92 protein-coding genes are annotated in these 84,547 nt (G+C 63.9%); 28 read left to right on the top strand and 64 right to left on the bottom strand.

Going from position 1 to position 84,547, the window contains the following annotated elements; translation table 11 throughout:
- Nucleotides 1-242 precede the first annotated feature (242 nt).
- From PSV40_RS00860 to PSV40_RS00850, 3 genes are all read left to right on the top strand, one after another.
- Nucleotides 243-3,488, top strand: a complete 3,246-nt coding sequence (locus PSV40_RS00860) for an efflux RND transporter permease subunit (RefSeq protein ID WP_300533174.1) — start codon at nucleotides 243-245, stop codon at nucleotides 3,486-3,488.
- 8 nt (nucleotides 3,489-3,496) lie between these two features.
- Nucleotides 3,497-4,933 carry an efflux transporter outer membrane subunit gene (locus tag PSV40_RS00855; protein WP_300533172.1) on the top strand — a complete coding sequence of 479 codons (1,437 nt, stop codon included), beginning with the start codon at nucleotides 3,497-3,499 and terminating at the stop codon, nucleotides 4,931-4,933.
- Between the two features lie 191 nt (nucleotides 4,934-5,124).
- Nucleotides 5,125-5,268 (top strand): DUF3149 domain-containing protein, encoded by a 144-nt coding sequence (locus PSV40_RS00850; protein WP_300533170.1) that lies wholly within the window; start codon nucleotides 5,125-5,127, stop codon nucleotides 5,266-5,268.
- Nucleotides 5,269-5,304: 36 nt separating this feature from the next.
- Here the strand turns inward: PSV40_RS00850 and PSV40_RS00845 are convergent, their stop codons facing one another.
- The 6 genes from PSV40_RS00845 to PSV40_RS00820 all read right to left on the bottom strand — a co-directional run bounded on the left by PSV40_RS00845 (nucleotide 5,305) and on the right by PSV40_RS00820 (nucleotide 11,717).
- Complete coding sequence (locus PSV40_RS00845) at nucleotides 5,305-5,937, bottom strand: YitT family protein (protein WP_300533168.1); 633 nt, start codon at nucleotides 5,935-5,937, stop codon at nucleotides 5,305-5,307.
- A complete protein-coding gene (locus PSV40_RS00840; RefSeq protein WP_300533167.1) occupies nucleotides 5,934-6,440 on the bottom strand; it encodes a hemerythrin domain-containing protein in 507 nt (168 codons plus the stop codon). Before PSV40_RS00840 ends, PSV40_RS00845 begins: the two co-directional genes overlap by 4 nt.
- 195 nt (nucleotides 6,441-6,635) lie before the next feature.
- Entirely contained in the window at nucleotides 6,636-7,967 is a 1,332-nt protein-coding gene (gene glmM, locus PSV40_RS00835; protein ID WP_300533165.1) for a phosphoglucosamine mutase, read from the bottom strand.
- A 50-nt stretch (nucleotides 7,968-8,017) separates the two neighbouring features.
- Nucleotides 8,018-8,911, bottom strand: a complete 894-nt coding sequence (gene folP, locus PSV40_RS00830; protein WP_300533163.1) for a dihydropteroate synthase — start codon at nucleotides 8,909-8,911, stop codon at nucleotides 8,018-8,020.
- Nucleotides 8,912-8,974: 63 nt separating this feature from the next.
- On the bottom strand, nucleotides 8,975-10,897 hold the full coding sequence (ftsH, locus tag PSV40_RS00825; protein WP_300533161.1) for an ATP-dependent zinc metalloprotease FtsH: 1,923 nt from the start codon (nucleotides 10,895-10,897) through the stop codon (nucleotides 8,975-8,977).
- A 142-nt stretch (nucleotides 10,898-11,039) separates the two neighbouring features.
- On the bottom strand, nucleotides 11,040-11,717 hold the full coding sequence (locus tag PSV40_RS00820; RefSeq protein ID WP_300533160.1) for an RlmE family RNA methyltransferase: 678 nt from the start codon (nucleotides 11,715-11,717) through the stop codon (nucleotides 11,040-11,042).
- Between the two features lie 89 nt (nucleotides 11,718-11,806).
- Here PSV40_RS00820 and PSV40_RS00815 point away from each other — a divergent pair, with 89 nt between their 5' ends.
- The 3 genes from PSV40_RS00815 to PSV40_RS00805 all read left to right on the top strand — a co-directional run bounded on the left by PSV40_RS00815 (nucleotide 11,807) and on the right by PSV40_RS00805 (nucleotide 15,174).
- Nucleotides 11,807-12,283, top strand: coding sequence for a YhbY family RNA-binding protein (locus PSV40_RS00815; protein ID WP_293595209.1), 477 nt, complete (start codon nucleotides 11,807-11,809; stop codon nucleotides 12,281-12,283).
- 130 nt (nucleotides 12,284-12,413) lie between these two features.
- Nucleotides 12,414-14,498 (top strand): M3 family metallopeptidase, encoded by a 2,085-nt coding sequence (locus PSV40_RS00810; protein WP_300533158.1) that lies wholly within the window; start codon nucleotides 12,414-12,416, stop codon nucleotides 14,496-14,498.
- Nucleotides 14,499-14,520: 22 nt separating this feature from the next.
- Entirely contained in the window at nucleotides 14,521-15,174 is a 654-nt protein-coding gene (locus PSV40_RS00805) for a glutaredoxin domain-containing protein (protein WP_300533156.1), read from the top strand.
- A gap of 30 nt (nucleotides 15,175-15,204) precedes the next feature.
- On the opposite strand, the gene otnI is transcribed toward PSV40_RS00805, so the two are convergent.
- From otnI to rpiA, 6 genes are all read right to left on the bottom strand, one after another.
- Nucleotides 15,205-16,038: a 2-oxo-tetronate isomerase gene (otnI, locus tag PSV40_RS00800; RefSeq protein ID WP_300533154.1), complete on the bottom strand. Its 834-nt coding sequence runs from the start codon at nucleotides 16,036-16,038 to the stop codon at nucleotides 15,205-15,207.
- A gap of 97 nt (nucleotides 16,039-16,135) precedes the next feature.
- Nucleotides 16,136-16,819: an aldolase gene (locus PSV40_RS00795; protein ID WP_300533152.1), complete on the bottom strand. Its 684-nt coding sequence runs from the start codon at nucleotides 16,817-16,819 to the stop codon at nucleotides 16,136-16,138.
- Entirely contained in the window at nucleotides 16,816-18,087 is a 1,272-nt protein-coding gene (otnK, locus tag PSV40_RS00790) for a 3-oxo-tetronate kinase (RefSeq protein WP_300533150.1), read from the bottom strand. Before otnK ends, PSV40_RS00795 begins: the two co-directional genes overlap by 4 nt.
- Nucleotides 18,084-18,974: an L-threonate dehydrogenase gene (gene ltnD, locus PSV40_RS00785; RefSeq protein WP_300533148.1), complete on the bottom strand. Its 891-nt coding sequence runs from the start codon at nucleotides 18,972-18,974 to the stop codon at nucleotides 18,084-18,086. Before ltnD ends, otnK begins: the two co-directional genes overlap by 4 nt.
- A 206-nt stretch (nucleotides 18,975-19,180) precedes the next feature.
- Entirely contained in the window at nucleotides 19,181-19,954 is a 774-nt protein-coding gene (locus tag PSV40_RS00780; protein ID WP_300533147.1) for a FadR/GntR family transcriptional regulator, read from the bottom strand.
- Between the two features lie 60 nt (nucleotides 19,955-20,014).
- Entirely contained in the window at nucleotides 20,015-20,686 is a 672-nt protein-coding gene (rpiA, locus tag PSV40_RS00775; protein WP_300533146.1) for a ribose-5-phosphate isomerase RpiA, read from the bottom strand.
- Between the two features lie 76 nt (nucleotides 20,687-20,762).
- Between rpiA and PSV40_RS00770 the strand changes: the two genes are divergently transcribed.
- Complete coding sequence (locus tag PSV40_RS00770) at nucleotides 20,763-21,815, top strand: quinone-dependent dihydroorotate dehydrogenase (protein ID WP_300533144.1); 1,053 nt, start codon at nucleotides 20,763-20,765, stop codon at nucleotides 21,813-21,815.
- 42 nt (nucleotides 21,816-21,857) lie between these two features.
- On the opposite strand, the gene PSV40_RS00765 is transcribed toward PSV40_RS00770, so the two are convergent.
- The 3 genes from PSV40_RS00765 to PSV40_RS00755 form a co-directional block, all read right to left on the bottom strand.
- Complete coding sequence (locus PSV40_RS00765) at nucleotides 21,858-22,298, bottom strand: helix-turn-helix domain-containing protein (protein WP_300533143.1); 441 nt, start codon at nucleotides 22,296-22,298, stop codon at nucleotides 21,858-21,860.
- Nucleotides 22,299-22,524: 226 nt separating this feature from the next.
- The gene (locus PSV40_RS00760) at nucleotides 22,525-22,782 is read right to left on the bottom strand and encodes a hypothetical protein (protein WP_300533141.1); all 258 of its coding nucleotides are present in this window, start codon (nucleotides 22,780-22,782) and stop codon (nucleotides 22,525-22,527) included.
- Nucleotides 22,783-22,792: 10 nt separating this feature from the next.
- Nucleotides 22,793-23,011 (bottom strand): SlyX family protein, encoded by a 219-nt coding sequence (locus tag PSV40_RS00755; protein ID WP_300533139.1) that lies wholly within the window; start codon nucleotides 23,009-23,011, stop codon nucleotides 22,793-22,795.
- A gap of 131 nt (nucleotides 23,012-23,142) precedes the next feature.
- On the opposite strand from PSV40_RS00755, the gene PSV40_RS00750 reads away from it, so the two are divergent.
- Entirely contained in the window at nucleotides 23,143-23,562 is a 420-nt protein-coding gene (locus PSV40_RS00750) for a DUF3597 domain-containing protein (RefSeq protein ID WP_300533137.1), read from the top strand.
- 53 nt (nucleotides 23,563-23,615) lie between these two features.
- Nucleotides 23,616-23,867, top strand: coding sequence for a GlsB/YeaQ/YmgE family stress response membrane protein (locus PSV40_RS00745; RefSeq protein WP_300533135.1), 252 nt, complete (start codon nucleotides 23,616-23,618; stop codon nucleotides 23,865-23,867).
- Nucleotides 23,868-23,918: 51 nt separating this feature from the next.
- Here the strand turns inward: PSV40_RS00745 and PSV40_RS00740 are convergent, their stop codons facing one another.
- The 4 genes from PSV40_RS00740 to PSV40_RS00725 all read right to left on the bottom strand — a co-directional run bounded on the left by PSV40_RS00740 (nucleotide 23,919) and on the right by PSV40_RS00725 (nucleotide 28,095).
- Nucleotides 23,919-25,022 carry an NAD(P)/FAD-dependent oxidoreductase gene (locus tag PSV40_RS00740; protein ID WP_300533133.1) on the bottom strand — a complete coding sequence of 368 codons (1,104 nt, stop codon included), beginning with the start codon at nucleotides 25,020-25,022 and terminating at the stop codon, nucleotides 23,919-23,921.
- The gene (locus tag PSV40_RS00735; RefSeq protein ID WP_300533131.1) at nucleotides 25,023-26,063 is read right to left on the bottom strand and encodes a histone deacetylase family protein; all 1,041 of its coding nucleotides are present in this window, start codon (nucleotides 26,061-26,063) and stop codon (nucleotides 25,023-25,025) included.
- Between the two features lie 40 nt (nucleotides 26,064-26,103).
- Nucleotides 26,104-26,952: an N-formylglutamate amidohydrolase gene (locus tag PSV40_RS00730; RefSeq protein ID WP_300533130.1), complete on the bottom strand. Its 849-nt coding sequence runs from the start codon at nucleotides 26,950-26,952 to the stop codon at nucleotides 26,104-26,106.
- 183 nt (nucleotides 26,953-27,135) lie between these two features.
- The gene (locus PSV40_RS00725) at nucleotides 27,136-28,095 is read right to left on the bottom strand and encodes a tripartite tricarboxylate transporter substrate binding protein BugE (RefSeq protein WP_300533129.1); all 960 of its coding nucleotides are present in this window, start codon (nucleotides 28,093-28,095) and stop codon (nucleotides 27,136-27,138) included.
- A 130-nt stretch (nucleotides 28,096-28,225) separates the two neighbouring features.
- Here PSV40_RS00725 and PSV40_RS00720 point away from each other — a divergent pair, with 130 nt between their 5' ends.
- Nucleotides 28,226-29,161, top strand: a complete 936-nt coding sequence (locus PSV40_RS00720; RefSeq protein ID WP_300533128.1) for a LysR substrate-binding domain-containing protein — start codon at nucleotides 28,226-28,228, stop codon at nucleotides 29,159-29,161.
- Between the two features lie 19 nt (nucleotides 29,162-29,180).
- Here PSV40_RS00720 and PSV40_RS00715 read toward each other — a convergent pair whose 3' ends face one another.
- The gene (locus PSV40_RS00715; RefSeq protein WP_300533127.1) at nucleotides 29,181-30,065 is read right to left on the bottom strand and encodes a LysR family transcriptional regulator; all 885 of its coding nucleotides are present in this window, start codon (nucleotides 30,063-30,065) and stop codon (nucleotides 29,181-29,183) included.
- Nucleotides 30,066-30,166: 101 nt separating this feature from the next.
- Here PSV40_RS00715 and PSV40_RS00710 point away from each other — a divergent pair, with 101 nt between their 5' ends.
- Nucleotides 30,167-30,622: a multidrug/biocide efflux PACE transporter gene (locus PSV40_RS00710; protein ID WP_300533126.1), complete on the top strand. Its 456-nt coding sequence runs from the start codon at nucleotides 30,167-30,169 to the stop codon at nucleotides 30,620-30,622.
- A 13-nt stretch (nucleotides 30,623-30,635) separates the two neighbouring features.
- Here PSV40_RS00710 and PSV40_RS00705 read toward each other — a convergent pair whose 3' ends face one another.
- The 3 genes from PSV40_RS00705 to PSV40_RS00695 all read right to left on the bottom strand — a co-directional run bounded on the left by PSV40_RS00705 (nucleotide 30,636) and on the right by PSV40_RS00695 (nucleotide 33,242).
- Entirely contained in the window at nucleotides 30,636-31,463 is an 828-nt protein-coding gene (locus PSV40_RS00705) for a metallophosphoesterase (RefSeq protein WP_300533125.1), read from the bottom strand.
- Nucleotides 31,463-32,431, bottom strand: coding sequence for a diacylglycerol kinase family protein (locus PSV40_RS00700; protein WP_300533124.1), 969 nt, complete (start codon nucleotides 32,429-32,431; stop codon nucleotides 31,463-31,465). Before PSV40_RS00700 ends, PSV40_RS00705 begins: the two co-directional genes overlap by 1 nt.
- A gap of 97 nt (nucleotides 32,432-32,528) precedes the next feature.
- A complete protein-coding gene (locus tag PSV40_RS00695) occupies nucleotides 32,529-33,242 on the bottom strand; it encodes an SIMPL domain-containing protein (RefSeq protein WP_300533123.1) in 714 nt (237 codons plus the stop codon).
- Between the two features lie 272 nt (nucleotides 33,243-33,514).
- On the opposite strand from PSV40_RS00695, the gene ompR reads away from it, so the two are divergent.
- Nucleotides 33,515-34,252 carry a two-component system response regulator OmpR gene (gene ompR, locus PSV40_RS00690; protein WP_300533122.1) on the top strand — a complete coding sequence of 246 codons (738 nt, stop codon included), beginning with the start codon at nucleotides 33,515-33,517 and terminating at the stop codon, nucleotides 34,250-34,252.
- Nucleotides 34,253-34,337: 85 nt separating this feature from the next.
- Nucleotides 34,338-35,735: an ATP-binding protein gene (locus PSV40_RS00685; protein WP_300533121.1), complete on the top strand. Its 1,398-nt coding sequence runs from the start codon at nucleotides 34,338-34,340 to the stop codon at nucleotides 35,733-35,735.
- Between the two features lie 221 nt (nucleotides 35,736-35,956).
- On the opposite strand, the gene ispF is transcribed toward PSV40_RS00685, so the two are convergent.
- Together ispF and ispD are read right to left on the bottom strand one after the other, a co-directional pair.
- On the bottom strand, nucleotides 35,957-36,436 hold the full coding sequence (ispF, locus tag PSV40_RS00680; protein ID WP_300533120.1) for a 2-C-methyl-D-erythritol 2,4-cyclodiphosphate synthase: 480 nt from the start codon (nucleotides 36,434-36,436) through the stop codon (nucleotides 35,957-35,959).
- A 121-nt stretch (nucleotides 36,437-36,557) separates the two neighbouring features.
- Complete coding sequence (ispD, locus tag PSV40_RS00675) at nucleotides 36,558-37,382, bottom strand: 2-C-methyl-D-erythritol 4-phosphate cytidylyltransferase (RefSeq protein WP_300533118.1); 825 nt, start codon at nucleotides 37,380-37,382, stop codon at nucleotides 36,558-36,560.
- Nucleotides 37,383-37,509: 127 nt separating this feature from the next.
- On the opposite strand from ispD, the gene mfd reads away from it, so the two are divergent.
- Together mfd and serB are read left to right on the top strand one after the other, a co-directional pair.
- Complete coding sequence (gene mfd / locus PSV40_RS00670) at nucleotides 37,510-41,094, top strand: transcription-repair coupling factor (RefSeq protein WP_300533116.1); 3,585 nt, start codon at nucleotides 37,510-37,512, stop codon at nucleotides 41,092-41,094.
- Nucleotides 41,091-41,834, top strand: coding sequence for a phosphoserine phosphatase SerB (serB, locus tag PSV40_RS00665; RefSeq protein ID WP_300533114.1), 744 nt, complete (start codon nucleotides 41,091-41,093; stop codon nucleotides 41,832-41,834). The genes mfd and serB overlap by 4 nt, the downstream gene beginning before the upstream one ends.
- Nucleotides 41,835-41,864: 30 nt before the next feature.
- On the opposite strand, the gene PSV40_RS00660 is transcribed toward serB, so the two are convergent.
- Nucleotides 41,865-44,675, bottom strand: coding sequence for a 7TM diverse intracellular signaling domain-containing protein (locus PSV40_RS00660; RefSeq protein WP_300533112.1), 2,811 nt, complete (start codon nucleotides 44,673-44,675; stop codon nucleotides 41,865-41,867).
- Nucleotides 44,676-44,820: 145 nt separating this feature from the next.
- Between PSV40_RS00660 and PSV40_RS00655 the strand changes: the two genes are divergently transcribed.
- Nucleotides 44,821-45,150 (top strand): cupin domain-containing protein, encoded by a 330-nt coding sequence (locus PSV40_RS00655; RefSeq protein ID WP_300533111.1) that lies wholly within the window; start codon nucleotides 44,821-44,823, stop codon nucleotides 45,148-45,150.
- 269 nt (nucleotides 45,151-45,419) lie between these two features.
- Here PSV40_RS00655 and PSV40_RS00650 read toward each other — a convergent pair whose 3' ends face one another.
- The 12 genes from PSV40_RS00650 to PSV40_RS00595 form a co-directional block, all read right to left on the bottom strand.
- Nucleotides 45,420-45,596, bottom strand: a complete 177-nt coding sequence (locus tag PSV40_RS00650) for a hypothetical protein (RefSeq protein WP_300533109.1) — start codon at nucleotides 45,594-45,596, stop codon at nucleotides 45,420-45,422.
- Nucleotides 45,597-45,785: 189 nt separating this feature from the next.
- Nucleotides 45,786-46,238 (bottom strand): hypothetical protein, encoded by a 453-nt coding sequence (locus PSV40_RS00645; RefSeq protein ID WP_300533107.1) that lies wholly within the window; start codon nucleotides 46,236-46,238, stop codon nucleotides 45,786-45,788.
- A 110-nt stretch (nucleotides 46,239-46,348) separates the two neighbouring features.
- Nucleotides 46,349-46,549 carry a hypothetical protein gene (locus PSV40_RS00640; RefSeq protein WP_300533106.1) on the bottom strand — a complete coding sequence of 67 codons (201 nt, stop codon included), beginning with the start codon at nucleotides 46,547-46,549 and terminating at the stop codon, nucleotides 46,349-46,351.
- Between the two features lie 179 nt (nucleotides 46,550-46,728).
- Nucleotides 46,729-46,902, bottom strand: a complete 174-nt coding sequence (locus tag PSV40_RS00635) for a hypothetical protein (protein ID WP_300533104.1) — start codon at nucleotides 46,900-46,902, stop codon at nucleotides 46,729-46,731.
- Nucleotides 46,903-47,104: 202 nt separating this feature from the next.
- Complete coding sequence (locus PSV40_RS00630; RefSeq protein ID WP_300533102.1) at nucleotides 47,105-47,701, bottom strand: CDP-alcohol phosphatidyltransferase family protein; 597 nt, start codon at nucleotides 47,699-47,701, stop codon at nucleotides 47,105-47,107.
- Between the two features lie 98 nt (nucleotides 47,702-47,799).
- The gene (locus PSV40_RS00625) at nucleotides 47,800-48,288 is read right to left on the bottom strand and encodes a hypothetical protein (protein WP_300533100.1); all 489 of its coding nucleotides are present in this window, start codon (nucleotides 48,286-48,288) and stop codon (nucleotides 47,800-47,802) included.
- 159 nt (nucleotides 48,289-48,447) lie between these two features.
- Nucleotides 48,448-49,221 carry a DUF2726 domain-containing protein gene (locus PSV40_RS00620; RefSeq protein WP_300533098.1) on the bottom strand — a complete coding sequence of 258 codons (774 nt, stop codon included), beginning with the start codon at nucleotides 49,219-49,221 and terminating at the stop codon, nucleotides 48,448-48,450.
- A 527-nt stretch (nucleotides 49,222-49,748) separates the two neighbouring features.
- The gene (locus tag PSV40_RS00615; RefSeq protein ID WP_300533097.1) at nucleotides 49,749-50,366 is read right to left on the bottom strand and encodes a S24 family peptidase; all 618 of its coding nucleotides are present in this window, start codon (nucleotides 50,364-50,366) and stop codon (nucleotides 49,749-49,751) included.
- A 307-nt stretch (nucleotides 50,367-50,673) separates the two neighbouring features.
- Nucleotides 50,674-51,306 (bottom strand): FHA domain-containing protein, encoded by a 633-nt coding sequence (locus PSV40_RS00610; protein WP_300533095.1) that lies wholly within the window; start codon nucleotides 51,304-51,306, stop codon nucleotides 50,674-50,676.
- A 97-nt stretch (nucleotides 51,307-51,403) separates the two neighbouring features.
- Complete coding sequence (locus PSV40_RS00605; RefSeq protein ID WP_300533093.1) at nucleotides 51,404-51,616, bottom strand: DUF3820 family protein; 213 nt, start codon at nucleotides 51,614-51,616, stop codon at nucleotides 51,404-51,406.
- Nucleotides 51,613-51,975: a translation initiation factor Sui1 gene (locus PSV40_RS00600; protein ID WP_300533091.1), complete on the bottom strand. Its 363-nt coding sequence runs from the start codon at nucleotides 51,973-51,975 to the stop codon at nucleotides 51,613-51,615. Before PSV40_RS00600 ends, PSV40_RS00605 begins: the two co-directional genes overlap by 4 nt.
- A gap of 112 nt (nucleotides 51,976-52,087) precedes the next feature.
- Nucleotides 52,088-52,639, bottom strand: coding sequence for a hemerythrin domain-containing protein (locus tag PSV40_RS00595; RefSeq protein WP_300533089.1), 552 nt, complete (start codon nucleotides 52,637-52,639; stop codon nucleotides 52,088-52,090).
- Nucleotides 52,640-52,748: 109 nt separating this feature from the next.
- Between PSV40_RS00595 and PSV40_RS00590 the strand changes: the two genes are divergently transcribed.
- Nucleotides 52,749-53,189 carry a universal stress protein gene (locus PSV40_RS00590; protein ID WP_300533088.1) on the top strand — a complete coding sequence of 147 codons (441 nt, stop codon included), beginning with the start codon at nucleotides 52,749-52,751 and terminating at the stop codon, nucleotides 53,187-53,189.
- Between the two features lie 17 nt (nucleotides 53,190-53,206).
- Here PSV40_RS00590 and PSV40_RS00585 read toward each other — a convergent pair whose 3' ends face one another.
- From PSV40_RS00585 to PSV40_RS00565, 5 genes are all read right to left on the bottom strand, one after another.
- Entirely contained in the window at nucleotides 53,207-54,532 is a 1,326-nt protein-coding gene (locus tag PSV40_RS00585) for a TRAP transporter large permease subunit (RefSeq protein WP_300533086.1), read from the bottom strand.
- Nucleotides 54,529-55,101: a TRAP transporter small permease subunit gene (locus PSV40_RS00580; RefSeq protein WP_300533084.1), complete on the bottom strand. Its 573-nt coding sequence runs from the start codon at nucleotides 55,099-55,101 to the stop codon at nucleotides 54,529-54,531. Before PSV40_RS00580 ends, PSV40_RS00585 begins: the two co-directional genes overlap by 4 nt.
- Before the next feature lie 7 nt (nucleotides 55,102-55,108).
- Nucleotides 55,109-56,206: a TRAP transporter substrate-binding protein DctP gene (gene dctP, locus PSV40_RS00575; protein WP_300533083.1), complete on the bottom strand. Its 1,098-nt coding sequence runs from the start codon at nucleotides 56,204-56,206 to the stop codon at nucleotides 55,109-55,111.
- A gap of 172 nt (nucleotides 56,207-56,378) precedes the next feature.
- Nucleotides 56,379-57,581 carry an MFS transporter gene (locus PSV40_RS00570; protein WP_300533081.1) on the bottom strand — a complete coding sequence of 401 codons (1,203 nt, stop codon included), beginning with the start codon at nucleotides 57,579-57,581 and terminating at the stop codon, nucleotides 56,379-56,381.
- Nucleotides 57,581-58,366 (bottom strand): hydratase, encoded by a 786-nt coding sequence (locus PSV40_RS00565; RefSeq protein ID WP_300533079.1) that lies wholly within the window; start codon nucleotides 58,364-58,366, stop codon nucleotides 57,581-57,583. Before PSV40_RS00565 ends, PSV40_RS00570 begins: the two co-directional genes overlap by 1 nt.
- Nucleotides 58,367-58,589: 223 nt before the next feature.
- On the opposite strand from PSV40_RS00565, the gene PSV40_RS00560 reads away from it, so the two are divergent.
- A complete protein-coding gene (locus PSV40_RS00560) occupies nucleotides 58,590-59,249 on the top strand; it encodes a hypothetical protein (RefSeq protein WP_300533077.1) in 660 nt (219 codons plus the stop codon).
- A 1-nt stretch (nucleotide 59,250) separates the two neighbouring features.
- Nucleotides 59,251-60,114 carry a hypothetical protein gene (locus PSV40_RS00555; protein ID WP_300533075.1) on the top strand — a complete coding sequence of 288 codons (864 nt, stop codon included), beginning with the start codon at nucleotides 59,251-59,253 and terminating at the stop codon, nucleotides 60,112-60,114.
- 343 nt (nucleotides 60,115-60,457) lie between these two features.
- Here the strand turns inward: PSV40_RS00555 and PSV40_RS00550 are convergent, their stop codons facing one another.
- Nucleotides 60,458-61,102, bottom strand: coding sequence for a glutathione S-transferase family protein (locus PSV40_RS00550; RefSeq protein WP_300533073.1), 645 nt, complete (start codon nucleotides 61,100-61,102; stop codon nucleotides 60,458-60,460).
- A gap of 210 nt (nucleotides 61,103-61,312) precedes the next feature.
- Between PSV40_RS00550 and PSV40_RS00545 the strand changes: the two genes are divergently transcribed.
- The gene (locus tag PSV40_RS00545) at nucleotides 61,313-62,098 is read left to right on the top strand and encodes an SGNH/GDSL hydrolase family protein (RefSeq protein WP_300533071.1); all 786 of its coding nucleotides are present in this window, start codon (nucleotides 61,313-61,315) and stop codon (nucleotides 62,096-62,098) included.
- A 21-nt stretch (nucleotides 62,099-62,119) separates the two neighbouring features.
- Here PSV40_RS00545 and PSV40_RS00540 read toward each other — a convergent pair whose 3' ends face one another.
- Nucleotides 62,120-62,437, bottom strand: a complete 318-nt coding sequence (locus PSV40_RS00540; RefSeq protein ID WP_300533069.1) for a PilZ domain-containing protein — start codon at nucleotides 62,435-62,437, stop codon at nucleotides 62,120-62,122.
- A 364-nt stretch (nucleotides 62,438-62,801) separates the two neighbouring features.
- On the bottom strand, nucleotides 62,802-63,206 hold the full coding sequence (locus PSV40_RS00535; RefSeq protein WP_300533067.1) for a nuclear transport factor 2 family protein: 405 nt from the start codon (nucleotides 63,204-63,206) through the stop codon (nucleotides 62,802-62,804).
- 30 nt (nucleotides 63,207-63,236) lie between these two features.
- On the opposite strand from PSV40_RS00535, the gene PSV40_RS00530 reads away from it, so the two are divergent.
- Nucleotides 63,237-63,416 carry a hypothetical protein gene (locus tag PSV40_RS00530; protein ID WP_300533065.1) on the top strand — a complete coding sequence of 60 codons (180 nt, stop codon included), beginning with the start codon at nucleotides 63,237-63,239 and terminating at the stop codon, nucleotides 63,414-63,416.
- A gap of 63 nt (nucleotides 63,417-63,479) precedes the next feature.
- Here PSV40_RS00530 and PSV40_RS00525 read toward each other — a convergent pair whose 3' ends face one another.
- The 3 genes from PSV40_RS00525 to PSV40_RS00515 all read right to left on the bottom strand — a co-directional run bounded on the left by PSV40_RS00525 (nucleotide 63,480) and on the right by PSV40_RS00515 (nucleotide 66,095).
- Entirely contained in the window at nucleotides 63,480-64,061 is a 582-nt protein-coding gene (locus PSV40_RS00525) for a cold shock domain-containing protein (protein ID WP_300533063.1), read from the bottom strand.
- Nucleotides 64,062-64,161: 100 nt separating this feature from the next.
- The gene (locus tag PSV40_RS00520; protein ID WP_300533061.1) at nucleotides 64,162-65,643 is read right to left on the bottom strand and encodes a hypothetical protein; all 1,482 of its coding nucleotides are present in this window, start codon (nucleotides 65,641-65,643) and stop codon (nucleotides 64,162-64,164) included.
- Between the two features lie 149 nt (nucleotides 65,644-65,792).
- Nucleotides 65,793-66,095, bottom strand: a complete 303-nt coding sequence (locus tag PSV40_RS00515; RefSeq protein ID WP_300516824.1) for a hypothetical protein — start codon at nucleotides 66,093-66,095, stop codon at nucleotides 65,793-65,795.
- A gap of 359 nt (nucleotides 66,096-66,454) precedes the next feature.
- On the opposite strand from PSV40_RS00515, the gene PSV40_RS00510 reads away from it, so the two are divergent.
- Both PSV40_RS00510 and PSV40_RS00505 read left to right on the top strand, forming a co-directional pair.
- Nucleotides 66,455-66,880: a CopG family transcriptional regulator gene (locus tag PSV40_RS00510; RefSeq protein ID WP_300533060.1), complete on the top strand. Its 426-nt coding sequence runs from the start codon at nucleotides 66,455-66,457 to the stop codon at nucleotides 66,878-66,880.
- Between the two features lie 30 nt (nucleotides 66,881-66,910).
- Nucleotides 66,911-67,993 carry a PHB depolymerase family esterase gene (locus PSV40_RS00505; RefSeq protein ID WP_300533058.1) on the top strand — a complete coding sequence of 361 codons (1,083 nt, stop codon included), beginning with the start codon at nucleotides 66,911-66,913 and terminating at the stop codon, nucleotides 67,991-67,993.
- Between the two features lie 139 nt (nucleotides 67,994-68,132).
- Here PSV40_RS00505 and PSV40_RS00500 read toward each other — a convergent pair whose 3' ends face one another.
- The 3 genes from PSV40_RS00500 to PSV40_RS00490 all read right to left on the bottom strand — a co-directional run bounded on the left by PSV40_RS00500 (nucleotide 68,133) and on the right by PSV40_RS00490 (nucleotide 72,768).
- Nucleotides 68,133-69,365, bottom strand: a complete 1,233-nt coding sequence (locus PSV40_RS00500; protein ID WP_300533056.1) for an MFS transporter — start codon at nucleotides 69,363-69,365, stop codon at nucleotides 68,133-68,135.
- A gap of 145 nt (nucleotides 69,366-69,510) precedes the next feature.
- Complete coding sequence (locus tag PSV40_RS00495; RefSeq protein ID WP_300533054.1) at nucleotides 69,511-71,961, bottom strand: transglycosylase domain-containing protein; 2,451 nt, start codon at nucleotides 71,959-71,961, stop codon at nucleotides 69,511-69,513.
- A 228-nt stretch (nucleotides 71,962-72,189) separates the two neighbouring features.
- On the bottom strand, nucleotides 72,190-72,768 hold the full coding sequence (locus PSV40_RS00490) for a DUF2889 domain-containing protein (RefSeq protein WP_300533052.1): 579 nt from the start codon (nucleotides 72,766-72,768) through the stop codon (nucleotides 72,190-72,192).
- A gap of 224 nt (nucleotides 72,769-72,992) precedes the next feature.
- Here PSV40_RS00490 and PSV40_RS00485 point away from each other — a divergent pair, with 224 nt between their 5' ends.
- Nucleotides 72,993-73,424, top strand: coding sequence for a MerR family transcriptional regulator (locus PSV40_RS00485; protein WP_300533051.1), 432 nt, complete (start codon nucleotides 72,993-72,995; stop codon nucleotides 73,422-73,424).
- 3 nt (nucleotides 73,425-73,427) lie between these two features.
- On the opposite strand, the gene PSV40_RS00480 is transcribed toward PSV40_RS00485, so the two are convergent.
- Nucleotides 73,428-73,838 carry a nuclear transport factor 2 family protein gene (locus PSV40_RS00480; RefSeq protein WP_300533050.1) on the bottom strand — a complete coding sequence of 137 codons (411 nt, stop codon included), beginning with the start codon at nucleotides 73,836-73,838 and terminating at the stop codon, nucleotides 73,428-73,430.
- A gap of 308 nt (nucleotides 73,839-74,146) precedes the next feature.
- Nucleotides 74,147-74,854 carry a DUF4395 domain-containing protein gene (locus PSV40_RS00475; protein WP_300533048.1) on the bottom strand — a complete coding sequence of 236 codons (708 nt, stop codon included), beginning with the start codon at nucleotides 74,852-74,854 and terminating at the stop codon, nucleotides 74,147-74,149.
- A gap of 210 nt (nucleotides 74,855-75,064) precedes the next feature.
- Between PSV40_RS00475 and PSV40_RS00470 the strand changes: the two genes are divergently transcribed.
- Nucleotides 75,065-75,601 carry a c-type cytochrome gene (locus PSV40_RS00470; protein ID WP_300533046.1) on the top strand — a complete coding sequence of 179 codons (537 nt, stop codon included), beginning with the start codon at nucleotides 75,065-75,067 and terminating at the stop codon, nucleotides 75,599-75,601.
- A gap of 338 nt (nucleotides 75,602-75,939) precedes the next feature.
- Here PSV40_RS00470 and PSV40_RS00465 read toward each other — a convergent pair whose 3' ends face one another.
- The 5 genes from PSV40_RS00465 to PSV40_RS00445 all read right to left on the bottom strand — a co-directional run bounded on the left by PSV40_RS00465 (nucleotide 75,940) and on the right by PSV40_RS00445 (nucleotide 79,337).
- Nucleotides 75,940-76,347: a nuclear transport factor 2 family protein gene (locus PSV40_RS00465; RefSeq protein WP_300533045.1), complete on the bottom strand. Its 408-nt coding sequence runs from the start codon at nucleotides 76,345-76,347 to the stop codon at nucleotides 75,940-75,942.
- Nucleotides 76,348-76,497: 150 nt separating this feature from the next.
- Entirely contained in the window at nucleotides 76,498-77,964 is a 1,467-nt protein-coding gene (locus PSV40_RS00460) for an aspartate aminotransferase family protein (protein WP_300533043.1), read from the bottom strand.
- A gap of 11 nt (nucleotides 77,965-77,975) precedes the next feature.
- The gene (locus PSV40_RS00455; protein WP_300533041.1) at nucleotides 77,976-78,251 is read right to left on the bottom strand and encodes a hypothetical protein; all 276 of its coding nucleotides are present in this window, start codon (nucleotides 78,249-78,251) and stop codon (nucleotides 77,976-77,978) included.
- A complete protein-coding gene (locus PSV40_RS00450) occupies nucleotides 78,248-78,604 on the bottom strand; it encodes a hypothetical protein (protein ID WP_300533039.1) in 357 nt (118 codons plus the stop codon). The genes PSV40_RS00455 and PSV40_RS00450 overlap by 4 nt, the downstream gene beginning before the upstream one ends.
- Before the next feature lie 109 nt (nucleotides 78,605-78,713).
- A complete protein-coding gene (locus PSV40_RS00445; protein ID WP_300533037.1) occupies nucleotides 78,714-79,337 on the bottom strand; it encodes a DedA family protein in 624 nt (207 codons plus the stop codon).
- Nucleotides 79,338-79,522: 185 nt separating this feature from the next.
- Between PSV40_RS00445 and PSV40_RS00440 the strand changes: the two genes are divergently transcribed.
- From PSV40_RS00440 to PSV40_RS00430, 3 genes are all read left to right on the top strand, one after another.
- Nucleotides 79,523-79,807 carry a DUF4389 domain-containing protein gene (locus tag PSV40_RS00440; RefSeq protein WP_300533035.1) on the top strand — a complete coding sequence of 95 codons (285 nt, stop codon included), beginning with the start codon at nucleotides 79,523-79,525 and terminating at the stop codon, nucleotides 79,805-79,807.
- A gap of 36 nt (nucleotides 79,808-79,843) precedes the next feature.
- Nucleotides 79,844-80,200 (top strand): VOC family protein, encoded by a 357-nt coding sequence (locus tag PSV40_RS00435; RefSeq protein WP_300533033.1) that lies wholly within the window; start codon nucleotides 79,844-79,846, stop codon nucleotides 80,198-80,200.
- Between the two features lie 131 nt (nucleotides 80,201-80,331).
- Nucleotides 80,332-80,709: a hypothetical protein gene (locus tag PSV40_RS00430; RefSeq protein WP_300533032.1), complete on the top strand. Its 378-nt coding sequence runs from the start codon at nucleotides 80,332-80,334 to the stop codon at nucleotides 80,707-80,709.
- Between the two features lie 111 nt (nucleotides 80,710-80,820).
- Here the strand turns inward: PSV40_RS00430 and PSV40_RS00425 are convergent, their stop codons facing one another.
- The 5 genes from PSV40_RS00425 to PSV40_RS00405 all read right to left on the bottom strand — a co-directional run bounded on the left by PSV40_RS00425 (nucleotide 80,821) and on the right by PSV40_RS00405 (nucleotide 84,292).
- Complete coding sequence (locus PSV40_RS00425; RefSeq protein WP_300533030.1) at nucleotides 80,821-81,276, bottom strand: TIR domain-containing protein; 456 nt, start codon at nucleotides 81,274-81,276, stop codon at nucleotides 80,821-80,823.
- A gap of 67 nt (nucleotides 81,277-81,343) precedes the next feature.
- Nucleotides 81,344-81,937, bottom strand: coding sequence for a 7-cyano-7-deazaguanine synthase (locus PSV40_RS00420; RefSeq protein ID WP_300533029.1), 594 nt, complete (start codon nucleotides 81,935-81,937; stop codon nucleotides 81,344-81,346).
- Nucleotides 81,927-82,928: a hypothetical protein gene (locus PSV40_RS00415; protein ID WP_300533028.1), complete on the bottom strand. Its 1,002-nt coding sequence runs from the start codon at nucleotides 82,926-82,928 to the stop codon at nucleotides 81,927-81,929. The genes PSV40_RS00420 and PSV40_RS00415 overlap by 11 nt, the downstream gene beginning before the upstream one ends.
- Nucleotides 82,929-82,943: 15 nt before the next feature.
- Complete coding sequence (locus PSV40_RS00410; protein ID WP_300533026.1) at nucleotides 82,944-83,807, bottom strand: DUF4231 domain-containing protein; 864 nt, start codon at nucleotides 83,805-83,807, stop codon at nucleotides 82,944-82,946.
- A 14-nt stretch (nucleotides 83,808-83,821) separates the two neighbouring features.
- Complete coding sequence (locus PSV40_RS00405; protein ID WP_300533025.1) at nucleotides 83,822-84,292, bottom strand: TIR domain-containing protein; 471 nt, start codon at nucleotides 84,290-84,292, stop codon at nucleotides 83,822-83,824.
- Nucleotides 84,293-84,547 lie beyond the last annotated feature (255 nt).

Raw genomic sequence — 84,547 nt, 5'->3', positions numbered from 1 at the left:
ATCAGGGCTCGCGATTGTCTGAGCCGAAGGCGAGTTCGAGCGAGACCCCGCTTTTGCCGAGCACCGCAGGTTGCCCGTAGCGAAGCGGAGGGACCCAGACTGTCGGGTCGCCTTTTCTTTGGTGACTTTCTTTTGGCGACGCAAAAGAAAGTTACTTGCCGCCGGGCAACCCCCGGCCAACAGGCTCGCCGAGCACGCCCGACACAGCGAACGACCATCACGCGACCGCCGGAGGCAAGGAAGTGAACCTCTCCGAACCCTTCGTCCGCCGCCCGGTAGCCACAGTCCTCCTGACCATAGGCCTGGCCTTGGCAGGCATAGGAGCGTTCTTCGTGTTGCCGGTCTCACCACTGCCGCAGGTGGACTTCCCGACCATCTCGGTCAATGCTTCGCTGCCCGGCGCCAGCCCGTCCACCATGGCCAGCAGTGTGGCGACACCGCTGGAGAGGCGCCTGGGCACGATTGCGGGGGTCAACGAAATGACGTCCAGCAGCGGCACGGGCTCGACCCGCATCAGCCTGCAGTTCGACCTGAACCGCAAGATTGACGCCGCGGCGCGCGAGGTGCAGGCCGCCATCAATGCCTCACGCGCCGACCTGCCCGCCACCTTGCGCAGCAACCCGACCTACCGCAAGGCGAACCCGGCCGCGGCGCCGGTCATCATCCTGGCGCTGACCTCCAAGACCCGTTCGCCCGGCCAGATCTACGACGAAGTCTCCAACCTCGTGCAGCAGAAAATTGCCCAGGTGCCGGGCGTCGGCGACGTCGAGCTCGGCGGCGGCTCCCTGCCGGCCGTGCGGGTGGACCTGCTGCCGTTTGCGCTGAACCGCTACGGCGTCAGCATGGAAGACGTGCGCGCCGCCCTGCAGGCGTCCAACGCGAACCGGCCCAAGGGCGCGATTGAAGGCAACGGCCAGCGGCTGCAAATCTATTCGGGCGCCAGCACGGCCAGCGGCGGGCGCAAGGCGGCCGACTACCGCGACCTGGTGGTGGCCTGGCGCAACAATGCGGCGATCCGCCTGAGCGACGTGGCCGAGGTGGTCGATGGTGTGGAAAACATCAACACCCTGGGCCTGTTCAATGGCGAGCCGGCCGTGATCGTGCTGGTCACGCGCCAGCCCGATGCCAACGTGATCGCCACGGTGGACGGCGTGCGCGCCCTGCTGCCCGAGCTGCAGGCCCAGCTGCCCCAGGACGTGGTGCTGCAGGTCGCCTCGGACCGCACCAACTCGATCCGCGCCTCGCTCAAGGAGATCGAGATCACGCTGCTGATCTCGATCGCGCTGGTGGTGCTGGTGGTCAGCGCGTTTTTGCGCAGCGCGCGCGCCACCCTGATTCCGGCCGTGGCCACCGTGGTCTCGCTGCTCGGCACCTTCGGCGTGATGTATTTCCTGGGCTTCAGCCTGAACAACCTGAGCCTGATGGCGCTCACCGTCGCCACCGGTTTTGTGGTGGACGACGCCATCGTGGTGCTGGAAAACACCAGCCGGCACATTGAAGCCGGCATGGACCGTTTCCAGGCTGCCCTGCTCGGCGCCAAAGAAGTGGGTTTTACCGTGCTGTCCATCAGCCTGTCGCTGGTCGCGGTGTTCATTCCCCTGCTGTTCATGGGCGGACAAACCGGCCGGCTGTTCCGCGAGTTTGCGGTCACGCTGTCGGCGGCGGTGCTGATCTCGCTGCTGATCTCGCTGACCACCACCCCCATGATGTGCGCCTGGCTGCTCAAACCCGATGCGCACACCAAGCCGCCGGGGCGGATGGCGCGCTGGTTCGAGGCGGCGTTCAGGCGCCTGCATCGCGGCTACGAGATCAGCCTCGACTGGGCGCTGGCCAGCCGCGTGATCGTGATGCTGAGCCTGCTGGCGGTGATTGCGCTCAATGTCTACCTGTTCGTCGCCATCCCCAAGGGCTACTTTCCGCAGCAGGACAGCGGGCAGATCAGCGGCGGCATACGCGCCGACCGCAGCATTTCCTTCCAGGCCATGCAGAGCAAGCTCAAGGCGCTGGTGGACATCATCCGGGCCGACCCGGCGGTCGATACCGTGGTCGGTTTTACCGGCGGTTCGCGCGCCGGCGGCGGCTTCATGTTCATCAACCTCAAGCCGGTGAGCCAGCGCACGGACAAGGGCCAGGCGGTGATCGCGCGGCTGCGCCCGCAACTGGCGCAGGTCACCGGCATCACCCTGTTTCTGAACCCGGTGCAGGACCTGCGCGGCGGCGGGCGGGCCAGCAACTCCACCTACCAGTACACCCTCAAGAGCGACAACGCCGCCGACCTGAAGGTCTGGGCGACACGCCTGGCCGAGCAGATGAAGCTGCAACCGGCGCTGACCGACGTGGACACCGACCAGCAGGAAAACGGCGTGGAGACCATGGTCACCGTGGACAAGGACAGCGCGGCGCGGCTGGGCATCAGTTCGCGCGATGTGGACAACGCGCTGTACAACGGCTTCGGCCAGCGCCAGGTCGCCACGATTTATGCCGACCTGAACCAGTACAAGGTCATCATGGGCGTGGCGCCGCGTTACATCCAGAGCCCGGAATCGCTGAAGGACATCTATGTTCCCGCACGCGGCGGCAGCGGCACGACCCTCGCCGCCGCAGCCCCGGCCACCAGCACCAGCGTGGTCAACCCGGCGCTGCGCGACCCCTCCTCGGGCCAGGCGCTGAGCGCAGCGGTCACCACCATGGTGCCGCTCTCGGCGATTGCAAGCTTCAGCGAAAACCCGACGGCCGCATCGATCAGCCACGAAGACGGCGAGCTTTCGACCACGGTGTCTTTCAACCTGGCCGAGGGCATTCCGCTCGGCCAGGCCCAGGACGCCGTCAAACAGGCCGAGGCCGAGATCCGCCTGCCCAACAACGTGCGCGGCAGTTTTGCCGGCACGGCACTCAGCGCCCAGCAATCGCAAAACGAGCAGCCGCTGCTGATCCTGGCGGCGCTGATCGTGATCTACATCGTGCTGGGCATCCTCTACGAAAGCCTGGTCCACCCGATCACGGTGCTGTCCACCCTGCCCTCGGCCGGCGTGGGTGCGGTGCTGGCGCTGATGCTGTTCAAGATGGAGTTTTCCATCATCGCGCTGATCGGCGTCTTTCTGCTGATCGGCATCGTCAAGAAAAACGCCATCCTGATCATCGACTTCGCGATCGAGGCCGAACGCTCGCGCGGCCTGTCGGCCGTGGAAGCGGTGCGCGAGGCCTGCCTGCTGCGCTTCCGCCCCATCCTGATGACCACGCTGGCCGCCATCCTGGGCGCGTTGCCGCTGGCCATTGGTTTTGGCGAAGGTGCCGAGCTGCGCCGGCCGCTGGGCATCTCCATCATCGGCGGCCTGATTGCCAGCCAGCTGCTGACGCTGCTGACCACGCCGGTGGTCTACATCCTGCTCGACAAGCTGCGCCGCCGCAGCCCGTCCGAGCGCCACCTGAGCCGTCACCCCGATGATGCCAGCGCGCCACCACCCGGTGCGGCGCTGCAACTGTTATGAGGCCCGCCATGCGATCCAGATTCACGCTTTACCCCATCGCCGCCGCGCTTGTCGTCCTGCTCGGCGGCTGCGCCGTTGGCCCCACTTACCAGCGGCCGCTCACGCCAGAGGTCGGCAGCTACAAGGAAGCCGAAGGCTGGGTGCCCGCCGCTCCGGCCGATGCGCTGGAACGCGGCCCCTGGTGGTCGCTGTTCGGCGACCCGGTGCTCGACCAGCTGGCCGCGCGGGTCGAGGTGTCAAACCAGAACGTCGCGGCCGCCGTCGCCGCCTACGCGCAGGCGCGTGCGCTGGTGCGCGAGCAGCGCGCGTCCATTTTTCCGGCAGTCACGCTGGGCAGCGGCGCCACCCGCTCCGGCAGCGGTGGCGGCAGCAGCGGCAGCACAGGCACGACAAACACCTCGGGCGGGCGCACCGGCAACAACTACCAGCTCAGCATAGGCGGCAGCTGGGAGCCCGACGTCTGGGGCCGTCTCGGCCGCGCGGTCGATGGGGCCAGCGCGGGGGCCCAGGCCAGCGCGGCCGACCTCGCCTCGGCCAAGCTGTCGGCACAAGGCGAGCTGGCCATCAACTACTTTTCGCTGCGCCAGCTGGACGCGCAAAAAGGCCTGCTTGAGGACACCCTCACCGGCTACCAACGTGCACTGGAAATTGCGCAGAACCGCTACAACGCCGGCATTGTCGGCAAGACCGATGTGCTGCAGGCACAAACCCAGCTCGCCAATGCCCAGGCCGACGATGCCGGCCTGGGGCGGCAGCGCGCGCAGCTGGAGCATGCAATCGCGGTGCTGGTCGGCGAGGCGCCGGGCAACTTCTCGCTGGCCCGGGCGGCGTGGAAGCCTTCCGTGCCCGAGGTGCCGGTCGGTGTGCCATCGACGCTGCTGCAGCGCCGGCCCGACATCGCCGCGGCCGAACGCCGCGTGGCGGCCGCCAATGAGCAGATCGGCATCGCCAAAAGTGCGTATTACCCCAAGCTGTCCCTGAGTGCCTCCTATGGCCTGGGCGCCAGCCGCGTGGCAGACCTGTTCAGCGCGTCCAGCATGGCCTGGTCGCTGGGCCTGTCGGCCGCGCAGGTGCTGTTCAATGCCGAGGCTACCGGCGCCCGGGTGGAAGGCAGCGAGGCGGCCCATGTGCAAACCGTGGCACGTTACCGGCAAACCGTGCTGGCCGCCTTCCAGGATGTCGAGGACCAGCTGGCCGCCACACGCGTGCTGATGACCCAGCAGGAGCTGCGCCGCCAAGCCTCCGCATCGGCCGACCAGGTCGAGCAGCAGGTACTCAACCGCTACCGCAGCGGCCAGGTCGGCTACACCGAAGTGATTGCCGCGCAGGCCACCGCCCTGAGCGCGCGGCGCGCGCTGGTGCAGGCCATGGCAGACCGCCAGACCACGGCCGTGGCGCTGATCCAGTCGCTGGGTGGCGGCTGGCAGGCGGAGCCGCCGCCCTGAGCGGATCCGGCCATGCTTCGTTTTCAGTAGCACCCAGCGCAGGTATTCATTGGGCTGCAGGCCTAAACATCATGAAGATCCACACGGGCCCACGGCCCGGAGGGCGGGTTCAGGCACACATTGTTGACCTGTATCAGTATGTGTTTCAGGCAGACAGGCCATAGTGGCAGCATTACCAAGGAGCGAGCACCATGAAACTGTTGACTGACCTGTTTTCCACCGACTACGGCATCATGACCGTGATCGGCATTAGCTTCATGATTGGCATGGGCGTGTTTTTCTTCATGCTGTTCATGGGCAAGATGGATCAGGACGCCAAACGCGCCGGTAAATAGCCCTTGGAGCCGAGGTGCGGCCCTGAAGAAAAGCAGCTACATCGCCATGTAGCGGCCGGGCCGGTGGTTGATGGCCAGGGCGAGGTTCAGCACCACGGCGCCCAGCACCGACAGCGCCACCCGTTGCCAGTCGGTCACCCACAGCGCACCCAGCACGATCAGGCCGTCCATGGCCATCTGCACCTTGCCGGCGCGCCAGCCCAGGCGGTCCTGCAGGTAAAGCACCACGATGTTCAGCCCGCCCAGGCTGGCGCCGTGGCGAAACACGATGAGCATGCCCGCGCCGCAGAGTAGCCCACCGAGCACCGCCGCCAGCGCGGGTGACAGGTACCCGAAGGCCAGCCCCTGCGGCAGGACCCAGGTGAACAGCGACAGCAGGCCCACGGCCGCAAAGGTCTTGAGGGTGAAGGCCAACCCCATGCGCCGCCAGGCAAAGAAATAAAAGGGCAGGTTCACCACAAAAAACGCGACGCTGAAACTCAGGCCAGTGGCGTAGTGAATCAGGAAAGCGATGCCGGCCGTGCCGCCCGTCAACAGTCCGGCATGACCAAACATGACCACACCCAGCGCCACAAACAGGGTGCCCGTGGTGAGGGCCTGCACATCCTCATGCAGGCGGTGGCGCGGCACGCCGATTGCGCCGGCCGCAGCGGCAGGCGCAGTGCTCATGCCGCCTGGGCGGTGGCTGCGGGCGCCTGGGTGTCGGTGCAACTGGCGCCGCCGCAACCGTGAATGATGTCCCGGGGCAAGGCCGCGGGCATGGCCACCACACCCGTGACCGGGTCGTAACCAATGCCGCGCAGGTGCAGGGCCAGCGCCGCATCCATGGTCTGGGCATGCTGGGGAAACCAGAGCCCAAGTTCGCGCGCCATATCGCGCAGCATTTTCAGATTGCCGGCTTCGCCACCGATCAGGCCTTCACGCATGACCTGCAGCACGACCTTATGCTGCACGCTGTGGCAGTTGGACGATGAAAACCGCGTGTCCTGCATCCAGCGGTCTTCACGGCTGAAATGTTCATCGGTGTGGTCCACCAGCACACGCCAGTGGTCCAGCAGCGCGTGGTCTACGGCGTTTTCCACCTGCGCCAGCAGGTCGACAAACTCCCGGTGGGTGTCATCCATCGCGGGCAGGTCGAGCGCCAGTGCGTCAGACCATTCAAGATTCGGCATGTTCAAGGCTCCGTCAGGGGTGATGTGCAAGCTTACGCAATCCCCTGAGGAAAAACTTGATCCAGGTCATGAATCCATGCGCCAGAGAGCATGGGCCCGGCGCCCATGCCACCCCCAGCAAATGCTCTCATTTTGATAGCTGACTGCGCCCGGCTACCCTGGACCAAAGGCACTATTGATTCAAAAAAATCGGCGTCAACGCCTGATCGTGTCCGCCACGCGCTCGGCACAGGCCAGGGCCTGTGCGGCGTCGCGCGCCTCCACCATGACGCGCAGCAGCGGCTCGGTGCCGCTGGCGCGGATCAGCAGCCGGCCGCTGTCGCCGAGTTCGGCTTCGACGGTCCGGCTCATGTCTGCCAGCGCTGCGCTGCTTTTCCAGTCCTGCCCGGGCTGCAAGCGCACGTTGATCAGGGTCTGGGGAAACAGCGTGACGTCGGCCAGCAGTTGCGCCAGGCTTTTGCCGCTGCGCACACAGGCCTGCAAGACCTGCAGCGCGCTGATCAGGCCGTCGCCGGTGCTGTGTTTGTCCAGCGCCAGCAGATGGCCGGAGCCTTCGCCGCCGAGCAGCCAGCCGTGTTTCTCCAGCTCTTCCAGCACGTAGCGGTCACCGACCTTGGCGCGTACAAACTCGACGCCTCGGGCCTTCAGCGCCACCTCGACGGCCATGTTGGTCATCAGGGTACCGACCGCGCCCGGCACTTTTTCGCCGCGCGCCAGGCGTTCGGCCACCATCAGGTAGAGCACCTCGTCGCCGTTGAAAAGACGGCCTTCGGCGTCCACCAGCTGCAGCCGGTCGGCATCACCGTCCAGCGCCACGCCGTAATCCGCCCCATAGGCCTTGACGGCCTTGATCAGCGCCTCCGGATGGGTCGCGCCGACCTCGTGGTTGATGTTCATGCCGTCGGGTGCGCAGCCGATGGCGATGACCTCGGCTCCGAGCTCATGAAAGACTTCCGGTGCAATTTGGTAGGCCGCACCGTGCGCCGCATCAACGACGATCTTCATGCCCTTGAGCGTCAAGTCATTGGCAAAGGTGCTTTTGCAGAACTCGATGTAGCGGCCGGCGGCGTCGTCGAGCCGGCGCGTCTTGCCGAGGTTGGGCGAGTCCGCCCACACCGGCGCCTGCTCCACCACGGCTTCGACTTCCTCTTCCCAGGCGTCCGACAACTTGGCGCCCTGGGCGCTGAAAAACTTGATGCCGTTGTCGGGAAAGGCGTTGTGGCTGGCACTGATCACCACACCCAGGCTGGCGCGCTGCGTGCGCGTGAGGTAGGCCACGCCCGGCGTCGGCAAGGGCCCGAGCAGCACCACGTCGACGCCAGCGGAGTTAAAGCCCGACTCCAGCGCACTCTCGAGCATGTAGCCGGAAATGCGGGTGTCCTTGCCGATCAGCACGGTGGGCCGGGCCTCGGTCTTTTTCAGCACGCGGCCGACCGCATGCGCCAGGCGCAGCACAAAATCGGGCGTGATGGGCGCCTGGCCCACAGTCCCGCGAATGCCGTCGGTGCCGAAGTATTTTCTTGTCATGGATGGATGTCCCGGGATGTTCTGTTTCGATGTTGCCGCGAGCGGAAATTCTACGGTGCGCCGACCTGCCCGCCTGTAGGCTGCGGCGCCGTGGCAGCCACCCAGACCTTCAGGGCCTGCACGGTTTCGCGCACATCGTGCACACGCACCACCCGCGCACCGCGGTCCACGGCCAGCACGGCGGCGGTAACGCTGGGCACCATGCGGTCGATGATGTCGAGCTGGGCCACCTGCGCCAGGGAACTGCTGCTCACGGCGGCCAGCGAGGACTTGCGCGACCAGCCGGCCAGCAGCGGGTAACCGGCCGCCAGCAGCTCGTGCTGGCGCGCCAGCAAGGCGAAATTCTGGGCCACGGTCTTGCCGAAACCGATGCCCGGATCCAGAGTGATTCGGCTCGCAGCAACGCCCAGTGCGCGCAACTCGGCCGCCGCCTGCGCCAGGAAAGCCAGCACCTGCGGCACCACGTCGCCCTCCATGGGCGCAGCCTGCATGGTCTGCGGCTCCCGGTGCATGTGCATCAGGCAAACACCACACGTGGGATGCGCGGCCACGACGGCGGCTGCGCCGGGCTGGCGCAGCGCCCAGATGTCATTGATGATGTCGGCCCCCAGGTCCAGCACGGCGGACATGACTTCGGGCTTGTAGGTATCCACCGATACCGGCACGCCCAGGGTCACCGCATGGCGCACCACCGGCAACACACGCGCGAGTTCCTCATCCAGCGGCACCGGCGGCGCGCCGGGACGGGTGGACTCCCCGCCGATGTCCAGCATGCCGGCACCGTCCTTGACGAGCTGCTCGCAATGCGCAAACGCGGACCGCTGCGCGCCTTCCGCCGAGAAGTATTTGCCGCCGTCCGAGAATGAATCCGGCGTGACGTTGACGATGCCCATCACGCGGGGCTGGTCAAGGTCGATTTGAAAGCGCGAGGTTTGCCAGAGCATTGGGTATTGTCGAGCCAAAGAAAAACCGGGGACGTGCCCCGGTTGTCATGTGGATGGAGGCGCTCAGGCCACCGTGGGTGCCGGGTCGGTCGTGACCGCCGGCGTGCCGCCGCTGGGACCACCGCTGCCGCCCACCGACGGGTTGCGCGGTGTCCAGTCTTTCGGTGGACGCGGCTCCTTGCCGGCCATGATGTCGTCAAGCTGTTCGACGTCAATGGTCTCCCACTCCAGCAGGGCCTTGGCCATCGCGTGAATCTTGTCCTGGTTGTCCTCGATCAGCGTGCGCGCCTGGGCGTATTGCTGGTCAATGATGCGGCGCACCTCTTCGTCAACCTTTTTCAAGGTCGACTCGCTCATGTTGTTGGTTTTGGTCACCGAACGGCCCAGGAACACTTCGCCTTCGTTCTCGGCGTAAACCATGGGGCCCAGCGCCTCGCTCATGCCGTAACGCGTGACCATGTCCCTGGCCAGCGCCGTGGCGCGTTCGAAGTCGTTGCTGGCGCCGGTGGTCATCTGGTGCATGAAGACTTCTTCGGCAATCCGGCCGCCGAACAGCATGCTGATCTGGCTGAGCATGTACTCGCGGTCGTAGCTGTAGCGGTCCTGGGCCGGCAGGCTCATGGTGACGCCCAGCGCACGGCCGCGCGGAATGATGGTGACCTTGTGCACCGGGTCGCACTTGGGCAGCATCTTGCCGAGCAGGGCGTGGCCCGACTCGTGGTAGGCCGTGTTCCTGCGCTCCGACTCGGGCATGACCATGCTCTTGCGCTCTGGGCCCATCAGGATCTTGTCCTTGGCTTTTTCGAAGTCCTGCATTTCCACGGTGCGCGCATTGCGGCGTGCGGCCATCAGGGCGGCTTCGTTGCAGAGGTTGGCCAGGTCGGCGCCGGACATGCCGGGGGTGCCGCGGGCAATCACGCTGGCATTGACGTCCTGGCCGAGCGGCACCTTGCGCATGTGCACATTGAGGATCTGCTCGCGGCCACGGATGTCGGGCAGCGTCACATAGACCTGGCGGTCAAAACGGCCGGGGCGCAGCAAGGCGGAATCCAGGATGTCGGGCCGGTTGGTGGCAGCCACCACAATCACGCCGACATTGGTCTCAAAACCGTCCATCTCGACCAGCATCTGGTTCAGGGTCTGCTCGCGCTCGTCGTTGCCGCCGCCCAGGCCTGCGCCACGCTGGCGGCCGACGGCGTCGATCTCGTCGATGAAGATGATGCAGGGTGCGTTTTTCTTGGCGTTGTCGAACATGTCGCGCACACGGGCCGCGCCCACACCGACGAACATCTCGACGAAGTCAGAGCCGGAAATCGAGAAAAACGGGACCTTGGCTTCGCCGGCAATGCCTTTGGCGAGCAGGGTCTTGCCGGTGCCCGGGGGGCCGACCAGCAACAGGCCGCGCGGAATGCGTCCGCCCAGCTTCTGGAATTTTTGCGGGTCTTTCAGGAAATCGACCACCTCCTTGACCTCTTCCTTGGCCTCGTCGCAACCGGCAACGTCGGCAAAGGTCACGGTATTGGTGGACTCGTCGAGCATGCGGGCCTTGGATTTGCCGAAGCTGAAGGCCCCGCCCTTGCCGCCGCCCTGCATCTGCCGCATGAAATAAACCCAGACACCGATCAGCAGCAGCATCGGGCCCCAGCTGACCAGCAGGGTCATCAGGAGCGAGCCTTCTTCACGCGGCTTGACATCGAACTTGACATCGTTGGCGATCAGGTCGCCGACCAGACCGCGGTCCAGGTAGGTGGCCGTGGTGCGGATGCGGCGGTCATCGGTCGTGACGGCCGAGATTTCCGTGCCGCCCTGGCCCTCCGCGATGGTCGCGGATTTGATGCGTTTGCCCTTGACCTCGTCAAGGAACTCCGAATAGCCAAGGTAATTCGTACCGGCGCCACCGCGTGTATCAAATTGCTTGAAAACGGTGAACAGCACCATGGCGATCACCAGCCAGATTGCAATTTTTGAAAACCACTGATTGTTCAAGGATGTCTCCGATAGAGGTACACAAGGCACATGCGCCTGATTTTAGGCGTTTCAAGGGCGAAAGCCGCATAACAAGCCCGGGACATCCCTTGGTTTGAAGCGGGATTGCGGTATTTATTGCGTTTCAGCAAGTTCAGGCCGTTTAGGCCGGCCTGTTTTTAAGACCCATGCCGACCAGAAAGGTTTCCGACGACTCCGAACGCGAAGCCTTGGGTTTGATGGGTTTGACCACCTTGAAGGTCTCCTTGAACAGCTTGACCAGCGGGCTGTAGGCGCCACCATGGAACAGCTTGACGACCAGCGCGCCCTCGGGTTTGAGGTGCTGCACGGAAAAATCCACCGCCAGTTCCACCAGGTGGGCAATGCGGGCGGCGTCGGCCGATTCAATGCCCGACAGGTTCGGCGCCATGTCGGAAATCACCACATCAACCTTGGTAAAGCCTTTGTCCGCGGCCAGAGTCTGCTCCAGAATCTGGAGCACCTCCGGTTCCCGGAAGTCCCCCTGGATGAACACCACCCCCTCGACCGGGTCCATCGGCAGGATGTCCAGCGCAATGATGCGCCCGTTGAGTTCGCCGGCAGCCGCGCCCGATGGCGAGAGCTTGCGGCGCGCGTACTGGCTCCAGGCGCCCGGCACGCTGCCCAGGTCCACCACACAGTAGCCGGGCTTGATCAGGCCCAGCATTTCGTCGATTTCCTTGAGCTTGTAGGCAGCCCGGGCCCGGTAACCCTCTCTTTTGGCCAGCTTGACGTAGGTATCGTTGACGTGGTCATTCAGCCACGCTTTGTTGACCTTTTTGCTTTGGGTTTTTACTTTCATGCCCGTATTGTCCTCTTACCGAATCCCGGGCGCTGCGGCATCCCCAACGATAAATCAACGGCAGCGGCGGCTTCTAGGATAATCAGGGTATGGCTCAAATACTACTTACCCCTGCCCAGCGCAAAGACCACCGCGCCGATGCGCACCACCTGGACCCCGTCGTGATGGTCGGCTCGGACGGCCTGACCGCCGCTGTCAAAAGGGAAATCGACCTGGCCCTGAAGGCGCACGGCCTGATCAAGGTGCGTGTGCAGTCGGACGACCGGCCCGCACGCGAAGCCATGTTCCAGGCCCTGGCCGACGAACTCGGCGCGGCACCCATCCAGCACATCGGCAAGCTGCTGGTGCTCTGGCGCCCGATGCCTGAAAAGGAAAAAAAGGTCAACGAGGACCGCATGCCCGGCCCGCGCGACGTCAAGGTGCTGAAAAACAGCGCGCGTTACGGCCAGCGTCCCGAAGTCAAAACCCTGCGCGTGCTGGGCAACCAGCGCCTGACGCCGGGCGGCACCGTCAAACGTGCGAAACCGAAAAAGCAGCAAAGCGCCAAGAAACGCGCCCAGGGCTGAGAAGCTGAGCCAACACGCCGGCGTGATCCGCCCGGCCCCCGGCCCCTTGGCCTGGCCAGCGCGGCACTTTCCTTCTTTTGTCCCGCGCGTCCCCCTTTAGATCGGGTGCCTGCGCCCACAACTGATGGACATGACCACTTTGACCGCCTCCAACCCGCTTCTCGATTTTTCCGGCCTTCCCCTGTTTGACCGCATCGCGCCCGAGCATGTGGGCCCTGCAGTCGACGTGTTGCTGGCACAGGCCGAAACAGCGCTGGAACGCGTCACCGCGCCGGAGTTTCCGGCACGCTGGGCAGACATTGCCGGCGTGCTGGACGTGGCCACCGAAAACCTGGGCCGGGCCTGGGGCGCGGTCAGCCACCTCAACAGCGTGGCGGACACCCCCGAATTACGCGCCGCCTACAACGCCGCCCTGCCCCGCGTCACCGAGTTCTGGACCCGCCTGGGCGCCGACGAACGGCTTTACGCCAAATACAAGGCCATCGATGTGGCATCGCTGAACCCCGAGCAGCGCCAGGCGCACAAGAATGCCGTGCGCAACTTCGTGCTCTCGGGTGCCGAGCTGGTAGGTGCGGCCAAGGAACGGTTTGCCGCCATCCAGGAGCGCCAGGCCGAACTGAGCCAGAAATTCAGCGAAAACGCGCTCGACGCCACCGACGCTTATGCCTACTACGCCAGGGAAGACGAACTCGCCGGTGTGCCGGCCGACGTGGTCCAGACGGCGCGCGCACAGGCCGAAGCCGAGGGCAAGGAGGGTTACAAGCTCACGCTCAAGATGCCCTGCTACCTGCCCGTCATGCAGTTTGCCGACAGTTCCGCCTTGCGCGAAACCCTGTACAAGGCCTACAACACGCGCGCCAGTGAGCAGTCGCCGCCGGAGTTCAGCCGCTTCGACAACAGCGCCGTGATGCAGGAAATCCTCGCGCTGCGGCGCGAGGAGGCGCAGTTGCTCGGCTACCGCAATTTCGGCGAGGTCTCGGTGGTCCCCAAGATGGCCGATTCGCCGGACCAGGTCATCAGCTTCCTGCGCGACCTCGGGCAGCGCGCAAAACCCTACGGCCTCAAGGACGTGGCCGATCTGCGCACCTTTGCCGCGGAAAAGCTGGGCCTGAAAGACCCGCAGCCCTGGGACTTCACCTGGATCGGCGAAAAGCTCAAGGAAGCGCGTTACGCCTTCAGCGAACAGGAAGTCAAGCAGTACTTCACCGCCCCCAAGGTGCTGGGCGGCCTGTTCAGGATTGTCGAAACACTGTTCGAGGTGACGATCCGCCCCGACACGGCGCCTGTGTGGAAGCCCGGCGTCGAGTTTTACCGCATCGAGCGCGACGGGCAACTGGTCGGCCAGTTTTACCTGGACCGCCCGGCGCGCACCGGCAAACGCGGCGGCGCCTGGATGGACGATGTGCGCGCCCGCTGGCTGCGCCCCGACACCGGCACGCTGCAAACCCCGGTGGCCCACCTGGTCTGCAACTTTGCCGACGGCGTGGGCGGCAAGCCCGCCCTGCTGACCCATGACGACGTGACCACGTTGTTCCACGAGTTCGGCCACGGCCTGCACCACATGCTGACCCAGGTCAACGAGCGCGATGTCTCGGGCATCAGCGGCGTCGAATGGGACGCGGTCGAGCTGCCCAGCCAGTTCATGGAAAACTTCTGCTGGGAATGGGATGTGCTCAAACACATGACCGCCCATGTGGACACCGGTGAGCCGCTTCCGCGCGCCCTGTTCGACCGGATGCTGGCGGCCAAAAACTTCCAGAGCGGCATGCAGACCCTGCGCCAGATCGAGTTTTCGCTGTTCGACATGCTGCTGCATACCGAGTGGCAACCGGGCGGCGACGTGATGGCGCTGCTGGCCGGCGTGCGCGAGGAATACGCCGTGATCACCCCGCCGCCCTACAGCCGCACGGCGCATACATTCAGTCACATTTTTTCCGGCGGTTATGCGGCCGGGTACTACAGCTACAAATGGGCCGAAGTCCTCTCTGCAGACGCCTACGCGGCCTTCGAGGAAAGTGCACAAAGCGCCACACCGACAGGTATAAACACCGACGCCGCTGCCGGGTCCAGCCCCGTTAGTCTGGAAACTGGCAGAAAATATCGCCAGGCCATTCTGGAGGCCGGTGGCAGCCGCCCGGCGATGGAATCGTTCAAGGCCTTCCGTGGCCGCGAGCCTTCCATCGACGCGCTGCTGCGGCACCAGGGCATGGCATGAGTGACCTCAAACGGAGTGATGTATGACCTCGCACGCTATCAAATTTGCAGCAGTTGGCGCCCTGGTGGCGTTGGCTGCCGGCACATTTTCTTCTCTTTCCCAGGCCCAGCCCGTCTACCGCATCGTCGGTCCGGACGGCAAGGTCACCTTTTCCGACAAGCCGCCGCCGGCCGCAAGCAATGCCAAGGTGACGGCGGCCGGCGCCGACGGTGCCCGCGGCATCGCCACGGCCTCGCTGCCGTTTGAGTTGCGCAAGGTGGCAGGCCAGTACCCGGTCACGCTGTATTCGGGCGAGAACTGCGGCCCCTGCGCCTCGGCCCGTTCCCTGCTGACCACCCGGGGCGTGCCGTTCGCCGAAAAAACCATTGCGACAAACGAAGACGCGCAGGCGCTGCAGCGCATCAGCGGCGACAACTCCCTCCCCTTTCTGACCATAGGCAGCCAGCAACTCAAGGGTTTCTCGGATGCGGAGTGGACGCAGTTCCTCGACGCGGCGGGTTACCCCAAATCGTCAGTGCTGCCGGCCAGCTACCGCCAGGCGCCGGCCACCCCCCTGGTGACGGTGGCGCCCACGCCCGCACCGGGCACCACCACGGTAGCGCGGCCCGCAACACCGGCCGCACCGTCCACCCCGGTGACACCCCCGCCGAGCAATCCCGCCGGCATCCGTTTTTAAGGTTTCAGCGGGAAGCCGCGCCGGTAGCGGTCAGCGCGGCAGCCAGCCGAGACCTGCCGACGTGCCACCGGGCTGGCCGCCCTTTTTCGGCCTGTACTCGCAGCCTGTCCAGCCGTCCCAGCCGCAGGCCGCGGACACCTCGTCGATCACAGCGAACAGATACGGGTAGTTGAGCTCCCCGATGTCGGGCTCGTGCCGCTCGGGCACACCGGCGATCTGGAAATGGCCGACGGCCCCCGTCGGCAGGTAGTGGCGGATCTTGGTGGCCACATCCCCCTCGACGATCTGGCAGTGGTACAGGTCCATCTGCACCTTGAGGTTGGGCGCGCCGACCTCGGCCACGATCTCGTGCGCATGGTCCTGCCGGTTCAAAAAGAAACGCGGCACATCGCGCGTATTGATGGGCTCGACCAACACGTCACGCCCGTGTTTCGCCGCCTCGGCTGCCGCCCAGCGCAGGTTGGCCACATAGGCCGGCCGCAGGTCCCCGCGTTCCTGCCCTGCGGCGACCAGGCCGGCCATGAGGTGAATGCGCGGGCAGTCCAGCGCCTCGGCGTAGTCGAGAGCCAGCAACACACCGGCGCGGAATTCCGCCTCACGACCGGGCACGGCGGCCGTGCCCTTGTCGCCGGCCTGGTCCCAGGCGTGGGCAATCGATGCCGCATCGGTGCCGCCTGGGGGCGCGTTGAACAGCACCTGCTGCAGGCCGTTGCCCCTCAGGCGTGCGGCCAGTTCATCCTTGCTGAAGGCATAAGGAAAAAGAAACTCCACGGCCCTGAAGCCATCTTTCGCGGCCGCCTCGAAGCGGTCCAGAAACGGCAACTCGGGGTACATCATGGACAGGTTGGCGGCGAATTTAGGCATGGCTGTTCTTTGGAGAGGTCTTGAAAATGCTATTTAATCGATAGCTGCTTGCGCAGGTGGATAAAGGGCTACAGGCCTATTTGACTGTAAATACGGCTTACCAGGGAGCGCCGAAGGTCTGCCGCAGCTCCTCGATTTGCGCAGCACTCAGGGGATCGGGCGCCGCGCCCGACAGGCACAGCAGTCGAGCGGTTTCCTCGAGTTCTTCCAGCACGGCCATGGCCGCCGCCGGGCTGTGGTGCCAGACATTGGGCCCCAGCCGCGCCAGCATCACCGCACGTATCGGCGTGCCCTGCCGGCCGTAACGCGTGATGGCCTGGGCCACCAACGCCGCCGCCGCCGGGTCACCCGGGCGGTGGTAGCTGATGACCGGCACATGGCCGACCTTCATCACGAAATAAGGCGTGAACGCCGGCAGCAGTTCCGCGCCGGTGGCACGCAGGCTCAGCGCCACGCAATGTGTGCTGTGGGTGTGGATCACGCAGCGCGTCGCCGGGTCAAACGCCGTGGCCGCCGCGTAAATGCCGGCATGCAGCGCGATGGTCTTGCTCGCGGTGTCGCCGCTGAGCTGCTTTGCATCGGCGTCCAGCCGGGCCAGCCGCGCCGGGTCCAGAAAACCCAGACAGGCGTCGGTCGGCGTGATCAGGAAACCACCGCCCGCCGAGGCGTCGAGCCGCACGCTGATGTTGCCGGCGGTGGCATGTACATAACCGCGCTCGAACAGGCTTTTGCCAACGCGGCAGATCTCTTCGCGGGCCTGGTTTTCGGTGAATGCAGTCATGACCGCATCGTAAAGGCTTTGGTGAAGAAATCGTCGGTGCCGAAGTTGCCCGACTTCAGCGTCAGGTGCAGGCCTTCTTGCGGAGCAAGCTCGCACAGGGCATGACACCAGGGCACACCGGGATCGATCTGCGGACCGATCTGCATCTGCGTGATGCCCAGCGCCTGCACGCAGGCACCCGAGGTTTCACCGCCGGCCACCACCAGCTGGCGCACGCCCAGCTGCACCAGGCCGCGCGCCACCGCGGCCAGTGTGTTTTCGACCAGGGCGCCGGCGGCTTCCACCCCGAGCCTGCCCTGCACGGCCTTCACGTTGCCGCTGTCAGCCGTCGAATACACCAGCACCGGCCCATGCGCCAGCAGCGGCTGAGCCCAGGCCAGCACCTCGGCCGCGACATCGGCGCCCGAGGCGATGCGCAGCGGGTCGATCGCCAGCGCCGGATGGCCCTGCTTCATGAAGTCCAGCACCTGCCGATTCGTCGCCAGCGAGCAACTGCCCGACACCACCGCCCGCAGGCCGCTGGCGGCCGGCAAACGGCTGGCCTGATCCGAGGGCGTGATGCCGAAGTTGGCGGGCAAGCCGATGGCCACGCCGGAGCCGGCCGTCACCAGTGGCATGTCTTTGAGCGCAGGGCCCAGGCGCAGCAGGTCCTCGTTGGACACCGCGTCCACGATCGCCACCCCCACACCTTCGGTTTGCAATTGCGCCATGCGCTCGCGCACCGCCGCCGCGCCGCGCGCCACCACCTTGTGGTCGATCAGGCCGACACGCCGTTTTGTCTGCGACTGCAGCACCCGCACCAGGTTCGCGTCCGCCATCGGTGTCAGCGGGTGGTTCTGCATGCCGCTTTCATTGAGCAGCACATCGCCCACAAACAGGTAACCCTTGAACACCGTGCGCTGGTTGTCTGGGAAGGCCGGGGTGGCGATGGTGAAGCCGGTGTTCAGCGCGTCCATCAGCGCCTCGGTCACCGGACCGATGTTGCCGCGGGCCGTGCTGTCGAAGGTCGAGCAGTACTTGAAATAGATCTGCTGCGCGCCCTGGGCCTGAAGCCAGGCCAATGCCGCCAGCGATTCGGCGACGGCCTGGGCTGGCGGCACGGTGCGCGATTTGAGCGCAACCACCACGGCGTCCACCTCGGCGCCCAACGGTCCGGACGGCACGCCAATCGTCTGCACCACACGCATGCCGGCACGCACCAAGTTGTTGGCGAGGTCTGTCGCGCCGGTGAAATCGTCAGCGATACAACCCAGGCTTATTTTTTTCATGGCTTTTTCGGCAGCTCGATGCCCGGAAAGATCTTGATCACCGCGCTGTCGTCCTCTTTCGCAAAACCGGCCGTCGAGGCCTGCATGAACATCTGGTGCGCCGTCGAAGACAGCGGCAAGGGAAACTTGCTGGCGCGCGCCATGTCGAGCACGATGCCGAGGTCCTTCACAAAAATGTCGACGGCCGACAGCGGCGTGTAGTCGGCCGCCAGCACATGGGCCATGCGGTTTTCGAACATCCAGCTGTTGCCGGCGCTGTGCGTGATGACCTCGTACAGTGCGGCCGGGTCCACCCCTTCGCGCAGGCCCAGCGCCATCGCCTCGGCGGCGGCCGCGATATGCACGCCAGCCAGCAACTGGTTGATGATCTTGACCTTGCTGCCGGCACCGGCCGCGTCACCGAGCTTGTAGACCTTGGCGGCCATGGCATTGAGCACGGGTTCGGCCTTGGCATACGCTGCCGGCGCACCGGAGGTCATCATGGTCATCTCGCCGCTGGCGGCTTTGGCGGCGCCGCCGGAGATCGGCGCGTCGATGTAGAGCAGGCCCAGGTCGGCCAGGCGTTTTTCCTGGGCCATGGACCAGTTCGCGTCCACCGTGGAACACATCACAAACACGCTGCCGGGCTTCATGGCCGCCGCACAACCACCGGGGCCATACAACACGGACTCGGTCTGCGCCGCATTGACCACCACCGACACCACCACGTCGCAGGCCGCCGCCAGCTCGGCCAGCGAGGCACAGGCCACACCGCCGCCGTCGGCAAAAGCCCGCGCCGCCTCCGGCCGCACGTCAAACACATGCACGAGGTAGCCGGCGCGGCGCAAGGATTGCGCCATGCCGCTGCCCATGGCACCAAGGCCAATCACACCCGCCACAAGACTCATCACATCGCTCCTTCAGCCCAGGTCATTTTTGAAGTCCGCCACATCCATTCATGGCGCCGCGCCGGCCGCCATGAAGCACGCCCAGGGCGTGCAGACGCCAGCAAGCCAACAGGACCCTGAATGGACAACTTATTTATATGGTCATCATACAACTTAGATGCCGTAGATCACCTCAGGTTTTCCCGAATCGGAACGAGGAAAACGGCTCAGTGCCGGAGGGCGTCGGACAGAAGAGCGCTGGCCAGTTGCACGCCCTCCTGCTGCCAGAAAGCCGGGTCGGCCTGCTCGATGCGGCGGATCGCGTTGTCCATGTGGCGGGCCGCGGCCTGGCGCGCCTGCAGTGAATCGCCGGCCTCGATCGCCTGGGTGATGGCCTCGTGCTCTTCGCGCACCTGCCCGGCAAAGTCGGCCCGGCGCGCCTCGTTGGCCCGGGTGACGCGCGTGACGCCGCGCAGGAACTGGCGCAGGTAGTCCAGCGTGCTGATGAGAAACGGGTTTTGCGCCGCGTCGGCAATCGCGCGGTGGTAGTTCACGTCTTCGTCGGCACCGTCGCCGCCGGCCTTGACCGCCTTGTCGAGCGCCGCCATCGCCTGGCGGATGCGCTTGACATCGTCCGCCGTGCGGCGCTGCGCGGCCAGCGCGGCGACTTCGGCCTCCAGCGCGCGGCGCACCTCCACCATCTGGATGACCGCCTGCATGGACGCGGCCGAACGGGTGTCGAAGTTCAGCGGCGCAAACGCGGCCCGCTTCACAAACACCCCGCTGCCCTGGCGCGATTCCACCAGGCCCAGCGACTTCAGGCGCGAGACGGCTTCGCGCACCACCGTGCGGCTGACCGCGAACTGCTCGACCAGCGCGGCCTCGGTCGGCAGCTTGTCGCCCGCCGCCGGCCGGCCGGCGCGAATTTCGGCCGACAGGGCCTCGGCCACCTGTTCGGACAAGTGGACGCCGGGCGTGATGGACTGGAAACGGTGGCTCATGGTGATCCGGAAAATTTGTCGTACAACTCTACAACATCCGGCCCACCGCTTCCGCGAGATTTAAAACACCAGGGTCTTGACGCCCACGTCCGTGCCCAGCAGGCAGACATGCGCTTTCTGGAAGGCAAACACCCCGACCGTCACCACCCCGGGCCACTGGTTGACCCCGGACTCGAAGGCCAGCGGCTCGGTGATCTTCAGACCGGTCACGTCCAGGATGTGCTGGCCGTTGTCGGTGACCAGAGGCGCGCCGTTCTTCAGGCGCAAGGTAGCACTGCCGCCCAGTGCCTCAAACTGGCGCCGGATGCGCTGCGCCGCCATGGGGATGACTTCCACCGGCACCGGATAGTCGCCCAGCGTCTGCACCAGCTTGGACTCGTCGGCGATGCAGACAAACCTGCGCGACTGGGCGGCCACGATTTTCTCGCGCGTCAGCGCCGCGCCGCCACCCTTGATCATGTAGCCGGCGCGGTCGATCTCGTCGGCGCCGTCGATGTAGACCGCCAGTTCCTCGACATCGGCCGCGTCGAAGACCCGGATGCCCAGCGCCTGCAGGCGTTCGGTGGAGGCCACCGAGCTGGACACCGCGCCGGCAATCGTGTCCTTGATGCCGGCCAGCGCGTCGATGAACTTGTTGACGGTAGAGCCGGTGCCGACGCCGACAATGCTGCCGGGTTCGACATAGGCCAGGGCGGCCTGGCCAACCAGTGTTTTGAGTTCGTCTTGGGTCATGTCGGTCCGAAAATGAAAGGAGTGGATGGGGTTTGCGACAATGGGGCCTGCCGCACAGAACAACACAAATTATCCAATGTCCCTGCTCCCCTACGCCCTCGCCCGCCCCTTTTTATTTGGGCTGGACCCGGAAACCGCCCATGAACTGACCATGGCCTCGCTGGCCGGCACGCAGCGCACGCCGCTGGCGCTGGCCTACTGTTCGGGCCGGGTGGACGATCCCGTCACGCTGGCCGGCCTGACATTTCCCAACCGCGTCGGGCTGGCGGCCGGGCTCGACAAAAACGCACGCTGCATCGACGGGCTGGCCGCCATGGGTTTCGGGTTTGTCGAAGTCGGCACCGTCACACCGAAAGCGCAGCCGGGCAACCCCAAGCCGCGCATGTTCCGCCTGCCGCAGGCCAACGCGCTGATCAACCGGCTCGGCTTCAACAACGACGGGCTGGACGCTTTCATTGCCAACGTGCAGAAGTCCGGTTTTCGCAAGCAGAAGGTCAAGCACCCGCTGCTGCTGGGACTGAACATCGGCAAGAATGCCGCCACACCGATCGAAAGCGCGGTGGACGACTACCTGATCTGCCTCGATGGCGTCTACCCGCATGCCGACTACGTGACCGTCAACATCTCCAGCCCCAACACCAAGAACCTGCGTGCGCTGCAAAGCGACGAGGCGCTGGACGCCCTGCTGGGCCGCATTGCCGAACGCCGCGAAACACTCGCCCGGCAGCACGGCAAACACGTGCCGATTTTTGTGAAGATTGCGCCCGACCTCGACGAGGCCCAGGTCGAGGTGATTGCCGCCACGCTCAAGCGCCACGGCATGGACGGCGTGGTCGCCACCAACACCACGCTGAGCCGCGAGGCCGTCAAGGGCATGCCGCACGCCGAAGAAGCCGGCGGCCTCAGCGGTGCGCCGGTGCTGGCCGCCAGCAACCGCGTCATCAGCCAGCTGCGCGCGGCGCTTGGCAAAAGTTTTCCCATCATCGGCGTGGGCGGCATCATGAGTGGCCGGGATGCGGTCTCCAAGATCGAAGCCGGCGCCGACGTGGTGCAGATCTACACCGGGCTGATCTACAAGGGGCCGGGGCTGGTGACCGAAGCTGCGCTTGCTATCAAAAAGAGCCGCTAGTCCAATAAGCATGGGCGAAGCATGCTCATGAATTGATAGCCTCTATTGCGGCAAACCGTCCAGGATTTTCGCCGCTTCGAGTTTGCCCATTTTCCGCAGGCTCGCAATCGCCGGCAGCTGGCTGGCGCGGGGACGGGTCTTGCCGTCTTCCCACTTGTAGACGGACTGCACCGACACGTTGAGGAGTTTGGCGGTGGCGGCGGCGGTCAGCCCCAGCCGGCGCCTTTGGGCAGCGAGTCCCTTGGCGCTGAAGCGCAATCCGTTGCCGGCGCCCTCTTCGGCTTCCTCGGGCACAGAAGCCTTCCTGCCGGACTTGAGCACGCGGCTCAGTTGCTTCTCCAGTGCCAGCACACGCCTTTTGAGGGCGGCGATATCGCTGCGGTATTGCGACGAAGCTTTTTTCAGCGGCTGGGTTTCCGCGCGGGCGTCCTTGCGGGCAACCCGGGAAATTTCGGCTTTGAGAACAGTAGCGATATTGGGCACGTCGGGAATCTCCTTGCTGGATGGACGATGACTTCTCCTCCGATTGTAGGAGGCCCGGATGACAAGCCGTATTGTGGACCATCCATCGGGCCTGGCGGGGACCGATGTGCGGCCACACCGATGCTACTTATTTAATAGCTGACTGCGCTCACCGCCACAGGCTGGCGATCGATTCCGGCATCCAGGGCGGCGCCACCGCCGCACCCGAGCGGGCCTGCACTCTGCCTCAATCGGGGACAAACCGTTGCCTGAACCGCAACTCGTCCTCGGGCAACTCCAGCGTGACCAGCTGGCCCATCTTGTTGTCAGCCGTTCGGCAGGCCGCGAACAGGCTGGCCTTGCCCTTGAAGTTGTAGCTGTCCATGTCGATCAGCATGTAGGGGTAAGGCACAAACACCTGGTGCAGGAAGATGCTGCGGTGCCGGTTGCGCGGCGACGGAAAAAGCTTGTAGTCGTCGGTGGTGATGCTTTTTTCGGTGGCCATGCGGTGTGTTTCAGTAGTGCGGCGGCAGGTCGTCGCCGGCGCGGGTCAGGTTGGCGGCGCCGGCCTCGGGCAGTTGCTGGCGCAGCTGGCTGAGCTCGCGCATCAGCAGGTCAATTTGTTGCTGCTGGCGGACGATGACCTGGTTGAGCTCGTCGAGCAGGTCTTCGCCGAAGCTGGCCTTGATCTCCAGGTCGGTCAGGCGTTTTTCAATCTCGGTGGCGGTTTGCATACCCCCTATTGGACACGAGTTCGCGGCTCGCGCACCCGCCGCTTTCCTACACGCAAATACGCCGGCGTCCTCTGCTGCCTGGCGGGTGTGCCCGCCATCATGAACGCTTTACTTCTTCGACTGGACCCATCATGAGCATTCTCGGCAAGATCTTCAGCAAAATTTTCCCGTCGGCCCAGGCTGCACAGCCGCCAGCCTCCTCTGGACCCTCCAGCGATGACGTCGCGGCAGCCGCAGCGGCCGCCGGAGCAGCCCGAGCGGCCGCCGCCACCGCCGCACCGGCCCCTATGGCGCAGGTCGACGTGGAAGCGCTGCTCAACGGCATGGCGCAGAAAAACCCGCAAAAGCTCAACTGGAAAACCTCCATTGTTGACCTGATGAAACTGCTGGACCTCGACAGCGGCCTCAACGAGCGCAAGGAACTGGCGAAAGAACTGGGCTATACCGGCGACACCAGCGACAGCGCCACCATGAACATCTGGCTGCACCGCCAGGTCATGAACAAGCTGGCCGCCAATGGCGGAACCGTGCCGGCCGACCTGCGGGACTGAACGGATCTTCCGCGTCAGCCATCTCTTCAACCTTTTTTCTGGAACACACATTCATGGGCATTCTCTGGACCATTCTTATCGGCTTTATCGTTGGCCTGGTCGCCAAATTCCTGATGCCCGGGCGTGACCCCTCAGGCTTCATCATCACGGTGCTGATAGGTATCGTCGGTTCGGTGCTTGCCAGCTACCTGGGTGGGGCGCTGGGCCTGTACCAGGTCGGCGAGTCCGCCGGTTTCATCGCGGCCGTGCTGGGCGCCATGCTGCTGCTGTTCCTCTACCGCATGGTGAGCGGCAAACGCGGCTAGACCTTCTCAATCAAAAACAGCTGCTAGCGCCCGCGCAACGGGCGCCAGCAGCTATTTTTTCGGGAGCAGCTCGCTGACATGGCGGCCGATCGCCAGCGAACTGGTCAGGCCCGGCGACTCGATTCCGAACAGGTTGACCAGGCCCGCGACGCCGTGTTCGGACTGGCCCTGGATCAGGAAGTCGCTGGCTGGCTGGTCGGGCGCCTGGATCTTGGGCCGTATGCCGGCATAACCGGCCAGCAACGCACCATCAGGCAGGCCCGGCCAGTACTTGCGCACCTCGGCGTAAAAGCCGTCGCCGCGGCGCGGGTCCACCACCAGATCATCGGGCGAGTCCACCCACTGCACGTCAGGGCCGAACTTGGCCTGGCCACCCAGGTCCAGGGTCAGGTGCACACCCAGCCCGGCGGCTTCGGGCACCGGGTAAATCAGGCGGCTGAACGGCGAGCGGCCCGCAAGCGTGAAGTAGTTGCCCTTGGCGTAATGGCTGGGCGGCACATGCTGCGCGTCCAGCCCCGCAAAACGACTGGCCAGCACCTGCGCATGCAGGCCGGCGGCATTAACCACGCTTTGCGCCGCCAGTTCGGTGCCGTCTTCTGCTACCAGAACAATAGCTGATGGCGCACAGTGCGCCTGGGCCAGCGGCGAATTGAGCACCACCATGCCGCCGGCGTTCTCGAGGTCGCCCTGCAGCGCCAGCATCAGCGCGTGGCTGTCCACAATGCCGGTGCTCGGCGACAAGACGGCCGCCACACAGTCCAGCGCAGGCTCCAGCGCCTGCGCCTGCTCACGTGTGAGCAGCGTCAGGTCATGCACCCCGTTGGCGGCCGCCTTGGCGATGATGGCCTGCAGCTGGGGAATCTGCGATGCATGGGTGGCGACGATCAGCTTGCCGCAGCGGCTGTGGCCGATGCTGCGCTGCGCGCAATAGTCGTACAGCAACTCTTTGCCTTCCACGCACAGGCGCGCCTTGAGCGAGCCCTGCGAATAATAAATGCCGGCGTGGATCACCTCGCTGTTGCGCGAGCTGGTGCCGGTGCCGATGGCGTCCGCCGCTTCCAGCACCATCACCTCGCGCCCCTGCAGGGCCAGCGCACGCGCCACGGCCAGCCCGACCACACCCGCACCTATCACCACCACGTCCACGCTGTCCATCTACGCCCCCTGTTCAAAACCGTCGATGACCTGGACCGCGTTGGTGCCCAGCGCTTCGGCCGCATAACCGCCTTCGAGCACAAACACCGTCGGCAAGCCGAGCGCCGCCAGGCGCCGGCCCAGCCGGCCGAAGTCGGCCGCCTGCAGCGCAAAGGTGGAAATCGGGTCACCCTCGAAGGTGTCCAGCCCCAGCGACACCACCAGCGCCTGCGCGCCATGCCGCGTGATGCGCCGGCAACCTTGCTCCAGCGCCTCGAACCAGGCGCTGACCGACGCGCCCGCGGGCAGCGGCAGATTCAGGTTGAAGCCCAGGCCGGCACCCTCGCCCGCCTCGTCGGCATGGCCGAGGTAAAACGGGTACTCGGTCAGCGGGTCGCCGTGCAGGCTGACAAACAACACGTCGGCGCGATCGTAAAAAATGCTTTGTGTGCCGTTGCCGTGGTGGTAGTCCACGTCGAGCACGGCCACCCGGTCTGCGCCGCCCTGGCGCAAGGCCTGCGCCGCAACGGCGGCATTGTTCAGAAAGCAGTAGCCGCCCATGAAGTCGGCGCCCGCATGGTGGCCGGGCGGGCGGCTGCAGCAAAACACCGCGCGCGCGCCTTCACCGATCAGCGCTGCCGCGCTGGCCGCGGCGTCGGCCCCGGCCTTGGCGGCAGCCCAAGTGCCGGCCGACAGCGGCGAGCCGTTGTCCATCGAATACAGGCCCAGGCGTGCGATGAAGTTGACCGGTTCAACGTCGCTGCGCAGGGTGCGCACCGGCCAGACCGACGGAAAAGGCTGGCCCGCCGCGTTGCCGGGCTCCAGGCGCAGCCAGTGCTCCCAGGCGTGCTCGAGAAACGCAAGGTAACGCGCGCTGTGCACCTGGCACAGCACCGCGCGGCTGTCGACATGCGGCTCGCGCAAATCGTGGCCGCCCTGCAGCAGGCGCTCCAGGACAAACGCGGCCCGCGCCGGGGTTTCAAAACAGGGCACACGCTCGCCGCGGAAAAATTCGAAGGCGGGCGCATGCAGGGCGTGCAGGTCGCTGAACAGGGTGATCATGGCCCGCGATTATCCGCGAGCCCTGCCACGCGGCGCGGAACTACAGGGTGCGCGGGTCGGTGGCCAGCAGCATCTGCACCAGCGACTGCAGGCTGGCCTTCAGAGGCACAGCCCCTTCGTGCATGGCCAGCGTCTGCTCGTCCATGTAGAGCTTGCGGTTGACCTCGAGCTGGATGCTGTGGCGCTGCTGCAGCGGCTCACCGTAACGGCGCACGAGTTCCACACCTTTGTAGGGGTGGTTGTAGGCCACGCTGTAACCCAGGCCCTGGAGGTGCTGACACACCAGCCGGGCCAGCGGCTCGCTGGAGGTGGATCCATCGCGGTTGCCGACCACGAAGTCGGCATGCGCCTCGCCCGGGAACTCGGTGGCGTGGCTGGACGCGATGGCCGGCATCGAGTGGCAGTTGAGGTGGATGCTGTAGCCGTGACGCTGATGCGCGCTGTCGATGGCCTGGGCCACCGCCGCATGGTAGGGCTCCCAGCAACGCGCAATACGCGCCTGCACTTCGGCCACGCCGAGCTTGCGCGCGTAGATGGCCTCGCCGTCATCGGTGGTGCGCCAGATCAGGCCCTTGCCCAGGCGCACCTTGCTCATCACCTTGGTGTCGGTGGACACGGCATCGGGCCAGGACTCGTCAAACAGGCTGACGTCGATCTCGGTGGTGTCGCGGTTGGCGTCGAGGTAGCTGCGCGGAAAAAAGGCCTCGACCCAGCCCGCACCCAGACCGTGGGCGAAGTCGTAGAGCTTTTCGACATGGGTGTCTTCGGCGCGGCGCAGGATAGGCAGCGCGCAGGCGTAGGCAAAGTCGTCGGGGTAGTCGGTCCCGCTGTGGGGTGAATCGAGCACCAGGGCCGTGGTGCCGGGCAGAGAGCGGAGAAATGGGGTCATGGTGATGATTGTGGTCCTGTCGGCACCCCTGCGGTGGCCAAGTCGGCCAAGGCCACGTTGCAGCCGGGGGTGCATGGGAGCCGCCCCACAGCGCGCAGGCGCTGCGGGGCGGTTTCTTCCGCTTTACTCGATGCTGATTTATTCGATGCTGATTTACTCGATGCTGATTTACTCGATGCTGATTTACTCGATGCTGATTTTTGCGAACTGGGCGATGCGTTGCATCTTCGCGATTTCCCGCTTGATCTGCGCATCAAACTCGGCGGGCGTGGTGCCCGAGGCAAACAGCCCTTGCCCAGCCAGCTTGGTGCGCACGGCGGGCTCCTGCAGGGACTTGACCACCGCCTGCTGGACGCGGTTGACCACGACCGCCGGCGTGCCGGCGGGCGCCACCAAGCCAAACCAGGACGGGTCGTTGCTGTTGGGCAAGCCGAGTTCGCCATAAGTCGGTGTGCCCGGCAGCACGTCCAGGCGTTTGTCCCAGGACACCGCAATCGCGCGCAGCTTGCCCGACTGGATGAAAGGCAGCGAAGCGGCCACCTGGTCGAAATACACCATCACCTGCCCACCGACGACGTCGTTGAGGGCCGGGCCCGCACCGCGGTAGGGAATGTGCACCATGAAGGTGTTGGTCGAGCTTTTGAACATCTCGCCCCACATGTGGCCGATGGTGCCATTGCCGGGGGACGCGTAGCTGAGCTTGCCCGGGTTGGCCTTGAGGTAGGCCACCAGTTCGGCAAAGTTCTTGACCGGCAGGGCGGCATTGACCACCACCACGCCGGGCGCCTTGACCAGCTCGGTCACGGCCACGAAATCCTTGATCGGGTCGTAAGGCAGTTTTTTGTAGACGGCCGGGTTGACACCGTGCGTCGACAGCGTGGCCAGGCCCAGGGTCAGGCCATCCGGTGCGGACTTGGCCACTTCGGACATGCCGATGGAGCCGCCGGCACCGCTGCGGTTTTCAACCACCACGGTCATCCCCAGGGCGCGGGCCAGCGGTTCGGCCAGCGCGCGGGCGGTCATGTCGGTGGCACCACCGGGAGGAAACGGCACCACCAGGCGCAAGGGTTTGTTCGACTGCGCCCAACCCATTCCAGGGAGTACTGAAGTAGCGGCGAGTGCGATGAGGTGACGTCTTTGCATGGTGATCCTTTTCAAAATGAATTTGTGAATCCATTGTGTAACAGGAGTGGTGCCAGACGACCGGGGCCACCCGTGAAGTCTTCGACTGAGTTAAGTCCATATTGGAATGAACCTGACTTAAAATCGGGTCATGAAACGCCTCCAGCCGCCGATTCACCTGCTCCGCGCCTTCACCACCACCGCGCGGTTCGGCAGCGTCTCGCGCGCCTGCGAGGCCTTGCACCTGTCGCAAAGCGCCGTCAGCAAACAGATCAGCGAGCTTGAACAACTCACCGGCGTGTTGCTGTTCGAGCGCATCCGCCAGCGCCTGACCCTGACACCCGCCGGTGTGCGTTACGAGGCCGCCGTGCGGCCGGTGCTGGCGCAGCTGGAAGCCGCCACGCTGGAGCTGATCACCAGCGGCGACGGCGGCGGCGCCCTGCACCTGTCCACCCTGCCCACCTTCGGCGCCAAATGGCTGATACCCCGCCTGCCGGACTTCCAGCGCCAGCATCCGCAGATCGAACTGCACTATGTGCCCTATGCCCAGGGCTACGACTTCCAGCGCGAAGACCTGGACTGCGCGATTTTGTTCGGCAACGGCCGCTGGCCGGGCGCCCGGGCCGACTACCTGACCGGCCGGGAGGTCGTGCTGATCGCCCCGCCAGGGCTGCCGGCGCAGCCGCCGCTGCGCCAGGCGCAGGACATCACCGGCTTCACCCTGCTCCAGCATGTGAGCGTGCCGCACGCCTGGACCCACTGGTGCGCGGCGCACGGCGTCAGCGGCGTCAACACGCTGATGGGCCCGCAGCTGGACCAGTACCACAGCCTGATACGCGCGGTGCGTGCCGGCATGGGCCTGGCGCTGGTGCCGCATTGCCTGGTGCAGGACGACATCGCCGCCGGCCTCGTCGTCACGCCGCTGGACGACGGCTACATGGACGAGATGGGTTACTACCTGTGTTACCCCGAGTCGCGCAGCCACCTCAAGCCGCTGGGCGCCTTCCGGCAGTGGCTGCTGGGCGAAGTCGGCAAGGCCGCGCCCCGGACGCTATCAAATAAAGAGCTGCCTGCGCCCGCCCCATAAGGGCTGGAGCCTCATTTTCTTATAAAACCGTGGGTGCCGGCGCGGCCAGCATTTCCTGCAGCAGCCAGGTGCCGGCGCGGCCCAGCGGCCGCTGGCGCGACCAGACGGCGTCCACCGGCACCCGTTGCGGCCAGCCGCGCGCGTCCAGCTCGGTGAGTTTGCCGACGGCAAAACGCGTGACCATCCAGCGCGGAATCGCGGCCCAGCCAAAACCCAGCACCGCCATCTCCAGCAGCATCAGGTAACTGGGCGCCGACCAGGAGCGGCGCGCCGCCGGCATGACCTGGTCGGCGCGGCCCAGGTAGGTGTCCAGCCGCAGTTCGCGGTGCCGGGCCAGCAGCTCGGGCGTGATGTCCGTCGTGCCGGCCAGCGCATGGCTGGTGGCGACAAACAGCGCGATTTCGGACTGTTCGGCAATCGTGGCTGAACCGATGTCGGGCGGATACGCCCCTTGGGCGCCGACCACACCGATGTGGGCGCGCCCGGTTTGCACCAGCGACACCAGGTCGCCGTGTTCGGCGATCAGGCACTCGAACTCCAGGTCAGGGAAACGCTGTTCGAAAGCCGTCAGCATGTCTTCAAAACGATCCGACTGGTAGGTGTCTGACCAGACCACGCTGAGCCTGGCTTCGAGGCCGCCGCCGAGCTGGCTGGCTGAGAGGTCGAGCCGGTCGCTGGCGGCCAGGATTTCCTGCACCTTGCCCAGCATCACCCGGCCGTGTTCGGTCAGCGCGGGTTTGCGGCTGCTGCGGTCGAACAGGGTCAGGCCGAGGTCGATCTCGAGGTTGGCAATCGCCGTGCTCACGGTGGACTGGCTTTTGCCCAGCTTGCGTGCGGCAGCCGAAAAAGAGCCCAGCGCGGCGGCTTCGGCAAAGGCGGTCAGGGCTTCAGGGGAATGGCGCATGGCGGCTATCTATCTATTTTTAACATGATTATCAACTTTAATGTATTGGAAATAGCGATAAAAATACAGGCATCCCATTTCACCAGCGCACCAGCCAGCCCATGAGTCTCCTCCAGAAGTCCGTCAAAGAACGTTTTTTCCACGCCCTCGGTTTCGAGGTGCTGGCCATCGCCCTCTGTGCGCCGCTGGGCGCCTGGCTGCTGGGCTACTCGCTGGCGCACATGGGGCTGCTGACCTTGATGATTTCGCTGATCGCCATGGCCTGGAACATGGTGTTCAACGCGGTGTTTGACAACGCCCAGCGCCGCCTGGGTTTCCGGCGCACGCTGGGCGCGCGGGCGGTGCATTCGGTGCTGTTCGAGGTCGGCCTGATCCTGGCCGTGGTGCCGCTGGCCGCCTGGTGGCTGGACATCGGACTGTGGGAAGCCTTTGTGCTGGACATCGGCATCGTGCTGTTTTTCCTGCCCTACACCTTTGCCTTCAACTGGAGCTACGACCATTTGCGGGACATCATCGTGGCCCGGCAGCTGCGCAAAAAAGCGCTGTCTGCCGCCTGATCCGTCCGCAGATTCAGCGAACCACCGCGCGGTCCGGCAGAAACTCGCTGGTATGCGCCACTTCAAAACGCCCCGCGCCGCCGGCGCTGCGGTAGTCCCAGCGTTCGAGCCGGCCCGCCAGCGGATGGGCGGCCGGGTCGCACAGCAGCAGGTTCACGGAGTTGGGAGCTTCGCGCCGGATGCGTGAGGACAGCGCGGTACCGGCCTGCACACACCAGAGGCGCCGCGGCAGGCCTTCCACGCAGGAGGACAGTTCGCAGACATAAGGCAGGTGAATATGCCCCCCCATGACAATGTCCGCGCCGGCAGCGGCCCAGGCGCGCACCGCCGGCTCCCAGCCGAGCAGGCGGTCGTGCTCGTCCTCAGCGCGCAGCACATACACCGGCTGGTGCACCACCACCACGCGCAGTTGCCCGGGCCCGGCCCGGCGCAGGCGAGCGGCCACCCGTTCGATCTGCCGGGCCGACACCTCGCCATTTTTGTGCCGCCAGCGGCGCGTGGTGTTCACCATGCTCAGTTGCAGCCAGGCGGTGTCCAGCACCGGTTCCAGGCCGGGCCCGAAGGCCCGCAAATAGCGCGCATAAGGCGTGACCAGGCGTTGCCAGGGGTTGAACAGCGGGATGTCGTGGTTGCCGGGCAAAACCAGCATCTGCGGAATCTGCAGGCGTTCACAAAACGCCCTCGCCTCGCCAAACTGCGCCGCCGTCGCACGTTGCGTGATGTCGCCCGACAGCACCAGCACATCAGGGCGCTGTTGCCGCACCAGTTCCACCAGCGCCTCCATCACCGGCGGCTGCGCCGTGCCGAAATGGGGGTCGGAGATCTGCAGCAGCTTGTTCATCAGGCCACTTCCACCCGGTCGGCCGGCGCGGGAACCATCAGCAGCAGGGGTTGGTCGGCGACCTCGAACACCAGCGGTGCCTCCATCCAGCAGACCTCCCCGTCGGTGGCCACCTTGACACGCCGGCGCCCGCGCGGCGTGACCGTCAGGCGGCGAAACGAAAAGCTGTGGATATTGTCTGCATCGCCGAGCCGCCCCAGCAGGCCGCGCAGCAGCAGGCCGAACAGCGCCAGCGTGCCGATGGGACGCACCACCACCCCGGCCAGCTGGCCGTGCACCACCGCATTGGCGTCTTTTTCGGCAATGCCCACACGTGTGAGTTGCAGGTGGTTGTTGCCGACAAACAGCGTCGGTGTGCGCAAGGCGGCCACCTGGCCGGCCGATTCGATCTGCAGCTGAAGCTGGCGGCGCGTCTGCAGCAACGAGGCCATGCCCGAAACAAAAGCCACCAGGCGGCTGCGGCCGAACTGCTGCTTCCAGGCTTCCCTGTCCTCCAGCAATTGCGGGTACAGACCCAGACTGGCATTGACCAGAAACAGCCTGCCGTTGACCTGGCCGACCTGGACCGGCGACACACTGGCGCCGACCAGGGCCCTGGCCGCCGCCTCGGTCTCCTGCGGGATTGCATGGACACGGCCGAAATAATTGAAGGTGCCCTGCGGCAGGACGCCGAAGGGGCAGCCGCTGCCCAGCACGGCGCGGGCCACGGCATTGATGGTGCCGTCGCCGCCCGCAGCCACCACCACGCCACCCCGGGCCTTGGCCTGGCGGACAGCGCTGCGCGCCACTTGGTCGATCTGGTTGGTTTCGTCAATCGGCAGGAACTCGAACTCGCGGCCAGCCTGCGTGAACACGCGCGCCATCAGGGCCTGTTCGTCGTCGGTGTTGTGGTGGCCCGAACCCGCATTGATGACAATCAGCAAGGGGCCCCGGCGCGCGGCGTCCTGCGCCAGAAAATGAACATTCATGCTCACCAGCTTACGGACCGGCCCTGTTTCCGTCTGTCAGGCAAACGCCCTTCCGGGAGTGTCCGGTACGGCCGGATCACCAGCAGAGGGCACGTCGTCACTTCATCTGCACGGAGCCCGACACGTTGACCAGCACGGTGCTTTTGCCGGCTTCGACAGGAATCGCCGAATCCGACATTGCGGCCTTGGCTTCCATGGCCATCATGCGCGGACGGATCGGGCCCTGGTCATTGGCGTTGATGGCGACTTCACGCAGCGTGTAGCCGGAAAAATTGAAACCCCGGGCGATCTCGCCGGCCTTGGCCTTGAAACGCTCAATCGCCTGCGCCTGCGCATCCCCCTCGACGCGGGCACGGGCCTCGCGGCTCAGCGCAAAACCGACATTGCCCAGGCTCAAGGTCTGGACCTTGCCGGCCGCTGCCGTGATGCGCGCAAAGTCCCGGCCCTCCAGCACCATCTCAGTGCTGCCCTGCCAGCCGTTCATCTTGCCGTCCTTGCCATAACGCGGGTACAGGCTGAAGTTGCCGGTGCGCACATCCATCAGGCCAGGCTGGGCGGTTTTTTTGGCCTCGGCCAGTGCCGCCTCCAGGGCCAGCTTGAGCTGGTTTTGCACCGTGGCGGCATCGCTGCCGTCGCGCGTGGTGGTCATTGCGATGGACAGCAGGTCCTGCTGCACTTCGACGGCCGCGCTGGCCGACAGCTGCGCGACGTTTTGCAGCGGCGCGTAAGGTCCAGGCTGGTTCTGGGCAAACAGGCCGGTGCTTGCGGCCAGGAGCGCACAGGCGGCAAAAAGGTGGGTGGTTTTTTTCAAGGGATCACTTTCGGTTGAATAAAAAACAATGGGCATGCGGCAAAAACCGCGCCGCTGGCGAAACGATAGACGACTTTCAGCGCCCGGCTTGTCAGCATCGGCCGTCAATGGTTGCCATCGAAGGGCCCAAGCCTGCCATTGGTTCGCAACTCTCCCTTATCCCGCCTGCCCGTAACTGCAACTTCTGTAACAGTCTGTCAAAGTGCACAAAAAATCTCGAATCCGCGTTTTTAGCCCGCAGAATTGGCTCTGTTACAAATTACGATCGCCTTATGACACAAGCTAGCAACTCCACCCGCGCTGACAAGATCCTGATTCTTGACGACGATGCCCGCATCCGCGACCTGCTGCGCCGCTATCTGACGCAGGAAGGTTTTGAAGTCATCCTGGCGGAGGACAGCAAGGCCCTGAACCGCATCATGATGCGCGATGCCGTGGACCTGATCGTGCTCGACCTGATGATGCCCGGCGAAGACGGCCTGTCCATCTGCCGGCGCCTGCGCGCCGCCAACGACCGCACCCCCATCATCATGCTGACCGCCAAGGGCGAGGACGTGGACCGCATCGTCGGGCTGGAAGTCGGCGCCGACGATTACCTGGCCAAGCCGTTCAACCCGCGCGAATTGCTCGCGCGCATCCATGCCGTGCTGCGCCGCCGCCCCGCGGTCGAAGTGCCGGGCGCGCCGTCGAGCGAGCAGGAAGTGGTCAATTTCGGGCCCTTCAGCTTCGACATGGGCTTGCGCACCCTGCAGAAAAATGGCGAGGAGCTGCCACTGACCACCGGCGAATTCGCCATGCTCAAGACGCTGGTGCGGCATCCGCGCCAGCCGCTGTCGCGCGAAAAGCTGGCGCAACTGGCGCGCGGCCGGGAGTTTGAGCCCTTTGACCGCAGCCTGGACGTGCAGGTCTCGCGCCTGCGCAAGCTGATCGAGGTGGACGCTGCGGCGCCCCGCTACATCCAGACCGTGTGGGGCATCGGTTATGTCTTCGTGCCGGACGGCACGAGCTGAAGCGAAAGCGAAAGCGCCACTTGCTGCCGGACGCCCGACTCCCCTCAGGCTGACCGGGCCAACCCACCTCACCCTGAGTCCCCGAATGCAAGGCACACGCGCCGTACACCTGGAAACTGCCCCCGCGGCGCCGGAAACCGCACCGGCGCCACTGGAGATGCGCCCGCGCGTCGGCCTGAGCCTGTTCTGGCGCACCTTCCTGTTCCTCTCACTGCTGCTGATTGGCTGCATCGTCGCCTGGCTGCAGACCTTCCGGGCGCTGGAATTCGAGCCGCGCGCCGTGCAAAGCGCCCGGCAACTCGCCTCGCTGGTCAACCTGAGCCGCGCCGCGCTGAAATACTCCGACTCCATCACCCGGGTCTGGCTGATCAAGACCCTGGCCGAGGAAGAAGGTGTGCGCATCTCGCCGCGCGAACCGCGCGACAAGTTCGAGCACTTTGTCAACGATCCCTTCAGTGAGCGCATTGGCGACGAACTGACGGCACGCATGGGCGAAGGCACGGTGGTGGCCCGGTCCGTCAACGGCGTGCCCGGCCTGTGGGTCGGGTTCAACATCGACGGCGACGCCTACTGGCTGCTGACCGACCCCTCGCGGCTGGGCCCCCTGCAGGGCGGCACCTGGCTGATCTGGCTGATCACGGCGGCGATCCTGTCGCTTGTCGGTGCCGCGCTGATTGCGCGCCTCATCAACCGGCCGCTCAAACAGCTGTCGTTTGCGGCCAGCCGCATGCGCGACGGTGACTTCGACGCCAGCCTGCTCGACGAGCAGGTGGCGACCAGTGAGATCCGCGAGGTCAACATCGGCTTCAACCGCATGGCCGAGCAGCTCTCCAAAATCGAGGAAGACCGCGTCATCATGCTGGCCGGCATTTCACACGACCTGCGCACGCCGCTGGCGCGGCTGCGGCTCGAAACAGAAATGAGCGTGGCCGATCCGGAGGCCAGGGCCCATATGGCCGCCGACATCACCCAGCTCGACGCCATCATCGACAAGTTCCTGGACTACGCCCGGCCCGATCCGCCGCAGCTGGCGTCGGTGTCGCTCAATGCCATCGTCGATGCGGCCGTCTATTCTGTGGGCGAATACGCCGACATGCGCGTCAATGTGTCACTTCCGGGCCAGATTGTGGTGCTCGCCGACGAGGTCGAGCTGTCCCGCGTGATCGCCAACCTGCTGGAAAACGCGCGGCGTTATGGCAAGACACCGGAGACCGGCATCGCCATGGTCGACATCGCAGCCAAGGAACGCGACCAGTGGGTGCTGATCAAGGTGCGCGACCACGGCACCGGCGTCGCGCCGCAGGCCCTGAACAACCTGACCAAGCCCTTTTTCCGCGGCGACGCGGCCCGCACGGCGGCCACCGGGGCCGGGCTGGGCCTGGCGATTGTCGAGAGAACCCTGCACCGCATGGGCGGCGTGTTCGCGCTGGCCAACACCAGTTCGGGCGGACTGGCTGCGCACATCAAACTAAGAAGGGGTTGAATAGTGCCCCCACGGTCGCTCACTGCGTGTAGCTCCCTGCCCCCCGAGGGGGCCGCTGCGCCTGCGGGCCGGCGGAGCCGGACCCGCGGCCCCGGCTTGCCTTAAGAGCCTCCGCTATACCCGTTCGTCCTGAGCCTGTCGAAGGAAGTCGTCAGAGGGCCGCTGAGCACCTTATGCATCAAATCGCCTCTCAGCCCTTATCCGACGGGCGCAAGCAGCTATTAAAACAATAGCGCCACAGCTCGCGCTTCGATGCTCAGCCCCTGCCCCACCGGCCCCAGCTTCTCGGCGGTCTTGGCTTTCACGTTGACCCGTCCGGCCTCCAGCCCCAGGGTTTGCGCGATGCGCTCGCGCATCGCCGGAATGTGGCTGGCCAGCTTGGGCGCCTGCGCAATCACGGTGCTGTCGATGTTGCCTATGCGAAGTCCGCGTTCGGCCAGCAGGCGGCCGGTTTCACGCAGCAGCACCACCGAGTCCGCCCCCTTGAAGCGGACATCGGTGTCGGGGAAATGGCTGCCGATGTCGCCCAGACCGGCGGCGCCCAGCAGCGCGTCGATGATGGCGTGGATCAGCACATCCGCATCGGAGTGGCCGAGCAGGCCGGCGCTGTGCGGCACCGTGACACCGCCAATGATCAGCTTGCGGCCCGGCACCAGCGCATGGGTGTCCCAGCCTTCACCGATGCGAAACGGTGCCCCCACGCTCCCCACTTCGTGTGGTTCCCTGCCCCCCGAGGGGGCGCTGCGCCTGCGGCCCGGCAAAGCCGGTTCCGCGGCCCCGGCTGTTGAAGCGGGTACCCCCACGCTCTCCCCACATGTGGAGTCAGATGGATTCGCGGCCGGTGTCATCAGATAAAACTTTCTGCGCAGCTTTCGGTGCGGCGGGTTTGCGCACTCGCGGCTTTGCCGGAGTCCGGCTTTTGATCAGGGCTTCGGCCAGCAAAAAATCTTCCGGGTAGGTGACCTTGAAGTTGTGGGCACTGCCGCGCACCAGCTGCGGCGCCACACCGGCCGCTTCCATGGCACTGGCTTCATCGGTCACCGGCTCGCCCAGGGTCTGCGCCATCTTCAGGGCCTGCGTCAGGGCGCCCAGGCGGAACATCTGCGGCGTTTGGGCCAGCCATTTGTCCGAGCGGTCCACGGTGGCGACCACGCGTTCGTCCCGTCCCTGCTTGAGCGTGTCGGGCACCGGCTGGGCCAGCAGGCCGCCCACCGGGTCGCAGTGGCAGGCATCGATCAAGCGGTCGATCAGCGCGGGCGTGACCAGGCAACGCGCCGCATCGTGGACCAGCACCCAGTCATCGGGTTCGGCGCCGCTGGCAGCCAGCTGCTGCAGGCCATTGAGCACGCTGGCGGCACGTGTGGCGCCGCCGCAGGGCGCCACCTCATACCCGGCCCGGGCTGCCCCGCTGAAAAAATCGTCGCCGGGGGCCACCACCACGAGGCAGGAATTGATACGCGCCACCCCGGCAAAGGCCCGTAGCGTGTGCTGCACCATGGGCACGCCGGCGATCGGCTGGTACTGCTTGGGCAAGGCCGCGGCTGCGCCCTGCGCCGCGTTGTCACCCATGGCGCGCATGCCCTGACCCGCACACGGAATCAGCGCATAAAAGCGGGGAACCAGGGATTTCGGCGGGATCGGCGTCATGGCTTGATCATAGATTCTAAAATCGGGGCTTCCAAGGCCAGCCAGGGCCGTTCACACCCCACTCTGCACCGTTTGGGGTGTTTTCCTTTTTTCCGCCGCTTTCCTGTTACCTAATTCCGACTGCTTCATGGATTTACCCAAACTGCTCCCTGGCAAACGCTACACCCTGCCGCAACCCGCCGGCTCCGCCGACGCCCTGTTGCTGGCGCAGCTGGGCCTGAGGGAAAAAGCGGCCGGCCGGCTCACTGCCATCGTCACCGCGGACGCGGCCACGGCGCAACGCCTGCTGGACGAGCTGGCCTTTTTTGCACCGGCCCTGCGCTGCGCCCTGTTTCCCGACTGGGAAACCCTGCCCTACGACACCTTCTCGCCCCACCAGGACCTGATCAGCGAACGCCTGGCCACCCTGTGGCGCATCAGCCAGCACGACAAGGAAACCGGCGCCGATGTGGTCATCGTGCCGGCCACCACGGCGCTGTACCGCCTGGCGCCGCCGTCCTTCCTGGCCGGCTACACCTTTCACTTCAAGGTCAAGCAAAAGCTCGATGAGGCCAAACTCAAGAGCCAGCTGACCCTGGCCGGCTACATCCATGTCTCGCAGGTGGTCAGCCCCGGCGAATACGCGGTGCGCGGCGGACTGATCGACCTGTTTCCCATGGGCTCGGCCGTGCCTTACCGCGTGGACCTGTTCGACGACGAGATCGACTCCATCCGCACCTTCGACCCCGACAGCCAGCGCAGCCTGTACCCGGTGCCGGAAGTGCGCCTGCTGCCGGGCCGCGAATTCCCGATGGATGACGACGCACGCGCCAAGTTCAGGAACCGCTGGCGCGAACTGCTGGACGGCGACCCGACCAAGAGCCGCATCTACAAGGACATCGGCAACGGCGTGGCGACGGCCGGCATCGAGTATTACCTGCCGCTGTTTTTCGACGACACGGCCACCGTGTTCGACTACCTCGGCAGCGACGCCACCGTGGTGCTGCACGGCGACCTGGAGCCGGCCTTCCAGCGTTTCTGGCAGGACACCAAAGACCGCTACCGCCTGGTGCGGGACGCGCCGGACCGCCCGGCCTTGCCGCCGGAAGCGCTGTTCCTGGGCACCGAGCAGTTTTACGCCCGCGCCAACGACTACGCGCAGCTCGCGTTGAAGGCGCGAAGCCCTCACCCTGGCCCTCTCCCAGAGGGAGAGGGGATTACCGGGGATTTACTCCCTCTCCCAGCGGAAGTGAGGATCAAAGCGGATTTACTCCCTCTCCCTCTGGGAGAGGGCAGGGGTGAGGGCTCCCCCTACGCCGACTTCAATTCACTACCGCCCATGTCGGTGGTGCGCGGCGCGGAAGACCCGCTGGCCCGCCTGAAGGCGCATATCCGCAACACACCGCAGCGGGTGCTGCTGCTGGCCGAAAGCGACGGCCGGCGCGAAAGCCTGCTCGATTTCCTGCGCGCCAGCAGTGTCAGTCCGCCGGCTTTTGATTCGCTGGAAGACTTCCAGCACAGCAGCGAAAAACTCGGCATCGCCACGGCGGCCCTGAACACCGGCTTCAGCTGGCTGGCCGGCGACATTGACTTCGTCACCGAAACAGAACTGTTTGCCGCGGGTGTCGTCACCCGGCGCCGCAACCGCAAGCAGGAACAGGTCAGCGACGTCGAGGCGCTGATCAAGGACCTGTCCGAGCTCAATGTCGGCGACCCGGTGGTGCACAGCGCGCACGGCATCGGCCGCTACAAGGGCCTGGTCAACATGGACCTGGGCCAGGGCAACGCCGAGTTTTTGCACCTGCAATACGCCGACGATGCGACCCTGTATGTGCCGGTCAGCCAGTTGCAGCAGATCAGCCGCTACACCGGCGTCAGCGCCGACGAGGCGCCGTTGCACCGCCTGGGCAGCGGCCAGTGGGAAAAAGCCAAGCGCAAGGCCGCCGAGCAGGTACGCGACTCGGCTGCCGAACTGCTCAACATCTACGCCCGCCGCGCCGCGCGCGAAGGCCACGCCTTCCGCTATTCACCGGACGACTACGAAAGTTTTGCCAACGACTTCGGCTTCGAGGAAACCGCCGACCAGCGCGCCGCGATTCACGCCGTGATCCAGGACATGATCAGCCCGCGCCCCATGGACCGCCTGGTCTGCGGCGACGTCGGCTTCGGCAAGACCGAGGTGGCGCTGCGCGCCGCTTTCATCGCCATCACCGGCGGCAAGCAGGTGGCGCTGCTGGCGCCCACCACCCTGCTGGCCGAGCAGCACTACCAGACGCTGGTGGACCGTTTTGCCAAATGGCCGGTCAAGGTCGCCGAGATGAGCCGCTTCCGCTCGGGCAAGGAAATCACCGCCGCCATCAAGGGCATCGCCGACGGCAGCATCGACATCGTGGTCGGCACGCACAAGCTGCTGAGCCAGGACGTGAAGTTCCAGCGCCTGGGCCTGCTCATCATCGACGAGGAACACCGCTTCGGCGTGCGCCACAAGGAAGCGATGAAAGCCATGCGCGCCGAGGTCGATGTGCTGACCCTGACCGCCACGCCGATTCCGCGCACCCTGGGCATGGCGCTCGAGGGCCTGCGTGACCTCAGCGTGATCGCCACCGCGCCGCAGCGACGGCTGGCGATCAAGACCTTTGTGCGCAGCGAAAGCAACGGCGTGATCCGCGAAGCCGTGCTGCGCGAATTGAAACGCGGCGGCCAGGTCTACTTCCTGCACAACGAGGTCGAGACCATCCAGAACCGCCGTGAAAAACTCGAAGCCCTGCTACCAGAGGCGCGGATTGCCGTCGCGCACGGCCAGATGCCCGAGCGCGAACTCGAGAAAGTCATGAAGGACTTTGTGGCGCAGCGCTACAACCTGCTGCTGTGCTCGACCATCATCGAGACCGGCATCGACGTGCCGACGGCCAACACCATCGTGATGAGCCGCGCCGACAAGTTCGGCCTGGCGCAGCTGCACCAGCTGCGCGGACGGGTTGGCCGCAGCCACCACCAGGCCTATGCCTACCTGATGGTGCCCGACATCGAAGGCCTGACCAAACAGGCCAGCCAGCGGCTCGAAGCCATCCAGCAGATGGAAGAACTCGGCTCGGGCTTTTACCTGGCCATGCACGACCTGGAGATACGCGGCACCGGTGAGGTGCTTGGCGAAAACCAGAGCGGCAACATGATGGAGATCGGTTTCCAGCTCTACAACGAAATGCTCAACGAAGCCGTGGCCTCACTCAAGGCCGGCCGGGAGCCCGACCTGCTGGCGCCTCTCAATGTCAGCACCGAGATCAACCTGCATGCGCCGGCCCTGCTGCCCAGCGACTATTGCGGCGACGTGCACCTGCGACTGAGCTTTTACAAAAAGCTGGCCACTGCAAAAACCACCGACCAGATCGACAGCCTGCTCGAGGAAATCGTGGACCGCTTCGGCAAACTGCCGGCGCAGGCGCAGACCCTGATCGACGTGCACCGCCTGCGCGTCATCGCCAAACCTTATGGCGTGGTCAAGGTCGATGCCGCGCCCACCTTGATCAACATCACCTTCAAGAAGGACCCGCCCATCGACTCGATGGCCATCATGCATTTGATCCAGAAGAACAGACACATCAAGCTGGCCGGCAACGACAAGCTGCGCATCGAGCGCGAACTCAAGGAACCCAAGGACCGGGCGCAAATGGTTCGCGACGTACTGAAATCCCTCGGACAACCCAAAACCACCACGGAAGCCACACCCGCATGACCCCCGCTGAATCCCTCCCCGGCCTTGCCGTCAAGCTCACCACACCTGACCTCAAACTCGGCGACTTCAAGCTGATCGCCTTCGACATGGACTCGACCTTGATCAACATCGAGTGTGTCGATGAAATCGCCGACGCCGCCGGCCGCAAGGCCGAGGTGTCAGCCATCACCGAAGCGGCCATGCGCGGCGAAATCGCCGACTACAAGGAAAGCCTGCGCCGGCGTGTGGCGCTGCTCAAGGGCGTCAGCGTAGCCAGCATGGACGAGGTCTACCACCAGCGACTCAAGCTCAACCCGGGCGCCGCCGAACTGGTGCATGCCTGCAAGGCTGCCGGCCTGAAGGTGCTGCTGGTCAGCGGCGGCTTCACCTTTTTCACCGACCGTGTGCGCGACGAGCTCGGCATCGACTACACGCGCTCGAATGTGCTTGAAGTCGAGAACGGCCTGCTGACCGGCCGCATGGTGGACCAACCCTGGGGCGACATCTGCGACGGCGAGGAGAAGAAAAAGATGCTGCTGCAGACCTGCGCCATGCTCGACATCCCGCCCGCCCAGGCCATCGCCATGGGCGACGGCGCCAACGACCTGCCCATGATGGGAGAGGCCGGCCTCTCGGTGGCCTACCACGCCAAACCGAAGGTGCGCGAACAGGCCATGGTCGCCATCAACGAGGGCGGGCTCGACCGCCTGCTGGAAGTGTTCAGCCCGCCATCCGGCGCAGCGGCCCCGCAACAGTCCTGAAGCGGCGACCCCAAGACTGGTTTCGAGCTACTACAGCAGGGCGGGCTGCACCAGAGCGTCCTGCGTCTGGGTCCTCAGCGGCAGGCGCACCGTGAAACAGGTGCCTGAACCGGCCGGGCCCACCAGGCTGCTGACTTCAATCGTGCCGCCGTACAGTTCCACCGCATTCTTGACAATGGCCAGGCCCAGGCCGGTGCCGGGTATGGCGCCAACATTGCTGGCGCGGTGAAAGGACTCGAACAGGTGGGTGATTTCATCGGCGGGAATGCCGATGCCGTTATCCGACACTTCCAGCACCAGTTGCCGGTCCTCCAGAAAGACACGGCACAGCACGATGCCGCCCAGCGGCGAATACTTGACGGCGTTGGACAGCAGGTTGCCCAGGATGTGCCTGAGCAGTTTTTCGTCATGCAGCCCCGCCCCGCCGCCGGCCGCAAACAGCAGGCGCAGCTCGCACGGGCCGTCAGGCTGCAGCGTGCGCGCCTCCTGCACCAGCTGCCGGCAGAGTTTCTCAAGATCCAGGGGCTGGGGTTCGAACTCCAGCATCTGCGCCTCGGCCTTGCCGATCAGCAGCACGCGGTCGAGCATGCGCGTCATGCGTTGCACACTGGCCGCAATGGTGTCAAGCACTTCCGCCTTTTCGGGTGCGGGCAGGCGCTCGCCGTAGTGCTTGAGGATTTCCCCCGACGACAGGATGCTTGCCAGTGGCGTGCGGAACTCGTGGCTGGTCATGGCCACAAAACGGCTGCGCAGCTCGTTGAGTTCCCGCTGCCGCTCCAGCGCCTCGCGTGTGTCCTGTTCCGATTTCTTGCGCTCGGTGATGTCCAGGAAAGTCCAGATCACCCCTGCCTCCGGATCAAGCGGCCGCAGGCAGTTGCCGCCCGCCTCCACCCAGAACAGCTCGCCGTTGCGCCGCTGAAACTGCTGCTCGCAGGTGTAGCTACCGGCGGTTTTCAGGGCTTCGCGCGCACGCTGCCCGAAGTTTTCCCACGCCGCGGCGTCCGGGTGCAGCCGCAGGGCCGAACGGCCGATCAGCTCCTCGCGCGGGTAGTCCATCATCTCGGCGAACTTGGCGTTGACCCACTCCAGCCTGCGCGCCGCGGACAGCACAATGCCGACCAGCGCGCTGTTCAAAATGGCTTCCCGCACGGACGAGGTACGCACCAGCTCGGCTTCCAGCTCCTTGCGCCGGGTGATGTCCGTCATCACCCACACCGTGCCCTGCGTCAGGTCGCGCGGGCTGACAGCCTTGCCGGACAGGGAAATCCAGATGTGCGCGCCGGTGTACTGGCGGACCTGGATCTCGGTTTCGTAAGCCCGGCCCGCCCGGATGCAGGCCGCCACCTCGCCCCCGACGCGCAGGTAGTCCTCGCGCGACAGGTAAAACGGCTCCATCGAGGTCAGCGGCTGGTCGCCGGCGGCAAAAATTTCGAGCATGGCCTGGTTGGCCCAGCGAAAACGCCCTTCAGGCGTCAGGAACGCGATGCCGACGATGGAGTTGGCAAGTATGGTTTCGCGCTCCTGCAGCACCGCGCGGTAACGCTCCTGCGACTGGCGCAGGGCTTCGACCGTGGCCTGGTCGGCCTGGCTGGCGGCTTGGGCCTGTTTCTTTTCGGCCAGCGCCACATTGATGCGGTCGGCCAGCGCAAATGAAAGCAGCACCATCTCCAGCGCCGAACCGATCAGCAGCGCATTGGTCGTCAGCAGGTTCGACGGCAGCATGCCGATGTTGTGCAGCGCGATGATCATCACCCCGATCAGCAGCACGGCCCAGGCCGTCAGGAAATAAGGTGCGCCGTGGTAGCGGGCCCGCACACTGAGGATGCCGGCCAGCACCACCACCGTGACGCTGACGACCGCCAGCCCGGTCACCATCCAGGAAGAGGCCGCGTAAGACAGCAGCAGAGCGACCAGCAGCGTCAAAATCCAGCCACCGACCAGCACTTGCATCACGCGGTTCAAGCGCGGCATGCGGGTGGCGCTGCCGAGAAAATTGCACGCAAACAGGAGGCCGAACGCGGCGGACACGGACAGGCCCACCGGCGACGCCACATGGCCCCACCAGGTCTGTCCGGGCCAGAGGAACTGAGCCCCCAGTCCCGTCAGCGCCGCCTGCGAGATGGCCATGCCACCGACAAAACCCACATAAATCAGGTAAGCCGGGTCCCGCACCGAAAAAAACAGCAGCAGGTTGTAGAGCAGCAGGCCGATCAGCAGGCCGAAGTACAGGCTGAGCACGGCGTACTCCCGCTGGTCGTGTTGCCACAGCGCCCCGGTCTGCCACAGGCGGGCCGGAACCGACACCGTTCCCTGCGACTGCACACGAAGATAAAGCGTGGTGTCCAAGCCGGGCTGCAGCGTCACCGGGAGCACATGGTTGCGGTGTGGCACCGCCCGGCTGGCAAAGGGCAACAGATCGCCGCCGCGCTGGTGCTCAAACCCGCCGCGGGGGTTTGACGTGTGGAGGTCCAGTTGGTCGAGTGTCGGAAAAGCGACCTCCAGCAGCCACGGCGCAGGCGCATCCGCCTGCGCCTGCAGCGTTATGCGCAGCCAGAAGGCCGACGAGGTCAGTCCGAAGTTGGTGGCTGACCCGATCTGCGCCACCGTTTGGAAGCGCGCCTGCTGCGCCGGCTGCAGCACCTCGTCCAGCGACAGCTGGCCGCCGGGGTCTTCCAGCACCATGAAGGCGCGCGACAGCGGGTAGCTGCCCTGCTGGCCGATCATCAGCGCGCCGCCCTGTGCATGCAGCAGCGGGGAGATCAGCAGCGCCAGCATCAGCGAGAACCCGCGCAGCCATGCACGCGGGCGGACAAGGTGTCGGAAGCACGGGAGGTCAGGCATGTGCGTGGCGGAAAGCCCCTTTTTGGCGCCCATTATCCACCGCACATTCCACCGCACACGCGGCAGCCAGCGCCGGCGAATCCTGCCTATGGACAAAACCCCCGGGGCTGGTTAGTGTGACAACAGACCCCGAAGGAATAACACCATGGCACTGGACCACGCGCAACCGCTCGATATCATCAATGTGCAGCCCCTCGCCGGCAAGCTGCAGGACGTCAAAACCCACAGCCTGCTCAAGACCGGGAAACTGCAGCTGATGCGCCTGGTGCTGGCGGCCGGCCAGAACGTGCCCGAACACCAGGTGTCCGGCGAAATCACCATCCAATGCCTGGAGGGTGAAGCCGTGGTCAGCACCCCCGGACTTTCGCGCACGCTGGGAGCCGGTGAACTGATGGCCCTGCCCGGCGGCGAACCGCATGCGCTGAAAGCCACCACGGCCGCCTCGCTGCTGGTCACCATCCTGCTGAACCCCTGAACCACTGAACCCCTGAACCCCTGAACCCTGAACCCTGAATCTCTGAACCCAGGCGTCCCCGGTCGCGAAGACCAAAATTCTATTTCGAATGCTATTTATTTGATAGCTGCTTGCGCTTGCAGGGAAAGGGCTGCGCGGCCCTTTCAGCAGAAACCGTAAACATGCGCCCCGCAAGCCCGGGCCTCAGCCATCAAGCCTGCGGCAGCGGCACGCCACGGGCGGTTTCGGCAATGCAGTTGGCCACGTGCAGACGCCGCCCCGACAGGCTCCTAGTTCAGCAGGCCGAACACCAGTTGCAAGTGGGCCGCCTTCAGGCGCGCGTGGGCCGCGTCCAGTGCGGCGAAGGCCGCGTCGATGGCACGCCGGTCGGGCACCGGCGCGCGCAGCAGCATGTCGTAGGTTGCCCGCAAAAAATCGTAGTCGGCCAAGGCAACGGTGGGGCGCATGTGAGAAGTGGTGAGGTGTGCCTGCATTTCATCTCCGGCTTGATGGAACCACAGTGCAGGGTCGGCTGATCCGGTCCCTTCATGCCTTTCATTGTGGACAAGCCGTGGCGCCCGCCGCATAGGTCAACTGAATCTCCGGTTGTCGGAGACCACCTACCTACCCGCGCGCCGCCGGTGCGGCCAACGGCGTCAGTCCAGGTGATCGAGCAGCAGCGGCGCAATCATTTCCAGAAAGCGGTATTCGCCTTCGGGCAGGTGCCGGGCTTCGGGGTCCATCTGGCACAGCGTGCCGTAGAGATGCCGGGGACCGCGCGACAGCGGCAGACCAACATAGGCATTGATCACCCCGCGCTGGAAATGGGTGGCCAGGCGCGCATCGGTCAGGACGTCTTCGCTGACGAAGGCCTGAGCGGGCTGCACATAACTGCACAGCGAGTGGTCACGGGGCGTGGGTGACAAGGGGGACACCACCTGTCCGAGCCGGTCGTGGATGCCCACGTTCAGCATCACGTCACCATCGAGCTTGTAGATGGCCGTGTAGCGGTGCGGCGCGCGCCGGTTCAGGAAGGCCAACGCACCGGGAACCCCATGGTCCGCCAGCACTGCCTTGAATTTGGCAATGTCGTCAAAGCAGTCTTGCACAGGGGACTTTCGGTAGGGGGCCGGACGGCCGTGGCGTGGTGCCGCGATTGTAGGTACCCGCGAGAAGGCGGTGGGATCAGCCGGGTATAGGCGGCAGCCCGCCAGGGTCGCTACAGAGGACGCAGATGGGTCGGTGGATCGAAGTCGCCCATCGCCAGCTTGAAGCGGATATGAGCTTCGTCCATGGCCACCATTGCGTCGTTGACCGCCTTGTAGTCGGGCGGGTCCATGCTCAGAAAACGCATGTAGTCCGCCCGCGCCTCGTCATAGTCTGCCAGGGCCTGCTGCGCTTTCGAGAGGGGAGCAGACATGGCCCAAGCCTTAAATGGCGGGCTGAACCGTGCCAGGCTCTTCCGGACGCGCCGGCGCGGGCACGGGACCGAGGTCAGGCTCGACCGGAAATTCAGCCGGCGCAGGCACGGTTTTCCCGCCAGGCGACAGGGGCTCACCATTTTCGGAAGGATGGGGGCGATGGGTGGACGACATGGGATCAGAACGGGGCGATCCAGGCGTCCAACGGAACCTCCGCGGTCACCAGTGCGGCCACGGCGGCAATACCCACGGAAACCGCCGAAACATAGGCTACCAACGACCGCAGCACCCGCCGGGGCGGTGTGCCGGACAACCAGGCTGACTGGTGGTTGGTATCTGGATGGCTGGACATAAGCCTATTTTCGAGGGAAGGCAGAGCGTCTGCCATAGGCGGAATCTGAAAGCCACTGTCAGCGCAGGCTGACAAAGGGAAACGAAGCGCGCACCACGCATCGCCCAGAACTCACTTTTTGATAGCTGCCTGCGCAGTACCCACAAGGGCTGGAGGCCAATTCAGCATCATGACATAACTCTGCCGACCCGGGAATTCGGGCTTAGAGCTTGGGAATACGCAGCGTCTTGCTCAGCATCAGGGTACCGGACAGGACAAATAGCAGGGACAAGGGATGCAGCGCCCAGGGGCCGACCATCCAGACACCGCCGTAGAGCTGATCACCCAGGCGGTCCTGCCAGGCCGCCACGGCCAGCAAGGCGGTCAGCAGCACGCTGGTGGGAATCGGTGTGCCCTCGAAATAAGCCACCTTGGCGGCGCCTGCCGACAGCGTTTCGGCCGTGACGTTGTACCGTGCCAGCCGGCTCACGCCGCAGCAGACGAAGTAAATCAGCGCAACCCAGTCCCAGCCGCCACGCAGGCCCGCAGCAAACGCCAGCGCCGCAGGCGCCACGCCAAAGGAAATGATGTCCGCCAGCGAATCGAGCTCACGCCCCAGTGCCGAATGCTGGCTGCGCCAGCGCGCCACGCGTCCGTCGAGCACGTCAAAAATGAAGGCAGCGGGCGCCATGGCCGCCGCCGCATAAAACCAGGCCTTGTCCCCCTCCACCGCGTACAGCATGGCCAGGAAAACACCCGCGACCCCGCAGGCCGCATTACACAGCGTGAGGAAGTCCGCTAGGTGGAACTCCCGCAACATGGAGAAATGTCTGGGCTTGTCAGTCAAAGGCGCCTGCTTTCATTGGTGGTCATGTCGGTCCGGCCTGCCATGCCATGCCATGCCATGCCTTACTTTACCTATTTTTGCGGGACGGGGACCGGTACGAGCAGCACCGGCGCATTGGTCTGCGGCTCGATGCGGACCGACGTGGCGCCGACCGGCACGACCACGGCTTCGACTTCGCGAATCACCCCGCCGCCGGCGACACTGCCGCTGGCGTTGCCATAGCCGATCACACGGGCTTGACAAGCCGCGCGGTCTTCGCCCGTGAGCGCTTCGCAGCGCAGGCGGGCGTTGGCCTCGAACTGGGCGCCGCTGTTGTCGAGCTTGCCGCTGCGTTTTTCGGCAGCGGCATTGTTCACTTCCCTGAGGCAGGTGGCCTGGTCCTGCTGGGACCGGCCCTCCATACAGGCGGCGCGCTCCTTCTGCGTATTGCCCGAGGCATCAATGCCCGTGGTGCCGGTTGCCGTGATGGGCGCCTGCGCCAGCGCAGCCCCCATGAGCAGGGACAGCCCCAAGCCGGCCCATGCGTGGCGCGCGCGAAATGTGAGGTTGGTTTTGATCATGTTGTGCTCCTGAACGGTGAAAGATGCCCCCAGTCTAGGGAGACGGACGCTCCCGGTCTGAGGGAGATCACGCCCGCCGGGCAGCGCCACGCACGCGACTGTCTGTAGGACGGGACTTTCAGGGCCGAGAAAAAAGGCGGCCCAGGCCGCCTGCGCCGGCTATCGGCCGGGCATGGTGAAGGAGTCTTCCCAGGGGGTCGCAAAACGGCCCGGCTTGTCACGGGTGGTGAAGGACCCGGTGCCATCCGGGTTGAAACCGACGTTGCGATTTTTCTCCCGGGGGTCGGTGTCGGCTGCCTGTTTGTCCTTGAGCTCCTTGAGGGCCGCGGCCTTGGCGGCGCGCACCTTTTCACTGGTGAACTCGTCGAGCGCCGCATGAAAGCTGCTATCGCCGCCGCGGGTTTCGTCGGCCTCGGCCTCCGACATCGGGACTTCGCCCAAAAATGCCGCCCGCATGGCACCGCCCGCGGGCAGGCTGCCGCTGCGCACCGTGGTGTAGCCGATGCCGCATTCCAGCAACAGGCTTTCCTTCATGTCCTTTTGCGCCCTGGTCAGACCCCGTTTGCCGGGCACGTCGACACAGCCGACCACCTTGCCGTCCAGCGTGCAGACGGTGAAGCTGCAGTAAACCCCCTCCAGCAGCTCGTGCCACTGCTGGTCCTTGTTTTCGGGCCGGTTTTTGGTGCTCGGAATCGTGAAACGCATGACCGGCACCTTGATCATCACCGCATGGTCCGCAAAAGCCGTGCGCAGCCACTTCCACACCTCCTGCTCCTCGCTGGTCATCAGGCCGCGGGCGTTGAGCAGCCAGCGCGCAGGCAAACGCAGCTTCTCCTCGACGCGGCGGCGCGACCAGCTCCAATGCGCCAGAACCCCCAGACCGACGCCCAGCAAAAGGCCCAGCGCGGTCATCAGCCATGTGGATAGGTTCACGGTATCTCCTTCTTGTGTGGACACACTGCCGGGCGCAACCCTGCGTCTGGCAGCCAGCATAAATCACAAACGCCCCGCCGGTCAAAACATGGCGTCCGGAACAGTTACCAAACGAAGCACCGAAGCAGCGCGCGCAGCGCTTTCGCAACTGCTGCCGGCCGCCCCTGACCATCACACAGGGAATGCCGCATTTCGTGTCCATCGGGAACGACCAGCTCGCGCGCCGTGATGGGCCACCGGCTCGGGGCACTCATGCTGCGGAGGGCACCGCGACGCAGATGCATTCCGTGAAGCAGGATGTGTTGACGCCGGTCGCAGGCAACAGCAGCAACGCCCCCAAGCCCAGGGTCCCGTCAAATCATGGAACACGCGCACTCCCTCTTTCGGGGAAGTCTAACCACATAGCTGGGAAAAGATGACTTTTCTATCTAAAACGATATATTTTTATCCCGAATACGCCAATCCCGACCGAGTGGCCCCTGGTGGAACCCGGGCAGGTGTCCAGCGATCTGCGCCGATCACCTTGGCTAGCGGAATTTTTTGGTGAATTCGCGCACGACGCCGATGATCTCGGCAGTGCCCAGGGGACGGATGGGGTAGCGCACATTGAGCGGCTTGAGAAACAGCTCACCGCCATCCCTGATGAGCTGCTTGAAGGTCGTCTGGTTCTCGCCGTTGAGAGCGATCACATAGTCGCCCGGCACGGCCTGCATTTCGGGCTCCACAATCAGCAGGGAGCCTTCGGGGAAGGAATCGAGGCTGTCGCCAACCATGCTGTCCCCCTGAACACGCAGCGCAAAGGTGTGCCGCTTGATGGCAATGGTCACCGGCACCCTTTCCAGCCCGTCCTTGGGCTTGAAGTTGTCAATGACCGTGTAATTTCCGGCCTGCACTTCCGAGATCAGCGGCACTTCAGCCCTCACGTCAAAGCCCGGGCTGACATTGGAACCACCCGACATCAACTCGGCCACGGAAACGCCAAGCAGCTCTGCCACCCTGCGCTGGTTGGAACGTTTTGGCGCGGTGCCGCCTGGTCTTTCCCATTGTTGTACGGCCCCGCGGCTGACGCCTGCTGCGTCAGCAAACTGCTGCTCGCTCATGGCCAGCCGCTTGCGGCCTTCCCTGATTAATGTATGAACGCTCATAGTCTATAGGTTAGGCCTGCGCCTCGATAGAAAACTTGTCTCTGGATAGAGAATTTAGCGTTCACGCGGAACGCAGCTTCGGTGCTGAATGACCGTGAAGGGGCCTGAGACAGGCGCCGGGGCGGCGCCTTCAAAACAAGCTCTGTGCGTAGCCTGTTCTTCTTCTTCTTGATTCTTCTTCGTATTGCTGAAGGATCTGGGTATGGAATTACATAAAAAAAGGTTTGCAAACCCTGTCAATCTTTTGTATTAATTACCGAAAAGTATGGAATACCGCCCTTCCCGGAAAGCCGCCCGAGACGGGTCGCTAACTGTCCTTGAGCAAAAACTGCATGCTGGTTCCTGCCAGTTCCAGCACGTCGTTGTGGGCCAGCGGCACCGCGTCGGCACCTATCGGCTGGCCATTGAGCGTCGGCGCAACCCCACCTGCCAGGTGGGCCACGTAGTAGCCGTAGCGCCGGTGGGAGACGGCCACGACGCTGACATCGGGCTTGCCGAAAGTGGTCACCGCCTTGACCACAGGCACCTCCAGTCCGGCCGAAGAACCCGAGAGCACCTTGAAGCTGGCGTGCAGCGTGCCACTCCCACCCGGCGCGGCGTGCCCATCGAGCTTCATCGCCGCAGTCTCGTGGTAGCCGGAATCTTCCGAGGCCGAGAGGTACTGGACCCTGAAATTTCCGATGGCGATGATGTCGTTGTCGTGCAGCAATTGCCGTGACTTGATCATCTTGCCGTTGATATAGGTGCCATTGGTGCTGCCCAGGTCTTCGACATACACGTCGGCCAGGCCTTCCAGTTCAAACACGCAGTGCTCGCCGCTGACCACCAGGTTGTTGAACACAATGTCGTTGTGCGGCCGCCGGCCCAGCGTGGTCCGGTCCTTGCGCAGGTGGACATGCTTGATTTCGACTCCCTCGACCGATGCGATCAATTGCGGCATAAGGCCTCCCGGCTGTGTCCAGAATGCCGCTGTGCGCCCTTCGCGCAACGGCCTGTTCATCGTATGCCTGGCGCTGCCCGGAAACAAGCCCCCCGGGTCAGCGCTGGCGCAAGGGCTCCAGCAGGCCGCCCAGCCCGTTGTGGTCGATTTCCAGCATCAGCGCCAGCAGGCGACCGATCTCGTTCCTGGGGAAACCTTCGCGGGCAAACCACGCCAGATAGTTGCCCGGCAGGTCGGCGATCAGCCGCCCCTTGTACTTGCCGAAAGGCATCTCGCGCGTCACCAGCAGTTGCAGGTCTTCAGGCTTCATGCGCCCGCACGCTTGACGGTCCAGCCCTGTTTGGTGAGCAAGTCCACCACCAGCGCGGCATGGTCGCCCTGCACTTCGATCACGCCGTCCTTGACCGTGCCGCCCGAACCGCAGGCCGTCTTGAGCTGTTTGCCGACGAGGACCAGCGCAGCGTCCTGCAACGCCAGCCCCTTGACGACGGTCACGCTTTTGCCCCCGCGGCCTTTGGTTTCGCGCGACACCCGGACAATGCCGTCGGACGCGGCCAGCGGCCGCGTCTGGCGGCACACACACTGGGCCAGCGCCTTGCGGCAAGCCGGGCACATGCGCCCCGCGTCGGTCGAATAAACGAGTCCGCCCGGGCTTGAATGACTTTTCATGGAATGCACCGATGTGAGGAATACTGCCTCGGAATCCATCGCCCCGAGCGCCACCGGCTATCGTACAGCGATGCAGGCAGTAACCCCGTCACACCGGCGCGGACTCAGCCTCTCAGATATGCCCGACAGGCTGCGGGGTATGCCGCAGGTGAAGCGACAGGCCCAGCGCCTCCATGTGGTTGCCGTTGCGGCCCAGAATGGTTTCGGCCAGGGGCAGAAAATAATCCTCCTCGAAACGCGCATGTGAGGAATAGGCGTGCACCAGTTCCTCCACGGCACCCAGGTCCAGATCGACAGACTGGGACTTCGCCACGGCCTTGACGGCAGGCTCCAGCTTTTTCCACATCGCCTCGATCTGGCGGTGCTCCGCGGTCAGGCGCTGCACCATGACCTGGACCTCCTCGGCCTCCCGGCCCCGGCCGGCGCTGCGCAACACGGCGGGAAACAGCTCGCGCTCCTCGTCCGCATGGTGCTCGTACACCGCGTGGTGGAACAGGGCCAGCGTGTCGGTGGCAATGGTTCGCGCCTGCGCCGCAGCCGCCTGAAGCGCAGGCAATTCCTCGAAGGCCTGAAGCTTCGACAGAATGCCCAGATGGCATTGGGAAAAACCGGTCAGCGGCTCGCTGGAATGGCCCGGGTCGTGCGCGGCAGAATGGGTTGTCATGCGGCCAATATAGGGGGGTGCCTCTGCGTCTGGCTTGATGCACATCAATAAAGCGGCCGCCCACCCCCGCAAGATAAGGGTCTGTTCATCTTCATCAGACAAGGCCCCCATGTTCAAGAACATTCTTCTGGCCACCGACGGCTCTGAAGCCTCTACCCACGCGGCCGAACTCGCTGTCAATCTGGCGCGCACACACGGCGCAAAACTCACCGCGCTGTACGTGATGGACCCCTACCCCTACCTGAGCATCGGCGAGACCAACCCGCTGGGTTTTCAGGCTTACATGGCAGCCGCCCAGCAACACGCGGCGCAGGCCCATGCCAAGGTCGCGGCGCTCTGCGGTGCGCCGGACGTGGGCGTCAAGCTTGAGGCGCGCATGGCCGAGAACGTGTCGGCCGTCAGCGGCATTGTCCAGACGATCAAGGACGAAGGTGCAGACCTGGTGGTCATAGGCTCCCATGGCCGCACTGGCATCGCCCGGCTCGTGCTGGGCAGCGTGGCCTCCAAAGTGGCGGCCGAGTCGCCGGTGCCGGTGCTGATCGCGCGCTAGGAGTCTGCAAAAACTGCCTACCAGCCGATAGCCTTGGGCAACCAGGTCGCAATCGCCGGGAAGGAAAAGATCAGCACAATGCCCAGGATCTGCAGGCCCACAAACGGAATCACGCCCAGGTAGATGTGGCGCGTGGTCACGCCCGGCGGCGCCACGCCGCGCAGGAAAAACAGCGCCCAGCCGAACGGTGGCGTGAGAAACGAGGTCTGCAGGTTCACGGTGATCATCATCGCGAGCCAGACCATGTCCACGCCGGCCGCCGCGAAGATCGGCAAAAACAGCGGCACGGCGATGTAGCTGATCTCTATCCACTCGATGAAAAAGCCGAGCACAAAGATCAGGCCCATCAGGAACCACACCGCGGTGTTGATGCCGCCCGGCAAAAACGCGAACAGGTCCTCGATCAGCTTTTCACCCTGCAGGCCGCGAAACGCCAGGCTGAAGACCTGCGAGCAGATCAGGATGAACAGCACCATGGCCGAAATGCGCGTGGTGGTCTGCATCACGTCGCGCAGCACCGCCAGCGACAGCCGGCGCGCCAGCGCCACCACCAGGATGGAGCCCAGCGCGCCCATCGAGGCGGCCTCGGTCGGCGCGGCAATGCCGCCGATGATGGAGCCCAGCACCGACAGCACCAGCGCCACCGGCGGCAGCGCCACCTTGACGACGCGCAGCCACAGCTGCGCGCGTGACACTGCGTCGCGCTCGGCCTGCGGCACCGGCGGCATCGAATCGGGCCGGATCATGCCGTAAATCACGATCCAGCTCACGTACAGCCCGGCCAGCATCAGGCCCGGAAACACCGCCGCGGCAAACAGCGTGCCCACCGACAGCTGCATGATGTCGGACAGCAGGATCAGCACCAGGCTGGGCGGGATGATCTGCCCCAGCGTGCCCGAGGCGCAGATCGCGCCGCACGAGATCGCCGGGTCGTAACCGCGCCGCAGCAGCGTCGGCAGGGTCAGCAGGCCCAGCGTGATCACGGTGGCGCCGACGATGCCGGTGGTCGCCCCCATCAGCACACCCACACCGATGATGCCCAGCGCCATGCCGCCGCGCAGCCCGCCGGCCAGGTGGCCGATCACGTCGAGCAGGTCTTCCGCCAGGCGCGATTTTTCCAGCATCACGCCCATGAAAACAAACAGCGGAATCGCCAGCCACTGGTAGTTGGCCACCACGCCGTAGATGCGCGCCGGCAGCAGGTTGAACAGCGATTCACCGAAGCCCATGAAGCCGAAGATGAAGCCGCTGGCGGCCAGCGTGATGCCGACGGGGATGCCGCCCATCAGCATCAGGAAAAAACCGATCAGCAGGCCGATCGCCAGCCATTCGTTCATGCTCATGGCTTGCCCTCCGGCGCTGCGGTCGGCTGCGGGCCGAACAGGCGCAGCGCAGCGCCCACGCCCTGCGCCGCCGCCATCAGGCCGAACACCGCAAAACCCAGCGGGATCAGCGCCTTGAGCACCCAGCGGTGCGTCAGGCCGCCCGGGTCTGAGGAGATTTCGTTGATCACATAGGACTGGCTCACGAACTGGATCGAGTAGCGAATCACCAGCGCCGCCATCGCGATGGCCAGCAGCGCCGACAGCAGATCGACCGCCGCCTGGGTACGCGGCGAGTAGCGCGCGTAGAACACATCCACACGTACATGTTCACCCTTGAGCAGCGCGTAGGTCATGCCGAACAGCACCAGCGGCGCCAGCAGGTGCCACTCGAGCTCTTGCGCCCAGACCGAGCCGATGCTGAAGGCGTAACGCATCAGCACGTCAACGGCCATCAATACCACGATGGCCAGCGTGAGCCAGGAGGCCGCGCGGCCGATCAGGTCCACCGCGCGCTCAACACGCGCCACGAAGGCGCGCGCAGGCCCGGCGGCGCCCCCGGAGGCGCCGGCAATTTTTGCAGCTGTCATGACCGGTTCAGGCCGTCAGGATCTTGTTGTGGTACGGACCTTCGCTGTAGCCGGCCCAGGCGTCGTACTTTTTCTTGTACGCCATGTAGGAGTCGTGCACTTTTTTGGTCATCGCGTCCTTGGCCACCGCCTCGGCCAGCACCTGGTTGGTGACCTCGCGCAGCTTTTTGAGCACCTCGTCGGGCAGCGGCTTGGCGATCACGCCCTGGTTTTTCACCAGGTCGTCCATGGCCTCGGCATTGTTGCGCTGGCACCAGGCTTCGCTGATGACATTGCAGGCGGCCGCGGCGTTTTCGACCACGGCCTGCAGGTCCTTGGGCAGCTTGTCCCAGGCGGCCTTGTTGATCAGCAGTTCCGACACTGTGGCCGACTCATGCCAGCCCGTGGTGTAGAGGTACTTGGCCGCCTTGTGCAGGCCCAGCTTGCGGTCCTGGAAGGGGCCGACAAACTCGGCCGCGTCGATCACGCCGCGCTCCAGAGCCGGGAAAATCTCGCCGCCGGGCAGCAGCTTCACGTCCACACCGAGCGCGGCATAGACACGTCCGGCCAGGCCGGGAATACGCATCTTCAGGCCCTTGAGGTCTGCACTCGACTTGATCTCCTTCTTGAACCAGCCGGTCATCTGCACGCCGGTGTTGCCGCAGGGCATGGCGACCATACCGAAGGGCGCGTACACCTCGTTCCACAACTGCTGGCCGCCGCCGTCGTAAAGCCAGCCGTTGATACCCTGGAAGTTCAGGCCAAACGGCACCGCCGTGAAGTACTGCGCGGCAAAGGTCTTGCCGGTCCAGAAGTAGCTGTTGGCGTGGTTCATCTCCACCGTGCCGGCACGCACCGCGTCGAAGCCTTCCAGCGCCGGAATCAGCTCGCCCGCACCAAACACCTGGATCTTCAGACGCCCGCCCGACATCGTGTCGATGCGTTTGGCCAGGTCGGTCGCACTGCCCGGCCCTTCCATGTAAAACGGTGAGCCCTTGCCGTAGGCGCTGGTCATTTTCCAGCTGAAAGTTTGCTGGGCACGGGCGATCATGGGAAAGCCGAGCGCGGTTCCGGCAGCAGCAGCGATGGAGGCTTGACTGAGCAGTGAACGTCTTGTGGAGGTCATGCGATATTCCTTGGGGTAGAGAAGCTGGTGAGACAGCAGCTGCTGCGCAAACGGGATGATTGCGCCAAGGTTGGCATGCAAACTACGTGCCACGGCCAGGTTCCGGGACAAGCGACTTTTCAGGGTGTAGGGCACTCACTACAGCCTGTAGAACAGGCCCGACCGGTGCCTGTCAAACCTGACGGCGCCTGCGCAGCAGCGGTCTGAACATCAGCAGGCCCAGGGCCGGCCCCAGTGCGAGCCAGGGCAGCACGACCGACAGCGGCCAGGCCTGCACGGCGCGGACAAACAGCTCGATGCTGAGCACCGAGATCGCAAAGCCGATGCAATTGGCAAAGGTCAGCACGCTGCCGGCCACGGCAGGCGGCGCGTTCTGCGCGGTCAGGGTGGAAAACTGCGGCGAGTCACCCGACACCGTCACGCCCCAGAGCAGCATCCAGGCCATGAACCACGGCAGCGGCGCGGTCAGCATCAGCGGTGCCGCCACGCAGCAGGCGCCGCTGATGGCCAGCTGCAGCTGCGCCACGCGGGCGCTGCCGAAACGCCGCACCAGCAAGCCGCCACCCACGCAGCCTGCGCTGCCCACGGCAATGATCCAGAAGGCCGCAACACTCACGGACGTGCCCGCCAGCCGGGTCGCCACAATCAGCGGCACCAGCACAAAAAAGGCATAGAGCTCCCACATGTGGCCGAAATAGCCGAACACCGACGCGCGCAGGCGCCGGTCGGTCCAGATCAGGCCCAGCGCCCGCGGCGTGATGCGTGCACCGCGCAGCAGGTGCGGGCTCTCGGGCACCAGCCAGGCGGTGGCCACGCCGCCCAACGCGGCCAGCAGCGACACACCCAGCACCACCGCCTGCCAGGGCGAGCCGCCCCCTGCAAACGCAGGCAGGCCCGCGTCACCGGCGAGCGCACGCAGGCCGTGGGGCAAGGCCGTGCCCAGCACCAACGCGCCTATCAGCACCCCCATCACCGCGCCCAGGCGTTCGCGGTACCAGCTCGCCGCGATTTTCATGCCCACCGGGTAAATGCCGGCCAGCAAAAACCCCACGCCAAAACGCAGCGCCAGCAGCAGCGTGAAGTCGCCCTGCACCCAGACCGTGGCGGCATTGAGCGCCGCGCCGAGCAGCGAGCAGACCAGGAACACGCGTGAAGGCGCAAAGCGGTCGGCCAGCATCAGCAAGGCAAACACCAGCGTGCCCGCCACAAAACCAAGTTGCACGGCCGAGGTCAACATGCCCACGGCTCCGGGGGGCAAGCCCCAGGCCCGTTGCAGGTCGGGCATGACGGCATTGACCGCAAACCACAGCGAGGTGCCGGCGAACTGCGACAGCACGATCACCGGCAGAATGCGCCGGGGAACCGCGCCCGCCATCAGCGGAACCTGACGGTCAGGCCGGCCAGCGGCGCGTCAAACGCCGCCGTCCATGTCTCGCCCGGCGCCACCGGCCAGGCGTCCGTCCAGGTACCGGTGGTCACCACGTCGCCCGGCTGCAGGTCGGGCGCGCCGGGGCAGTTGCGCATCTCCGTCAGGAAATGCTGCAGCGCGTGCAGCGGGCCGTCGAGCACATTCGCGCCCACGCCCTGGTCGATCTGCCGGCCGCCACAGGACAACGTGATGTGCGCCGCTGCCAGGCACTCCTCGAGAGCTCGCGCATCGCTGGCCAGCCCGGCCACCGGCACACGCGCGCCGACCAGCAGGCGCGCATGCAGCGCCCCGTCGGCCACGGTGTCGGCCGCCACGAACTTCCACCCGGGCTGGTGCGACTGCACGATTTCGAAACCGGGCGCGACCCACGCGATGCAGGCGAACAACTCGTCAAGCGAGGCATTGGCCGGCGGCGTGGCGGCGATACCAAAGACCGCTTCCGGTTCCAGCCGCGGCTGGCAGGTTCCCGCCAGGGACACCTCGCCCTCCCCTTCGCAATACGACAGGGTGGTGTCCCAGACCGTGCCCCAGATCGGCCCGTACACCTGGTAGCGCGGCCAGATGTTGCGGTTGGTAAAACCCACCTTGTAGCCGCGCGGCTGTTCACCGCGGTTCATGCGCAACTGCCGCACCGCCAACGCGCGCTGGTAAGCCTCGGGTACGTCCAGGCCCGAGGCGGCGGGCCAGAAACCGGCATGGTCGTAGTGGTGGAGAAGTTGATCGGGCGTCATGGGGTCGAGCTTAACGCGCGGCACGGGCCCAGCCAAAGCTCGTCCACACGCTCCATGCGGCATCCACACCTCCTCCAAACACAGGATGACAAGGCGGTATTTTTGGTCTACAACCGCTGTATGCCGGGTTCCCTCCAGCCGGCTGGGCCCCAAAGCCTCGCGCCTGCCAGCACCCGAGGGCGGCCTCGCCACCGGCCCGCTGCTGTTTCAACGGAGTTAGCGCATGACCCTCCAGAAAGCCGTCCAGTTTCTTCGCCCCGCGGTGGCGGCCGTGGTGTTGGCCGTTCTGGTGCCGCTGGTCACCTTCAGCGAATCGACCCTCAAGTCATTGATGTCCGGCTGGCTGGAGCGCTGCCTGATCGTTCTCGAGAAGGAGCAGCTCGGCCCGAGCAAGCTGATGGTCACCGGCTACATGCGCGGCCAGGCGCCCGCCGCATTGCCCTTGAGCTTCAGCGCCAACAAGCCCCTGATACTGAACGTCAAGTTCCTGAGCTCGGAAGACCTCAGCGGATCGAACCGCGACGCCAACCTCGGCCTGCACCCCCTGGCCGGCGAAACCTGCCCGGGCGCCCTTTGCGAAGGCACCGTCTACACCGAGGGCGGCGAGCCGAAAATCAACTTCACGCTCGGCGATCTCAGCGAGTCCTTTCTGTACCGGTTCCACATCCGGCTGGCGAAACCCGGCACGCTGGACGACCTCGGCGTGTTCGTGGTGTACCAGGCGGGCCTGAAAGACGGCGTCTGCCGCGTGGAAAACGCCAGCATCTTCAACTGGCCCGTGCGTGCGGGCCCGCTGGCCAAGATACTGGCGTCGGCCGCCCTGCTTCTCGTCGCAGGGTACGCCGTCATGGTCCTGACGGGATGGCGCAAAAAAGGAGATTGACATGCGCACACTGCTCATCAGCCTGCTTCTGGCGTCGGCCGCGCCGCTGGTGTCGGCCCAGGCCACCCTGCAACTGCTGGTCAAACAACTCGCCTCACCCAACACCCCGCGGCCGTTTCGCGATCTGGGGCGCTTTGACATCCGGCTCGGCAATGCCAGCTCCAGCGCCGGCGAATGCCCCGGAAACACCGATGCCAACGGAAAAATCAGCTGCCGCTTTGTGTGCACGGCGCAAGACCCGACGGCCCGGAATTTCAAAATCGTTCCGCCACGCAACGAAAGGACACGCGGCTTCACCGCACCGATGACGCGCGAGGTGTCCCTGCAGGGCTGCCAGCTGTCGGTGGCCGAGCTGGAGTTCGTGTACGTGGACTTTGCGGTGGCGCTGCGCGAGCTGACCCAGGGCACCCCGCTGGAAACACAGTTTGCCAGCGCGGGCGCACCGGGATGGAACGCGAAGTTCGACGCGGCCAGCAAGGAGTGGGAGCAGCTGGGCGCCACGCCGGCGGGCCGCCAGAAGCTCGACCAATTGCGCGCGCTGACCGGGGAGATCGCGCTGGAGAAGGCCTCGGACAAGGAAACCGCGCCTGCGGCCATGTGGGACAACTTCTCGGTCGGCATTTCCAACGTGCTGCTCAAGAATTCGGCGAACCGCCTTTACGGCCAGAACACGGCCGCCCAGATCAAGGTCTCGCCCAGCAAGGCCGACTTCTACAAGAACCTGCGCGTCCTGGGCAGCCACATCGAGGCCAAGGAAAACATGACGCCACTAGACGCCCGGGTGCTCACCGATGTCAACAAGCTGAGCAGCACCAGCTCCGACAAGCTGCCCGGTGCCTCCTTCCAGTCGATCACCCTGGACTAGCGAAGCCTCGATAAATCAAGACAGGCAACTGACGACCGTTCGCCCTGAGCTTGTCGAAAGGCGCTTCCTCCTTGCTCAGGACAGGCTTCGACAGGCTCCGCCCGAACGGTGTGATGTCATGAATGACGAAAAATCACCAGGCCCTGGTTGATGACTAAATTGGCCACCAGCCCTTGCTGGTCCTGCGCAAGCAGCTATCATTTTGATAGTCATCAGAAGAGGATGGCGAGCAGCGCCGGGTCTTCCACCAGGTTCAGCATCGCGTAGCCGCCAAGGCGGTAGGCGGTGTACACGGCCTGCGCCACCAGCTGTTCAAGCGCCATCATCGCTTGGCAGTTGTCCCTCAGGCCTTGGTCTGCGCGGCCTTGCGGTCAGCCACGACTTTCTGGGCCGAGGGCCGCTCGCCGATCAACTTGACGTAGCTCTTGTAGTCCACCCCGCCGGCCAGCAGCAGGTCTTCGCCAAACGCGGCCTTGCTGGCCATGCCCACCAGCGGCAGGCTGGCAAAGGCGGCGCAGTCGGCCTGGGTGAAGGTGTCGCCGGCCACATAGGGCGAAAACTTCGCCAGCTTTTTGAAAGCGGCGATGTTGGCCTCCAACTGCTTGCGGATGCGGGCCAGGTTGCCCTCGCTCAACGGCTCGGCGCCGAAAAAGACCGCACCATACAGCTGGCGTGCGACGATCTCCAGATGCCAGTCGATGTAGGTGGTGAGCTCGCGCACCTTGGCGGCGGCAAAAGCATCGGCCGGCAGCAGCGGCGGCTGCGGGAAGGCGGCCTCAAGGTAGTCCAGGATGGCCTGGCTTTCGCAGAGACCGCCCTGCGCCGTGCGGATGAAGGGAATTTTGCCCAGCGGCGAGTCACCCAGAACCGCTTCGTCCTTGCTGAACGTGCCCACGTTCTCTTCGGCAAAAGGCACGCCTTTTTCAAGCAGCGCGAGCTTGACCTTGTTGTAGTAATTGGAAATGGGAAGGCCGCAGAGCGTCAGCATGGGAAAGTCTCCTGGGGTTGTTGGCACCAAGTTTATGCCAGCCCGGCCGGGCCGGCCTGCAACGGCGGTGACAGTCGCGGCGCCGCCAGGCCCCGGGGTGCCAGGGCTGTTTGTGTGACATCTGCCGCCTTCTCCTCTATTTGGAGGAGGACAGACGGCAGCGCCAGCGTGACTATTTCCCCCTCACTCACTTCATTGACTGGAAACACCATGAGCAACTACTACTGGGACGAAACACAGATGAAGGCCGACGGCGCCAACCCGACCATCCTGGCGATCGGCGACTCCTGGTTCTGGTACCCCTTCTTCGGGGGCAGCCTGACCAACTACCTGGGCCAGATCGTGGCGCCCAAAAGCCACGTCATCCTGGCCAAGGGCATGAACGGCGCCGAAGCCTTTGACTACGTGGACGGCAAATACGCCGACAGCGTGCGCAGCACGCTCAAGCTGTATGGTTCAAGCCTGTCGGCCGTGTTCCTCAGCGGGGGCGGCAACGACTTTGCCGGCTTCAACGACATGCGGCCGCTGCTCAAGGACAGCTGCTCGGGCGAAACCACGGCCAATGGCTGCTTTCGCGGTGGCGCGCAGGGCCTGCAGGGGTTTCTGGACCGCATGGACACCTACTACCGCAAGCTGATCGGTGTGGTCTACACCCGTACCCCCCTGGACTGCCTGATCGTCATGCACAGCTACGACTACGCGATCCCGGACGGCAAGGGCGTGTTCGGCAAGGACGGCTGGCTGCAGCCCGCGCTGACGGCCGCCGGCGTCAAGCCCGAGCTGCACCAGGCCTGCGTGGTCTACCTGCTGGACGCCTTCTACAAGGTGCTGGACAACATCACGAAGATGGACCCCGACCACCTTCACGTGGTGGACAGCCGCGGCACGCTGGGCCCCGGCGACTGGGCGAACGAATTGCACCCCAAGGGTTCGGGTTTCAAGAAAATAGCCATGCAGTGCTGGAAGCCCGCGCTGAAAGACCTCGGGCTGGCCTGAGCGGCCGGGGCGCCGGGGCGGTTACGCCCGGTCGGGAAACAGCGGCGTCAGCAGGCGCACGGCAATGTTGAAGCCGTCGCCGGCTGGGGTCACGCGCACCACCTGCGCCTCGCAGGTCAGCGGGTGCACCCGGCCCGCACCGGGAAACTCCAGCACGAGCTCCATGTTGGCACCTGGCTCGTAGCTGCGGTCCGACTGGAAGTACAGCCCGGCCGCACTCAGGTCATGGGTCAAGCCCTCGTCGCCGTCGATGGTCAGGCGCACCGCCACGCCAAAACGCTGTGCGGCCCGTTGCTCAAGCAACGTGGCCTTCTTCTCGCCCCCGGCGGTTGTTTGCATGGTCCTGTCCTGAAGATGCCCGAAAACGGGCGTGGCCTCCAATCTAGGGCATGGGCGCGCGCCGTGTGTAGGCGCTCTCGCGGCTTGCGTGTGGGACATCAGGCAGGCCCGATGATAGGTTTGCGGCCTGCCCGGCCCGGCTGCCACACCGGTGGCCGAAGCCACCCGCATCAACGGCGCCATGGCCAAACTGCTGAAAGACCCGGTCATCCTGAGCACCTGGACAAACAGGGCAACAAAATATGCCTCCAGCCCAATCCGGACGGACGCAGCCAGCTATAAATTTAATAGCGATTCGAACCAGGCCGCCCTGCCTGTCTGCACACCTGGTCTTCACAGGCTCGCTTGATGGAAGGGTTGGGCGTCATCGCATCGACTTCGCAATGGGTGGGCGGTTCTTGCGGTAGGAGTTCTTCAGCAAAATCTTGCCGTCGCGAAAAGTGAACAGATCACAACCATGGACTTCGACGCGCGTTCCGTCCGCCCGTGTTCCCGTGAACGTCCACTCCGATACGCCCCGGTCTCCCTGGACAAAATGGCGCGCGTTCCCCCAGTGGGCGTCGGGAAAGATTTCCCAGACCTCCGCGAAACCAGCGCGCACGGCGTCTCTGCCCATGTACCGGGTTCCGCAGTCGTCGGCGCCGGCAGAGGACTCGAAAACACAGTCCTCGGTCATGAACGACATAAGCGCATCGACATCGTGGCGATTCCACGCGTCAGCGAAGGCCTGCAATACGTCCGTGGTCACTTCGGGAATTACCGTCTGCATGATCGGGAACCTCCAAATAGCCTGTCACGAATGATCAGTGTACTGCCGCCCGACGCCGAGGCAAGCGGCGCCGGAACGTCGGTCGCAGAAGCCACGCGCATCAACACGGCCATGACCAAGCTACTGAACGAACCGGTCATCCTAGTGCGGCTGGACAAACAGGGCATGCGGCGCTTTTCATGGTTCACCATGAACAAAATACGCCTCTAGCCCAATACAGACGGTCGCCAATAGCTACCTAATTGATAGCAACCCCATCCCGGGCGGCCTACCCTATCTGCAAAGCTGGTCCTCGCAGGGCACGCCGTCGTTGTCGCCATCCATCTTGGTGCCGGGGCAGTTTTTCAGGAAGTACGTGGCTTCGGCGCAGGAGCTCATTTGCGAGCAATGCTGCCGGCCGTCGCAGACATAGGAGGCCGGCGCGGCACGCGAAGGGGCCAGGTCCAGCGAGGGTTGGCCCGCCGGGGACGCCGCTGCATTGGCGCGTCCGGCGGGGGCGACCTTCTGGTAATACGCATAAGCCTGCCACCCCAGCGCCGCCACCAGCAGCAGACCCACCACCGCCTTCAGCCCGCCGCCGGGGGAGTTGCCCGAACGGCTGACCCGCATGGGGCGGTGGCTGCGGTCGGGCTGATACGCAGCCTGCTGCGCCCCAACACCCTGCACTTTCACCGCGCACTTCTTGCCCTGGGGATTGAGCGCGACTTCAAAGCTCAGCGCCTCGTTCAACACTGGCCGGCCACCGCTCCGGTATTCCGAAATGTGGACAAAGATGTCCTGCCCGCCCTGGCTGGGGCTGATGAAGCCAAAACCCTTGTCGTCGTTCCAGCTTTTGAGGGTGCCTTCGAAGCGCATGAGTGGGGCGTTAGTGTGGTCGATTCACCCGACCAATCGTTCGAGCCCATATTTGGCTTCCCCGTTTGGCGATTCTGAGCATTGGAAAGTAGATCAGCTCTTATAGACCTCTTTCAATGTAGCGTTTTAGCCTTGGGTCACTTACAGTGAAATGGTCAACAGGCCGTCCACCATCTGGGCCGACTTTTGATTCAAAGTACTCCACCAGCCCGAGCCCCAGCCACCCATCTATTCTCGCTCTGGCGGCTTGCGGGCCTATACCAAATCGTGAGCCGACATCTTTGGAGTTGAATACTAATGCTTGCAGCTTCGCGATCTGAGCGGCAACCACGGTATGCCCGCTATTCGCCAGGCTCCTCTTAGCATATTCGTCCATTCCCAAATGCATAGAACCTTCTTGCACCAAACTGTGTTGCCCTTGATTTGCTTGAATGTGCTGGGATATGGCTACGTCCAAAAGCGTTATGAGGCTTCTCGGCGAGTACTCGGCTAGCTGAAAAATCTTAGGGAGAAACTCATCGATGTGAAACTCCTCTTCACAGATGCATTGAAGTGAGGAGTGCGCTCCGTTTGAGAAAAAGTAAAGTCGTTTCTCGATTAACTCTCGGAGGTATTTCTCACTCCAATTAACTTCTCCATTTGGAATTTTGTCCCATCGAATAGGAAAGCCATTTGCGTTTGTAAGGCCCTCACTGACCTTATCCCAAAGGAAAAAAGCCCAAGTAAGCCCGTCAATCTCATGAAGCTGAATATTCGCCAGCATGGGATAGATGAGACGTGCCGCATCCTGGATATTATTTGCAGTCCATTCCGTCTCATCTACTTTATCGACATGGACCAAAACCCCAGAGAATCCAAATACTCTTGCCAGTTCAACAATCTTGCTGAACGTGTACAACGGATCGCCAAACCCCTGTGCGTGCTGGCGCTTAAATAACTCTTGATAAGAGGAAGGGTTTCCTAAATCCACCTCAAAATATTTCTCGCCAAACCTGGCTGCAAGAGTGCTCACCACACCAACAAGCTGATCCCAACGCTTGTCTGCCCAAAGTTGACTTTTCTGAATAATAGAAATATCCAGAGTGGCAAAGCAATCGGTCGCTGAGACGTTCCGAGAATGGTCTGGGCGATTCAAATAGAAGGTACCGACCAATCTTCTAACTAGATCGCGTTCGGGTCCTTTGAGGGCAGATATTATTTTTTCTCTATCATCCTCTTCCAACGAGCTTAACCAACTCAAAATTTGCTCTATCGCCAAGAACGTTAACTGATTGGCAAATAGTTCCAACGGCGCACCAGTGGCAGAGTAAGGTCGGAACACATTGAAATTGCTGAGAGTGACGACCAGCGGCTTTGGACTATCATTCCAAAGTATTTGGGAGACTGTGAGCCTAGTTGCACTCTTCCCACTCCCCCGTGAACCCGCTAAAACAAATATTCCTTTTTGAGACGAAGTTGCAAGTACTCGATCAAGGTAGGGCGGTCTAACAGCATATGCCGCAATGTTGGGCTCTCGCTCGGCGGTGTTGTTTTCGAACGGGTTGGATGTAAAACCAAACTGAGAGTAAAAATCTGTTGCCAAGAAAACTCCTTTTCCCTCGGTTAGGTAACACGGGGGGCTGAAAATAGCATTAAAAGCCAAGTATGCAGCTCGGCCTACAACCTGTCATCCCGCAAACAGACTAGATCGACACATTCTGTATGCCTCGTCCGGCAATCTGAACACCGCTTCTAAGCCTGCCAAACCCCATACCCCAACTCCCGCAACGCAATCCCCAGCTCCACCTCCATGTCGCGCGCGCCTTCGTACGGCATGGGGTTGTACATGGCGTACAGACCGGGCAACAGGCGCACACCCCACTTCTGCACATACACGTTGGACTGGATGCCGGCCTTGTGTTTGTCGAAGCGCACATCGGGGTCCAGCCCCGTCATGCCGACGTACACAAACGGTTTGCCGAGCTGATAGTCGGGGTTGGCGCGGCGAAAGCGCCCCACGTTCCAGACCTCGTCGGACAGCTCGATCACGTACACGTGGTAGTGGTGGCTGCGCGGGGTGCGCTGCGGATTTTTGGCGCGCGGCTTGGCCGAGGCGGCATCGGCGGCATCACTCGCTGCGGCCGGCGGGCTTTTCTTTCGGGGGGTCTTGCGGGGCGCGGTAGCCATGGTGGCTGAAGTATGCGGCAAGCGGCCGGGCGCCCAGTCCGCTACCAAATAGATAGCTGCTCGCGCCCGCCCATCAAGGGCTGAGGGCCAATTTCACTCATGACGACCGCGCCTATTGGCCTGGCGCCACAGCGCATGGCTCATCCCCTGTGTGCCATCCACCAAACCGCAAAAAAATCCAATAACCATCCTTAAACCATCTACTCAGATGGTGCCAAGATGGTTTCATGCCCAAACCCAGCAAAACCTCGCAAACCTCCCCGCCCCGGCCGGTGGACGAAAAAATCACCATCAACCTCGGCTGTGTGGACCTGGGCCAGATCGACCTGCTGGTGCAGGAAGGTTTTTACGCGAACCGGACCGACCTGATACGTACCGCCATCCGCAACCAGCTGGCCACTCACGGCGAGGTGGTGCGGCAGGTGGTCTCGCGCAAGACGCTGGTGCTGGGCATCCAGCATTACAGCCAGGCCGACCTGCTGGCCGTGCAGGCGGCCGGCGAGAAGCTGCAGATCCGCGTGCTGGGGCTGGCCTCGATTGCGCCCGAGGTCACACCCGCGCTGGCGCTGGCCACCATTGAATCGATCACCGTGCTCGGCGCCCTGCATGCCAGCCCTGCCGTCAAGGCCGCGCTGGTGCAGCGCATGGCCTGACTCTCTGAACCGAACCGAAAGAAGAACCTGATGACCCCTGACTTCCAGCAACTGATGCGCAACGCCGCCCGTCTGACCCGCACGGGCGACCTACAAGCCGCCACCGCCGCCATTCAGGCCGCGCTGGCGGGCACCGCCCCGGCCCCGACCCCGCCTGTCCCTCGCGCGATGCGCGACATGGCGGACGTGATCGACGTTGTGGCGCGCGAGTTGCCCGACACCGACGTCAACACGCCGCCGCGCCCCGCCGCCAATGACACGCCCGGCCCCGGCCGCTTCATTGCCGGCAGCCACAGCAACGCCGCCGGCCGCCGCGACTTCAAGCTCTACATTCCGCCGGGTGCGGGCGAGCGCGCGCTGCCGCTGGTGGTGATGCTGCACGGCTGCACCCAGAACCCGGACGACTTTGCCGCTGGCACGGCCATGAATGAACTGGCCCGCGCGCAGGGCTTTTTTGTGCTCTACCCCGCGCAGTCGCAGCAGGCCAACCCGCAGCGCTGCTGGAGCTGGTTCAAACACAACCACCAGGCGCGCGGTCGCGGCGAGCCGGCGCTGCTGGCCGGCATGACGCACGAGGTGATGGCGGCCCACGCGGTCGATCCAGAGCGCGTTTACGTCGCCGGCCTGTCTGCGGGTGGTGCAATGGCGGCGATTCTGGGCGATGCCTACCCGGATGTCTACGCGGCGGTGGGTGTGCATTCGGGACTGGCCGCGGGCAGCGCGACCGACCTGCCCTCGGCACTCGGTGCCATGAAAGGCGGTGGCCACCCGCTGCGCGGCAGCGCCAGCGGCGTGGCAACCATTGTTTTTCACGGGGACGCCGACACCACGGTGCATCCGGTCAATGGCCATCAGGTCATCACCGCGAGCGCCGGCACGGCCAGCAGCGTGGAGGTCGAGCACATCGCCACAGCGGGCGGGCGTGCCAGCACACGCAGCGTGCACCGCGCGCCCGATGGCGCCGTGGTGGCCGAGCACTGGCTGGTGCACGGTGCGCCACACGCCTGGTCAGGCGGCAGCACCAAAGGCAGTTACACCGACGCGCGCGGACCCGACGCCAGTGCCGAGATGCTGCGGTTTTTCATGGCGCATCCGCGCCGGCAGGGCCACTGAGGACCGCGCTTATTGAGCGTGTCAAAACTCGTGTCCCTCGGATCGCTCAATCCCTCACCCCAGCCCTCTCCCAGGGGGCGAGGGTGAGAGAGGTCCCATTCACCGTCGTGTAGCTGGAAAAAATCAGTAATCTGCTGCGCTACGCGTCGCGCCGGCGCAGCGCCCAGGCGAAGAACACGCCCTCGGCCGCCATGACGGCGCCGCCCAGCGCCACCACCGCACCGGTGCCGATTTGCGCGATCAGGCTGGCGGCCACCACCACACCGACCGACTGGCCCAGGAACAGCGAGGAAGCGAACAGCGAGACCGCCGTGCCGCGCGCGTGCGGCGCCATCTGGGTGGCGTTGGCCTGCATGGTGTTGTGGAACATGAAAAAACCAAACCCGGCCAGCAGGCTGGCGGGCACGGCGGGCAGCCAGTGCGGCGTGAAGGCCAGCACCACCGCGCACACCCCCACCAGAAGGCCACCGAGCAGCACCAGCTTTTGCTGGCCAAAGCGGCGGATCATGTGGCGCCCCACCGCCATGTACATCACACCGCCCAGGCCGAACAGCGCCACGATGGTGCCCGCCCATGACAGCGACAGGCCCAGCGAGCGGTGCAGGTGTGATGCCCAGATGGCCAGCACGCCAAAACCCGCCGCCCCTTCGACCAGCGCCATCAGCAGCACCACACGCGACCACGGGCCGGTGACGATGAGCAGCGCCTGTTTCACGAAGCCGGGGCGCGCGTCCTGCGGCGCCGCGGCCGCCACCGCCGGCTCAGCCGGGGCCGCCTGCTGCCGGCGCCAGTCGCCCCACAGCAGTACGCCCACCACGCCGAACAGCAGCGTCAGAAAGGCAAAGGCCCAGCGCCAGCCGAGCGCGTCGGTCAGCAGTCCGCCGGCGAGCTGGCCGCCCACAATGCCCAGCGTGCTGCCCAGACCGGTGCGGGTAAGCATTTCCTGCAGCTGGTCGGACGGCACGGTGTCGCCGACCCAGGCCATGGTGAGCGGAATCAGCGCGGCCGCGCCCAGCGCCATCAGCAGGCGCGCCCACACCAGCATGTCCAGGCTGGTGGCCAGCGTGGCCGCGATGCTGCCCACGCAGCAGCCCAGCGTGGCAAAGGTGACGATGCGGAACTTGCCGAACCGGTCGCCCAGCGGGCCGTAGAAAAGCTGCGCCACGCCGTAGGTCACCGCAAACACCGACACCACCAGCGCCGCCTGCCCCAGGCTGACGGCAAACACGCGCGACAGCTCGGGCAGCATGGCGTCGCAAATGCGCTGCGCGGCCATGCTGGCAAAGGTGGCCATCGACAGCAGCACGATGGAGCGGCGCGTGGCCGCGGACAAAGGGGCAGAAACAGGGGCAGAAACGGGGGTGGTGGTCACGAAGCGAAGGGGTTGGTTGACGCGCTGCAAGCGTCATGGGGCCAGGCACCGGCCCATTGTAGGCAGGACCCGGCAAGCGCGCTTGGCGCGTGGGCGCAGCGGGCGCGCAGGCGGGATCGTCCGCTTGCTGCCCGCCTTGGTCCGTTTACCGAACCTGGCCGGGCGGCAGGGGCGCGTACTGCGGCGCGCGTTCGCCCTGCGGCAGGCCGATCACCACGCCGGGCTGCGGCGCAGCGCCGCTACCCGACATGGGACGGGCGCCGGGAATCGGCTCCCAGCGCGGGTCGCCGCCCGGCGGGGGTGGCGCGGTGGTCGGCGGCGAACTGTAGACGGGCGGGCTGTAGGTCGGTGGCGGTGGCGGCGGGGTGTAGCTAGGCATGGCCTGCTCTTCGGCCGGCGGTTGCCGCGGCGTGACCGGCTGCGACGGGGACGGGAACAGCCCGCGCAGCCAGTCGTTCACCTGGTCGAGCACCGGCTCGATCACAGTATCCACCCGGCTGCTGCCGCGCGGTGCGTCGAAGCGCGCGTTGGTGTCCACCACCCGGGTGCGCAGCGCCTGCTGGAAAAAATCGCCCACGATGGGCAGCGCGCTGTGGGCGCCCTGGCCCCAGTAGTCGCTGAGCGTCACGCGGTTGTCGTTGAAGCCGACCCACGCGCCCGCCACCAGTTGCGAATGCATCAGCACAAACCAGCCGTCGGTGTTGTCCTGCGTGGTGCCGGTTTTGCCGGCCACGTCGGCCTGGATACCGAACCGCGAACGGATGCCGGCACCGGTGCCGCTGTCGATCACGCCGCGCATCACGTCCAGCAGCACCTGCGCCGAGGGAATGGACAGGGCCTGTTCGGGCACCGCGGCCTGGAAGGTTTGCAGCACCTTGCCGTTGCGGTCTTCCACGCTGGTGATCAGCAGCGGCTCGATGTAGCTGCCGCTGTTGGCGATGGTGCTGTAGGCCGACACCATTTCCTTCAGGGTCACCGGGCTGGTGCCCAGCGCCAGCGAGGGCACCACGTCGAGCGTGCTTTGCCGCACCCCCATGGCCTGCGCCAGGCTGGCCACCTTGGCCGGGCCCACGCTCTGCATGACCTGCGCGGTGATGGTGTTTTTGGAATAGACCAGGCCGTTGCGCAGGCTCATGGGCGCGTAGCTGGGCGGGGTGCCGTCCCGGGGCCGCCACACGGCGCCGTTGCCCAGCGGAATCTCCACGTCACCGTCCATGAAGCTGTCGGTCGGCCGGGCGCCGTTTTCAAACGCGGCGCCGTACACAAAGGGCTTGAAGGTCGAGCCCGGCTGGCGGCGCGCCTGCTGCACGTGGTCGAACGGGTCCTGCACAAAGTTGCGGCTGCCCACCCACGCCCGCACATGGCCGTTGCGCGGGTCCATCGCCACAAAGCCGGCCTGCAGCCGCGTCTTGTCCTGCCGCAAGGTCTGCATGAAGTCCTTGTCGGCCTGCAGCTGCTTGAGGGCCTCCTCGTCGGTCTGGCCGGACTCTTTGGCGGCCTTGTACTCGGCGCTTTCGCGCACAAAGGCTTTGACGATGTCTTTTTTTGCGGCCCAGGTGCGCGGGCCCCATTCGTTGTTGGCCACGCCCTGCAGCTTGTCGGCCTGGCGCGCCAGCGCCTGGTTGGCCTGGGCCTGCAGGCGCGAGTCGATGGTGGTGCGCACCACCAGCCCGTCGGCGTAAATGTTGTAGTCGTTGCGGTCGGCCCATTCGATCAGCCAGCGGCGCACAAACTGGGAAAAGTGCGGCGCCGGGCCCAGCGGCTCGGTCTGGCGCTCGAAGTCGACCTTGAGCGGCCTTTTCTTGAGGGCCTGGAACTTCGCCTCCGTCAGCTTGCCATGCTTGACCATCTGGGCCAGCACGATGTTGCGGCGCTGCGTGGCGCGCTCGGGGTTGAGCACCGGGTTGTAATAACTGGTGCCCTTGAGCATGCCGATCAGCGTGGCGCTTTCCAGCACGTCGAGCTTGTCGGCCGACTTGTCGAAGTAGGTGCGCGCCGCCATTTCAATGCCGTAGGCGTTGTACAGGAAAGGCACGGTGTTGAGGTAAGTCTCGAGGATCTCGTCCTTGGTGTAGACCGCCTCGATCTTCAGCGCGGTGATGGCCTCCTTGATCTTGCGGGTCACCGTGGCCGAGCGGCCGATCTCCTTGGGATACATGTTGCGGGCCAGCTGCTGCGTGATGGTGGAGCCGCCCTGCAGGTCGCCGGTGAAGGTCTGGAACACGGCCGAGGCCGTGCGCTTGAGGTCGATGCCGTGGTGCTCGTAGAAGCGGTGGTCTTCGGTGGCAATCAGCGCGGCCAGCACGTTGGGCGACATGTCGGCCAGCTTGACCCAGTCGCGGTTGGCGCGCTTGAACACGGCCAGCTCCTTGCCGTCGATCGACATCACCCGGGCGGGCTTTTCTTCCTTGGCCTTGCTCAGGTCGCTGATGCTGGGCGTGAAGGGAATCAGCACCAGCGCATAGAGCAACAACAGCGCAGGAATGGCGGCCACCGACAGGGCCACACCACGCCGGGTGGGGTTGCGCAGGCGGCGCAGGGTTTCAGCGGCAAAGGCGGCGGCGAGAGTCTGGAGACGGGCGAAGATTTTTTTCATCGGGTGACAGTGTAGGGGGTGCACTTGTAAGGGACTGTAGGACGCCGGCGGAAGGCGACGGGCGGACGCCGGGACAGGCTGGGCGTTGGCGGCGGGGCTGCCGGATCTTGAGAGTAAAAAATGGCCTCAGCCCAGGCGGGACAAGCGCAGACAGCTATTGTTTTTATAGTGCCCAGCAGTGATGACTGGCGGTTACCGGCACCGGCCATCGCGCGGTTCAATCGCCATTCAGGCTTTCCGCTTCAAGGGCTGCCAACCCGCAAACTTCGGGTAGTGGCGCTGCACCACCTGGCCGTCGAAATCCCAGGCGATGCACTTGCCCAGGTGGTAAGGCGGCTCGGCGCTGCCGGACTCGGCAAGGCCGGCCTGCGCGCGCAGATGGCCGCGGTACACCGGCACCGTCTGGTACGCCGCCGTCGCCATGTTGAACAACATCTCCCGCAGGTGGGTGCAGCCGCGTATGCCGCCCAGCGCCTTTTCGATGGCCTGGCGCCAGCCCGGCCCCATGGTGACACCCACCATCTGCTGCATCGGGTCGATGCCCTGCTGGCATTCGTCAAACGGCGCGTGGTCACTGACGCTGGCAATGTCGCGAATGACCAGGCCGTCGTCCACCGTGGCGCGTATGGCCATGCCGTGGATGGGTGTACCCGGCGGCACTTCGCGCTCGGAGCGGACATGTTCGTAGGTACGCACATCGGTCATTTCGGCTTCGATGTCCCACAGGCCGTCCTCGCGCCGGTAGCCGCGGTAGACGACGGCGCGTGTGTGCAGGTGGGTTCGGGCTTGGGGTGCGGGCAGTGGCATGGGGTGGAAAGGGTCCAGGGCAAAGAGACCATTTTCCCAGCAACACGGGCGCCGTGCTGCCGGGCGCGCTGCCCATGGCAAATCAAGGCGCAAAATCGGCCCTCAGCCCAATATTGACGGGCGCCACCAGCTACGACTTTGATAGCGTTTCCCCATCACCAGCCAGCCGCCCTGCAGGGGGACGGGGCTTGAAGCCGGCCGGCCGCTGCGCCAGAATGGACCGCATGGCCACCTCCGCCCCCCTTCTCCTGCAGGACACCCCGACGCTGCGCATCGGCGAACTCGCGCGCCTGAGCGGGCGCAGCGTGTACACCATCCGCTGGTACGAAGCGCAGCACCTCATGCCCGGCGCCGCGCGCGACGCGGGCGGGCGGCGCGTGTTCTCGCAGGCGCATGTGCAGTGGCTGGGCCTGCTGAGCCGCCTGCGCGCCTCGGGCATGAGCGTGCGCGACATGCAGGCCTATGCGCGCCTGGTGCGCCAGGGCAAGGCCACACTGGCCGACTGCCGCGAGATGCTGCTGCAGCACCGCCTCAAGGTGCAGCAGCGCGCCGACGAACTGCGCGACGCGGTAGCCCTGGTGGACCACAAGATCGCGCTGTACGACAAGTGGCTGGCCCGGGCGGAAACCGGAGACAGAAAGACCAGGGCCGGTTGACGCTCAGGACGGCGCGTCCAGCACGGCATCCACCAGCTGCGTGTCCAGGTACTCCACCAACTCCCTGAGCTTGCCGCCTTCGAAGCGGCAGACATAACAGTAGGTGTTGTTGTAGGGTTGGCCTTTTTTCGTGTTCACCTGTCCGCGGCACTCCACTACCACCATGTCGCCCTCGGCGATGAAACGTGTGGCCCGGTTGCGGTATTGGTCAGCAAACTGCGCAAACAGGGGGCGGAACAACTCGTCCCGCACCACCTGCTTGCCCTCGTAACGCCGCGACCAGGCCGTCTGGCCCGGCAGGATCCAGCAGAAGTCATCGGCCATGGCATCTATAAAAGGCCGGCCATTGCCCTGCGCCAGTTCGGCAAAGATGGCCTGCATCCGCTGTTTGTTGGTTGGAGATTCGGTGATCATGTCAGGGGCCTTTTCATGGAAAAAGTTGAAGAGGCCCTGATTGGAAAAGCTGGAGTGCACTCGAAGTCAAGCGCACCCCCGCGCACAGCTACCGGACGGCTGTCATGGCGGACCCCGGATCAAGTCCGGGGCAGGCTCTGATCCGCCATCCATGGGGGCACACCCGAAACGCTGGTTTATGCGGCATGGATCCCGGATCGGCGTCCGGGATGACAAACCAGGTTGCAGTCCTTCTGCACAGTGCGCAGTGCGCAGTCAGCTCTGTTTTCCATAGCAGACAGCGCCCAGCCAGCCAGCCAGCCAGCGAATCAATCCCAGGCGAGATTGTTGCAAGCCTCGCACTCATCCTTGAAAACCCCCATCCGGACCAGCAGCGCGTGGATCTTGCAACCCACGCAAACGCCCAGGACGGCTTCCATCCACATGAAGCCCAGGCAGACCCAGACCAGCACCAGCGGAATCCAGCGCGGCATGAAGTTGGAGGTTGTGGTCAAGAGGGCGTGGCCGGTCAGCCCATTGACCCAGCCGGCAAAAACATCCGGATTGAAGAAGACCAGACAGGTCGCGATCATCGTTGCACCGATCGACCAGGCAAAGCGTTTGGGCATCAAAGGCTTCCAGACGGGCGGGCTGCCTTTGGCCAACAGGCTGCTGATGAAAATCGTGGGGGAGAGCCGCGAGCTCCATACGAACATGCCCGCGATCATTTCAAACAGGGCATAAAACAGCACATAGGTCTGCGTCGAGTATTCAAAAGTACGGCGGACCGCTTCGACGTTGTAGAGAATGCGCCCGTCAAAATCCGTGTCGAAGGTGTCCTTGATGACGTTGCCCGTGACCACCCAGTGCGAGGAGAACAACACGTCATAAAGCGTCAAGCCCATGTAGAGCGGGATCAGCAGCATCAGTCCGGCACGTATACGCACCGCCGTGTCGTTGATGAAGACACTTTTTTCGCCCGGGTCGCGGTACCAAAGCCTTTGAAAGACGTTTCCAAAACTTTTGAACGCATTCATCATGATCCTCTTCCCCAAAATGGGTATTTATAACCAACATCTTATATAGTTTTTTGTCCTTTTCAAGCCTGGGCAAACCCGAGGCCGCAGATGCCAACGCAGCCACTGGTTTGTCTGCCACAATCACACAAGGTACACGCCACATGCCCGTGCGGTACCCAGGGATCGCGACGCTGTTACTTGGCCGCTACAAGCGCAAAGGTGATGATCATGGCAAGGATTTCGATGTTTACACTGAAGCCTGCATTGGCCGCGATGACGGCGGGACGCCGCAGCCTCCTCTACGGCGCCGCCTTCGCGCCGGCCCTGTTGCTCGCCGGATGCGCCGTGGAAGTGGAGAACACGCAGGCTGCCCAGGAGGTCGCACGGCTCTCCAGGCCGCCCGGGTCGGTCGCCATCGGGTGGCGCGTCTTCCAGGACAGGTGCGCGAGCTGTCACGGCGTCGCTGCGACAGGCACGGCGAACGGACCCGACCTGTTGCCCAGGGTTCGGGAAATGGGTTCACGCCAGTTCGTGAGCCTGGTGCTCAAGCGCTACGACTGGAATCTCCCCCCATCGCAAGCCACCAGTGAGGGTGCGGCGCGGGAAGCCCTGATCGACGAGATCCTGGAGCGCAGGAGAAACTTCAAGCCCACGATGCCCGCGTGGGATGGCGAACCCATCGTGACCACCCATATCGTGGATCTCCATGCCTATCTCTCGGCGCGCGCGCAAGGCACGCAGGGCCCGGATCGTCCGCTACCCTAGTACTGCAACCCGAAAATATCGAAACATGAAAGCGCGCCTTCGCACCCATGGCGGCGTTGCAATCCTTGCGAAGGCGCACAGCCTTCGCTGCGGCTTGCGCCTTGCCCTGGGCACGAAATCATCACTTTCATTTTGTTTCGCTACTTCCGTGCTGCAGTACTAGGAGCCTGTCTGTCATTGCGGGCCGCGGATCAAGTCCGGGGCAGGCTCTGACCCGCAATCCATGCCGGCACAACCAGAACTGTGGTCAACGAGGCATGGATCCCGGGTCGAGCCCGGGATGACAAGCCAGGGGCCGGGATGACAAACCGGGGTCCGGGATGACCAGTCAGGGTTGCCTAGGTTTCCACCACCGAATGCCACCAGATCCTGAAGTCGCGGCACAGGCCGCCGGCTTCAAATTCGGCCACCGCCACACCGTCGAGCGCCAGGCGCGGCAAGGGGTCGCCCGGCTGGCGCGCGAGCTGGCTGGTGCCGGTGGAGGCGGCCCACATCGCAAACATTTCTTCCGAAGTGACCTGGTACGTGGTGTGCCAGTGCGCAATGCCGCCCAGCGCCTCGGCATGCAGGATGTCGAAGGTAAGCACGATGTCGGTCTGCAGCTTGACGCGCTGCCAGTACTGCCGGATCTGCGCGTGCCCGGTCTGCACCGCAAACGGCGTGTTGTGGTACTGGCCGTCTTCGGTGAACAGCGAGGCCAGCAGAAATTCGTCGCGGGTCTCCCACGCCTTTTTGTAGTTTTCCATGAAGCGCTGCATCAGCATTCCGGGGTCCCTCCGTCTTTCGAAAATCTGTACGCCAACCCGGCTACCGGGATTGATATTTTGTCATTGCGGGCCCCGGATCGGAGTCCGGGGCAGGCTCCTCGAGTCCGGGATGACCCTCATGTTGGTGCATCAGCCCTTCGGAGTTTTCCGCTGCTGGCGCGCCACATACCAGCGCGCCACGCGCTCCACCAGCACGTCCACCCTGCCCTTGAGCCCGGGCGCCACGGGTGGTGCGGCATGCAGGTCGATCTGCTGCCCGCCCGCCTTGTACATCTGCACAAACATGTCGAGCACCTTCTGGCGCACCATGCCGCGCAACGGGATGTGACTCATCATGCCGTAGGTGGCGGCGCTGCCTTCCTGCGCCAGCGCGGGGTTGGCCTTGACGGTGGCCACGGCGTCCTTCAGGTCGCGCAGGTAGGCGTCCACCACGGCCAGGTGGCCGGCGGTGATCATGGCGTGCAGGCCGTCCGGCTTTTGCAGGCGGTTGACCGTCCAGCCCTTGGCGTCCATCTGGTCGCCCACGGCAAAGATGTTGACTGTCGCATCGCGCGAGCCGTAGGCCAGCAGCGGGCCGGTGGGCTCGCCCATCACGTACAGCTCTGGCATCGCAGCAACGCCTTCACGCATGGTGTCAAAGGCCTGCAGGGTCTGCGCGGCGAGCGCGCGGTAGCCCGACTGGCCGAAGTGCTGCATGGCCGCCCACGCCGCCGCATAGGCGCCGCCCGGGCGCGTGCCCAGCAGCGCCGGCGAGGCAAACACGCCGCCGGGCCAGTCTTCGTAGACAAACATCTGGTGGCGCAAATAGTCGAGGTTGCGGTAGGTGATGGTGGAGGCACCCTTGGCCGCAAAGCCGTATTTGTGGATGTCGGCCGAGATCGAGGTGACGCCGGGCACCCGGTAGTCCCACAGCGGCAACGTGCGCCCGTTCATGGCCATGAAGGGCAGGATGAAGCCGCCCACGCAGGCGTCCACATGCAGGGGAATGCCGCGCTTGAGCGCCATCACGCCCATGGCCTCAATCGGGTCGATGCTGCCGTGCGGGTACTCGGGCGCCGAGCCGAGAATCATCACCGTGCGGCGGTTCAAGAGGCGCGGCAGCTTGCGCACGTCGGCGTGCAATTGTTCGTCCAGCGGCAGCAGGCGCACCTTGACGTTGAAGTATTCCGCCGCCTTGAACCAGGCCACGTGCGCGGTGACGGGCAGCACCATCTCGGGCCGCTTCACACCGCGCAGGCTGCGCGCCATGTCGCGGTAGGTCTTGACGGCCAGCAGGCAGCTTTCGGTGCCGCCGGAGGTGACCACGCCACAGACATCCGGCGTGCCGTGGAACAGCTCGGCCACGGCCGCAATGATTTCCGTCTCGAAACGCTTGAGGCTTTTGAAAGCGGTGGGGTTGAGCCCGTTGGCCGACGAAAAAGCCTGGTAGGCCTGGCCCATGAAGGCGTCGTGTTCTTCGCCCAGGTAATACACCAGGCTCCACAGCCGGTTGCCCTTGTAGTCGGGGTCGTGCGCGCCGTAGCCCTTGAGCTCGGCCAGCACCTCGGCCTGGGGGCGGCCCTGTTCGGGCAGAGAAGTAGTGGAAGTGGTACTCATGGCGGGCTCCGTCAATACATGGCGTCGTGGTCGCCCACATTGACGGGAAAGATCTGCTGGTCCTGAATCAACAGCTCCAGCGTGATGCGGTACGAGAGATTGATGGACACCGAATGCAGGCCCTCAAGGCGCCCGACCAGCGCATGCAAACGCAAACTGGGGTGGTGGGGATTGATCTCAAGCAGCTGCAGCGTCTTGAGGTACTGCTTTTCCACGTCCGGATGCCGCTTCAAAAACCGCGTCGCACGTTTGACGTATTGGTCGGTAAAAACGAGCTGAAAGCTCATGCGGCAGGCTTGGTCGTCTTTTTGGCAGTCTTCCCGGCAGTCTTTTTGCCGGTCGTTTTGGCGGGCTGCTTTTTAGCCGGCCCTTCAGCCGGCTTGCCGGCCAGCGCCGACACACGCGCCACATGGGCCGCCGCCGTCTCCACCACAAACCGCCCAGCCGCCCTGTCCGCCTGGCTTTGCGCCAGCGCAGCGTCCAGCTCGCATTCACGCAGGTAGTGGTAGTGCGCAACGTCCATCACCACATAGCGGTCTTTTCCGCGCACCGAAATCATGGCCTCGGGCTGCGTGGCCAACAACGATTCGATGGCGGCCACACCCCGGGTTTTCAGGTCATTGGCGGTCAGTTGGGTCATGGCATTCCTTTGTCAGGGCAGATTCCTGATGGGATTAATCATTCGATTATAAATACCTGTGAAAGTACTTACAACAGCACCATTAAAAACCTTATTCCAGCCTCCAACCTCAAATCTCAGGCGTCCGTCCTTGTCTGGCGCGCCGGCGGCTCAGCAGCCAGGCCGCCAGCACCAGCAGCACGACGCCAAAAACCAGCACCCCCTGGAAGCGGCTGACCAGCGCCAGAATCTCCTGCCAGCGCCCGCCCACATAACGCACGCCGTACACCAGCAGGGGCAGCTCCACCAGCGCCGCCGCGCCGTCGAAAATGAAAAGGTGGCGGTAAGGCATCTTGAGGGAGCCCGCCGCAAAAAACAGCGGCGTGCGCACGCCCGGCATGAAACGCACCACAAAAATATAGGCCGGCCCATAGCGGCGCATGGTGTCCTGCATGGACGCCAGCCGCGCCTCGGGCACCACGCGTGCAAAGTAGCGGTGCCGCAGCAGCCGCGCCCCAAAGCGGTGGCCCCAGTGAAACACCAGCGCATCACCCGCCACCAGCCCGAACCACGCCACCACCATCAGCGGCGCCGGCTCCATCACCCCCTTGAGCGTGAGCGCCGCTGCCGCGAGCAGCAGGATGTCTTCATTGATGGGCGCGCCTATGCCGCAGCTGAACAACAATGCAAACAGCAGCGCATACGCGGGAAAGCCCTGCAGCGACTGCAGGAAGGCCATGGCGGAATCAAACATGGGCGCTATTCTGATGCCTCGGGAAAAAGAGGAACAGCTGGTTTCCCCCACTGCAGACCATCGACCGGACCCGACTGCCAGGCCACTTCCACCCCATGCGGCAGCGCGCTACAGTTGCTTGATGCACCTCAACCCTCTCAGCCCACGCCCGGCGCAGCATATCCACCCCCACTGAAGGAGCCACCATGACTGACAACGCTCTTGCCACCCTTCCACCACCCCGCAAACTCTGGGTGCGCGCGCTGCTCATGCTGCTGATGTGCATGGCCTTCCAGATCGCCGCCTGGGTGCTGATTGTTGTGGCCCTGCTTCAGCTGGGCTTCGCCTTGTTCGCCGAAGAGCCCAACCCGCGCCTGCAAGGCTTCGGCCGCAGCGTGGGCCGCTACCTGGCGCAGATCGCGGGCTTCGTCTCCTTCGCCACCGAGACACTGCCCTTCCCCTTCAGCGACTGGCCGGCCGAAGACTTGTGAGCAGCATGCAGGCATAGCCCTTCACCAAGGATTGTCATGACCACGCCACCCGAAAATTGCCGCATCAACTACATCGAACTGAACGTTCGCGACATCGACAAAGCCAAGGCCTTCTACGGCCAGGCTTTCGGCTGGACCTTCACCGACTACGGCCCGGAGTACGCCGAGTTTTCAGACGGCGCGATGAGGGGCGGCTTCACGACGCTGGCGCCGCCCTCGCCCGGCGGCGGCCCGCTGGTCATCCTTTACGCCGACCAACTCGAAGCCGCTCGCGACAGCGTGCTGGCAGCCGGCGGCACCATCAGCCGCGAGATCTTTGCTTTTCCGGGCGGGCGGCGTTTTCATTTCAAGGATGCGGATGGGTATGAGCTGGCGGTCTGGTCAAAAGACTGACTTATTGGTCAAATCGGCCTTCAGCCCTTTATTCACGGGCGCAAGCAGCTATATATTCAATAGCGACTGGCGCCACCCAGGACATCAACCTCGAGGAAATAACCTTCGACAGCAAGCCGCGCGGACGCAGCTTGGACGACAAAGACAAAAAACCACCGCCCCAGCCGATCACCCCGGTGGCGCCGGGCTCGCACGACGCCGCGGCGATCATCCAGCTGAGCGATGGCCGCCGTACGACGGGCGTCGACACACTGGAAGCGGCCAAGATGGCCGCCGACCGGGGCGTGCGCATCTACCTCGTCGGCCTGGGAAGCGTGGGCGGCCCCGAAGCAATGCCCGAAGGCATGCCCATCTACCTGCAGCTGGACGAGCCCACCTTGCGCGAGGTAGCACGCATGACCGGCGGCGAGACCACCATGCGGGCACGGCGGAAGCGCTGCGCAGTGTCTACGAAAACCTCGGGTCGCAGGTACAGGTGCAGACACGCGAGACGGAGGTCACGGCGTTGATCGCCCTGCTGTCGGCGGTGTTTGCCCTGGGGGCGGGGGTGCTCTCCCTGCTCTGGTTTCGGCGCCTGGCCATCACCCAAGCATTTTTCAACATAACTCACTAGATCAAACTTACCGTGAACGACTTGCATCGTTCACAGCTTTAGTCAACGCTTCGTGAGACCAACGAACCATGCCGTACCCGCCTTTTTTAAATGCGGAAGGCGTAACTGAAGGAGCGACGTCCCCCTTATAAACACCTACGACACCCTTTCCACGTCGCGCACTTTCCTCGATTTCCCAGTTGACCCATTGACTGGTAGCAGCATTCGCGGAAAGGTAAACCAGCGTCACTGATACTCGATCAATCTTCTCGCGAATCTTGCTCTTTATGTACTCAGCATTAGCACTGTTGTAAGCGTCCTTGACTGAATGATCGTCAAATTCAAGTTCAGTATTTTCATTCCTCGCCTGCCCGCGAAGAAGATTAATCTCGTTGAGATCTTCGTACGCGAAGCTAATAAAGACATGCTTTACCCCGTCGCCCGGTGACTCGATTTTCTTCAGTGCGTCAGCCTTCAATTGCATGAGCTCCCCCAAAGATAAGCCGGGTGTTCTTCCACGCCTTCCGTTGCCGCCCATATGACCTCCTATGTCATGTATTAACGAACTCCAAACATGAAATGCAATTACCGCACGGCAGACGCCCTCCAGCATGGCAAGAATAGGTCCCAAAAATACTTCTGTCCCGAGCAAGAGCGACTACATCGGCTTTTGAGAATTCGCTAAGCGGGGCAATCACGGGAATCGAACGCCCCAATGCTGATCTGATCGCAGCCTCTGCGGCTACTAGGAAGTTCTGTCGCTGATCAGGAAAAAGACTAAATTCCTCTGATAGCACGCCGATAGAAATAGAATACGCATTTTTTTGAAATGCAAAGGATGCACCACACACTAGAAAGAGCAGGTTCCGGCAAGGAGTAAACGCATCTAATCGAACATCCTTTTCTGCCGAGGTTAGTCCGGATTCAATCACCTTACCGAACCCACCCAGATTCATGTAAGTTGGTGACGGAAGATTCAGCTCTGAATAGACCCTCCTGCATGCCTCCAACTCAGCCACCGCTGCACGTTGGCCGTAGTCAATAAACAAAGGAAAGTTATCCACCCCTGCATCCCTGCACATGACCGAGATAAGTGTGGAGTCAAGCCCCCCAGAGGCCAGGACAACAGTTGATTTATTTTCCATTTTTCCAAACGCCGTGAATTAAGCAGCTCGCGTGCGCATAGGGCGGAAATGAGTTAACCACTAGTTCCTCTACAGAACTATCTGCAACGGCTTGGCGAATTACCTCGTTCCAATCCCCGTAAAAATCCAAGTTGTGAGCCAAGGTCTTAACTTCGTAGGAGCTTTCGGCTTGAGCCCATCTGCCCTGATTAAGAAATAGCGCAGCGTGAGAAAAGTGATGCAACTGCTTAGACTGATAGTCGACTACAGTTTGACACCACTCGAGTCCATCAAAACTATCGGCCCCAGCTTGTGAAAAAAGCGCCATCGACAGCGGATTACCGGTACCCAAGAGATGCACTGAGATGTGTCGCCCAAGTGAATTCAGGTTTCGTCGAATTTTTGCCACTGTGCTAATGCGATCAAACAAACTAGACCCCAGACATCTCTCTGGAACAGCAACTGCTTGCAAGTCTCCAAACGTCGCAAACTGAGTGATCAAATTGGGTAATTCCGCGGGCTCCCCATGAACGATCGGAATGAGAAATGCCCCTGCTGATGCATCTCGATCTGCCGTTAGTTGCTTCAGCAGAAGGTCAATGTGATCATCTTCTCTCTCAGGAGGATCTTGGTAGTCAAACCCAAAGGCCAAGTCTGGCTTAAACCAACTTAAAGCATCGTGATACTCCGTCGCTGTCCAACGCTTCTCAGGTGCATGCCAATAAGACTCGTAATTGCCAGAATCCATTAACACCAAGGTCTTGTCGGTCCGCGATTTGGCTCGCTCTGCCAAAAACTGAGACCGGACACCCTCATCTGCCCGAACTAAGTCATACGCGGAAATGAGAAATTGCTTACCTCGGAAGATTGAATTTATCAGTTGGAAATAAGCCAGTGGAGAGAGTTGAGTTTTGACGGACGAAATCGACGGAAAAAATATCGGAGCGGAGAGATTCATCCCCAGCCAGCTAGACACCCGCTCATTCATTTCTGATGGTCCAATCAGTGCCAAATTGTGAGGGTGTCCTCAGCGATCTTTGCGCGCGACCCACTGAGTGTGTTCCCGAGAAAATGCATTCTCAGCATCGCCGACAAACTCGGAGAATTCCTCCAATGTTTGGGGCTTTAAAGCGTCCAAGCTGACTAAGTTTATTTCCACGGCAGCCAATGCGTAAGCCGCAGATAGTTCGGAAAACCGCTTCGCTTGCATCCAGGTCAATACACATGCACCAGCTGCGATAAAAATATCCGTTGGCCAGTATGGTGCAGCGGGATAGCTGATTTTTCCAAGCGCAAATAGTATTGCCAATACGTTTAAGACGATGAGCGTAGCAAAGAAGATGGCAGCCTTGTTGCCGTTAACTCTTGATTTTTCCGTGTACCAAGATAGCTGATCCGATATCCGGCAATCTCTATATCTTTTTTTTCTCATCTCCAGAGAATCGGCTCTATGTTTTTCCATAGCCGACGTTAACTGAGCTTCATCAAGGTGATCTGTAAACTTTCCAGCTAGATCGATATTTTGTTTGAGAACATCCTTTAGCTTCTTAACAAATGCTGCGCGCGAGACTTCGTCCGCCGTCTGAAATGGCTCCGCCTTGCAAACGTATCGCCAAGAAAGTGTCTTTATTGACTCTGCTAAAGCCCTCGCGGAATACCAAATCTTTTCTGGCCTAGTACTAAATAGATAAATCGAACAGGCAAGGGCAGCAAGCATCACAACGGCCTGAGTCAGCGCCGCATATGATGAAGGATGATTTACCACCGACAGAGCAGCCGCTGTAGTTAAAAAAACCAGATGCGCTATCAAGGCGCGGAAAAACTTTCTTTGCGAGGCTTCCGACAGCTTTCCAGCAGATCTATACAAGGCCGGGAATTCAGAATTTTCCATTACTTATCGCCAGGCTAGTAGCCCAGCCGCTGATACAAGTTTTCGTTGAAATGCCAATTTCCCTTGGGCTTCATCTCAAATTTTTCGAGAGCGTGAGCGATAATTTTTGGAGAAAATGGAACGAAAATTGCGCCGATATTATTCATTAGCGGCGGGCAAGTTTCAGGAACAATTGAGCGTGATTTATCAAGATTTACACCAATAATTGTGCAGTCCTTTTCAATAGCTACTTCCAACTCCCATCGTACGTATTTGTGCTTTGTCCTAGTGTCTTTGCCAATTATCTGGATGAATTTTCCAGCCATGTTGATGCGTTCACGACATAATTTTTTGATGTACTGCTCGTCCTCAGAGTTGATACTTGATGCTAGCTGACAGTCAGTGAAGTTGAAGTCAATATGTTCATGCGCTTTCCAAGCTTGCATGAGCCTGTAGCTGTTTATGTCTGTGCTGCTGAAACCCACAAAAGTACGCGGTAGCCCCATACCTTCTCCTTTTTTTGCACTTGTGCTTTCACTGCAGAAATCTTCAGCAATGCATACAAACGCGCTAGCAGCATCGGGGCTTCATAGCCACCGCGCTATTCACTGAAGGATCGTATCGCCCCGTAGCCCACGAGTCCTCCTACAAACGGAGGGGAATCAAGCGTGTTGTTGTTAAATCTCCACCAAATAGGCCAGGTATCCGGAGCCTGTCAGAAATTTTGTGTGTGAGGCATAACATGTCACGAAGGAACATGA

It is taken from the genome of Polaromonas sp. (assembly GCF_029945925.1).
In the GTDB taxonomy this organism is placed as follows: domain Bacteria; phylum Pseudomonadota; class Gammaproteobacteria; order Burkholderiales; family Burkholderiaceae_C; genus Polaromonas.
Note: the sequence above shows the minus strand (reverse complement) of the source record. Positions and strands in the feature narration are given on the sequence as shown.

Bases quoted from the DNA above. Each gene is read 5' to 3' on its own strand.
- PSV40_RS00855 (WP_300533172.1), top strand. From the start codon at position 3,497: ATGCGATCCAGATTCACGCTTTACCCCATCGCCGCCGCGCTTGTCGTC.
- PSV40_RS00850 (WP_300533170.1), top strand. From the start codon at position 5,125: ATGAAACTGTTGACTGACCTGTTTTCCACCGACTACGGCATCATGACC.
- PSV40_RS00845 (WP_300533168.1), bottom strand. From the start codon at position 5,937: ATGAGCACTGCGCCTGCCGCTGCGGCCGGCGCAATCGGCGTGCCGCGC.
- PSV40_RS00840 (WP_300533167.1), bottom strand. From the start codon at position 6,440: ATGCCGAATCTTGAATGGTCTGACGCACTGGCGCTCGACCTGCCCGCG.
- glmM (WP_300533165.1), bottom strand. From the start codon at position 7,967: ATGACAAGAAAATACTTCGGCACCGACGGCATTCGCGGGACTGTGGGC.
- folP (WP_300533163.1), bottom strand. From the start codon at position 8,911: ATGCTCTGGCAAACCTCGCGCTTTCAAATCGACCTTGACCAGCCCCGC.
- PSV40_RS00820 (WP_300533160.1), bottom strand. From the start codon at position 11,717: ATGAAAGTAAAAACCCAAAGCAAAAAGGTCAACAAAGCGTGGCTGAAT.
- PSV40_RS00815 (WP_293595209.1), top strand. From the start codon at position 11,807: ATGGCTCAAATACTACTTACCCCTGCCCAGCGCAAAGACCACCGCGCC.
- PSV40_RS00810 (WP_300533158.1), top strand. From the start codon at position 12,414: ATGACCACTTTGACCGCCTCCAACCCGCTTCTCGATTTTTCCGGCCTT.
- PSV40_RS00805 (WP_300533156.1), top strand. From the start codon at position 14,521: ATGACCTCGCACGCTATCAAATTTGCAGCAGTTGGCGCCCTGGTGGCG.
- otnI (WP_300533154.1), bottom strand. From the start codon at position 16,038: ATGCCTAAATTCGCCGCCAACCTGTCCATGATGTACCCCGAGTTGCCG.
- PSV40_RS00795 (WP_300533152.1), bottom strand. From the start codon at position 16,819: ATGACTGCATTCACCGAAAACCAGGCCCGCGAAGAGATCTGCCGCGTT.
- otnK (WP_300533150.1), bottom strand. From the start codon at position 18,087: ATGAAAAAAATAAGCCTGGGTTGTATCGCTGACGATTTCACCGGCGCG.
- ltnD (WP_300533148.1), bottom strand. From the start codon at position 18,974: ATGAGTCTTGTGGCGGGTGTGATTGGCCTTGGTGCCATGGGCAGCGGC.
- PSV40_RS00780 (WP_300533147.1), bottom strand. From the start codon at position 19,954: ATGAGCCACCGTTTCCAGTCCATCACGCCCGGCGTCCACTTGTCCGAA.
- rpiA (WP_300533146.1), bottom strand. From the start codon at position 20,686: ATGACCCAAGACGAACTCAAAACACTGGTTGGCCAGGCCGCCCTGGCC.
- PSV40_RS00770 (WP_300533144.1), top strand. From the start codon at position 20,763: ATGTCCCTGCTCCCCTACGCCCTCGCCCGCCCCTTTTTATTTGGGCTG.
- PSV40_RS00760 (WP_300533141.1), bottom strand. From the start codon at position 22,782: ATGGCCACCGAAAAAAGCATCACCACCGACGACTACAAGCTTTTTCCG.
- PSV40_RS00755 (WP_300533139.1), bottom strand. From the start codon at position 23,011: ATGCAAACCGCCACCGAGATTGAAAAACGCCTGACCGACCTGGAGATC.
- PSV40_RS00750 (WP_300533137.1), top strand. From the start codon at position 23,143: ATGAGCATTCTCGGCAAGATCTTCAGCAAAATTTTCCCGTCGGCCCAG.
- PSV40_RS00745 (WP_300533135.1), top strand. From the start codon at position 23,616: ATGGGCATTCTCTGGACCATTCTTATCGGCTTTATCGTTGGCCTGGTC.
- PSV40_RS00740 (WP_300533133.1), bottom strand. From the start codon at position 25,022: ATGGACAGCGTGGACGTGGTGGTGATAGGTGCGGGTGTGGTCGGGCTG.
- PSV40_RS00735 (WP_300533131.1), bottom strand. From the start codon at position 26,063: ATGATCACCCTGTTCAGCGACCTGCACGCCCTGCATGCGCCCGCCTTC.
- PSV40_RS00730 (WP_300533130.1), bottom strand. From the start codon at position 26,952: ATGACCCCATTTCTCCGCTCTCTGCCCGGCACCACGGCCCTGGTGCTC.
- PSV40_RS00725 (WP_300533129.1), bottom strand. From the start codon at position 28,095: ATGCAAAGACGTCACCTCATCGCACTCGCCGCTACTTCAGTACTCCCT.
- PSV40_RS00720 (WP_300533128.1), top strand. From the start codon at position 28,226: ATGAAACGCCTCCAGCCGCCGATTCACCTGCTCCGCGCCTTCACCACC.
- PSV40_RS00715 (WP_300533127.1), bottom strand. From the start codon at position 30,065: ATGCGCCATTCCCCTGAAGCCCTGACCGCCTTTGCCGAAGCCGCCGCG.
- PSV40_RS00710 (WP_300533126.1), top strand. From the start codon at position 30,167: ATGAGTCTCCTCCAGAAGTCCGTCAAAGAACGTTTTTTCCACGCCCTC.
- PSV40_RS00705 (WP_300533125.1), bottom strand. From the start codon at position 31,463: ATGAACAAGCTGCTGCAGATCTCCGACCCCCATTTCGGCACGGCGCAG.
- PSV40_RS00700 (WP_300533124.1), bottom strand. From the start codon at position 32,431: ATGAATGTTCATTTTCTGGCGCAGGACGCCGCGCGCCGGGGCCCCTTG.
- ompR (WP_300533122.1), top strand. From the start codon at position 33,515: ATGACACAAGCTAGCAACTCCACCCGCGCTGACAAGATCCTGATTCTT.
- PSV40_RS00685 (WP_300533121.1), top strand. From the start codon at position 34,338: ATGCAAGGCACACGCGCCGTACACCTGGAAACTGCCCCCGCGGCGCCG.
- ispD (WP_300533118.1), bottom strand. From the start codon at position 37,382: ATGACGCCGATCCCGCCGAAATCCCTGGTTCCCCGCTTTTATGCGCTG.
- mfd (WP_300533116.1), top strand. From the start codon at position 37,510: ATGGATTTACCCAAACTGCTCCCTGGCAAACGCTACACCCTGCCGCAA.
- serB (WP_300533114.1), top strand. From the start codon at position 41,091: ATGACCCCCGCTGAATCCCTCCCCGGCCTTGCCGTCAAGCTCACCACA.
- PSV40_RS00660 (WP_300533112.1), bottom strand. From the start codon at position 44,675: ATGCCTGACCTCCCGTGCTTCCGACACCTTGTCCGCCCGCGTGCATGG.
- PSV40_RS00655 (WP_300533111.1), top strand. From the start codon at position 44,821: ATGGCACTGGACCACGCGCAACCGCTCGATATCATCAATGTGCAGCCC.
- PSV40_RS00650 (WP_300533109.1), bottom strand. From the start codon at position 45,596: ATGCGCCCCACCGTTGCCTTGGCCGACTACGATTTTTTGCGGGCAACC.
- PSV40_RS00640 (WP_300533106.1), bottom strand. From the start codon at position 46,549: ATGTCTGCTCCCCTCTCGAAAGCGCAGCAGGCCCTGGCAGACTATGAC.
- PSV40_RS00635 (WP_300533104.1), bottom strand. From the start codon at position 46,902: ATGTCCAGCCATCCAGATACCAACCACCAGTCAGCCTGGTTGTCCGGC.
- PSV40_RS00630 (WP_300533102.1), bottom strand. From the start codon at position 47,701: ATGTTGCGGGAGTTCCACCTAGCGGACTTCCTCACGCTGTGTAATGCG.
- PSV40_RS00625 (WP_300533100.1), bottom strand. From the start codon at position 48,288: ATGATCAAAACCAACCTCACATTTCGCGCGCGCCACGCATGGGCCGGC.
- PSV40_RS00615 (WP_300533097.1), bottom strand. From the start codon at position 50,366: ATGAGCGTTCATACATTAATCAGGGAAGGCCGCAAGCGGCTGGCCATG.
- PSV40_RS00610 (WP_300533095.1), bottom strand. From the start codon at position 51,306: ATGCCGCAATTGATCGCATCGGTCGAGGGAGTCGAAATCAAGCATGTC.
- PSV40_RS00605 (WP_300533093.1), bottom strand. From the start codon at position 51,616: ATGAAGCCTGAAGACCTGCAACTGCTGGTGACGCGCGAGATGCCTTTC.
- PSV40_RS00600 (WP_300533091.1), bottom strand. From the start codon at position 51,975: ATGAAAAGTCATTCAAGCCCGGGCGGACTCGTTTATTCGACCGACGCG.
- PSV40_RS00595 (WP_300533089.1), bottom strand. From the start codon at position 52,639: ATGACAACCCATTCTGCCGCGCACGACCCGGGCCATTCCAGCGAGCCG.
- PSV40_RS00590 (WP_300533088.1), top strand. From the start codon at position 52,749: ATGTTCAAGAACATTCTTCTGGCCACCGACGGCTCTGAAGCCTCTACC.
- PSV40_RS00585 (WP_300533086.1), bottom strand. From the start codon at position 54,532: ATGAGCATGAACGAATGGCTGGCGATCGGCCTGCTGATCGGTTTTTTC.
- PSV40_RS00580 (WP_300533084.1), bottom strand. From the start codon at position 55,101: ATGACAGCTGCAAAAATTGCCGGCGCCTCCGGGGGCGCCGCCGGGCCT.
- dctP (WP_300533083.1), bottom strand. From the start codon at position 56,206: ATGACCTCCACAAGACGTTCACTGCTCAGTCAAGCCTCCATCGCTGCT.
- PSV40_RS00570 (WP_300533081.1), bottom strand. From the start codon at position 57,581: ATGGCGGGCGCGGTTCCCCGGCGCATTCTGCCGGTGATCGTGCTGTCG.
- PSV40_RS00565 (WP_300533079.1), bottom strand. From the start codon at position 58,366: ATGACGCCCGATCAACTTCTCCACCACTACGACCATGCCGGTTTCTGG.
- PSV40_RS00560 (WP_300533077.1), top strand. From the start codon at position 58,590: ATGACCCTCCAGAAAGCCGTCCAGTTTCTTCGCCCCGCGGTGGCGGCC.
- PSV40_RS00555 (WP_300533075.1), top strand. From the start codon at position 59,251: ATGCGCACACTGCTCATCAGCCTGCTTCTGGCGTCGGCCGCGCCGCTG.
- PSV40_RS00550 (WP_300533073.1), bottom strand. From the start codon at position 61,102: ATGCTGACGCTCTGCGGCCTTCCCATTTCCAATTACTACAACAAGGTC.
- PSV40_RS00545 (WP_300533071.1), top strand. From the start codon at position 61,313: ATGAGCAACTACTACTGGGACGAAACACAGATGAAGGCCGACGGCGCC.
- PSV40_RS00540 (WP_300533069.1), bottom strand. From the start codon at position 62,437: ATGCAAACAACCGCCGGGGGCGAGAAGAAGGCCACGTTGCTTGAGCAA.
- PSV40_RS00535 (WP_300533067.1), bottom strand. From the start codon at position 63,206: ATGCAGACGGTAATTCCCGAAGTGACCACGGACGTATTGCAGGCCTTC.
- PSV40_RS00530 (WP_300533065.1), top strand. From the start codon at position 63,237: ATGATCAGTGTACTGCCGCCCGACGCCGAGGCAAGCGGCGCCGGAACG.
- PSV40_RS00525 (WP_300533063.1), bottom strand. From the start codon at position 64,061: ATGCGCTTCGAAGGCACCCTCAAAAGCTGGAACGACGACAAGGGTTTT.
- PSV40_RS00510 (WP_300533060.1), top strand. From the start codon at position 66,455: ATGCCCAAACCCAGCAAAACCTCGCAAACCTCCCCGCCCCGGCCGGTG.
- PSV40_RS00505 (WP_300533058.1), top strand. From the start codon at position 66,911: ATGACCCCTGACTTCCAGCAACTGATGCGCAACGCCGCCCGTCTGACC.
- PSV40_RS00495 (WP_300533054.1), bottom strand. From the start codon at position 71,961: ATGAAAAAAATCTTCGCCCGTCTCCAGACTCTCGCCGCCGCCTTTGCC.
- PSV40_RS00490 (WP_300533052.1), bottom strand. From the start codon at position 72,768: ATGCCACTGCCCGCACCCCAAGCCCGAACCCACCTGCACACACGCGCC.
- PSV40_RS00485 (WP_300533051.1), top strand. From the start codon at position 72,993: ATGGCCACCTCCGCCCCCCTTCTCCTGCAGGACACCCCGACGCTGCGC.
- PSV40_RS00480 (WP_300533050.1), bottom strand. From the start codon at position 73,838: ATGATCACCGAATCTCCAACCAACAAACAGCGGATGCAGGCCATCTTT.
- PSV40_RS00475 (WP_300533048.1), bottom strand. From the start codon at position 74,854: ATGAATGCGTTCAAAAGTTTTGGAAACGTCTTTCAAAGGCTTTGGTAC.
- PSV40_RS00470 (WP_300533046.1), top strand. From the start codon at position 75,065: ATGGCAAGGATTTCGATGTTTACACTGAAGCCTGCATTGGCCGCGATG.
- PSV40_RS00465 (WP_300533045.1), bottom strand. From the start codon at position 76,347: ATGGAAAACTACAAAAAGGCGTGGGAGACCCGCGACGAATTTCTGCTG.
- PSV40_RS00460 (WP_300533043.1), bottom strand. From the start codon at position 77,964: ATGAGTACCACTTCCACTACTTCTCTGCCCGAACAGGGCCGCCCCCAG.
- PSV40_RS00455 (WP_300533041.1), bottom strand. From the start codon at position 78,251: ATGAGCTTTCAGCTCGTTTTTACCGACCAATACGTCAAACGTGCGACG.
- PSV40_RS00450 (WP_300533039.1), bottom strand. From the start codon at position 78,604: ATGACCCAACTGACCGCCAATGACCTGAAAACCCGGGGTGTGGCCGCC.
- PSV40_RS00445 (WP_300533037.1), bottom strand. From the start codon at position 79,337: ATGTTTGATTCCGCCATGGCCTTCCTGCAGTCGCTGCAGGGCTTTCCC.
- PSV40_RS00440 (WP_300533035.1), top strand. From the start codon at position 79,523: ATGACTGACAACGCTCTTGCCACCCTTCCACCACCCCGCAAACTCTGG.
- PSV40_RS00435 (WP_300533033.1), top strand. From the start codon at position 79,844: ATGACCACGCCACCCGAAAATTGCCGCATCAACTACATCGAACTGAAC.
- PSV40_RS00425 (WP_300533030.1), bottom strand. From the start codon at position 81,276: ATGCAATTGAAGGCTGACGCACTGAAGAAAATCGAGTCACCGGGCGAC.
- PSV40_RS00420 (WP_300533029.1), bottom strand. From the start codon at position 81,937: ATGGAAAATAAATCAACTGTTGTCCTGGCCTCTGGGGGGCTTGACTCC.
- PSV40_RS00410 (WP_300533026.1), bottom strand. From the start codon at position 83,807: ATGGAAAATTCTGAATTCCCGGCCTTGTATAGATCTGCTGGAAAGCTG.
- PSV40_RS00405 (WP_300533025.1), bottom strand. From the start codon at position 84,292: ATGGGGCTACCGCGTACTTTTGTGGGTTTCAGCAGCACAGACATAAAC.